Source organism: Streptomyces sp. enrichment culture (assembly GCF_964272855.1).
In the GTDB taxonomy this organism is placed as follows: Bacteria; Actinomycetota; Actinomycetes; order Streptomycetales; family Streptomycetaceae; genus Streptomyces.
The window spans coordinates 4,522,501-4,634,263 of record NZ_OZ186847.1 but is presented as its reverse complement, the minus strand read 5'-3'; the positions used below and the strand labels follow the sequence as shown (position 1 = coordinate 4,634,263).

General features: G+C 71.4%; 107 protein-coding genes, 2 rRNA genes and 1 pseudogene (2 of these 110 running past the window's edge). 54 read left to right on the top strand and 56 right to left on the bottom strand.

Annotation, left to right across the window (positions count from 1 at the left end; genetic code table 11):
* From rlmB to ACSU6L_RS20245, 5 genes are all read right to left on the bottom strand, one after another.
* Window positions 1-584 carry the 5' portion of a 23S rRNA (guanosine(2251)-2'-O)-methyltransferase RlmB gene (gene rlmB, locus ACSU6L_RS20265; protein ID WP_437058717.1) on the bottom strand. 355 nt of this gene lie to the left of the window's left edge, so the window shows 584 of its 939 coding nt (coding positions 1-584); its start codon is at window positions 582-584; the stop codon falls past the left edge of the window.
* A gap of 100 nt (window positions 585-684) precedes the next feature.
* A complete protein-coding gene (gene cysS, locus ACSU6L_RS20260) occupies window positions 685-2,085 on the bottom strand; it encodes a cysteine--tRNA ligase (RefSeq protein ID WP_437058715.1) in 1,401 nt (466 codons plus the stop codon).
* Between the two features lie 63 nt (window positions 2,086-2,148).
* Window positions 2,149-2,652, bottom strand: coding sequence for a 2-C-methyl-D-erythritol 2,4-cyclodiphosphate synthase (gene ispF, locus ACSU6L_RS20255; RefSeq protein ID WP_437058713.1), 504 nt, complete (start codon window positions 2,650-2,652; stop codon window positions 2,149-2,151).
* A complete protein-coding gene (gene ispD, locus ACSU6L_RS20250; protein WP_437058711.1) occupies window positions 2,642-3,394 on the bottom strand; it encodes a 2-C-methyl-D-erythritol 4-phosphate cytidylyltransferase in 753 nt (250 codons plus the stop codon). The genes ispF and ispD overlap by 11 nt, the downstream gene beginning before the upstream one ends.
* Before the next feature lie 306 nt (window positions 3,395-3,700).
* Window positions 3,701-4,183, bottom strand: a complete 483-nt coding sequence (locus tag ACSU6L_RS20245) for a CarD family transcriptional regulator (protein ID WP_003953493.1) — start codon at window positions 4,181-4,183, stop codon at window positions 3,701-3,703.
* Window positions 4,184-4,780: 597 nt separating this feature from the next.
* On the opposite strand from ACSU6L_RS20245, the gene ACSU6L_RS20240 reads away from it, so the two are divergent.
* Window positions 4,781-5,476, top strand: coding sequence for a DUF461 domain-containing protein (locus ACSU6L_RS20240; RefSeq protein ID WP_437058709.1), 696 nt, complete (start codon window positions 4,781-4,783; stop codon window positions 5,474-5,476).
* Window positions 5,477-5,579: 103 nt separating this feature from the next.
* Here ACSU6L_RS20240 and ACSU6L_RS20235 read toward each other — a convergent pair whose 3' ends face one another.
* Both ACSU6L_RS20235 and ACSU6L_RS20230 read right to left on the bottom strand, forming a co-directional pair.
* Window positions 5,580-6,260, bottom strand: a complete 681-nt coding sequence (locus tag ACSU6L_RS20235; protein WP_043502011.1) for a response regulator transcription factor — start codon at window positions 6,258-6,260, stop codon at window positions 5,580-5,582.
* The gene (locus ACSU6L_RS20230; RefSeq protein ID WP_437058706.1) at window positions 6,257-7,522 is read right to left on the bottom strand and encodes a sensor histidine kinase; all 1,266 of its coding nucleotides are present in this window, start codon (window positions 7,520-7,522) and stop codon (window positions 6,257-6,259) included. Before ACSU6L_RS20230 ends, ACSU6L_RS20235 begins: the two co-directional genes overlap by 4 nt.
* A 247-nt stretch (window positions 7,523-7,769) precedes the next feature.
* On the opposite strand from ACSU6L_RS20230, the gene phoU reads away from it, so the two are divergent.
* The 4 genes from phoU (at window position 7,770) to ACSU6L_RS20210 (ending at window position 10,687) form a co-directional block, all read left to right on the top strand.
* Entirely contained in the window at window positions 7,770-8,474 is a 705-nt protein-coding gene (gene phoU / locus ACSU6L_RS20225) for a phosphate signaling complex protein PhoU (RefSeq protein WP_073941675.1), read from the top strand.
* 126 nt (window positions 8,475-8,600) lie between these two features.
* Entirely contained in the window at window positions 8,601-8,756 is a 156-nt protein-coding gene (locus tag ACSU6L_RS20220) for a hypothetical protein (RefSeq protein ID WP_198948512.1), read from the top strand.
* A gap of 104 nt (window positions 8,757-8,860) precedes the next feature.
* Complete coding sequence (locus tag ACSU6L_RS20215; protein WP_073941676.1) at window positions 8,861-9,109, top strand: SCO4226 family nickel-binding protein; 249 nt, start codon at window positions 8,861-8,863, stop codon at window positions 9,107-9,109.
* A gap of 123 nt (window positions 9,110-9,232) precedes the next feature.
* Window positions 9,233-10,687 carry an FG-GAP and VCBS repeat-containing protein gene (locus tag ACSU6L_RS20210; RefSeq protein WP_437058703.1) on the top strand — a complete coding sequence of 485 codons (1,455 nt, stop codon included), beginning with the start codon at window positions 9,233-9,235 and terminating at the stop codon, window positions 10,685-10,687.
* Window positions 10,688-10,794: 107 nt separating this feature from the next.
* Here ACSU6L_RS20210 and fxsT (ACSU6L_RS20205) read toward each other — a convergent pair whose 3' ends face one another.
* Window positions 10,795-13,206 (bottom strand): FxSxx-COOH system tetratricopeptide repeat protein, encoded by a 2,412-nt coding sequence (fxsT, locus tag ACSU6L_RS20205; RefSeq protein WP_437058701.1) that lies wholly within the window; start codon window positions 13,204-13,206, stop codon window positions 10,795-10,797.
* 158 nt (window positions 13,207-13,364) lie between these two features.
* On the opposite strand from fxsT (ACSU6L_RS20205), the gene ACSU6L_RS20200 reads away from it, so the two are divergent.
* Both ACSU6L_RS20200 and ACSU6L_RS20195 read left to right on the top strand, forming a co-directional pair.
* Window positions 13,365-14,303 carry an SMI1/KNR4 family protein gene (locus ACSU6L_RS20200; protein ID WP_437058699.1) on the top strand — a complete coding sequence of 313 codons (939 nt, stop codon included), beginning with the start codon at window positions 13,365-13,367 and terminating at the stop codon, window positions 14,301-14,303.
* 123 nt (window positions 14,304-14,426) lie between these two features.
* Complete coding sequence (locus ACSU6L_RS20195; protein ID WP_437058697.1) at window positions 14,427-15,215, top strand: calcium-binding protein; 789 nt, start codon at window positions 14,427-14,429, stop codon at window positions 15,213-15,215.
* 131 nt (window positions 15,216-15,346) lie between these two features.
* Here ACSU6L_RS20195 and ACSU6L_RS20190 read toward each other — a convergent pair.
* The 3 genes and pseudogenes from ACSU6L_RS20190 to ACSU6L_RS20180 form a co-directional block, all read right to left on the bottom strand.
* A pseudogene (locus ACSU6L_RS20190) lies at window positions 15,347-15,468 on the bottom strand (GntR family transcriptional regulator); the annotation flags it as partial.
* A 117-nt stretch (window positions 15,469-15,585) separates the two neighbouring features.
* Window positions 15,586-16,248, bottom strand: a complete 663-nt coding sequence (locus ACSU6L_RS20185) for a response regulator (protein ID WP_437058695.1) — start codon at window positions 16,246-16,248, stop codon at window positions 15,586-15,588.
* Window positions 16,245-17,372, bottom strand: a complete 1,128-nt coding sequence (locus ACSU6L_RS20180) for a sensor histidine kinase (protein WP_437058693.1) — start codon at window positions 17,370-17,372, stop codon at window positions 16,245-16,247. Before ACSU6L_RS20180 ends, ACSU6L_RS20185 begins: the two co-directional genes overlap by 4 nt.
* Window positions 17,373-17,599: 227 nt before the next feature.
* Between ACSU6L_RS20180 and ACSU6L_RS20175 the strand changes: the two genes are divergently transcribed.
* Window positions 17,600-18,022, top strand: a complete 423-nt coding sequence (locus tag ACSU6L_RS20175; RefSeq protein ID WP_437058691.1) for a DUF6223 family protein — start codon at window positions 17,600-17,602, stop codon at window positions 18,020-18,022.
* A gap of 35 nt (window positions 18,023-18,057) precedes the next feature.
* A complete protein-coding gene (locus tag ACSU6L_RS20170) occupies window positions 18,058-20,235 on the top strand; it encodes an MMPL family transporter (protein ID WP_437058689.1) in 2,178 nt (725 codons plus the stop codon).
* A 188-nt stretch (window positions 20,236-20,423) separates the two neighbouring features.
* On the opposite strand, the gene ACSU6L_RS20165 is transcribed toward ACSU6L_RS20170, so the two are convergent.
* Entirely contained in the window at window positions 20,424-21,185 is a 762-nt protein-coding gene (locus tag ACSU6L_RS20165; RefSeq protein WP_437058687.1) for a phosphoglyceromutase, read from the bottom strand.
* A gap of 161 nt (window positions 21,186-21,346) precedes the next feature.
* On the opposite strand from ACSU6L_RS20165, the gene ACSU6L_RS20160 reads away from it, so the two are divergent.
* The 4 genes from ACSU6L_RS20160 to fxsT (ACSU6L_RS20145) all read left to right on the top strand — a co-directional run bounded on the left by ACSU6L_RS20160 (window position 21,347) and on the right by fxsT (ACSU6L_RS20145) (window position 29,010).
* Complete coding sequence (locus ACSU6L_RS20160) at window positions 21,347-23,044, top strand: stealth family protein (RefSeq protein ID WP_437058685.1); 1,698 nt, start codon at window positions 21,347-21,349, stop codon at window positions 23,042-23,044.
* A 16-nt stretch (window positions 23,045-23,060) separates the two neighbouring features.
* On the top strand, window positions 23,061-24,827 hold the full coding sequence (locus tag ACSU6L_RS20155; protein WP_437058683.1) for a stealth family protein: 1,767 nt from the start codon (window positions 23,061-23,063) through the stop codon (window positions 24,825-24,827).
* A gap of 72 nt (window positions 24,828-24,899) precedes the next feature.
* Window positions 24,900-26,171, top strand: a complete 1,272-nt coding sequence (locus ACSU6L_RS20150; protein WP_437058681.1) for an MDR family MFS transporter — start codon at window positions 24,900-24,902, stop codon at window positions 26,169-26,171.
* A 97-nt stretch (window positions 26,172-26,268) separates the two neighbouring features.
* Window positions 26,269-29,010, top strand: a complete 2,742-nt coding sequence (fxsT, locus tag ACSU6L_RS20145) for an FxSxx-COOH system tetratricopeptide repeat protein (RefSeq protein ID WP_437058679.1) — start codon at window positions 26,269-26,271, stop codon at window positions 29,008-29,010.
* A 9-nt stretch (window positions 29,011-29,019) separates the two neighbouring features.
* On the opposite strand, the gene ACSU6L_RS20140 is transcribed toward fxsT (ACSU6L_RS20145), so the two are convergent.
* Window positions 29,020-29,343 (bottom strand): hypothetical protein, encoded by a 324-nt coding sequence (locus tag ACSU6L_RS20140; RefSeq protein WP_437058677.1) that lies wholly within the window; start codon window positions 29,341-29,343, stop codon window positions 29,020-29,022.
* 275 nt (window positions 29,344-29,618) lie between these two features.
* Here ACSU6L_RS20140 and ACSU6L_RS20135 point away from each other — a divergent pair, with 275 nt between their 5' ends.
* A complete protein-coding gene (locus ACSU6L_RS20135; protein WP_437058675.1) occupies window positions 29,619-29,924 on the top strand; it encodes a hypothetical protein in 306 nt (101 codons plus the stop codon).
* Between the two features lie 64 nt (window positions 29,925-29,988).
* Here the strand turns inward: ACSU6L_RS20135 and ACSU6L_RS20130 are convergent, their stop codons facing one another.
* Window positions 29,989-31,080, bottom strand: coding sequence for an NlpC/P60 family protein (locus tag ACSU6L_RS20130; protein ID WP_437058673.1), 1,092 nt, complete (start codon window positions 31,078-31,080; stop codon window positions 29,989-29,991).
* 190 nt (window positions 31,081-31,270) lie between these two features.
* Window positions 31,271-32,119: a class I SAM-dependent methyltransferase gene (locus ACSU6L_RS20125; RefSeq protein WP_437058671.1), complete on the bottom strand. Its 849-nt coding sequence runs from the start codon at window positions 32,117-32,119 to the stop codon at window positions 31,271-31,273.
* Window positions 32,120-32,301: 182 nt separating this feature from the next.
* Between ACSU6L_RS20125 and mshA the strand changes: the two genes are divergently transcribed.
* The 3 genes from mshA (at window position 32,302) to ACSU6L_RS20110 (ending at window position 35,765) form a co-directional block, all read left to right on the top strand.
* The gene (gene mshA, locus ACSU6L_RS20120; protein ID WP_437058669.1) at window positions 32,302-33,639 is read left to right on the top strand and encodes a D-inositol-3-phosphate glycosyltransferase; all 1,338 of its coding nucleotides are present in this window, start codon (window positions 32,302-32,304) and stop codon (window positions 33,637-33,639) included.
* On the top strand, window positions 33,632-34,147 hold the full coding sequence (locus tag ACSU6L_RS20115; RefSeq protein ID WP_073941698.1) for a YbjN domain-containing protein: 516 nt from the start codon (window positions 33,632-33,634) through the stop codon (window positions 34,145-34,147). The genes mshA and ACSU6L_RS20115 overlap by 8 nt, the downstream gene beginning before the upstream one ends.
* A 274-nt stretch (window positions 34,148-34,421) precedes the next feature.
* Window positions 34,422-35,765, top strand: coding sequence for a PP2C family protein-serine/threonine phosphatase (locus ACSU6L_RS20110; RefSeq protein ID WP_437058667.1), 1,344 nt, complete (start codon window positions 34,422-34,424; stop codon window positions 35,763-35,765).
* A gap of 64 nt (window positions 35,766-35,829) precedes the next feature.
* Here the strand turns inward: ACSU6L_RS20110 and ACSU6L_RS20105 are convergent, their stop codons facing one another.
* The 4 genes from ACSU6L_RS20105 to ACSU6L_RS20090 form a co-directional block, all read right to left on the bottom strand.
* Window positions 35,830-36,162: a DUF2516 family protein gene (locus ACSU6L_RS20105; RefSeq protein WP_198948518.1), complete on the bottom strand. Its 333-nt coding sequence runs from the start codon at window positions 36,160-36,162 to the stop codon at window positions 35,830-35,832.
* Between the two features lie 123 nt (window positions 36,163-36,285).
* Window positions 36,286-36,870 (bottom strand): hypothetical protein, encoded by a 585-nt coding sequence (locus ACSU6L_RS20100; RefSeq protein ID WP_437058665.1) that lies wholly within the window; start codon window positions 36,868-36,870, stop codon window positions 36,286-36,288.
* A 77-nt stretch (window positions 36,871-36,947) separates the two neighbouring features.
* Window positions 36,948-37,346 (bottom strand): helix-turn-helix domain-containing protein, encoded by a 399-nt coding sequence (locus tag ACSU6L_RS20095; protein WP_437058663.1) that lies wholly within the window; start codon window positions 37,344-37,346, stop codon window positions 36,948-36,950.
* A gap of 452 nt (window positions 37,347-37,798) precedes the next feature.
* The gene (locus ACSU6L_RS20090; protein ID WP_073941703.1) at window positions 37,799-38,140 is read right to left on the bottom strand and encodes a winged helix-turn-helix transcriptional regulator; all 342 of its coding nucleotides are present in this window, start codon (window positions 38,138-38,140) and stop codon (window positions 37,799-37,801) included.
* Between the two features lie 71 nt (window positions 38,141-38,211).
* Between ACSU6L_RS20090 and ACSU6L_RS20085 the strand changes: the two genes are divergently transcribed.
* Window positions 38,212-39,117, top strand: coding sequence for an NAD(P)-dependent oxidoreductase (locus tag ACSU6L_RS20085; protein ID WP_437058660.1), 906 nt, complete (start codon window positions 38,212-38,214; stop codon window positions 39,115-39,117).
* Here the strand turns inward: ACSU6L_RS20085 and ACSU6L_RS20080 are convergent.
* A complete protein-coding gene (locus ACSU6L_RS20080; protein ID WP_437058658.1) occupies window positions 39,074-39,589 on the bottom strand; it encodes a hypothetical protein in 516 nt (171 codons plus the stop codon). The two genes, ACSU6L_RS20085 and ACSU6L_RS20080, sit on opposite strands and share 44 nt — an antisense overlap.
* A 221-nt stretch (window positions 39,590-39,810) precedes the next feature.
* Here ACSU6L_RS20080 and ACSU6L_RS20075 point away from each other — a divergent pair, with 221 nt between their 5' ends.
* Entirely contained in the window at window positions 39,811-40,668 is an 858-nt protein-coding gene (locus tag ACSU6L_RS20075) for a nitroreductase/quinone reductase family protein (RefSeq protein ID WP_437058656.1), read from the top strand.
* 24 nt (window positions 40,669-40,692) lie between these two features.
* Here the strand turns inward: ACSU6L_RS20075 and ACSU6L_RS20070 are convergent, their stop codons facing one another.
* Both ACSU6L_RS20070 and ACSU6L_RS20065 read right to left on the bottom strand, forming a co-directional pair.
* Window positions 40,693-42,750 (bottom strand): HelD family protein, encoded by a 2,058-nt coding sequence (locus ACSU6L_RS20070; protein ID WP_437058654.1) that lies wholly within the window; start codon window positions 42,748-42,750, stop codon window positions 40,693-40,695.
* 81 nt (window positions 42,751-42,831) lie between these two features.
* Window positions 42,832-43,446: a TetR family transcriptional regulator gene (locus tag ACSU6L_RS20065; protein ID WP_437058652.1), complete on the bottom strand. Its 615-nt coding sequence runs from the start codon at window positions 43,444-43,446 to the stop codon at window positions 42,832-42,834.
* 104 nt (window positions 43,447-43,550) lie between these two features.
* Here ACSU6L_RS20065 and ACSU6L_RS20060 point away from each other — a divergent pair, with 104 nt between their 5' ends.
* Window positions 43,551-44,519 carry a zinc-binding dehydrogenase gene (locus tag ACSU6L_RS20060; protein ID WP_437058650.1) on the top strand — a complete coding sequence of 323 codons (969 nt, stop codon included), beginning with the start codon at window positions 43,551-43,553 and terminating at the stop codon, window positions 44,517-44,519.
* A gap of 19 nt (window positions 44,520-44,538) precedes the next feature.
* Here ACSU6L_RS20060 and ACSU6L_RS20055 read toward each other — a convergent pair whose 3' ends face one another.
* The 7 genes from ACSU6L_RS20055 to ACSU6L_RS20025 all read right to left on the bottom strand — a co-directional run bounded on the left by ACSU6L_RS20055 (window position 44,539) and on the right by ACSU6L_RS20025 (window position 51,667).
* The gene (locus ACSU6L_RS20055) at window positions 44,539-45,642 is read right to left on the bottom strand and encodes a phosphotransferase family protein (protein WP_437058648.1); all 1,104 of its coding nucleotides are present in this window, start codon (window positions 45,640-45,642) and stop codon (window positions 44,539-44,541) included.
* 69 nt (window positions 45,643-45,711) lie between these two features.
* The gene (locus tag ACSU6L_RS20050; protein WP_437058646.1) at window positions 45,712-46,557 is read right to left on the bottom strand and encodes a GntR family transcriptional regulator; all 846 of its coding nucleotides are present in this window, start codon (window positions 46,555-46,557) and stop codon (window positions 45,712-45,714) included.
* 283 nt (window positions 46,558-46,840) lie between these two features.
* Window positions 46,841-47,590 carry an HAD family hydrolase gene (locus tag ACSU6L_RS20045; protein ID WP_437058644.1) on the bottom strand — a complete coding sequence of 250 codons (750 nt, stop codon included), beginning with the start codon at window positions 47,588-47,590 and terminating at the stop codon, window positions 46,841-46,843.
* A complete protein-coding gene (locus ACSU6L_RS20040) occupies window positions 47,590-48,477 on the bottom strand; it encodes a GntR family transcriptional regulator (protein WP_437058642.1) in 888 nt (295 codons plus the stop codon). Before ACSU6L_RS20040 ends, ACSU6L_RS20045 begins: the two co-directional genes overlap by 1 nt.
* A gap of 58 nt (window positions 48,478-48,535) precedes the next feature.
* Window positions 48,536-49,450 carry a winged helix-turn-helix domain-containing protein gene (locus ACSU6L_RS20035; RefSeq protein WP_437058640.1) on the bottom strand — a complete coding sequence of 305 codons (915 nt, stop codon included), beginning with the start codon at window positions 49,448-49,450 and terminating at the stop codon, window positions 48,536-48,538.
* Between the two features lie 252 nt (window positions 49,451-49,702).
* A complete protein-coding gene (locus ACSU6L_RS20030) occupies window positions 49,703-50,959 on the bottom strand; it encodes a GNAT family N-acetyltransferase (protein WP_437058638.1) in 1,257 nt (418 codons plus the stop codon).
* A gap of 96 nt (window positions 50,960-51,055) precedes the next feature.
* A complete protein-coding gene (locus tag ACSU6L_RS20025; protein WP_073941715.1) occupies window positions 51,056-51,667 on the bottom strand; it encodes an RsiG family protein in 612 nt (203 codons plus the stop codon).
* A gap of 136 nt (window positions 51,668-51,803) precedes the next feature.
* Here ACSU6L_RS20025 and dtd point away from each other — a divergent pair, with 136 nt between their 5' ends.
* Window positions 51,804-52,229 carry a D-aminoacyl-tRNA deacylase gene (gene dtd / locus ACSU6L_RS20020; protein ID WP_437058635.1) on the top strand — a complete coding sequence of 142 codons (426 nt, stop codon included), beginning with the start codon at window positions 51,804-51,806 and terminating at the stop codon, window positions 52,227-52,229.
* On the opposite strand, the gene ygfZ is transcribed toward dtd, so the two are convergent.
* Genes ygfZ through ACSU6L_RS20005 form a run of 3 tightly spaced genes read right to left on the bottom strand, consistent with a single transcriptional unit; the run spans window position 52,226 to window position 54,248 of the window.
* Window positions 52,226-53,191 (bottom strand): CAF17-like 4Fe-4S cluster assembly/insertion protein YgfZ, encoded by a 966-nt coding sequence (gene ygfZ / locus ACSU6L_RS20015; RefSeq protein WP_437058633.1) that lies wholly within the window; start codon window positions 53,189-53,191, stop codon window positions 52,226-52,228. The two genes, dtd and ygfZ, sit on opposite strands and share 4 nt — an antisense overlap.
* A 10-nt stretch (window positions 53,192-53,201) precedes the next feature.
* Window positions 53,202-53,639 (bottom strand): Fur family transcriptional regulator, encoded by a 438-nt coding sequence (locus ACSU6L_RS20010; protein ID WP_073941718.1) that lies wholly within the window; start codon window positions 53,637-53,639, stop codon window positions 53,202-53,204.
* A gap of 33 nt (window positions 53,640-53,672) precedes the next feature.
* Window positions 53,673-54,248, bottom strand: a complete 576-nt coding sequence (locus ACSU6L_RS20005; protein ID WP_437058630.1) for an FABP family protein — start codon at window positions 54,246-54,248, stop codon at window positions 53,673-53,675.
* A gap of 219 nt (window positions 54,249-54,467) precedes the next feature.
* Here ACSU6L_RS20005 and ACSU6L_RS20000 point away from each other — a divergent pair, with 219 nt between their 5' ends.
* Entirely contained in the window at window positions 54,468-54,830 is a 363-nt protein-coding gene (locus tag ACSU6L_RS20000) for a DsrE family protein (RefSeq protein WP_437058628.1), read from the top strand.
* A 38-nt stretch (window positions 54,831-54,868) separates the two neighbouring features.
* On the opposite strand, the gene ACSU6L_RS19995 is transcribed toward ACSU6L_RS20000, so the two are convergent.
* The 8 genes from ACSU6L_RS19995 to ACSU6L_RS19960 form a co-directional block, all read right to left on the bottom strand.
* Entirely contained in the window at window positions 54,869-55,147 is a 279-nt protein-coding gene (locus ACSU6L_RS19995; RefSeq protein WP_073941721.1) for a DUF3099 domain-containing protein, read from the bottom strand.
* 90 nt (window positions 55,148-55,237) lie between these two features.
* A complete protein-coding gene (locus tag ACSU6L_RS19990) occupies window positions 55,238-55,528 on the bottom strand; it encodes a DUF1416 domain-containing protein (protein WP_073941722.1) in 291 nt (96 codons plus the stop codon).
* A 42-nt stretch (window positions 55,529-55,570) separates the two neighbouring features.
* Window positions 55,571-56,410: a sulfurtransferase gene (locus ACSU6L_RS19985; RefSeq protein WP_073941723.1), complete on the bottom strand. Its 840-nt coding sequence runs from the start codon at window positions 56,408-56,410 to the stop codon at window positions 55,571-55,573.
* A gap of 130 nt (window positions 56,411-56,540) precedes the next feature.
* Window positions 56,541-56,621, bottom strand: a complete 81-nt coding sequence (locus ACSU6L_RS19980; protein WP_350203226.1) for a putative leader peptide — start codon at window positions 56,619-56,621, stop codon at window positions 56,541-56,543.
* A 197-nt stretch (window positions 56,622-56,818) separates the two neighbouring features.
* Window positions 56,819-57,550: an LmeA family phospholipid-binding protein gene (locus tag ACSU6L_RS19975; protein ID WP_437058625.1), complete on the bottom strand. Its 732-nt coding sequence runs from the start codon at window positions 57,548-57,550 to the stop codon at window positions 56,819-56,821.
* Window positions 57,551-57,647: 97 nt separating this feature from the next.
* Entirely contained in the window at window positions 57,648-58,823 is a 1,176-nt protein-coding gene (locus tag ACSU6L_RS19970; RefSeq protein ID WP_437058623.1) for a hypothetical protein, read from the bottom strand.
* A gap of 8 nt (window positions 58,824-58,831) precedes the next feature.
* Entirely contained in the window at window positions 58,832-59,086 is a 255-nt protein-coding gene (locus tag ACSU6L_RS19965; RefSeq protein ID WP_073941815.1) for a MoaD/ThiS family protein, read from the bottom strand.
* 39 nt (window positions 59,087-59,125) lie between these two features.
* Entirely contained in the window at window positions 59,126-60,013 is an 888-nt protein-coding gene (locus ACSU6L_RS19960; protein WP_437058621.1) for an alpha/beta hydrolase, read from the bottom strand.
* Between the two features lie 302 nt (window positions 60,014-60,315).
* On the opposite strand from ACSU6L_RS19960, the gene ACSU6L_RS19955 reads away from it, so the two are divergent.
* The 5 genes from ACSU6L_RS19955 to ACSU6L_RS19935 all read left to right on the top strand — a co-directional run bounded on the left by ACSU6L_RS19955 (window position 60,316) and on the right by ACSU6L_RS19935 (window position 65,578).
* Window positions 60,316-61,101 (top strand): response regulator transcription factor, encoded by a 786-nt coding sequence (locus tag ACSU6L_RS19955; protein ID WP_073941727.1) that lies wholly within the window; start codon window positions 60,316-60,318, stop codon window positions 61,099-61,101.
* 108 nt (window positions 61,102-61,209) lie between these two features.
* Window positions 61,210-62,247 (top strand): LacI family DNA-binding transcriptional regulator, encoded by a 1,038-nt coding sequence (locus ACSU6L_RS19950; RefSeq protein ID WP_437058619.1) that lies wholly within the window; start codon window positions 61,210-61,212, stop codon window positions 62,245-62,247.
* A gap of 134 nt (window positions 62,248-62,381) precedes the next feature.
* A complete protein-coding gene (locus tag ACSU6L_RS19945; RefSeq protein ID WP_437058617.1) occupies window positions 62,382-63,338 on the top strand; it encodes a S1C family serine protease in 957 nt (318 codons plus the stop codon).
* Between the two features lie 66 nt (window positions 63,339-63,404).
* Window positions 63,405-64,142, top strand: coding sequence for a response regulator transcription factor (locus tag ACSU6L_RS19940; protein ID WP_437058615.1), 738 nt, complete (start codon window positions 63,405-63,407; stop codon window positions 64,140-64,142).
* Window positions 64,139-65,578 (top strand): sensor histidine kinase, encoded by a 1,440-nt coding sequence (locus tag ACSU6L_RS19935; RefSeq protein ID WP_437058613.1) that lies wholly within the window; start codon window positions 64,139-64,141, stop codon window positions 65,576-65,578. The genes ACSU6L_RS19940 and ACSU6L_RS19935 overlap by 4 nt, the downstream gene beginning before the upstream one ends.
* Before the next feature lie 45 nt (window positions 65,579-65,623).
* On the opposite strand, the gene ACSU6L_RS19930 is transcribed toward ACSU6L_RS19935, so the two are convergent.
* Window positions 65,624-65,974, bottom strand: coding sequence for a DUF6281 family protein (locus ACSU6L_RS19930; protein ID WP_437058611.1), 351 nt, complete (start codon window positions 65,972-65,974; stop codon window positions 65,624-65,626).
* A 117-nt stretch (window positions 65,975-66,091) separates the two neighbouring features.
* Here ACSU6L_RS19930 and ACSU6L_RS19925 point away from each other — a divergent pair, with 117 nt between their 5' ends.
* The gene (locus ACSU6L_RS19925; protein ID WP_437058609.1) at window positions 66,092-68,152 is read left to right on the top strand and encodes a pectinesterase family protein; all 2,061 of its coding nucleotides are present in this window, start codon (window positions 66,092-66,094) and stop codon (window positions 68,150-68,152) included.
* A gap of 358 nt (window positions 68,153-68,510) precedes the next feature.
* Window positions 68,511-68,729, top strand: a complete 219-nt coding sequence (locus ACSU6L_RS19920; protein WP_437058607.1) for a hypothetical protein — start codon at window positions 68,511-68,513, stop codon at window positions 68,727-68,729.
* A 285-nt stretch (window positions 68,730-69,014) separates the two neighbouring features.
* Here the strand turns inward: ACSU6L_RS19920 and ACSU6L_RS19915 are convergent, their stop codons facing one another.
* The 3 genes from ACSU6L_RS19915 to ACSU6L_RS19905 form a co-directional block, all read right to left on the bottom strand.
* A complete protein-coding gene (locus ACSU6L_RS19915) occupies window positions 69,015-69,491 on the bottom strand; it encodes a hypothetical protein (protein ID WP_437058605.1) in 477 nt (158 codons plus the stop codon).
* Between the two features lie 22 nt (window positions 69,492-69,513).
* The gene (locus ACSU6L_RS19910) at window positions 69,514-71,139 is read right to left on the bottom strand and encodes a vanadium-dependent haloperoxidase (RefSeq protein ID WP_437058603.1); all 1,626 of its coding nucleotides are present in this window, start codon (window positions 71,137-71,139) and stop codon (window positions 69,514-69,516) included.
* A 212-nt stretch (window positions 71,140-71,351) separates the two neighbouring features.
* On the bottom strand, window positions 71,352-73,166 hold the full coding sequence (locus tag ACSU6L_RS19905) for a bifunctional metallophosphatase/5'-nucleotidase (protein WP_437058601.1): 1,815 nt from the start codon (window positions 73,164-73,166) through the stop codon (window positions 71,352-71,354).
* Window positions 73,167-73,323: 157 nt separating this feature from the next.
* Here ACSU6L_RS19905 and mshD point away from each other — a divergent pair, with 157 nt between their 5' ends.
* The 10 genes from mshD (at window position 73,324) to ACSU6L_RS19855 (ending at window position 83,016) form a co-directional block, all read left to right on the top strand.
* On the top strand, window positions 73,324-74,250 hold the full coding sequence (gene mshD / locus ACSU6L_RS19900) for a mycothiol synthase (RefSeq protein WP_073941740.1): 927 nt from the start codon (window positions 73,324-73,326) through the stop codon (window positions 74,248-74,250).
* Between the two features lie 102 nt (window positions 74,251-74,352).
* The gene (locus ACSU6L_RS19895) at window positions 74,353-74,739 is read left to right on the top strand and encodes a GntR family transcriptional regulator (RefSeq protein WP_073941741.1); all 387 of its coding nucleotides are present in this window, start codon (window positions 74,353-74,355) and stop codon (window positions 74,737-74,739) included.
* Window positions 74,736-75,623: an ABC transporter ATP-binding protein gene (locus ACSU6L_RS19890; RefSeq protein ID WP_437058598.1), complete on the top strand. Its 888-nt coding sequence runs from the start codon at window positions 74,736-74,738 to the stop codon at window positions 75,621-75,623. Before ACSU6L_RS19895 ends, ACSU6L_RS19890 begins: the two co-directional genes overlap by 4 nt.
* The gene (locus ACSU6L_RS19885; protein WP_437058596.1) at window positions 75,620-76,654 is read left to right on the top strand and encodes an ABC transporter permease; all 1,035 of its coding nucleotides are present in this window, start codon (window positions 75,620-75,622) and stop codon (window positions 76,652-76,654) included. Before ACSU6L_RS19890 ends, ACSU6L_RS19885 begins: the two co-directional genes overlap by 4 nt.
* Complete coding sequence (locus ACSU6L_RS19880; RefSeq protein WP_437058594.1) at window positions 76,651-77,571, top strand: hypothetical protein; 921 nt, start codon at window positions 76,651-76,653, stop codon at window positions 77,569-77,571. The genes ACSU6L_RS19885 and ACSU6L_RS19880 overlap by 4 nt, the downstream gene beginning before the upstream one ends.
* A 145-nt stretch (window positions 77,572-77,716) precedes the next feature.
* Window positions 77,717-80,095: an RNA degradosome polyphosphate kinase gene (locus tag ACSU6L_RS19875; RefSeq protein ID WP_437058592.1), complete on the top strand. Its 2,379-nt coding sequence runs from the start codon at window positions 77,717-77,719 to the stop codon at window positions 80,093-80,095.
* Window positions 80,076-81,158 (top strand): CHAD domain-containing protein, encoded by a 1,083-nt coding sequence (locus tag ACSU6L_RS19870; RefSeq protein ID WP_437058590.1) that lies wholly within the window; start codon window positions 80,076-80,078, stop codon window positions 81,156-81,158. The genes ACSU6L_RS19875 and ACSU6L_RS19870 overlap by 20 nt, the downstream gene beginning before the upstream one ends.
* A complete protein-coding gene (locus ACSU6L_RS19865; protein WP_437058588.1) occupies window positions 81,155-81,580 on the top strand; it encodes an NUDIX hydrolase in 426 nt (141 codons plus the stop codon). The genes ACSU6L_RS19870 and ACSU6L_RS19865 overlap by 4 nt, the downstream gene beginning before the upstream one ends.
* Window positions 81,581-81,911: 331 nt before the next feature.
* Entirely contained in the window at window positions 81,912-82,754 is an 843-nt protein-coding gene (locus ACSU6L_RS19860) for a hypothetical protein (RefSeq protein ID WP_437058586.1), read from the top strand.
* Between the two features lie 82 nt (window positions 82,755-82,836).
* Complete coding sequence (locus ACSU6L_RS19855) at window positions 82,837-83,016, top strand: hypothetical protein (RefSeq protein WP_073941749.1); 180 nt, start codon at window positions 82,837-82,839, stop codon at window positions 83,014-83,016.
* 48 nt (window positions 83,017-83,064) lie between these two features.
* Here ACSU6L_RS19855 and ACSU6L_RS19850 read toward each other — a convergent pair whose 3' ends face one another.
* Window positions 83,065-83,448, bottom strand: coding sequence for a metal-sensitive transcriptional regulator (locus ACSU6L_RS19850; RefSeq protein ID WP_437058584.1), 384 nt, complete (start codon window positions 83,446-83,448; stop codon window positions 83,065-83,067).
* Between the two features lie 213 nt (window positions 83,449-83,661).
* Here ACSU6L_RS19850 and ACSU6L_RS19845 point away from each other — a divergent pair, with 213 nt between their 5' ends.
* Together ACSU6L_RS19845 and ACSU6L_RS19840 are read left to right on the top strand one after the other, a co-directional pair.
* Complete coding sequence (locus ACSU6L_RS19845) at window positions 83,662-84,282, top strand: DUF47 domain-containing protein (protein WP_073941751.1); 621 nt, start codon at window positions 83,662-83,664, stop codon at window positions 84,280-84,282.
* A 7-nt stretch (window positions 84,283-84,289) separates the two neighbouring features.
* Window positions 84,290-85,288, top strand: a complete 999-nt coding sequence (locus ACSU6L_RS19840) for an anion permease (protein WP_437058581.1) — start codon at window positions 84,290-84,292, stop codon at window positions 85,286-85,288.
* A 192-nt stretch (window positions 85,289-85,480) separates the two neighbouring features.
* Here the strand turns inward: ACSU6L_RS19840 and pstB are convergent, their stop codons facing one another.
* The 4 genes from pstB to pstS all read right to left on the bottom strand — a co-directional run bounded on the left by pstB (window position 85,481) and on the right by pstS (window position 89,595).
* Window positions 85,481-86,257, bottom strand: a complete 777-nt coding sequence (pstB, locus tag ACSU6L_RS19835) for a phosphate ABC transporter ATP-binding protein PstB (RefSeq protein ID WP_073941753.1) — start codon at window positions 86,255-86,257, stop codon at window positions 85,481-85,483.
* Between the two features lie 45 nt (window positions 86,258-86,302).
* Window positions 86,303-87,364, bottom strand: a complete 1,062-nt coding sequence (pstA, locus tag ACSU6L_RS19830; RefSeq protein ID WP_437058579.1) for a phosphate ABC transporter permease PstA — start codon at window positions 87,362-87,364, stop codon at window positions 86,303-86,305.
* Complete coding sequence (pstC, locus tag ACSU6L_RS19825) at window positions 87,361-88,365, bottom strand: phosphate ABC transporter permease subunit PstC (protein WP_437058577.1); 1,005 nt, start codon at window positions 88,363-88,365, stop codon at window positions 87,361-87,363. Before pstC ends, pstA begins: the two co-directional genes overlap by 4 nt.
* A 108-nt stretch (window positions 88,366-88,473) precedes the next feature.
* Complete coding sequence (gene pstS, locus ACSU6L_RS19820) at window positions 88,474-89,595, bottom strand: phosphate ABC transporter substrate-binding protein PstS (protein WP_437058575.1); 1,122 nt, start codon at window positions 89,593-89,595, stop codon at window positions 88,474-88,476.
* Window positions 89,596-90,029: 434 nt separating this feature from the next.
* On the opposite strand from pstS, the gene ACSU6L_RS19815 reads away from it, so the two are divergent.
* Entirely contained in the window at window positions 90,030-91,589 is a 1,560-nt protein-coding gene (locus ACSU6L_RS19815; protein WP_437058573.1) for an FAD-binding oxidoreductase, read from the top strand.
* 15 nt (window positions 91,590-91,604) lie between these two features.
* Here the strand turns inward: ACSU6L_RS19815 and ACSU6L_RS19810 are convergent, their stop codons facing one another.
* The 3 genes from ACSU6L_RS19810 to ACSU6L_RS19800 all read right to left on the bottom strand — a co-directional run bounded on the left by ACSU6L_RS19810 (window position 91,605) and on the right by ACSU6L_RS19800 (window position 95,365).
* Window positions 91,605-92,315, bottom strand: a complete 711-nt coding sequence (locus ACSU6L_RS19810) for a phosphatase PAP2 family protein (RefSeq protein ID WP_437058571.1) — start codon at window positions 92,313-92,315, stop codon at window positions 91,605-91,607.
* A gap of 251 nt (window positions 92,316-92,566) precedes the next feature.
* Window positions 92,567-93,529, bottom strand: coding sequence for an NlpC/P60 family protein (locus ACSU6L_RS19805; RefSeq protein WP_437064973.1), 963 nt, complete (start codon window positions 93,527-93,529; stop codon window positions 92,567-92,569).
* Between the two features lie 105 nt (window positions 93,530-93,634).
* On the bottom strand, window positions 93,635-95,365 hold the full coding sequence (locus ACSU6L_RS19800) for a protein kinase domain-containing protein (RefSeq protein WP_437058569.1): 1,731 nt from the start codon (window positions 95,363-95,365) through the stop codon (window positions 93,635-93,637).
* A 220-nt stretch (window positions 95,366-95,585) separates the two neighbouring features.
* On the opposite strand from ACSU6L_RS19800, the gene ACSU6L_RS19795 reads away from it, so the two are divergent.
* Entirely contained in the window at window positions 95,586-95,927 is a 342-nt protein-coding gene (locus tag ACSU6L_RS19795; protein WP_437058567.1) for a hypothetical protein, read from the top strand.
* A gap of 30 nt (window positions 95,928-95,957) precedes the next feature.
* Here the strand turns inward: ACSU6L_RS19795 and ACSU6L_RS19790 are convergent, their stop codons facing one another.
* Entirely contained in the window at window positions 95,958-96,878 is a 921-nt protein-coding gene (locus tag ACSU6L_RS19790) for an oxidoreductase (protein ID WP_437058565.1), read from the bottom strand.
* 89 nt (window positions 96,879-96,967) lie between these two features.
* On the opposite strand from ACSU6L_RS19790, the gene ACSU6L_RS19785 reads away from it, so the two are divergent.
* The 7 genes from ACSU6L_RS19785 (at window position 96,968) to ACSU6L_RS19755 (ending at window position 105,226) form a co-directional block, all read left to right on the top strand.
* Entirely contained in the window at window positions 96,968-97,582 is a 615-nt protein-coding gene (locus tag ACSU6L_RS19785) for a TetR/AcrR family transcriptional regulator (protein ID WP_437058563.1), read from the top strand.
* A gap of 314 nt (window positions 97,583-97,896) precedes the next feature.
* On the top strand, window positions 97,897-98,205 hold the full coding sequence (locus ACSU6L_RS19780) for a hypothetical protein (protein WP_006136301.1): 309 nt from the start codon (window positions 97,897-97,899) through the stop codon (window positions 98,203-98,205).
* A gap of 222 nt (window positions 98,206-98,427) precedes the next feature.
* Window positions 98,428-99,255, top strand: a complete 828-nt coding sequence (locus ACSU6L_RS19775; RefSeq protein WP_437058561.1) for a hypothetical protein — start codon at window positions 98,428-98,430, stop codon at window positions 99,253-99,255.
* Window positions 99,245-100,615: a hypothetical protein gene (locus ACSU6L_RS19770; protein WP_437058559.1), complete on the top strand. Its 1,371-nt coding sequence runs from the start codon at window positions 99,245-99,247 to the stop codon at window positions 100,613-100,615. Before ACSU6L_RS19775 ends, ACSU6L_RS19770 begins: the two co-directional genes overlap by 11 nt.
* The gene (locus ACSU6L_RS19765; protein ID WP_437058557.1) at window positions 100,612-102,168 is read left to right on the top strand and encodes an SCO6880 family protein; all 1,557 of its coding nucleotides are present in this window, start codon (window positions 100,612-100,614) and stop codon (window positions 102,166-102,168) included. Before ACSU6L_RS19770 ends, ACSU6L_RS19765 begins: the two co-directional genes overlap by 4 nt.
* A 6-nt stretch (window positions 102,169-102,174) precedes the next feature.
* On the top strand, window positions 102,175-103,587 hold the full coding sequence (locus ACSU6L_RS19760) for an ATP-binding protein (RefSeq protein ID WP_365513491.1): 1,413 nt from the start codon (window positions 102,175-102,177) through the stop codon (window positions 103,585-103,587).
* A 1-nt stretch (window position 103,588) separates the two neighbouring features.
* Window positions 103,589-105,226: a type VI secretion protein gene (locus ACSU6L_RS19755; protein WP_437058554.1), complete on the top strand. Its 1,638-nt coding sequence runs from the start codon at window positions 103,589-103,591 to the stop codon at window positions 105,224-105,226.
* Between the two features lie 8 nt (window positions 105,227-105,234).
* On the opposite strand, the gene ACSU6L_RS19750 is transcribed toward ACSU6L_RS19755, so the two are convergent.
* A complete protein-coding gene (locus ACSU6L_RS19750; RefSeq protein ID WP_437058552.1) occupies window positions 105,235-105,831 on the bottom strand; it encodes a GNAT family N-acetyltransferase in 597 nt (198 codons plus the stop codon).
* 94 nt (window positions 105,832-105,925) lie between these two features.
* On the opposite strand from ACSU6L_RS19750, the gene ACSU6L_RS19745 reads away from it, so the two are divergent.
* From ACSU6L_RS19745 to ACSU6L_RS19730, 4 genes are read left to right on the top strand one after another with little or no spacing between them, the layout of a single operon-like run.
* Window positions 105,926-106,846: an ABC transporter ATP-binding protein gene (locus ACSU6L_RS19745; RefSeq protein ID WP_365513500.1), complete on the top strand. Its 921-nt coding sequence runs from the start codon at window positions 105,926-105,928 to the stop codon at window positions 106,844-106,846.
* Window positions 106,843-107,610 carry an ABC transporter permease gene (locus tag ACSU6L_RS19740; protein WP_437058550.1) on the top strand — a complete coding sequence of 256 codons (768 nt, stop codon included), beginning with the start codon at window positions 106,843-106,845 and terminating at the stop codon, window positions 107,608-107,610. The genes ACSU6L_RS19745 and ACSU6L_RS19740 overlap by 4 nt, the downstream gene beginning before the upstream one ends.
* Window positions 107,607-108,881 (top strand): sensor histidine kinase, encoded by a 1,275-nt coding sequence (locus ACSU6L_RS19735; RefSeq protein ID WP_437058548.1) that lies wholly within the window; start codon window positions 107,607-107,609, stop codon window positions 108,879-108,881. Before ACSU6L_RS19740 ends, ACSU6L_RS19735 begins: the two co-directional genes overlap by 4 nt.
* Window positions 108,878-109,552, top strand: a complete 675-nt coding sequence (locus ACSU6L_RS19730; RefSeq protein ID WP_437058546.1) for a response regulator — start codon at window positions 108,878-108,880, stop codon at window positions 109,550-109,552. The genes ACSU6L_RS19735 and ACSU6L_RS19730 overlap by 4 nt, the downstream gene beginning before the upstream one ends.
* A 49-nt stretch (window positions 109,553-109,601) precedes the next feature.
* Here the strand turns inward: ACSU6L_RS19730 and rrf are convergent.
* Both rrf and ACSU6L_RS19720 read right to left on the bottom strand, forming a co-directional pair.
* Window positions 109,602-109,718: ribosomal RNA gene (gene rrf, locus ACSU6L_RS19725) — 5S ribosomal RNA — on the bottom strand.
* Between the two features lie 89 nt (window positions 109,719-109,807).
* A 23S ribosomal RNA gene (locus ACSU6L_RS19720) occupies window positions 109,808-111,763 on the bottom strand; it runs 1,166 nt beyond the window's last position.

The following is a 111,763-nucleotide window of genomic DNA, read 5'->3' as shown; positions in this document are numbered from 1 at the left end:
GGCACCACGACCCCGTGCCCGCCGAACGCGGAGACGGACCGCACCACGGCACCCAGGTTGCGCGGGTCGGTCACCCCGTCGAGGGCGACGATCAGCGCGTCCTCGCCCTCGTCGGCGGCGGCGTCGAGCAGGTCCTCGGGGTGGGCGTACTCGTACGGCGGCACCTGGAGGACCAGGCCCTGGTGGTTCAGCCCGTTCGTCATCCGGTCCAGCTCGGGCCGCGGCGCCTCCATGAGGTTGATGCCGCCGCGCTCGGCGGCCAGCTGCAGCGCCTCGCGGACCCGCTCGTCGTTGTCGATGAACTGCTGGACGTACAGCGTGGACGCGGGCACGCCCTCGCGCAGCGCCTCGACGACCGGGTTGCGCCCGACGACCAGCTCCGACGTCCCCTTGCCGCCCGGACGGCGCTGCGGACGGCCCTGCGTGCGCCGGGCCTTCGCCGCGGCGGCCCGCTGCTTTGCGTGCCCCTTGCGCATCTCGGCGGGAGGCGTCGGACCCTTGCCCTCCAGGCCCCGGCGCCGCTGGCCGCCACTGCCGACCTGCGCGCCCTTCTTGCCGGACATGCGACGGTTGTTCGCGGCCATGACCTACCTGTTCCTGTGTCTCTCAGTCTCTGCGACTGCGTACGTACGTCTATGAAGTGTGCCGCCCGGGGAGCCGGGCGGCACAGTCGATCACGCGGGGTCAGCGGGAGCCGAGGCTCCAGCGCGGCCCCTGCGGGCTGTCCTCGATGGCCAGCCCGGACTCCTTGAGCTGGTCCCGGATGGCGTCGGCGGTGGCCCAGTCCTTGCGCGCCCGCGCCGACTCCCGCTGGTCCAGGACGAGGCGTACGAGGCTGTCGACGACGCCCCGCAGATCCTCGCCCCGCTCGTTCTCACCGGCCCACTGCGGGTCGAGCGGGTCGAGTCCGAGCACGCCGAGCATGGCCCGCACCTCTGCGAGCCGGGCCACGGCGGCCTCCTTGTCGTCGGCGGCCAGGGCGGAGTTGCCCTGCCGGACCGTGGTGTGCACGACGGCGAGCGCCTGCGGCACGCCCAGGTCGTCGTCCATCGCCTCGGCGAAGGCGGGCGGCACGTCGGCGGACGGTTCCACCTCGCCGCCGGACAGCTCGACCACGCGCTGCACGAAGCCCTCGATCCGCGCGAACGCGGCCTCGGCCTCCTGCAGTGCCTCCTCGCTGTACTCGATCATCGAGCGGTAGTGCGGGGTGCCGAGGTAGTAGCGGAGCACGACGGGCCGCCACTTCTTCACCATCTCGGAGACCAGCACCGAGTTGCCGAGCGACTTGGACATCTTCTCGCCGCTCATGGTGACCCAGGCGTTGTGCACCCAGTACCGGGCGAACTCGTCGCCGTAGGCCTTGGCCTGGGCGATCTCGTTCTCGTGGTGCGGGAAGATCAGGTCCAGCCCGCCGCCGTGGATGTCGAAGGCGCTGCCCAGGTACTTGTGCGCCATGGCGGAGCACTCCAGGTGCCAGCCCGGCCGGCCCCGGCCCCACGGCGTCTCCCAGGTCGGCTCGCCCGGCTTCGCGGCCTTCCACATGGCGAAGTCCCGCGGGTCCCGCTTGCCGGTCTCGCCCTCGCCGGAGGGCTGGAGCAGGTTCTCCAGCTCCTGGTTGGAGAGCTGGAGGTAGCCGGGGAAGGACTTCACGTCGAAGTAGACGTTGCCGTCGGCCTCGTAGGCGTGCCCGCGCTCGATGAGCCCGCGCATCATCTCGACCATCTCGGTGACATGACCGGTGGCGCGCGGCTCGTAGGTGGGCGGCAGGCAGCCGAGCACGCTGTAGCCGTCGTTGAACGCGCGCTCGTTCTCGTACCCGATCGCCCACCACGGGCGGCCCTGGTCGCCGGCCTTCGCGATGATCTTGTCGTCGATGTCGGTGACGTTGCGGATGAACGTCACCTCGTAGCCGCGGTGGGCGAACCACCGGCGCATGATGTCGAAGTTCAGGCCCGACCGGATGTGGCCGATGTGCGGCGCGGCCTGCACGGTGGCACCACACAGGTAGATCGAGACACAACCCGGCTTGAGCGGGGTGAAGTCACGGATCTGCCGGGCGCTGGTGTCGTACAGGCGAATAGTCACCACTCCAGGGTAGTGGGCGCCGGGTAGTGCGGTGCGCCGTCCGGGGGTTTGCGGCGGGACCGGTCAGCCCGTACGTACCACCAGTGCCGTCGCGATGGCCATCAGGCCCTCCTCGCGGCCCGGGAAGCCCAGCCCGTCCGTCGTCGCCCCGGAGACCGAGACCGGCGCCCCGGCCGCCTCCGAGAGGATCTTCTGCGCCTCGTCGCGGCGCTTGCCGATCTTCGGGCGGGGGCCGACGACCTGCACCGCGATGTTGCCGACGCGGAAGCCGGCCTCCCGTACGATCCGGGCCGCCTCCGTCAGCAGCGTCACCCCGGACGCGCCGGACCACTCCGGCCTCCCGGTGCCGAAGTGCTGCCCGAGGTCGCCGAGCCCGGCCGCGGAGAAGAGCGCGTTGCACGCCGCGTGCGCGACGACGTCCGCGTCGGAGTGCCCGGCCAGGCCCGATCCCTCGCCCTCCCACTTCAGTCCCGCGCACCACAGCTCCCGCCCCTCCTCGAAGGCGTGGATGTCGGTGCCGACGCCGACCTGGGGAAGCGGCATCTCCACGGGTGCCTCAGAAGCCATCGTTGAGCCTCCTGCGCGCCAGGACCGCCTCCGCCAGTACCAGGTCCAGCGGCCGGGTCACCTTGAACGCCTCCTCGTGGCCGGGCACGACCACGACCTGGACGCCCAGCCGCTCGGCCATGCTCGCGTCGTCCGTGACGTCCTCGGTGACCGTCTCGTGCGCCCGGACCAGCGTCGCCCGCTCGAAGCCCTGCGGCGTCTGCACCGCCCGCAGCCGCGCGCGCGACGGCGTGGCCAGCACCGGCTCCGGCTCGCCGGGCACCGCCGCGGGCTCGACTTCCTTGACGGTGTCCGCCAGTGGCAGCGCCGGCACCACGGCCTTCGCGCCCGCGCGCACCGCGTCGATCACGGCGTCCACCGTGTCCACCGGCACCAGGGGGCGCGCCGCGTCGTGCACCAGCACGATGTCGTGCCCGGGCGGCACCGCGGCCAGCCCGAGCCTTACGGACTCCTGCCGCGACTCACCGCCGGGGACGACGACGAAGTCGGTCCGCTCGGGCAGCGCGTGCGCGTCGAGCAGCGACTTGACCTCGGCGGCGCCGTCGGGCGGTGCCACGACCACGACGAGGGACACCGCGCGGGACGCGGCCATCGCCCGCACCGCGTGGACCAGCATGGGAGTGCCGTTCAGTGCGCGGAGCGCCTTGGGGGCGCCCGGGCCGAGGCGCACGCCCCGCCCGGCGGCCGGGATCACGGCGGCGACGGAGGCCGCGCCCGGCGAAGGTCGCGAAGTGTCAGACATCGTTTCCTGTCAGGTTTGTGTGCTCGGCCTGGTTGGGTATGGCCTGGAGGTACCCCCCGCTCACCGAGCGTGGGGAGTGCCGGGCGCGCAGCCTTGACCGGACCCTTCCGTGACACCGGTCGAGCCGGCAGCCAGGGCCCGGCACGCACAGTACCGGGGGGAGCACCCCTCGGCGTACGGCGCGTGGCGAGCCGCAGACGAACATGCCGCAGCGCCCGGCGACGGTCGGTTTTCCGTCATCGGGCACCGCGGCATTTCGGTGTACTGAGAAAGTACGCAGTGGGCTGAGCGGGCTGCTGCCACGCGTCAGGAGGCGAGAACCTCGTCGAGCAGGGCCTCGGCCTTGTCCTCGTTCGTGTTCTCCGCGAGCGCGAGCTCGCTCACCAGGATCTGGCGGGCCTTGGCGAGCATGCGCTTCTCACCGGCGGAGAGTCCACGCTCACGCTCGCGACGCCACAGGTCACGCACGACTTCCGCGACCTTGATGACATCGCCGGAGGCGAGCTTCTCCAGGTTTGCCTTGTAGCGACGGGACCAGTTAGTGGGCTCCTCGGCGTACGGCGCGCGCAGCACCTCGAAGACCCGGTCGAGTCCGTCCTGACCGACCACATCACGCACGCCGACGAACTCCGCATTGTCCGCTGGCACACGTACCGTCAGGTCACCCTGGGCGACCTTCAGCACCAAGTAGGTCTTGTCCACGCCTTTGATCTGGCGAGTTTCGATGGCCTCGATCAGCGCGGCCCCGTGATGGGGATAGACCACGGTGTCGCCAACCTTGAACGTCATGTGACAGGTACCCCTTCCGTGGCTATCCAGGGTAACACGGATACGGCGTCTTCTGAATGGCGTTTTCGCAGGTCAGGGCATATCTCGGGGCTTGACAACAGCGACAGGAACGTGCTGCGCGAGGTCTGCGGAAGCAGGTATTCGCAGGTCGGAGCGGATGTCCGGGCCGGGCGAAACGGGCACGTCACACACCGCCGACCCCGCCCCCAAGCGGCCGAACATCCCGATATGTCCGCTTCCAAGTGCTCGACTTCCGCTACTCCGTTCGGTGCGTGCGGACGGGTACGAGACGAATCCGGAATTGATCACGCCACACCCGCGCGTGCCACACCGTGATCAATTCCGGGGGCGGTCGCGCATTCCTTCACGGAAAATTCGCCCACCCCTGTCGGCCGTATGCCGAACCGTTTGCCCGCGGGTCTTACCGAAGCTCTTATGTGAATGCCGGACGGTACCCCCCGGCTGAGCGAACCGGGCCCCAGGGGGAGGGTCGGGTGCGGCTGCCCGGGAACGGCTCGGTAACCTAAGGCCGCTGACAGCCACTTAGGGCGGCTTTACAAGGACAGCTGCCCCTGCGTTCAAGGAGTTGCCGCCGCCGTGAGCAGCAGCCTTCGACGCGGCGCCCTCGCCGCCTCCGTCACCGCCCTCTCGATCGCCTCGCTCGCCGCCTGTGGCGCCGGCAACAACGCCCAGACGCTGGAGATCAAGCCGGACAACGCGGCCACCAGCGTCGGCGACATCAAGATCCAGAACGCCGTCGTCATCGTGCAGCCCGACGCCGAGTCGACCGGCCCGGCCGTCGTATCCGCCACCGTCTTCAACGACGGCGACACCGCCGAGACGCTGGAGTCGATCACCCTGGACGGGATCAGCCAGCCCGTCGAGCTGACCCCCGCCGGCGGCAAGGGCGAGCTGACCATCCCGGCCGACGGCTCCGTCGTCATCGGCGGCAAGGACAACGCCGGCGCGGTCGTGAGCAACGGCCAGGCCCTGGAGGACGGCGCCGCGCACAAGGTCACCTTCACCTTCAGCGAGACCGGTGACGTGAGCCTGGAGGCGTTCGTCGTCCCGGCCGAGGGCTACTTCGAGGAGTGGGGCCCGACCAAGGTCCCCGCCGCCCCGGCCGCCACCCCGTCCGGCGAGGCCACCCCGTCCGGCGCGGCCGGCGACCACGCCGCCGAGGGGGCCGAGGGGGCCGAGAGCACGCCGAGCGGTGCCGCCGGCGAGACCGGCGCGGCCACCGCGGGCGCGACCGCCGGGGAGACCGCGGAGCACGACGCGGCCGGCCACTGAGCGGCCGTCCGCGCCACGCACGCATGACGAAGGGCGGGGCCTCCTCGGGAGGTCCCGCCCTTTCGTTCGTCGCTTTCGTTCGGCGCGCGTCCGGGGGTGCGGCTTACGGCTCGAACTTGTAGCCGAGGCCGCGGACCGTCACCAGGTACCGCGGAGCGCCCGGGTCCGGCTCGATCTTGGCGCGCAGGCGCTTGACGTGGACGTCCAGCGTCTTGGTGTCACCGACGTAGTCGGCGCCCCAGACGCGGTCGATGAGCTGCATCCGCGTGAGCACCCGGCCCGCGTTGCGCAGCAGCATCTCCAGCAGGTCGAACTCCTTCAGCGGCAGGTCGACCTTCGAGCCGCCGACGGTGACCACGTGCCGGTCGACGTCCATCCGGACCGGACCGGCCTCCAGGGCGGCCGGGGCCACCTCCTCCGGCTCGCCGCGGCGGCGCAGCACCGCGCGGATCCGGGCGACCAGCTCACGCGACGAGAACGGCTTGGTGACGTAGTCGTCGGCTCCTATCTCCAGTCCGACGACCTTGTCGATCTCGCTGTCCTTGGCCGTCACCATGATGACGGGGACGTTGGAGCGACCGCGCAGCTGACGGCACACCTCGGTGCCGGGCAGACCCGGCAGCATCAGGTCGAGGAGGACGAGGTCGGCGCCGTTGCGCTCGAACTCGTCGAGTCCGTCGGGCCCGGTGGTCGCGACCGCGACCTCGAAGCCCTCCTTGCGGAGCATGTACGACAGGGCGTCGGAGAAGGACTCCTCGTCCTCGACGACGAGCACTCGGGTCACGGAAGGACCTCCGGGGCGGGAAGTGTTTCTTCGTACGGGGGTGCGTCCAGGGACGTGCTGCGGGAGCGGCCGCTCGCCGCGCCGCCGCCGGGGTGCTGCGTCCGGTCGCGGGCGGGGCCCGCCTCCGGCAGCCGCAGGGTGAAGGTGGAGCCCTGTCCCTCGGAGCTCCACACCGTGACCTCCCCGCCGTGCGAGGCGGCCACGTGCTTGACGATGGCCAGGCCCAGACCCGTACCGCCGGTGGCACGGGAGCGGGCCGGGTCGACTCGGTAGAAGCGCTCGAAGATGCGCTCCTTGTCCTTGTCGGAGATGCCGATGCCCTGATCGGTCACGGCGACCTCGATCATGTCTCCGCCCGGCGCCGTCACCCGGCGGGCGGCGATGCCGACGCGGGTGCGGGCGGGCGAGTAGTTCACCGCGTTCTCGACGAGGTTGCCGAGGGCCGCGGCGAGCTGGCCGCGGTTGCCCCAGACGCTCAGGTCGTCGGCGCCCCCGGCGGCCATGGTGATCTGCTTGGTGGAGGCCGCGTGCCGGCAGCGGTCGACGGCCTCGGCGACCAGTTCGTCCACCCGGACCGGCTCGGCGTCCTCCAGCGGGTCGTCGTTCTGGACCCGGGAGAGGTCGATCAGCTCCTGCACCAGGTTGGTCAGCCGGGTCGCCTCGATCTGCATGCGTCCCGCGAACCGCTGCACGGCCTCGGGGTCGTCGGAGGCGTCCATGACGGCCTCGGAGAGCAGGGAGAGCGCGCCGACCGGGGTCTTCAGCTCGTGGCTCACGTTCGCGACGAAGTCGCGTCGTACCGCCTCGATCCGGCGGGCCTCGGTCAGGTCCTCGACCAGCAGGAGCACCAGGCGGGAGCCGAGCGGGGCGACCCGCGCGGACACCGCCAGGGCCTCGCCGCGGCCGGTGCCGCGCCGGGGCAGGTCCAGCTCCACCTGGCGTATCTCGCCGTCGCGGCGGGTGTCGCGGGCCATCTGGAGCATCGGCTCCACGGCCAGCTTGCCGCCGCGCACCAGACCGAGGGCGTACGCCGCCGAGCTGGCCTTGACCACGGCATCGGCCTCGTCGAGGACGACGGCGGAGGAGCGCAGCACCGACAGCACCGTGTCCACGCCGGGCGGGAGCACGGGGTCGGTGTGCAGAGAGGTGCGGGTGGGGCGTTTCAGGTCGCGTTCGCTCCAGCGGAACGCCAGCATGGCGATGACGCCGGTGAGTACCCCGGCGATCGCTGCCGCTGCGGCGACCGCCGCGTTCACGTCCATGCGTCCAGGTTAGGCATGGGACGAGGCGTGGCCACAGCCATCCGTGTGCGAGCTCGAACACTCGTCGCCCAGAGTTCACCTAGGAGCCGGTATCGGTTCATTCGGGGTGGCGGAAACGGACGCGTACGGGTCGGAACGTGGGAGCGTGGGGTTCGGACCGTCGGTCGTACGACGGTCGTACCCGCCGGTCGTCCGGCGGGGCCCCCGGCGCCTGAGCCCCCGAGAACACGCACGAGAGGGAACCCTGATGCGGGACGCGTACCACGAGGAACTTGACTCGATCGGCGACGGGCTGGTCGAGATGGCCCGGCTGGTCGGGTCGGCGATCGGGCGCGCCACGACGGCCATCCTCGACGCCGATCTGAAGCTCGCCGAGCACGTCATCGAGGCCGACAAGAAGGTCGACGGCCTCCAGCACGACCTGGAGGCCCGGGCGATAGCCCTGCTGGCCCGCCAGCAGCCGGTCGCCACGGACCTGCGCATCGTCGTGACGTCGCTGCGGATGTCCGCCGACCTGGAGCGCTCCGGCGACCTCGCCCAGCACGTGGCGAAGCTCGCCCGGCTGCGCTTCCCCGAGCGCGCGGTCCCGCAGGACCTCCACGCCACCGTCCTGGAAATGGGCCAGCTCGCCCAGCGGCTGATGGCCAAGGCGGCGGAGGTGCTGGTCACCAAGGACGTCGACCTGGCGCTCCAGCTGGAGCAGGACGACGACGCGATGGACCTGCTGCACCGCACCCTCTTCCAGCACCTGATGGACGACCGCTGGAAGCACGGCATCGAGACCGCCGTGGACGTCACCCTGCTCGGCCGCTACTACGAGCGGTTCGCCGACCACGCGGTCGCGGTGGCCAAGCGCGTGGTGTTCCTGGTGACGGGTGAGCACGCGGACGAGATCCAGCAGGAGCTGCAGGCGGAGATCCAGTCGTCGGCGCCGGGAACGGAAGGGGCGTGAGCGGAAGCCGCTGATGTGCGGAGATGTGCCGGGGGCGCGCGCGAGCCACAGTGCGCCGTTGATGCGCCCAGGGAACCGGGCATGCAATGGGCACAGGCACCAGCCTTGAGGCCCCAGGAGGAACCCATGGCCGAATCCCCCGGCACCACGCCCGACCCCACGCAGGAGCGCGAGACCGAGCAGCCCGCGGAGATCAGGAACCTCATGCTGATCGGTGCCTGCGGCTGCGGCTCGGGCTGCGGCTGCGGGTGCCAGTCGGGCAACCCCTGCCAGTGCGGCTGACCGCGAGCACGGCTCCGTACGGACCTCGAAGGGCCCCTGGCGCGCTGCCGGGGGCCCTTCGGCGCACCATGGAGGGGTAGGCCAAGGGGAAGGAGGTGGAGGCCATGCCCGAGTTCATGGACGTCCACCACAACATGAAAGGCGTCACCGCCGACCAGCTGCGCGAGGCGCACCAGGCGGACCTGGCCATCGAGCAGGACGAGAAGGTCCACTTCAAGCAGGCCTGGGCGGACCCGGACTCCGGTGTCGTGTACTGCCTGTCCGAGGCGCCGTCGGCCGACGCGGTCCAGCGGATCCACGAACGGGCCGGCCACCGGGCCGACGAGGTCCACCCGGTCCCGTTGACCGTGTGACAGCCCCTCCGCGCACCTGCACGTTCTCCGTGTCCGAGACGTACAACCATTCGATCTCCCGGCGAGTCGAAGACCGGCAAGAGCGCAGTCCGCTCACAGCCAGCTCTCGGACAACGGAGAACCATGCGCGTCCCTCGCACCGCCCTCGCCGCCGCCGTGGCGATCGTGGCAGCGGTCGGCACCTCGCTTCTGGCCGCCCCCTCGGCGTCCGCGGCCCCCGCCAGGCTCGCCGACGACTTCAACGGCGACGGCTACCGCGACCTCGTCATGCTCGGCGGCTCGCACGGCAAGGACGGCCGGGTCACCGTCGTCTACGGCACGTCGACCGGCCCCGGCACCCGCGTCCAGGTCCTCCACCAGGACTCGCCCGGCATCCCCGGCTCGGTGGAGGCGAACGACGGCTGGGGCACCGCCGCCACCACCGCCGACCTCGACCGCGACGGCTACGCCGACCTGGTCGTCTCCTCGCCCCACGAGGACGTCGGCGACATCCAGGCCCGCGGCGGGCTGACCGTCGTGTGGGGCAGCGCGAGCGGCCTCGGCTCCGGCACCGGCTTCAACTCGCCCGTGCCGCAGGAGTACCCGAACCAGGGCGACGTGTTCGGCGAGGACGTCGTGACCGGCGACTTCGACGGCGACGGTGACGCCGACCTCGCCGTCACCAGCAACAGCCGGTCCGGCGTGGTCCTGCTGAAGGGCCCCTTCACCCGCACCGGCAAGCACGGCGGCTGGGAGTCCCTGGGCGGCGGCTACGGCTACCTGTACGCCGCCAACCTCGTCGCGGGCCGGATCACCGCCGACGCCGCCACCGACCTGTACGTCCTCGGCACGGACCTCCAGGACGGCGGCGACGACCTGGACATGCGGGCCTATTTCCACCGCGGCGGCAGCACCTTCGCCGACCGCGCGGCGGAGGTCCTGGTGCCCGACGACGGCGGCCACCAGGGCGGGGACATCCTCACCATCGGCGACTTCGACAAGGACGGCTACGGCGACCTCGCGATCGGCCGCGGCTACGAGGAGCCCGACGCGTGGAAGGGCTACGTCACCGTCCACTACGGCGGTTCCGGCGGCCCGAACCCGGCCCGTAAGCCGGTCAAGTTCACCCAGGACACCGCCGGTGTGCCCGGCTCCTCCGAGAAGGAGGACTACTTCGGCTCCGCCGTCGCCGCCGGCGACGTCAACGGCGACGGTTACGCGGACCTCGCCGTCGGCGCCCGCGGCGAGTCCCTCGGCAGCAAGGACATGGCCGGCTCGGTCACCGTCCTCTACGGCCGCGCGGGCGGTCTGTCCGGCACCGGCGCCAAGTCCTTCACCCAGGACACCTCCGGCGTCGCCGGCACCGCCGAGGCCCTCGACCAGTTCGGCGCCCACCTCAAGGCCACGGACTACACCCGTGACGGCCGCGCCGACCTGATGATCGACACCAACGAGCAGCTGGGGTACGAGGACCGCTGGGGCATGATCCACATGCTGAAGGGGTCGGCTTCGGGCACGACGGCGACCGGCTCGAAGACGTTCACGGTCGACTCCCTGAAGCTGAAGTACTCGCGGCTGGGCGGGCCGTTCAGCCACTGAGCGTTCAGCTGCCGCGCATTCGCCGCTGAAGGGACGTCACCGGGCGGTCAGGCACGGAGCCGCCGGTCACCGAGCCGACAGTCACCGAGCCGACAGTCACCGAGCCGTCAGTCACCGCCCGGCTGCGTCAGGCTGCCGAACAGGTTGGCGATGAGCAAGGTCGACGGGTGCTGCTCACCCAGCACCCGTCGCCGGCGCCCCAGCGTCTCCTCGGCCAGCTCCCGCGCCTCCTCGGTGCGCCCCAGGTCGGCCAGCCAGTGCGCGAGGTTGGAGGCGGTGATCAGGGTGTCGGGGTGCTCCTCGCCGAGCACCCGGCGCCGCCGCTCCAGCGTCTGCTCCGTCAGCTCCCGCGCCTCCTCCAGCCGCCCCAGGTCAGCCAGGTGGGCCGCCAGGTTGGACGCGCTGATCAGCGTCTCCGGGTGCTCCTCGCCGAGCACCCGGCGCCGCCGGTCCAACGTGTCCTGGGCGAGCTGCCGCGCCTCCTCCAGCCGCCCCACCTCGGCCAGCCGGACGGCCAGGTTGGACGCGCTGATCATGGTTTCCGGGTCCTCCTCACCCAGCACCCGGCGCCGCCGGTCCAACGTGTCCTGGGCCAGTTCCCGCGCCTCCTCCAGCCGCCCCAGTTCCGCCAGCCGGATCGCCAGCTCCGACGCGGTGAGCAGGGTGTGGAGGTTGTCCTCGCCCAGCACCTGCCGCTGCCGGTCGAACAGATCCCGGTGCAGCGCGTAGGCACGGTCGTGCTCGCCGATGCCCGCGTACGCCTGGGCCAGGTAGTTGGCGGCCCACCAGGTGTGCACGTGGTCGGAGCCCATCAGCGCGGTCCAGGCCTGGCACAGGGCTTCCATCCGGGGCAGGACGGCCGGCGCGCTGCCCCGCTCCGTCAGGTAGCGGGCCGCCTCGCAGGCCGCGTACCGGGCGTCCGCCGTGACCAGGTCGTCCGGGTCGATCGCCAGCATGTGGGGCAGCAGGTCGGGCCAGCGCGGCCAGCCGGCGGGGTCCGAGGCGTTCCCCGGGGAGGCCGCGGCCAGCAGGCAGCTGGCGTGGTACGCAGCGGTGGCCCGTTCCCCGGCGGAGAGCTGGTCCCTGAGGACGGCCTGCGTGAGCCGGTGCAGGTGGACGCTCCCCCCGGCCACCCGGGCCAGCCCGTGCCGGTGGATCTCCGACAGCACCCGGCTGCGGGTACGACGGTCCGTCAGCACCCCGTCCATGGAGGAGGGTTCGTCGTCGCCCTGCTCCGGGCGGCCCTTCGACGGCAGGGCGAACGGTTCGGGAGCCAGCAGGGCGCACGCCCTCAGCACATCGGCCGCCTCCGGATCCCGCGCCTGCAACCGCTCCATGCTCAGCCGGATCTGAGCGGCCAGCGACCACGGATAGTCCAGCGGCCTGCCCTCGTCGGTCACCTGGCCGGCGTTGTCGGCCAGCAGCGCCAGGTACTCGTCGACCGCCGTGGTCGTGAGCACCTCGGCGGCCTGCACGAGCGCCAGCGGCAGATCGTCCAGGGCCTCCGCGAGCCGCTCCGCGTCCGCCTCGGACAGCCACGGCGTCCGGGTGCGCAGCAGGGTCACGGACTCCCTGCGCGCGAGCGCGCCCACGTCCAGCGGCGTGGCCACACCGTGCCAGCGCGGGTTGCGCGAGGTGATCAGCACATGCCCCGGCCCGGACGGCAGATACTCGGCCAGCGCCTCCGGGTCCTCCGCGTTGTCGAAGACCACCAGCCAGCGGGCCCGCGACCGCAGCTCGGCCCCCAGCACCGCCACCGCCTCCTTGGCCGGTGTGTCCCGCTGCGCGGCGCCGGTCGCCACCGCCAGCAGCGCCAACTGGTCGGGGATCAGCGCCGGGTCCTCCGCCCGCACCCACCACACCAGCTCGTACTCGCCGCAGAACCGGTGCGCGTACTCGGCGGCCAGCTGGGTCTTGCCCACCCCGCCCCGCCCGTCCAGCGCCAGCACCGCCACCGTACGGCCGCCCGCCAGCCGGTTCCGCACCTCGACCAGCAGATCGTCCCGGCCGACGAACCCGGCGTTGCGCGCCGGCACGTTCCACACCCGCGGCATCGTCCCCGGCAGCCGCGGCCCCGTCGCCCCCACGCTCCGCAGCACCCCCGCGCCACCGCTGCCGGGAAACCCCGGCCGCACCGGCGGCGGCCCCGCGGGACCCTTCACCGCGGCGAGCAGCACCTCCCGCGCCTTGTGCTCGGCCAGCCCGTGCAGCGACGGCGCGCGCAGCGTCCGCAGCATCGGCGGCGGCACGGCCGCGTCGATCCGTACGGGTATCAGCCGCTCCCGGCCCGCTACGACGGCGGTCCACTCGTCGGTGGTCCAGCGCCGCTGGTCGAAGTACGCGGCGGAGAACAACGCCACCATCCGGCGCTGCTCGATCGCCTCGTTCATCCGCAGGACGACGTTCTCCCCGGCCCCCCAGTGCCATGCGTCCAGCTCCACGTCGTACCCGGCGTCCTGCAACTGCCAGGCCACCCACTCCGCCCACGCGAGATCGGCCCCCGCGTGACTGACGAACAACCGACTCCGGCCGTCCCCGTCACCCACCACGTCGGCCCCCCGTGCGTGCGCAGCCCTGCCTCACCACTCACAGAGGCTAGCGGGACAGCGCACCCGAAGACGGGCGATCGACCGCCATGGGAGGGCGATGTCAGTGGCTTGTGCTTCACTCACGCCCCATGAACGAACAGGAGCTGCTGGCAGCCGTTCACGCCCTCGTGTCCCCGCACGGGGGCGACCTGGTGTGCGCCCTCCCCGGGCACGGCACGGCCACGGGCCACACCTGCCTGGCACCGGGCGACGGCATCGACGTCCTCGGCCTCGGCGACGCCCTCACGGACCGGTACGGCCGCCCGCGCAACCTCGCCGCGGACGGGTACGTCGACCCGACCGTGAACGAGCGGACCGGGGCGCCGCTCCTCGCCCCCTTCGGCGACGGTCTCGTCGGCATGCGCGCGTGGGCGGACACCGACCGCTGGATCGGCTGCGGCACGGTGCGGGCCGGCGCCGGCGTGCGGCCGGTCGTACTGGTCGCCGGGCGCGCCACTCCGGGACAGGAGGAGCTGCCGCCGGACACCTCCTGGGTGGACCAGGTCGTGGCGGTCACCGGATGGCCGCGCGATCGGCGCCGGCCGGTCGACTGGGCTCCGGTCGAGACCCGCCTCGGCACCGCGCTGCCCGACGACTACAAGGAACTGGTCGAACGATTCGGGTACGGCGCCTTCGACGACGACCTCGGCCTCCACCTCCCCGACGGCTGGCCCGGCGGCGCCATGGGCATCGCCGGCACCAACGAGTTCTGGTTCGCCACCGCGACCCCCGACGGCGAGGGCCCCTGGGCCCCGTACCGCCTCTACCCCGCCCCCGGTGGCCTGCTGGAGTGGGCGAGCACCGAGCAGCACACCTCGTTCTACTGGCTGACCGGACACCCCGATCCCAACCGGTGGCCGATCCTCGTCACGGACGAGACGTACAGCGAGTGGGACCGTTTCGACGGCCCGACCGCCCAGTTCATCCACCGCATGCTCACCGACCGCCACCACCCGTACTCGACCGCCCGCTTCTCCGACAGCCACTGGTTCACGTCGTACGACAGCCCGGACGCATGTGACGTTTGATCATTCCGGTGCGCTGGGTAATGCGGGCAGCCTGTGTGACGGCTGTGCGTAACTCCCCTGACTTCCGACCGTCCCGCCGTACGCCGTTCGGCGGGCCCACTCAACACTCCGTGAAGGAGTTTCATGCGCAAGCGCGCCACCTTCGCCGTACTCACCGCTGTCGTGGCACTGGCCGGCTCCACCGCCGCCGGTGCCCACGCGGACGAGACCGTGGGGGACATCCAGATCAACAGCCTCGCCGTCAACGGCGGCAAGAACGTCGTGGTCGACACGGCCGACAAGACGATCACGGTCTCGGTGACCGCCACCGACCCGTCGGGCATCTGGGACGCGGACTTCTACCTGTGGCGGGGCCCGGACGGGGCCGACCCGTACTACAGCCCCGACGGCTACATCCTGCCCAACGAGGACACCACCCCCGCGGACTGCGTGGCCTCCAGCGGTACGACGTCCACCTGCTCGAAGACCTTCACCTTCGAACCGGACTGGTGGCTGACGAACGCCGACGCCGGTACGTGGAAGGTCGGCGTCCAGGTGTGGGCCAACGACGACAGCTGGACCGAGCGCTGGGCCTACACCACCACCCGCCTCCAGCGGCACTCCAAGCTGACCGTCAACGCGAGCCCCGAGCCGGTCGTCAAGGGCAAGACGCTGACGGTCACCGGCAAGCTCTCCCGCGCCAACTGGGACACGCTCGACTACCGGGGCTACGCCACCCAGCCGGTCAAGCTCCAGTTCCGCAAGGCCGGCACCACGACCTACACCACCGTCAAGACCGTGAACACCTCCAGCACCGGCACCCTGACGACCACCGTCACCGCCGCCGAGGACGGCTACTGGCGCTGGAACTTCGCGGGCACCACCACCACCCCGGCCGCCACCGTGGCCGGCGACTTCGTGGACGTGCAGTAGCGGCGAGTACGGCACCCGAACGCCGTTGCTGAAAGCCGGGGCCTGGAGGAAAGCCCGGCCCCGGCGAAATCCACGCACCGCGGGGCGCTCTCGGTGACGGGCTCCGGATGTGCGTGACGAGGGCGGCCTTCTTCGTACGGCTCCCATCTCGTCGACAGCTGCACGGGTCGTCCGTCGGCGAGGCACTCACACGCGGTCCGGACGCACAGGTCCCTTTCGGTGATGCCGAGCCGAGCCGCGAAGATCGTGGAGCGGTCGGCACACAGCCTGTCTGGCTTCCGGCCTGGGGGCGGCTCCCGATGGGCGACCGTATCGGCATGGTCCTCGCCGCCTGGCGCCAGTAGTCGGACCGTGGTTGCGGCCCGGGGTGTCAGGAGTTGCGCGGGACGACCAGGCCGGACTCATAGGCGAGGACCACGAGTTGGGCTCGATCGCGGGCGTGGAGCTTGGTCATCGCCCGGTTGACGTGGGTCTTCACGGTCATCGGGCTGATCACCATGTGGTCGGCGATCTCGTCGTTCGACAGGCCCCGCGCGACGAGGGCCACGGCCTCGCGTTCGCGGCCGGTCAGATCTTCGAGCCCCGCCTCGGCACCGGTGTCGAGCGGCTGGGACACGTACCTGTCGATCAGCTTGCGGGTGATCGAGGGAGCGAGCAGTGCATCGCCGCGCGCGGCCACGCGGACGGCGTGCAGGAAGTCGTCCGGGACGATGTCCTTGACGAGGAATCCCGCGGCGCCGGCGCGCAGCGCGTCGAAGACGTACTCGTCCATGCCGTAGTTGGTCAGGATGACGACGTGCACCCCGGCCAGGGCCGGGTCGGCGGCGATGCGCCGGGTCGCCTCGATGCCGTCGACGACCGGCATCTGGATGTCGATGAGCGCGATGTCGGGCAGGTGTTCCCTGGCGAGCTCCAAGCCCTCCTTGCCGTCGGCCGCCTCGGCCACGACCTCGATGTCGTCCTCCAGGTCGAGGAGTGCGCGGAATCCGCTGCGGATGAGCGGCTGGTCGTCGACCAGCAGGACTCGGATCACGACGCTCGCTCCACGGGGAGTTCGGCCCGGACGGTGAAGCCGCCCTCGCCGCGCGGTTCGGCGCGCAGGAGGCCGCCGAGGGCGGTGACGCGTTCGCGCATGCCGAGCAGCCCGACGCCGGGCACAGGGGCGGTGCTTGGTGTGGCCTTGCCGTCGTCGTCGATGCGGAGCGCGAGGGCGTCGGGCCGGTAGTCGATCCGGACCGATGCCGTGGTGGCGGCGGCGTGCCGGACGATGTTGGTCAATGACTCCTGAACGATCCGGTAGGCGGTCCGGCCCACCGCGGCCGGCACGTCGTGCCGCTGCCCCTCGATCGTCAGCGTCGCCTCCAGACCGGTCCTGCCGGCCCGCTCCACCAGTTCCGGTACGTCGGCGAGCCCACGCGGCGGGGCCGTGTCGTCGTCGCGCAGCGCCTCCAGAGTCGCGCGCAGCTCCCGGCTCGCCTCACGTCCGGCCTCCTGGATCGCCAGCAGCGCCTCGGGCACCGTCTCGCCGCGTTTGCGGGCCACGTGGACGGCGACTTCGGACTGCACCTTGATGACGGAGATCTGGTGGGTGAGCGAGTCGTGCAGTTCCCGGGCGATGTGCAGCCGCTCCTCGTCGGCACGGCGCCGCGCGGTCTCCTCACGGGTGCGCTCGGCCTCCTCCGCCCGCTGCTCGGCCTGCCGCAACGCCTCCCCCGCGGCAAAAGCCGCGATGAGCCAGGCGATCTCCAGGGTGCCGCGGGCCTGCACCGACACCTCGCCCACGGGCCCGTCGCGGAAGAGCAGGGCCGTGAGCTGGAGGGCCACCAGCAGGGTCAGGGACGCCGTCACCGCCGCGGCACGGCACCCGGCCCGCACCGCGCCGTACACCGCGACCAGGTACGCGACGGTGAGCACGTCGAACCCGGCCGCCTGGTAGCCCACCGCGCACAGCCCGGTGACGGCCAGGACGGCGACCGGAGCCCTGCGGCGCGCGGCCAGCGCCAGGCCGCCGGCCGCAAGGAGTGCGTAGCCGAGCAGGTCGGGCCCCGTACCGGGGTGCTCCCCGGCCCAGCCGTCGCCCAGCATCAGCGCCGCCACGGCTGCGGCGATCGCCCAGTCCCCGACACCAGCCGGTACACCGAACCGTCGTTTGCCCATGCGCGCACCCTAGCCAGATGCCGCCGCGGGCGAGTCCGGCTCGTGGATGACCGACCGCCTACTGCGTCCGCGGTACTCGCGCAGCTTCTGCCGCGTCCGCGGTAGCCGCGTACGCCACTGGCGGCAGCGCGAAGTGCGTCCGTGTGCGGGACGACCGGGGGCAGGTCCGGGGGACAGGATCGGGCGACATCCAGCAGCAGGAGTCGTACGAGGAGAAGGAGCACCTCATGTCCGTCCGTCACGTGCTTTCCGCACCCGCGGCCGCGCACGCCGCGGTCCAGCCGGCCGCCGTCGATGCCTATGACCTGACGGCCGGGCGGCTCGTGGGCACCTCGGCCGCACTGGTGGCGCTGGCCGGCGTGGTCGTCGGCGGGCTGGCCCTGGCCCGTTCGGCCGGCCGGATCGGCAACGGCAACGGGAAGAGGGGGGCCGTCGTGGCCCTGGGGGCGGGGCTGATCGGCATGGCCGTCGGCGTGGTGAATCTGGCCGTCGCCGACGGCGGTCCCGGCACCGGCAACGGCGTGATCGGCGGTGCGGTGGCGCTGGTGCTGGGGCTGATCGCCGTGGTCCTCGGCCGACTGGCCCTGGCCCGCTCCCGCCGCACCGGCCGACCTGCCGACCGCCCCGTCCACCCGCGCGCGTCCGCGTGAGAGAGGAGCGGGGACAGGGACTCGAGGAGACGATGATGGCAACCGAAACCGCCCCCACGGCCGGGACACTGGCGGGCCTTGGCCGCTTCTGTTTCCGGCGCCGCCGCCTGGTCCTGCTGATCTGGATCGTCGGTGTGATCGCCGTGGCGTTCGTCGGCTTCGGCTACGGCGCCGCCCCGGACAACGACTTCTCCGGAGGAGACTCGCAGTCGGCCAGGGCGCAGCAGCTGATGGAGAAGCACTTCCCCGAGGAGCAGGGGGACAGGCTGACCCTCGCGATCAAGGCGGACAAGGGGATCGACGATCCTGCCGCCAAGCGGAAGATCGAGAAGGTCATCGCCGATCTCGCCGGCTCACCTGTCACCGGACCGGTGACGTCGCCGTACCAGGACAAGAGCCTGGTGACGCGGGATCGTCGCATCGCCCGCACGACCATTCCGCTCAGCGCCAAGGACGTGGAGAAGAGCGAGGTCAAGCCCTTGGTGGACACGGTCAAGGACGCCTCCGGCGACAGCGTCACGCTCGCGCTGGGCGGGTACATGGCGGAAAAGGCCGAGACGCCCCCGCAGGGCCCGGCCGAGAGTGTGGGCCTCCTGGCAGCAGCCGTGATCCTGTTCATCGCGTTCGGATCACTGGTGGCGATGGGCCTGCCGATCGCGACGGCCCTCCTGGCCATCGTGGGCGGTCTCGCCCTGATGAAGGTGGTGGGGCACCTGGTTCCCGCGCCGAACTTCGCTCTGACCTTCGGCGCGATGATCGGGCTCGGTGTCGGCATCGACTACGCACTGTTCATCGTGACCCGCTACAAGGACGGCCTCGGGGACGGCGACGACCCCGAGAGCGCCACGGTCACGGCCATCGCCACCGCGGGTCACGCGGTGCTGTTCGCCGGGACGACCGTGGTGATCGCGCTGATGGGCCTGCTCGTCATGGGGCAGCGGCTGATGACCGGGCTGGCCATCGCCACGTCGATCACGGTGCTGGTCACGATGATCGCCGCCCTGACGCTGCTGCCCGCGTTCCTGGGCTTCACCGGACACCGGATCAACTCGCTGCGCCTGCCCCGTCGCGCGTCCCGCCGCAACCGGTCCGCCGGCGCACCGTCCCGGAAGCGCCGTACGCCCGCCGAGCGTTGGGCCGGTGCGGTGCAGCGCAGGCCGCTCGTCGCCGCGCTCCTCGCCGGCGGGGTCCTGCTGGTGCTGGCCGCCCCCACGCTGTCGATGCGGCTGAGTCAGCCCGACGCCAGCGTCCAGCCCCGAGACCGGAGCAGCTACATCTCGTACGAGATCCTCTCCGAGGGCTTCGGTCCGGGCTACGGCGCACCCCTGGTCTTCGCCTCCGAGGTGGACTCCGGGAACGCCGATCTCAGCCCCGTCGTCGAAGCGGTCGGCAGGACCGAGGGCATCGCCTACGCCACGCCGCCCCGGGGCAGCGAGGACGGGAAGGCCGTCACTTTCCTCGCCTTCCCCACGACCGGGTACCAGGACGAGGCGACCACGGACCTGGTGCACAGGCTCCGCGACGAGGTGCTGCCCAGGACACCCGGCGGCGAGAAGGTCCTCGTCGGCGGACCGAACGCCGGCACCATCGACACCGCCGAGGAGTCCGGCTCGCGCCTGCCCCTGATGATCGGGGTCGTCGTCGCGATGTCCATGGTGCTGCTGATCGCGCTGGTCCGGTCGGTCACGATCGCCCTGCAGGCCGCCGTGATGAACCTGCTGTCGATCGGCGCCGCCTACGGTGTGCTGGTGGCGGTCGTGCAGTGGGGATGGCTCGGCACGGCCCTAGGGTTCCCCGCCGCCATGCCCGTCACGACCTGGGTGCCGATGATGATGTTCCCGGTCCTGTTCGGCCTCTCGATGGACTACCAGGTCTTCCTGATCTCACGGGTCCGTGAGGAGTACGAGCAGACCGGCGACACCCGCACGGCCGTCACCACAGGGCTGGCGCGGACCGCCAAGGTGATCACGGCCGCGGCAGCCGTCATGATCGCGGTCTTCACCACCTCGCTGCTCGGCCCCGATGTCGCCGTCAAGCAGGGAGGCCTGGGCATGGCCGTCGCTGTGCTCATCGACGCCACCATCGTCCGGATGATCTTCGTTCCGGCGGTGATGGAACTGTGCGGCAAGGCCAATTGGTGGATGCCCGGACGCCGGGCGCCGAGGACAACCTCGACCGCACCGGCCGGGGCCAGGGAAGAGGTCAACGTCTGACCTTGTCTCATGTCGCAGTGCGTGGGGTCCCACAGGGCTTCTCGGGCGAGGCCCCGGAGAGTGGACCGCGAAAGAATGAATCCCCTGAGACGGCAGGAATACCTCTCACGGCCCACAGACGGCCCAGCCCCACCAAAAAGCCCCCGCCCCGCGAAGACGTCGCAGGTCGGGGGCTTACCGGTGTCGCGTTACTTCTTCTTGCCCTGGTTCTTCACGGCCTCGATCGCCGCCGCGGCCGCATCCGGGTCGAGGTACGTGCCGCCGGGGTTCACCGGCTTGAAGTCGGCGTCGAGCTCGTAGGACAGCGGGATGCCCGTCGGGATGTTCAGGCCCGCGATGTCGGCGTCGGAGATGCCGTCGAGGTGCTTGACCAGGGCGCGCAGGCTGTTGCCGTGGGCGGCGATCAGGACCGTGCGGCCGGTCAGGAGGTCCGGGACGATGGCGTCGAACCAGTAGGGGAGCATGCGGGCGACGACGTCCTTCAGGCACTCCGTCTGCGGGCGCAGCTCCGGCGGGAGGGTCGCGTAGCGCGGGTCGGAGAACTGGGAGTACTCGGCGTCGCGGTCCAGCGCCGGCGGCGGGGTGTCGTAGGAGCGGCGCCACAGCATGAACTGCTCCTCGCCGAACTCGGCGAGGGTCTGCGCCTTGTCCTTGCCCTGCAGGGCGCCGTAGTGGCGCTCGTTGAGGCGCCACGAGCGGTGGACCGGGATCCAGAGGCGGTCCGCGGCCTCCAGGGCGAGCTGGGCGGTGCGGATGGCACGCTTCTGGAGGGACGTGTGGACCACGTCGGGCAGCAGCCCGGCGTCCTTGAGCAGCTCGCCGCCGCGCGTCGCCTCCTTCTCGCCCTTCGGGGTGAGGTTGACGTCCACCCAGCCGGTGAACAGGTTCTTCTCGTTCCACTCGCTCTCGCCGTGGCGGAGGAGGATCAGCTTGTACGGTGCGTCGGCCATGGCTTCGAGCCTACCTAAGGGGTACGGGGGCTGCGGCCACGCTCCCTCGCCGCCCGCGACTCGCCCGTTAAGTCCAGGTGAACTCTTCCACAACCTTTTCTCACACCTGTCTGTCTCGTTATCGCAGGACTGTGCAGGATTCGGGAAGAGGTGCTCAGAACGTGACCGTGCGTTCCTTTGCGCGGCGGATGCGACCGCGGGTCGAGCGGAAGGCCGCCGAGCGGGTGTGGCAGCTGCGCACCATGCGCCGTCGCCGCAGGGCCGCGGTCGACGACCCGGTGCTGCGGCCGGTGGCGGTGCGCGGGCAGCAGCTCTACGGCCGGGTGGTGAGCCGGTTCACCGCCGCGGAGGCGGCCGCCGCGAACCTCGATCTGGTGGTGGCGGCGCTGGAGCAGGAGGGGATCTCCTACTTCCTGGTGCCGACCTCCCGGACCCGGCACACGGTCGGTGTGAACGCTGCCGACCGTGAGCGGTTCCTGGTCGCCCTGGAGACGCTGAACGCCGGGAAGGCCGTGTTCATCGGCCGGCCGCTGCCCGGCGGCAAGCTCAAGCACCCCGCGATGTTCATGGACGGCGTGCTGCCCGCGCCGCTGCGGACCGCGCCGGTGCTGCGGGTCGGGGAGAACCACCTGGGGCCGGCGGGCCAGCTGCTCGCCGGGCCGGAGCTGGCCTGCGACGTCGAGTTCTGGGAGGACGGGGCGGAGCTGCTGGACTCCGCCGACGGGGCCCGGCGGCTGGCGAAGGTGCAGCCGCAGGCGTCGGAGGACGTCTTCCGCGAGTCGCTGGTCACGCCGCGCAACAACGGGGTGACGGACGTGCTGCCCGCCTCCGAGCGCAAGCCCGCCGTCGTGCGGGTCGGCGAGCGGGAGCTGCCGAGCTTCGTCCCGCTGACCCTGCCGACCGTGAACCGGGTGACGTTCCCCGTGGACGTCGTCTACACCTGGGTGGACGGCGAGGAGCCGGAGATGCGGGCCAAGCGGGCGCGCTACCAGGAGCGCGGCACGGCGGAGATCCTCGACAAGGAGACCAACGCCTCCCGCTACACCAGCCACGACGAGCTGAAGTACTCACTGCGCTCGCTGGCGATGTACGCCGACTTCGTCCGGCACATCTACATCGTCACCGACGGCCAGAAGCCGCACTGGCTGGACGACCGGGCCGAGGGCATCACGGTCGTCGACCACCGCGACATCTTCCCCGAGGGCGTCCTGCCCGTCTTCAACTCGCACGCGATCGAGACGCGGCTGCACCACATCCCGGGGCTGTCCGAGCACTACCTGTACTTCAACGACGACGTCTTCGTCGGCCGCCGGATCACGCCGGAGCACTTCTTCTACAGCAGCGGCCTGATGAAGATCCCCGTCTCCCCGCTGAAGATCGGTGTCGGCAAGCCGCACGCCGAGGAGACCGCCACCAACTCCGCCAGCAAGAACGTACGGCGGTTGCTGCTGGAGAAGTTCGGGCGGATGACGACGAACAACTTCATGCACACCCCGCTGCCGCAGCAGCGCGGCGCGCTGCGGGCGCTGGAGGAGCTGTTCCCGGAGGACATCGCCCGCACCACGGCGTCCCGGTTCCGCTCGCCGACCGACATCGCCATGACGGCTCCGCTGCTCTACCAGTACTCGCTGATGACCGGCCGGGGCGTGCCGGGCAAGTTCAGCTTCCGGTACGTGAACATCAGCCGCCCGGACGCCGACCGCCGCCTGGCCGACCTGCGCCGCAACCGCCGCTTCGACTTCTTCTGCCTGAACGACGTCGACGTGCCGCCGGAGGAGCGGGAGCAGGTCGGCGTGCGGATGCACGAGTTCCTGGAGAACTACTTCCCCTTCCCGAGCCCCTACGAGCGGCAGAGCTGACAGGGCGGTCCCGGCCATGGACATCCGTCACCGCTTCGCGGCACCGCCGGGCCTGCGGGCCGCGCGGGAGTTCCTGGTGCGTCTTCGGCTGTGGCTGGCGGCGCGGCTGTGGGCACTGCGCGCGGTCCGGGCCCGCCGCCGGCTGCGGGCCGCCGTGCCGGGGCTGCGCCGGGTCGTCTGCGGCCCGGTGCGGCTGTACGGCCGTACGGTCGCCGACTACACGGCGTCGGACGCCGCCGCCACCGACGTCGAGCAGGTGTGCGACCTGCTGGACGCGGCACAGGTGCCGTACTTCCTGGTGCCGGCCGAGCCCGGGCCGGGCGGGCCGCGGCAGGTGATCGGCGTCGCGGAGGCGTACCGCGCCACGGTCCTCGCGCGGGCCGCACGGCACTTCGCCGGCACCGCCGGGTTCGTCGGCGCCGTCGGTCCGGACGGTGCCGTGCGGAGCGCGGTGCTGTGGGCCGACGGGAGGCTGCCGCGGGCGCTGCGGCGGGCGGACGTGCTGCGCACCGGTGTGGTCCGCCTGGGCCCGCAGGGGCAGGTGCTCGGCGGTCTGGAGACGGGCTGCGACATCGAGTTCTGGCGGCACGGCCGGGACCTGGGCGCCGACCCCGGCCATCTCACCGTGCCCGGTGCCCGGCTGCCGGACGTGTTCGGGCCGGCGCTGGTGGCGCCGCGCCGCAACCCCGTCTCCGAGGTGCTGCCGGTGGCGGCGCAGCAGCCGGCCGTGGTGGCGGGCCGGCGTCGCCCCGTGCCGACGTTCGCCGCGTTCGCCGAGCCCGGCATCGACGAGGTGCGCTTCCCGGTCGACGCCGTGTACACCTGGGTGGACGGTGACGACCCGGCGATGGCGGCCAAGCGCCAGGCCCACCAGCCGCGCTCCGGCAGCGTCATCGCCGCGCGCGAGACCGGCGCCTCCCGCTACACCAGCCATGACGAACTGAGGTACGCGCTGCGCTCGCTGGAGATGTACGCCGGGTTCGTCCGGCACGTCTACCTGGTGACGGACGCTCAGGTCCCCGACTGGCTGGACCCGGGCGCGCAGGGCCTGACGGTGGTCGACCACCGGGACATCCTTCCGGCCGACGCGCTGCCCGTCTTCAACTCGCACGCCATAGAGAGCAGGCTGCACCACATCCCGGGCCTGTCGGAGCACTACCTCTACTTCAACGACGACGTCTTCATCAACCGTCCGGTGCGGGCCGAGCACTTCTTCCACGGCAACGGCATCGCCCGGATCCCGCTGTCCCCGCTGAAGCTCGGCGTCGGCGACCCGCACCCGCTGGAGCCGGCCCCGAACTCCGCCGGGAAGAACACCCGCGAGGTGATCCGGCGCTTCCACGGCCGCCTGATCACCCACAAGTCGCTGCACACCCCTCACCCGCAACTGCTGTCGGTGATGCGGGAGATGGAGAGCCTGGGCATCGAGGAGCTGGCGCGGACCTCGTACTCGCGGTTCCGCTCCACCACCGACGTGGCCCCGGCGTCCACGCTGCACCACCACTGGGCGATCGCGACGGGGCGGGCGGTGCCGGCCGAGTACCGGTTCCGCTACGTGCAGCTGGGCACGCCGGACATGCGGCGGCGGCTGGCCCGCCTGGAGGCCGGTGAGGACGTCGACTTCTTCTGCCTGAACGACGTGGACACCGCCCCGGCGGACCGGGCGGCGGCACAGGTGGCCATGCGGGCCTTCCTGGAACGCAAGTACCCGTTCCGGAGCCGCTTCGAGCGGGCGGCCCCGGTCGCCCCGCGCCCCTCACGATTGACGCTCCCCGTCAATTGAGTGGCGAGCCCGGCGACCGCGTTTGTAAGTTGTGGCCGCCGGTTGAGCCGCTTACCGCTGTGGGGGATCTCGATGTCACCAGCCACCCTGAGACGTGCCGTCCGGGAGACCGTCTCCGGGCTCCCCCGAGAGTTCTGGTGGCTGTGGACCAGCACGCTGGTGAACCGGCTGGGCGCCTTCGTCGCCACCTTCATGGCGCTGTACCTCACCCTCGACCGCGGCTACTCGGCCTCCTACGCCGGTCTCGTCGCCGCCCTGCACGGCCTCGGCGGGGTCGTCTCCTCGCTGGGCGCGGGCGTGATGACCGACCGGCTCGGGCGGCGGCCCACCCTGCTGATCGCCCAGTCGTCGACCGCCCTGTCCGTCGCCCTGCTCGGCTTCATGCGCGACCCCGTCGCCATCGCGGCCGTCGCCTTCCTGGTCGGCATGGCCTCCAACGCCTCCCGCCCGGCCGTGCAGGCGATGATGGCGGACATCGTGCGCCCCGAGGACCGGGTGCGCGCGTTCTCCCTGAACTACTGGGCGATCAACCTCGGCTTCGCCGTGTCGTCCATGGCCGCCGGGTTCATCGCCGAGTCCAGCTACCTCGCCGGCTTCCTGATCGAGGCCGCGATGACCATGGCCTGCGCGATCCTGATCTTCCTGCGGCTGCCCGAGTCCCGGCCGGAACGCACCCCGGCCGGGAAGGGCGAGGCGGAGACCGCCGAGGTCGGCCTGGGGAGCGTACTGCGGGACGGGCGCTTCATGAGCGTCGTCGGACTGTCCTTCCTCGTCGCACTGATCTTCCAGCAGGGCTCGGTCGGCCTGCCGGTCGCGATGGGCGAGGCCGGGTTCACGCCCGCCGAGTACGGCCTGGCGATCGCCGTCAACGGCGTCCTCATCGTCGTCCTGCAGATCCCCGTCACCCGGTTCATCCAGCACCGCGACCCCCGGCAGCTGCTCGTCGTCTCGTCGCTCCTCGCCGGCTACGGCTTCGGCCTCACCGCGTTCGCCGGATCGGTCGGCACGATCGCCCTCACCGTCTGCGTGTGGACCCTCGCCGAGATCGTCAACGCACCGACCCAGACGGGACTCGTCGTACAGCTCTCCCCCGTCCAGGGACGCGGCCGCTACCAGGGCATGTACACCATGTCCTGGTCCGTCGCCGGCCTGGTCGCCCCCCTGATGTCCGGCTTCGTCATCGACCGCTTCGGAGCGGAGTGGCTGTGGGGGCTGTGCGCGCTCGTCGGGACGGCGGCGGGGCTGGGCTACGGGCTGCTGATGCGGCGACTGCCGGCCGAGGAACCCCAGCCCGACCTCGGCGCGGCGCCTTCCGCGCCCAAGGCCGCGACCGAAGCAGCCTGAACCCGGCGGACCGGCCCGCATCTCCCACCCCGTACGGCACGATGGACAAGTACGTGCTGCACAGGGCCCCTTGGGGCCGCCGGGGTGGGAGACGGGGATGTCCGACGAGTCCGAACTGATCTTCGTCAGCCATGCCGGGCGTGACCGCCAGTGGGCGGAATGGGTGGCCTGGCATCTGGAGGCGGCCGGGTACCGGGTCGAGCTGGGGCTCTGGCACTGGCGGGCCGGCGACGACTTCGTGAAGAGGATGAACGAGGCGCTGGAGCGGGCGTCCGCCGTCGTCGCCGTCGTCTCGCCGCACTACTTCGAGCCCGGCCGGTACACCGAGGAGGAGTGGCGGGCCGCGGTGGCCCGCCGGGGCCGGTTCGTCCCGGTGGTCGTCCAGCAGCTGGAGAGGGACGCCATGCCGGCGGTCCTGGCCTCCCTGATCCGCGTGGACCTGCACGAACTGCCGGACGAGGACGCGGCGGTCAAGGCCCTGACGGACGCGGTGCGCGGACCCGCGCGTCCGGAGCGGGCCCCCGTCTATCCCCCGGCCGCCGCCCAGGGCCCGCATCCCCGCTTCCCCGCCGCCGCCTCGGCGTCGGCGGTGTGGGAGGTACGCCGCAGGCGCAACCCGCACTTCACCGGCCGGGACGACGTGATCGGCGACGTACGCCGGAAGCTGCTGGCCGAGCGGCACGCCGCCGTGCAGGCGCTGCACGGCACGGGCGGCATCGGCAAGACGCAGGTGGCGCTGGAGTACGTGTACCGGTTCGCCGCCCAGTACGACATCGTGTGGTGGATCGACGCCGAGCAGAGCGAACAGATCCCGGTGCACTACGCCGAACTGGCCGCCCGAGTCGGAGCTGCCAAGCCGGACGCCGGGGTGGAGGCCAACGCCCGGTACGCGCGGGAGTTCCTGCGAACCCGGGAACGCTGGCTGATCGTCCTGGACAACGCGGAGGACCCCGAGCGGCTGGAGCCGCTGCTGCCCGACGGACCCGGGCACGTGCTGATCACCTCCCGCAACCCGGCATGGGGCAAGATCGTGCCGGGTCTCCAGCTGGGCGTGTTCAGCCGCGAGGAGTCGCTGGCCCACCTGACCCGTCAGCTGCCGTCCCTCACCGAGGAGCAGGCGTCCACACTGGCCGAGGCGCTCGGCGATCTGCCGCTGGCGCTGGCACAGGCGGCCGGAGTGCTGAGCGACGGGATGCCGGTCGACCAGTATCTGCGGGTGCTGAAGACCAACACCGCGCAGCTCCTCGACCACGGCAAGGCACACGGTTATCCGGCCTCGCTGGCCGCGAGCATCACCATCGCCCAGGACCAGCTGAACGACGGCCACCAGGAGGCGGTCGCCGTGCTCCGGCTCGCGTCACTGCTCGGCCCGGAGCCGGTGCCGACGGGGTGGCTGGTGGCCGCCCGTTCCCGCCTGTCCACGGTCCCCGGCGACCCCGACGACTTCCGCTGGCCCCAGAACGCGCTCAACCCGCTGGCGCGGTACGGGCTGGCCGTGGTGGGTCCGGACGCGTTCCAGGTGCACCGGCTGACCCAGGCGGTCGTACGGCAGGAGGCGCGGGACGGTGACGCCGGGGCACTGCGGGACGACGTGGCGGCGCTGCTGACGTCGGTGGATCCGGGGGATCCGGAGCTGCCGGGGACCTGGCCCGAGTGGGCGGTGTCGGCCCCGCATCTGATCTCGGCCCTGGAGGCGCTGAGTGAGCGACCCGAACTGCGCCCCACCCTGCTGAAGACCGCCGCCTACCTGGTACGCAGCGCCCAGCCGCACGCGGCCCGGCGCCTCGCCGAGACGCTGCACACGCGGTGGACGCGGACGCTCGGCGAGGACGATCCCGACACGCTGAGCGCGGCGCACATGGTGACCTGGGCGATGGACGGCCTCGCGGCTCACGCGGAGGTCCTGCCGCTGGTGGAGGACATCCTCGAACGGCGGCGCCGGGTGCTGGGCAAGGACCATCAGGACACTCTCAGCTCGGCGAACGACCTGGGGGTGACTCTGGGGCACCTGGGGCGGTACGCGGAGGCGTACGAGGTCCACCTGGATGTGCTGAACCGGCAGCGGGCGACGCTCGGGGAGCAGGCCCCCAAAACCCTCCGCGCCGCCCAGGCCCTGTCCGGCGCGCTGAACGACCTGGGCCGTCACAAGGAAGCCCATCGCACCGTCGCGGGGGCGCTGGAAGGGCTGCGCACCGTGCTCGGGGAGGACCACACCGACACCTTCCGCACCAAGATGACCCTGGCCGCGGCGCTGAACGGCCTCGGCCAGTACGCGGCGGCCCACGACATCGTCAAGGACGCGGTGGACCGGCGCCGCGCCGTGTGCGGCGACGACCATCCCGACACGCTGCACTCCACACACCGCCTGATGACCCCGCTGGGGCACCTCGGCCGGAACGAGGAGGCCTATCGCATCGGCTCCGAGGTGCTCCGGCACAGCCGCAGGGTGCTGGGCCACGACCATCCCGAGACCCTCGACGTCATGGACAGCATCGGCCTGACACTGCTCCGCATGGACCGGCCGGAGGACGCGCTCGCCGTCCTCGGGGACGCCCTCTCCCGACGCCGCCGCGTGCTCGGCGTCGACCACCCGCTCACCCTGGACTCCATGGACAGCCTGGCCAGGGCACTGCTCCACGTCGGCCGGTACACGGAGGCGGAGGAGTTGCTGAGAGACGCGCGCGGACGCGTCCGCCGGGCCGTCGGCCGCGAGCACCCCATCGCCGGCACCATCACCCACAGCCTGGCCAACGCCCTGGAGGCCCAGGGCAAGCTCTACGAGGCCCAGAAGCTGAGGGCGGCCGCCTCCACCCGCAAGGCCAGGAAACGCCGCCGCTAGCCCCACCGCTCAGCCCATCGCATCCGACCGCTCGGCCAGTCCGCGCAGCTCCGGCGAAGCGGAGCGGCCGGCCATCAGCATCAGTTCACGGACTGCGGCGCGAGCGGCAATGTGGCTGCGCACGAGGTCGGGTGCGACGGCCTCGGCCTTCAGCAAGTACCCCAGCGCGTCACCCAATTGCCGCCGCTGGACGTGGGCGCGACCGATGTCCATCAGCAGCCTGGCCTGCCGCTCGGCGGACAGCTGAGTGGCGTCGAGGTTCTTGGCGATGTCGAGCCTGGCGTATGCGAGACGCGAGAACCCCCGCGGCCGCTGACACGGCCCGGGGGGCATGGCCCATCGTTGTTGCGACTGTTACTGCCACCCCGCGGGCGGCATCGAGCGCCCCGGCGCCTGCTCGCTCCGACAGCGCATTCCGGCTCAGCCGCGCCGACTCCGGCGCCCGCACACCCCCTGCCGACACACCAACACCCCCTCGCCGACGAGGACTCGGCAGTCGTACGCCCCTACGTCCTCAGCCCCGCGGAGCGCCAGGCCTTCAAGGACCACCGGCGACAACTACGCCGACACGGCACACGCGGGATCCACGGAGTGGAGGTGGCCGCGCCGTGAGCCACCGACAGTCGCCCCAGCCCCGCCCTGCCGCCCGCCTCCTGCCCTGGTCCGGCTCCGAGGGCAAGGCCTGTTATCTCTTGTGCGACGGCAACGAAAGGGGTTATCTCTCCAGACTCGCCGACGACATCGAGTCCGTTCAGCTCCACATGGGCGACGCATTGCTCGGCCACGCCCAGGCGCTGATCGACGACCCCAAGACCGGCCCTGAGGAACTGCGCTACCTCTCCGCGCGGCTGACCGAGTCGCTACGTGACGTCTTGCGGGTCGCCGAGAGTCGCGGAGCCCGTCTGCTCGGCTGAGCCACCCAGTGGGGCGGCGTGAAGGAACGCCTCACGGCGCCCCACCACACAGCCTCTGCCGGCCTCACCCGGCATCCGGCCGCACAACCCCCAGAATCGGCATCGACCCCGCCCCCGCGATCGTCACCGTGCGCCCCGGGCGCGGGGCGTGGACGATGGTGCCGTCGCCGATGTACATGCCGACGTGGCTGGCGTCGTCGAAGTAGATGACGAGGTCGCCGGGGCGCATGTCCTCGACGGGGACGCGGGTCAGCTGCTGCCACTGCTGCTGGGAGGTGCGCGGGATGCCGCGGCCGGCGCTCGCCCAGGCCTGTGAGGTGAGGCCGGAGCAGTCGAAGGAGTCGGGGCCCTCGGCGCCCCACACGTACGGCTTGCCGATCTGGGCCGTGGCGTACTTCACGGCCTGCTTGCCCCGGGCGGTGGCCTTGCCGTCGAGGTCGTCGAGGATGCCGGTGTCCAGCCAGTCGTTCTGCGCCTTGCGGGCGGCCTCGCGCTCCAGTTCGGCGAGCCGCTCCCGCTCCTCCTTCTCCAGCTGGGACTCCAGCTTCTCGGCCGCCGCGATCTGCTTCTCGATCTTCTTCTGGGCGGTGGCCTTCGCCTTGCGGTTGGCCTCCAGCTTCTTCCACTGGGCGGAGGCGTCCGCGGCGTACTGCTCCAAGTCCTCCTGGGTGCGCTTGGTTTCCTCGATCAGGTGCTTGGTGGCGCGTTCGCCCTGGAGGACCCGGCCGGTGCCGTCCAGGAATTCCTCCGGGTCCTCGCTGAGCATGAGCTGGGCCTCGGGCGGGAGGCCGCCGGTGCGGTACTGGGCGCGGGCCGCGGCGCCCGCGCGTTCCTTCAGCTCGGCCAGCTTCTCCTTGCCTTTGACGATCTTCTTCGCCAGCTCGACGAGCTGCCGGGACTGCTCGTCGGCCTTCTCCTCCGCCGCGTTGTAGGCGTCGGTGGCGGCGGCCGCCTCGCGGTAGAGCTTCTCCAGCCGCTCGCGGACCTCTTCGAGTTCCTTGTCGGTCGAGGCCGCCGGGGACGAGGAGGCCGAGGGGGTGGGCGTGGGACGGGGTGCGCCGGCGGCGGCGAACGCCGGGCCGGGTGCCGCCAGTACGGTGACCGCGCAGACGACGGTGACGGCCGCCGAGATCAAGCCACGCCTGCCCCTTGCCATACCACTGCCCCCAAACTGATTTACCGTCAGTAACTTACGGTCGCCTGAGGGATCGTGCCATGCCGTGGCGCAAAACGACAGAGGCCGTGAATCACTCCCCCGATCCGCGCGCCGTACGGCGATCCGCCCGCCTGTGTGACGAACGACTCACGGAGATCGTTCCGGGGGGGGCGCGCGGGGCGCGCAGGCGTCAGCGCGGCGCCAACGCCTCCCAGGTCAGGGTCACTTCGCCCTGCCGCCACCGCGCCGGACCGTCCGTCACCGGCCAGTCCGCCGTCAGCTCGCGGACCGCGCGGATCCAGCGCTGCCGGGCGCCGTAGGAGGCGTAGGGCGCGGCGGCGGCCCAGGCGCGGTCGAAGTCGCACAGGAAGGCGTGCACCGGCTCGCCGGGGACGTTGCGGTGGATCAGCACCTTGGGGAGCCGTTCCGCCAGGTCCGAGGGGCGCTCCAGGGAGCCCAGCCGGGTCGCGAAGGTCACCGTGCGCGGGCCCTCGGGGCCGAGCGCGACCCACACGTGCCGCCGGCCGATCTCGTCGCAGGTGCCCTCGACCAGCAGCCCGCCGCGTGAGCCGGTCTCCGGGTCGGCCGGGGCGAGCCGGGCGCACAGCCGCTCCCAGACGGCGGCGACCTGGGCCTCGTCGTACTGGCGCAGCACGTTGGCCGCGCGGATGAGGTGCGGGCGCTGGGGGACCGGCACCTCGAAGCCGCCGTGCCGGAAGGTCAGCCCGTCGCGCTCGTACGGCCGTGCCGCGGCGACCCGCGCCGGTTCGATCTCGATGCCGACCACGCGCGCGTGGGGCGCCGTCGTCCGCAGCCGCGTCAGCAGTTCCACGGCCGTCCAAGGGGCGGCGCCGTAGCCGAGGTCGACGGCGACGGGGTCGGCGGCGCGCCGCAGCTCACGGCCATGCGTGGCCGCGATCCAGCGGTCCATGCGGCGGAGCCGGTTGGGGTTGGTCGTCCCGCGCGTCACCGTTCCCACGACGGCCCCGCCGCTCGAGCGAAGCCGGGGGTGGGGGCGGGTCGCCGCGCGGGATGTCATGGATACGAGGGTAGGCGGCCTGGAGCGGCACGCGATGGACGCTCGAACGGTTGAGCGAAAGTCGGTAATGATTCGGCAAAGAACGGGGCGGCGGAAATGGAGTGGCCGAATCCAGCGTTGCCGCCTCTTGGAGGGCCCGCACGTCCTCCCGCAGGCATGCCCGCAGCAAGGAGGAACGGCCCGTGAGCCAGTACATCGGCAGGCTCGGACGGCGCTCCCCGGCCACACCCGCGCGGCTGCGACTGCACCGCAGGCCACGCCGCGTCGCGATGCTCTCCGTGCACACCTCCCCCCTGCACCAGCCCGGCACCGGCGACGCGGGCGGCATGAACGTCTACATCGTCGAACTCGCCCAGCGGCTCGCCGCGATCAACATCGAGGTCGAGATCTTCACCCGGGCCACCACCGCCGCCCTCCCGCCCACCGTCGACCTCGCCCCTGGCGTCCTCGTCCGGCACGTCGACGCGGGCCCCTACGAGGGCCTGGCCAAGGAGGAGCTGCCCGCCCAGCTGTGCGCCTTCACCCACGGCGTGATGCAGGCCTGGGCCGGCCACCGCCCCGGCTACTACGACCTGGTCCACTCCCACTACTGGCTCTCCGGCCACGTCGGCTGGCTCGCCGCCCAGCGCTGGGGCGTCCCCCTGGTGCACGCCATGCACACCATGGCCAAGGTCAAGAACGCCAACCTCGCCGACGGCGACACCCCCGAGCCCGCCGCCCGCGTGATCGGCGAGACCCAGATCGTCGCCGCCTCCGACCGGCTCATCGCCAACACCGCCGAGGAGGCCGGCGAACTCGTCCGGCACTACGCCGCCGACCCCGCCAAGGTCGCCGTCGTCCACCCCGGCGTCAACCTCGACCGCTTCTCCCCGGCCGACGGCCGCGCCGCCGCCCGCGCCCGCCTGGGCCTGCCCCAGGACGCCCTGATCCCGCTCTTCGCCGGCCGCATCCAGCCGCTGAAGGCGCCGGACGTGCTGCTCCGCGCGGTCGCCGTCCTCCTCGACGAGCACCCCGAGCTGCGCCCCCGGATCGTCGTCCCCGTGGTCGGCGGGCCCAGCGGCAGCGGCCTCGCCAAGCCGGAGGGCCTGCAGAAGCTCGCCGCCCGCCTCGGCATCGCCGACGTCGTCCGCTTCCACCCGCCCGTCGGCCAGGACCGCCTCGCCGACTGGTTCCGCGCGGCGTCGGTCCTGGTCATGCCGTCGTACAGCGAGTCCTTCGGGCTGGTCGCCATAGAGGCGCAGGCGTCCGGCACGCCGGTCCTCGCGGCGGCGGTCGGCGGCCTCCCGGTGGCGGTACGCGACGGCCGTACCGGCGTCCTCGTGCAGGGCCACGATCCGGCCGCCTACGCGCGCGTGCTGCACGACTTCGCCGCCGAACCCGCCCTGGCGGACCGGATGGGCACGGCCGCCGCCGCGCACGCCCGCTCCTTCGGCTGGGAGGCCTCCGCGGCCACCACCGCGGAGGTGTACACGGCCGCGCTGCAGGCCCACCGGCGTCGCGTACGCTCGCCCCATGGGTGAGTCCACGGGTGAGGCACAGCAGCGGGCCGCGCAGGTCATCGAGGACGTCCTGAAGGACGCCGAGCTGGAGTGGGAGGGCCCCGAGCCCGGCCACTTCGTCGTGAAGCTCCCCGGCACCCGCAAGCTGTCGACGACCGTCTCGCTGATCGCCGGCCGCCACTCCCTCTCCCTGAACGCCTTCGTCATCCGCCACCCCGACGAGAACGAGGCCGGCGTCCACCGCTGGCTCCTGGAGCGCAACCTGAGGCTCTACGGCGTGAGTTACGCCGTGGACCCGCTGGGCGACGTCTACGTCACCGGCAAGCTGCCGCTGGCCGCGGTCACCGCCGACGAGGTGGACCGCCTCCTCGGCCAGGTCCTGGAGGCGGCCGACGGCGGCTTCAACACACTGTTGGAACTGGGCTTCGCGAGCGCGATCCGGCGGGAGTACGAGTGGCGGGTGGCGCGCGGGGAGCCGACCCGCAATCTGGACGCGTTCAAGCACCTGATCGAGCGCCCGGCCGACTGACGGGGCGGGCCACCCAGTTGGTGACCTGGCCCACGTGACGCACTCCACGTCACGGCCCGTGCCAAACCCCGCCAGGACGTGACGTTCGTCATCACCGGCCCCCCGTCACCCTGTCCAACTGCGATACGGAACGCGGCATATGACAGCGGCCCGCGTCGGCCCGGGGTGCCGTAGACCATTCCGCTGCGGCGCCGACACCCGCTATGGTCCCCGTCGGTGGGTCGAGGTCCCTCGCCCAGCCGTGCCCTCGGGGGGAGGGAAGGAAGTAAAGACAATGCCCGTACCCGTACCGCGGCAGAGAGCGATCCCGGCCGTGGAGAGTGGTCAGGCGCCCGCCGCGTCCACCGACGGCACCTCCGGAGAGTCCGGTGCCGTGGCCCCACGCAAGGAAGACACGGCCCAGAACATCTCCGACACCGCCGGCAAGAGCGCCGACGCCCATACGAACCTGACGCTGCTGCTGATCGAGGACGATCCCGGCGGCTCGACGATCGTGCCCGAGCTGCTCGACCAGGCCGGCAAGCCCATCCGCGTGCGCACCGCCCGCAACCTCACCGAGGCCGAGCGGCTGCTCACCGATGACGTCCACTGCATCCTGCTGGACCTCGCGCTGCCGGCCCCCGGCCGGGCGGGTGAGGCCGACGACGACGAGCTGGCCGTGCTCCGTCATGTGCTGGAGCTGGCGCCCCGGCACGCCGTCCTCGCCCTCACCGCGTCCGGTGACGCCGAGCGCGGCGCCGAGGCGGTCCGCGTGGGCGCCCAGGACTACCTGTTCCGCGACGAGCTGGACAGCCGGCTGCTGAGCCGGGCCATCCGGTACGCCGTCGAGCGCAAGCGCTCCGACACGGCCGAGCGGCGGCTCGCCGAGGGCCGCCTGCGCGCCCAGGAGAACGCCCGCCTGGAGCGCGGCCTGCTGCCGACGCCACTGCTGGAGGGCTCCGCGCTGCGGTTCGCCGCCCGCTACCGGCCCGGCCGCTCCCGCGCGCTGCTCGGCGGTGACTTCTACGACGTCGTGCGTACGCCCGACGGCACCGTGCACGCCATGATCGGCGACGTCTGCGGGCACGGCCCGGACGAGGCCGCGCTCGGTGTGGAGCTGCGCATCGCCTGGCGCGCGCTCACGCTGGCCGGGCTGTGCGGGGACGAGCTGCTGAACACCCTCCAGCAGGTGCTGGAGCACGAGCGGTCCGACGAGGAGATCTTCGCGACGCTGTGCACGGTGGACATAGCCCCCGACGGCCGCCGCGCGGGCCTGTGCCTGGCCGGCCACCCGGCGCCGCTGGTGGCCCGGCCCGGCCGGGAGCCGCGCCTGCTGCCGTACGACAACAACGGCCCCGCGCTCGGTCTGCTGCCGGGTGCCCGCTGGCCGCGGATGCAGGTGGAGCTGGGCGCCGAGTGGAGCCTGATGCTCTACACCGACGGGCTGATCGAGGGCCGCGTCGGCGAGGGCGGGGACCGTCTCGGCCAGGACGGCATGGTGGACATGGTGCGCCGCCAGCTGGCCGCGGGCCTGAGCGGCGAGCAGCTGCTGCGGGCCGCGGTGAACGAGGTCCGCGAGCTGAACGGCGGCGAGCTGACGGACGACGTGGCGGTACTGCTGCTCGACCGGGTGCCGTAAGGAACACCCGGGGAGGTCCCTGGAAGGCCCTTGGGCCTTGGGAAGCCCTCGGAACCCCGGGGGCTCAGCGGCCGCCGTTGTACGGGCCGTACGGGCCGTCGCTGCTGGAGCCGCGGCGGCTGCGGCCGCCGCCGGGCATGCCGCGCAGGGCCGGCCGGACGTCGACCATGTACACGATCGTCGCGATCAGGCCGATGATCGGCAGGAACGACAGGATGCCGAAGATCAGGCTGACCACGAGGGCCAGGCCGAGAATGATCAGCCAGAACGGCTTGGTCTGCTTGTCCGCCGCGCGGTAGGCGTCCTCACGCCGCGTGGCGGCATCGATCAGCGCGAAGCCGGTGAAAAGGATCAGGGCCAGGTTCAGCAGCCACAGGAACCCCGCGAAACCCTGCATCAGCACAACGTCCACCACCCGACTCGGCTTGTCCTTACGCGGTCACCGTACCCGCAACCGCCTTCCCGCTACCCGGGACAACGGACCGGGCACCCCCCGAGTGCCCGGCGGCCCGGTGTGCCGTCACTCGGCGGACGGCGTGGTCTTCTTCGCGGTGGTCTTGCGGGTCGGCGCCTTCTTCGCCGGCGTCTTCCTCGCGGCCGACGCGTCGGCGGGCTCGTCCTTGACGGCGACCGGCTGCGGCTTCGGCCCGGGGTCCGGCTCGACGGCCACGGCCAGGTCCTCGATGCCCTCGGCGGCCTCGCCGCGCCAGGTCCGCACGGCCTGCTCGCCGTGCTCCGCGACCTTCTCGTACGTCTCCCTGGCCTTCACGGCGTACTCGGCGGCCACGCCGACGCCGCGCAGGGCGAAGTCCTGGGCGGTCTCACCGAGCTTCCTCAGATCGACGTCGAGGCCGCCGATCAACTCGGTGACCTTGGCCTGGAGGGTCTCCTGCGTCTCCTTGACGCGGGCGGTGGCCTTCTCCTGGACGGCCTTGGGGTCGGTGTTGCGGACCGCCTCGATGCGCGCCGGGGCCTCCGCGCGCAGCTGCTCGACAAGACCGGGCACCTTCTTCGCCTGCTGGAAGGCCAGGTCGGCGGTACCGGCGGCGAAGTAGAGCGGAGTCGGGTCGCTGAAGGTCTTGCGCAGGTCGTCGGTGATGGCCATGGTGATGGTCCTCCCGGATCACTGTTCGGCTGAGGGTTGGGCGGTCCGCGGCCGCCGGCCGGTGTTCCCTGGTCCGGTCAACCGGCCGTCTGTCGCGGACCGGCATCACTCCGCGTGGGTGTCTCCTCGTGCCCGTTCTCCTTGCGGAACGAGTCGTAGACCTGGAGCAGCACCTGCTTCTGCCGCTCGTTCAGCGTGGGATCGGCCAGGATGACCGCCCTGGTCTCGACCTCGTCCCGGCCGTGTTCGGCGTCCAGGATCCCGGCCCGCACGTACAGCGTCTCGGCGGAGATCCGCAGCGCCCTGGCGACCTGCTGGAGCACCTCCGCGCTCGGCTTGCGCAGCCCGCGCTCGATCTGGCTCAGATACGGATTGGACACCCCGGCAGCCTCGGCGAGCTGCCGCAGCGAGAGCTGGGCGTTACGCCGCTGCTCGCGCAGGTACTCGCCGAGATTGCCGACGTTGAGCGATGCCATACGTCCACCATGCCGCAGCCCCGCTAACAATTGCAAGCACCCTGCTTGCAAGAGCACCCACCTGTCGCACCGCCGCCCGCCGTCCGGCGGCCGCGCCCCGCAACGAGGAACGGGGCCCCGGGACGGGGCCCCGTCGGGACGTTTCCCGAGACGGGCTCGGGGTTCAGACGACGTCGAAGGTGTTCTCCGTGTGGTCGCGGCTGCCCGATCCCGGATTGACGAAGATCAGCACGTTGTGCGAACCCTCACCGAGACGGCCGAGCCGGACGAGACCGGCGACGGCCGGATCGCCGGAGTTACAGGAAGTCGGAGCTCCACTCCTCGACGAAGTTGCCGTCGACCTCGGCTCCGCCCCGGGCGTCGCCACCGGCGCCGCCGAACACCCACAAAAAAGTGGGTACTTGGCAGCGTCCGGCGCCCGTAAAAGGCTGTTCACAGGTGATCAAGGCGGGTCAGGACGCCTCCGCGAGCCGGTCCAGGCGGCGGTGGCCCCAGTCGGAGAGAGGAGCGAGGGCCTCGGACAGTTCACGGCCGAAATCGGTGAGCGTGTACACCGTCTTCGGCGGCAGGACGGCGAACGCCTCCCGGTGCACCAGACCGTCCTCCTCCATCTCACGCAGGGCCTGAGTCAGCACCTTCTCGCTGAGGCCCGGCAGCTTCCGGCGCAGCTCGCCGGGGCGGTGCGGGCCCGACTCCAGCAGCCACAGCAGGGCCGTCTTCCACTTGCCGTCGATCACCGAGATCGCGGCGGTCACTCCACAGACATTCAGATCCCGGGCACGGCTGCGCGTCATCTTCGCCCCATTCGTCTTGATTTGCCAGTCAGCTCGTCAGTCAGTTCTCGAACAACAGCAGGAGCTTCTTCATGTCCAGCAACGTCACCGACCCCGCGTCCGCTTCCGTCACCGTCGTCGGCCTCGGCCCCATGGGCCGTGCCCTGGCCGGCGCCTTCCTGGACGCCGGCGTGCGCACCACCGTCTGGAACCGCACCCCGGGCCGGGACGCCGAGCTGGTGGCGCGCGGCGCGCTCGCGGCCGGGTCGGCGGAGGAGGCCGTCGCGGCGAGCGCTCTCGTGGTCGTCTGCGTCGTCAACTACGACGCCTCCGACGCCGTCCTGCGCCGCGAGGCCGTCACCGACGCCCTGAAGGGCCGTACGGTCGTCAACCTCAGCGCGGACACCCCGGACCGCGCCCGCGACACCGGCGACTGGGCCGCCCGGCACGGCGTCCGCTACCTGGACGGCGCGATCATGACCCCGACCCCCACCATCGGCACCCCCGACGCCGTCTTCCTGTTCAGCGGCCCCCAGGACCTGTACGCGGAGCACAAGCCCGTCCTGGACGTGCTCGGCGGCGCCCACACCCACCTCGGCGAGGACATCGGCCGGGCGGCCTCGTACGACATCGCGCTGCTGGACATCTTCTGGACGGCGATGGGCGGCTACGCGCACGCGGTGGCCGTGGCCCGCGCCGAGGGTGTCTCCGCGCGGGAGCTGGCCCCGTTCGCGCAGGGCATCGCCGCGATCCTGCCGCCGCTCTTCGAGGAGTTCGCCGACGACGTGGACAGCGGCACGTACTCGGGCGAGCTGAACCCGATCACCTCGGGGGCGTCCACCATGGCGCACATCGTCCACGCCTCCGAGGCGCACGGCATCGAGGCCAGTCTGATGCGGGCGATCGAGGGGCAGGCCCGCCGGGTGATCGGGCTGGGTCACGGCTCGGACGGGTTCATGCGGGTCGCGGAGGTGCTGGGGCGCGCCCGGCGTCCCTGAGCCACGTCCGCAGCACCGCGAGGTCGGCTTCCCTCAGGCCGTACCGGTGGTCCACGCGGTGCAGCAGCGCCGGGCCGGGGTGGTGTGCGGTCACCCAGGCCCGGTCTGCGTCGGTGATCTCGTCGTCGACCCAGACGAACGGCCGGCCCGCGGCCCAGGCGACCAGCGGGCCGGTCTTCCAGTGCCGCCCCCCGCGCGGCGGGTCCTCGGCGCCGGCCAGGTCCACGACCGGCAGCGGGGGCAGCCCGAGCCACGGCGCCAGCAGCGCGTTCGCGTCGGCCGGCCAGGTCGTCGCCCACACCGGCTCGCAGCCCAGGGCGAGCAGCCGGGGCCCGAGTGCCGGGTCGACACGGTTCAGCAGGGGGTGGCCGGGGGGCGGCGGGCCGTGCGGGCTCTCGTACACCGGGTACGGGCCCGGTCCGCCGAACGGCAGCAGGGTCCCGTCGATGTCGAGGAAGAGCAGTGCGCGCACGAAAACGACCTTGCCGCACCGGCGGGTCCGCCGCTAGCGTCTTCGCCATGACTGCCGGGTCGGCCTTGTGCCGTGAGCGAGTTGGGTGCCCGGCCTCTGAGTGAGGCCGCTGGGGGCATCCCCTGCTCGAGCTCTGCCAAGAGCTCGGGGAAGGGCGAGAAGCCCGCCTTCGACTCCGTGAACACCGCGAACCAGCGAAGACCACGGAGTGAGGAAGAGCATTGCCCGACGATCCGTCCAACGATTTCAACCTGTTCAACCAGCGCGTCATCGACGAGTTCCGCGCCAACCACGGCCGCCTGAGCGGCATGTTCGAGGGCGCCCGGATGATCCTGCTGACCACCACCGGCGCCCGTTCCGGGAAGCCGCACACCACGCCGGTCGGCTATCTCCCCGACGGCGCCGAGCGCATCCTCGTCATCGCCTCGGCCGGCGGCTCCCCCCGGCATCCCGCCTGGTACCACAATCTGCTGGCCCACCCCGAAGTCACCGTGGAGACCGGCGCGTTCACGTACCGGGCGCGGGCCGTCCCGCTCACCGGCAAGGAGCGGGACGAGATGTTCGCGCGGGCCGTGGAGAGCGACCGGGGCTGGGCGGCGTACCAGGAGAAGGCGGGCGGCCGGGTGATCCCGGTGATCGCCCTCCAGGAGCTCCCGAGCGACGGGCCGCCGCACGTCAACGCCGGGTCCATGGCCGAGGCGATCATGATCGTTCACGACGCCTTCCGCCGGGAACTCACCCTGTTGCGCAAGGAGATGAGCGGAACCGGCACCACGCTGGGCGCCCAGCTCCGCGCCAACTGCCTCACCTTCTGCCACGGTCTGCACAACCACCACACCGGCGAGGACATAGCCCTCTTCCCGTACCTCGAGGACCGCCACCCGGAGTCCGCCCCGGCGATCGCCCGCCTGAAAGAGGAGCACGAGCGGGTCGCCGCCCTGATGGAGGAACTGCGCCGCGCGGTGGACGGGACGGTGACGGACCCGGCCGCCGCCCGCGCGGAGGTCGAGCGGCTGGCCGCCGAGCTGGAGGCGCATCTGGCGTACGAGGAGGAGCAGCTGCTGCCGCTCCTCGGCTGAACCCCGCCAGGCCCCTGGAGGCTCCTAGAACGGCAGTGGCCGCCCGTGCACCACCGTCAGGGTGGACACGGCCCGGGTCAGCACCACGTACAGCCGGTGCATGCCGCGCTCCTCCGCCTCGGCGATCGCGGCCGGCTCGACGGCGACGACGTGGTCGTACTCCAGGCCCTTGACCAGGCTCGCGGGTACGACCGCCACCCGCTCGCCGGCCGCCGCGATCCCGGCCCCGGCCAGCGCCTCCCGCACCGGGGCAAGGTGCGCGTCGGCGGCGATGACGCCGACGGACCCCTCGCGGCGCAGGGCGTCCCGTACGGCCGTGACGACCGCGCCGGGCACGTCTGCCGTCTCACGGACCGTCACCTCGCCGTCCCGGCGCGGCGAGCGGGGTTCCGGGACGGCGACGTCCAGCCGGCGCAGCACCCGGTTGGCGAGGGCAAGGACCGCCGGCGGGACGCGGAAGCCGGTGGTCAGCGGTACGACGGCCGCGTCCGGCTTGCCCAGGTGGCGCAGCGGTACGGACCAGTCGCGGGCCGCCCACGGGGTGGTGCCCTGGGCCAGGTCGCCCAGGACGGTGAGGGAGCCGTAGACCGAGCGGCGGGCGATGGCCCGGCACTCCATCGGGGAGAGGTCCTGCGCCTCGTCGACGACGACATGGCCGTAGCCCTCGGGGTGCTCGATCAGCCCGGCGACCTCGTCGAGGAGGACCAGGTCGGCGGCCGACCAGCGCGCCGACTTCCAGGAGCGCGGCGGGCGGGGCCACAGCAGCGCCTTCTGCTCGTCGGCGTCCAGCAGTCCGTCGGCGGCCTCCGCGAGGGCGTCGGGGTCCCCGAGCAGCCCGGCGACGACCTCCTCCGGACGCACGCGCGGCCATACGGCGTCCAGCCACGCCCCGAGCGCCCGCGCGCGTTCGATGCGCCGCACCCAGGCGGTGGTGCGGGGCCCGCCGCGCCGCTCGGCCCGCGCCCGCAGCACGGCCACCACGCGCGCGCGGACCCGTTCCCGCCCGACGGCGTACGGCGGCTGTTCGGCGCGTACGTCCGCGACGATCGCCCGCAGTTCGTCGGCGGAGGCCCGCCACCGGGAGGTGCCGTCGGGGACGGCGAGGGAGTCCTCGAAGGCGTCGGGGCGGACCCGCGCGTACAGCGCCCGCCGCAGCACCTCGGCCGTCCGGGCGTCGTGCTTGACGGCGGCGGCCCGCTCGTCGTCGGTGCCGGTGACCGGGTGGCGGGCGATCTCGTCCTGCACGGTCGACTGCCGGACGCCGGTCTCGCCGAGGGCGGGCAGCACCTCGGCGATGTAGGTGAGGAAGGTGCGGTTGGGGCCGAGGATCAGCAGTCCGCCGCGCCGGACGCGCTGCGGGTGGGTGTAGAGCAGGTAGGCGGCGCGGTGCAGGCCGACGGCGGTCTTGCCGGTGCCTGGGGCGCCCTGCACGCACACCGAGGCGGTGAGGTCCGCGCGGACCAGGTCGTCCTGCTCGGGCTGGATGGTCGCGGCGATGTCCCGCATCGGGCCGACACGGGGGCGTTCGATCTCGCGGGCGACGAGGACGCTGAGCGCGCCGGCCTCGCCGGTCTCGCCGGTCACGGTCCCGTCGGTCACGGTCCCGCCGCCGTCGAGGCGTTCGTCCTCCAGGCCGGTCAGGTCCGCGGAGTCGCCTCTGCTGCCGGGCGCCCAGCCGAAGCGGCGGCGGACCGCGACGCCCTGCGGGTCTCGGGGGCCCGCCTGGTAGAAGGCGCGCGAGACGGGGGCGCGCCAGTCGACGACGAGGGGCGGGTCGGTGGGGTGCTCGGTGATCCGGAGCCGGCCGATGTGGAGGGGGCCGGGGCTCCGCGTCGCCTCGGCGGTGAAGTCGAGGCGGCCGAAGAACAGCGGGCCTTCGGGGAGTTCCCGGAGGTCCCTGGCCTGGGTGCGCAGGCGGTGGCCGAGGACTTCGGCGTCGGCGCCGGAGGCGGAGACGTCCTCGCCGGTGACGACCTGGTCCTGGGCGCCGTCCACCATGGCGGCGAGGGCGGCGCGGCAGCGGTCGTGGTGGGCGCGTTCGTGTCGGAGGGCGTGCTGGAGGGCGGGGTCGGGTGACGTCATTCCGTCGAGCGTACCGGAAAGGCGTTACCGAGTTAACTTTTTTACTTAGTCACGCAACTGCCGGGGGGCGTCGCTCGCCGGTCAGCGGTCGGCCAGGTGCGGCAGCCCCGCAGCGAGCACGTCGAACGCCCGCTCCGCCGCCGCCACCGCGTCCCCCCGGACGTCCGCCGCCCGCTCCCCCGCCGCCATCCGCCGCCAGTTCTCGCCCGCCAGGATCCGCTGCACCGCGATGATCTGCCCGGCGGCCAGCCGGGCGTCCAGGTCGCCGCCCAGCGCCTCCGCGAGCGCGGCCTCCGAGCGCTCCAGATGGCCGAGCAGCCGGGCCACCAGGGCCGGGGTGCCGTAGAGCAGGGTGTGGAAGGCCAGCACGCCGGGGTCGTCGTTGAGGCCGGTGACCGGGTCGCACCGGTCGAGGCCGGCCAGGAAGTGCCGCCGCAGCGCGGTCAGCGGCGCGCCGGACGCCCCCGCCACCACGCGCGCCGCCTCCCCCTCGTGGTCGGCGATCCGGTGCAGGACCAGGTCCTCCTTGGCCGGGAAGTACCGGAACAGGGTCGGCTTGGAGATCTCCGCCGCGGCGGCCACCTCGGCGACCGACACCGCGTCGAACCCCTTCTCCAGGAACAGCCCGATCGCGAGGTCCGACACCACCTGGTACATCCGCTGCCGCTTGCGCTCGCGCAGCCCGATCTCACCCATGGCCACGAGCCTACGGTCGTCTCGCCGGTGCCCCTTGACCTCAAGTCCGGTCGAGGTCGAAGACTGCGCACGGAAGCGACGATCCCGAGACGCGGAGGTGTGCGGTGCTCACGGCACAGGTGAAGGAGTTCGGCGGCCCGGAGGTGCTGGTCCCCGTGGAGGTGCCCGATCCCGTCCCCGGCCCCGCGGAGGTGCTGATCGAGGTCTCCCACACCGACACGATCTTCGTCGAGACCCAGATCCGGGCGGGCTGGGGCGGCGAGTACTTCACCGTCCGGCCGCCGTACGTACCCGGCGGCGGGGTCGCCGGGACCGTACGGGCGCTGGGTCCCGGGGCGGACGCCGAGTGGCTGGGGCGCCGGGTCGCCGCGTTCGTCGACGGCAGCTACGCCGAGCGCGCCCTCGCAGCCACCGACGCCCTGACCGCCGTCCCGGACGGCCTCGACCCGCTCACGGCGGCAGCACTGGTCCATGACGGGGTGACCGCGGTCGGCCTCGTGGAGCGGACCGCCGTCACGGCCGGGGACCGAGTGCTGATCCTCGGCGCCTCAGGGGGCATGGGCGCCCTTCTGGTCCAGCTGGCCAGGGCCCGGGGGGCGCGTGTGGTGGCCGCGGCCCGGGGCGCGCGGAAACTGGAGCTGGTCCGGCGGCTCGGCGCCGACGAGGCGGTGGACGTCACCGCCCCCGAGTGGCCGGAGCGGGCCCGTGCCGCCCTCGGCGGGGCCGCCGACGTCGTCCTCGACGGAGTGGGCGGTTCCCTCGGCACCGCCGCCCTGCCGCTCACCGCTCCCGGCGGGCGCTTCTCCGCCCACGGCGCCCCGACCGGCGGCTTCGCCGACCTGGACCGGGCGGAGGCCGCCCGGCACGGCATCACGCTGTACGGCATCGCCGACGCGCAGTACCCCGCCGGGGAGGTGGCCCGGCTGCGCTCGCTGGCCTTCGCGGAGGCGGCGGCCGGGCGGCTCGCACCGGTGGTCGGGGAGGTCGTACCGCTGGATGAGGCGGCCCGCGCACACCGGCTGATCGAGGGGCGGGGCGTGGTGGGCAAGGTCGTGCTGGCGGCCCGGCGCTGACGGCGGCTGCGGCGGGCCGTCAGGGAGAGGCCGCGGGAGGCGGCGCGTGGCCGCCGTGCCACTCCCGCAGCGCCTCCTCGATCCGCTCACCGTCCGGCACGTCCACCAGCCGGAGCGGTTCGCGGGCCCGGCCCAGTGCCCGGCTCACCCGCTCGGCCGCCGCCCGGAAGTGGGCGTCCTGCGGGCGGTCCGGGAGGGCGAGGGCCGCGCGCATGGTGTCGGGGAAGACGGACTGGGCGTACTCGAAGGCCACATAGGCGCCCAGGTCGTCCGCCAGGCCCGCGGCGAGGTCGGACAGCCCGGCCTCCGTCATGGCCCGCGCCCACAGCCGGGTCATGCGGTCCTGCTGCTCCTTGCCGTAGCCCATGCGGACGAGGTGGGTGGCCAGGTCGTGCAGCGGGTCGCCGTACATGGCCAGCTCCCAGTCGATCACGGCGATCCGGCCGCGGCGGACGACCACGTTGGCGCGGTGGACGTCGGTGTGCAGCAGCGTGAAGGGGCGGGAGGTGAGGCCGGTGTGGTGGGTGAGGAAGACCGCCATCGCGTCCTCGGGGATGCCCACCGCGTCGAAGAGCGCGCCGAACCTGGCCCGGTTCGGCCGGTGCACGCGCCGCTCGGTGAAGTCGGCCAGCCGGCGCAGGAACCCGTCGCTGTCGCCGTCCGCCGGCCAGCCCGCGGGCGGCGGCGGCAACTGCGCCACCGGCACCCGGGCGGTCCGCACGAAGAACGCGGCGAACTCCCGCATCAGCGCCTCCCCGACCTCCCCGTCGGGATTGGCCTCGCTGAGTGCCCGGCCCGTCCGGTACCGGTGCAGGGAGTGGTCGCCGAGTACGGCCAGACAGCGCGGCACCTCACGCAGATGCCGGCAGACGACGCGCAGCACGTCCGCCTCGCGCGGCCAGATCCGCGGCACCACCTCGACCGTCACCAGCGGCACCCGGTACTTGACCCGCGCGTAGGGCGTGGTGCCCAGCAGCAGCGCGAGCAGCGGGCCGCAGCGCAGCACGTAGTTGGTGTTGTGGTGGCCCTGCACGACCTCCAGGACCCCGCCCGGGCCGTGCAGCCCGCGGTCCAGCAGACGCCGTACCAGCGCCTGGCGCGCTCGCGGTGACACAGGGGGCATGGCGGGAGGCTAGTGGCCGGGACGGGCCGGAACGGCATCGGGGGCCGACACGCCACTCGTTCGGCGGTGTCACGGCTCCCGCAGGTCAGGGCCCTGCATCTCCCACACCGCGTCGAACCACTTCTGCGCCTCCGCCACGAACAGCGCGTCCCGCTCGCCGTGGGCCGCGTGGTGCCGGAAGAGCAGCGACCGGGTGCCCCAGGCGTCCCACAGCTCGCGCGGCTCGGACTGCACGTCGACGGTCCGGCGGGCCGGGATGTAGAACGCGAGCAGCGCCTCGGTGCCGTTGAGGAGGTACACCTTCTGCGGCGGGGTGTTCGGGACCGTCCGGAAGCGGACGACCGCCGGGATGCCGTGGTCGGCGCGCAGGGTGCGGAAGTACTGGCGGAGCACGGTGAGCTGCGCGTCGTACTGCGCCACGGACCGCCGGTGCACCGCCTCGTCCACCGCCGCGTCCGCGCCCCAGCCGTCGGCCGGCGACGGGTACAGCAGCCGGACGTCCCTGTGCGGCAACAGGATGCGGACCTCGACCGACTCGGGGCGGACCGCGCCGGACTCCACCAGCGCCATCGGGGCGTGCATGGCCAGCAGCAGGGTCTCCGCGGTCAGGCAGGCGGCGTCGATCCGCACCCGGGGCTCGGCGAACGCGGCCTCCAGCCGGGGCGCGAGGGCGACGAGTGTGGGCTGCGGCTCCTGCCCGCCGGCCGGGGGCTCGGCGACGGTCGGGGGGCTGCCCCGGCCCGCGTTGGCCAGCCAGCCCGCCTCGTGCAGGGCGCGCAGCGCCTGGCGTACGGTCGCGCGCTCCACGCCGAACTCCTCGGCCAGTTCGGCCTGGGTGGGCAGCTTGGCGCCGACCTCCAGGCGGCCGTCGCGCATACGGCTTCTCAGTTCGTCGGCGATTTCGGTGGCGTTCACTTGCGGTCGTCCTTCGAGTGCGGGTTGTGCGTGGCTGGTCGCGCCCACGCGGCGGAGCCGCAGATCGATACGGCCCCGCGCCCATAGGGGGTGTCTCGTCGATCAGGCCGGATCAGGGAGCGGCGTCTGGTGCCGTGCGTCGCAAGGCGGAGGAGGGAGCCGATGCGATGGGGGTCCCCCTGCTCGAGCGGAGCCGAGAGCTTGGGGGAATCGGCGAGTGACGACAACGCGGCGAGGCGCGGTGCCAGGCGCCGCGAGCCCGGCATGATCGGCGAGACGTCCCCTAGGGGGTGGGTTGCCCTTGCCCCCTGAGTACACGCAGCACCGGCTCCAGTGAGCCGATGACGTCGCTCGCGCCCGCCTCCCTCAGCAGTCGCTCCTTGCGGTCGTTGCGGGCGTAGCCCAGGAACGGGACGCCCGCGCTTCGGGCTGCCTCGTGGTCCGTCGGGGTGTCGCCGATGAACAGGGCCGCGGAAGGCTCGGCCGCCAGGGCGGTCAGGGCGCGGTTGAGGTGGTACGGGTCCGGTTTCAGGCGGTGCAGGTCCGTGTCGCGGCCGTAGATGTGCGGGCCGAAGCATCCGGTCAGACCCCGGCCGGCGAGGTAGGCGCCGACCACCCGCGGGGAGTTGTTGGAGGCCACGGCCAGCCGGGCGCCGACCGCGGTCCAGGTGCGGATCAGCGGGTCGGCCCAGGCGGTGGGCATCGCCGTGGCGGTGGCCCGCAGCTCCTCCTGGGTGAGGCGTTCCTCCAGCTCCGCGACCACGCTCCGGCCGAGCCCCGCGCGGTGCGCGGCGCGCAGCACGACCTGTGGATCGGCGGTGCCCTGCTCCGCCTCGGTCAGCAGTCCGCGCAGCCCGCGGCCGTCGAGCCAGCCGACGAGACCGCCGGCCACGTCGGGTGCCGGATGCCCGGCGAACAGCCGGCAGATCGGTCCGTCGAAGTCCCACAGCACGACATCGGCACGGGTGACCAGCTCCCGCAGCCGGTCGGTCGGGTTCGCCACCGGTTCGGTCCGTGTCGTATCAGAAGTCACTAGGAGAGTGTCAGGTCCCGGGTGATGGTTTCCCAGAGGGCGTCGAACCACTTCTGCGATTCCTCCACGAAAGAGGCATCCCGCCGGCCGGCGCCCCGGTCGAAGGAGAAGAGCAGCGACTCGGTGGCCCGTACGTCGTAGGTGGGCAGCGGTCCGGCGTCGGTGGGCTCCTCGCGGCGGGCCAGCATGTAGTACGCGATCAGCGCCTCCGAGCCGTTGAGCAGGTACAGCTTCACCGGCGGGGTGAACGGCAGCGCCCGGAACGACACCCGTACGTCGACGCCGTGCGAGGCGCGCAGCGACTGGAGGTTGTGGCGCAGGACGTGGCCCTGGGCGTTGCGCATGGCCAGCCAGCGCCGGTGGACGGGGTCGGGGTCGCCGTCGCCGTGCTGTTCGACCGGGACCGGGAAGGCCAGGTTGATGTCGCGGGAGGGCAGCAGGATGCGCACGTCGATCGACTCGGGGCGGATCCGGCCCTCGTGGATCATCCGCAGCGGTTCGCCGAGGGCCAGCATCAGCGTCTCCGCGGTCAGGCAGGCGGCGTCGACGCGGACCCGCGGGGCGGTGAAGGCGTGGGCCAGGCGGGGGGCGAGGCCGACCATCACGGGCTGGGGCGCGTCGGCGGGCGGTACGGCGGGACCGGCGACGCGCGGCGGGCTGCCCTTGGTGACATGGGTGAGCAGTCCGTCCTCGTGCAGGACGCGCAGGGCCTGGCGGACGGTGCCGCGCTCCACGCCGAACTCCCCCGCGAGCGCGGCCTGGGTGGGCAGCCGGTCGCCCGGCCTGAGCCGGCCGTCGCGGATGCGTTCGCGCAGGCGGGCGGCGATCTCCTGGGCGGTGTGCCGTCTGCCGTCGTGCACGGCCACGTTCTCCTGGGTCACGGCCAAACGCTACAACTCAATGCCATCTTCCGGGAGTTGTTTGGGAGTTGGCAGCCAACTCCGGTCAGCCGGTGAGCTGGAGTTCCGTGCTGATCGTCTCCCACAGCGCGTCGAACCACAGCCGCGACTGCTCCACGAACGCCGCGTCCCGCAGGCCCGCGCCCCGCTCGAAGGAGAACAGCATCGACCGGGTGCCCTCGGCGTCGTACAGCTGGAGCTGCTCGTGGTCGATCTCCTCCTCCCGGCGCCGCAGCGTGTAGTACGCGAACAGCGCCTCCGAGCCGTTGACCAGGTACAGCTTCACCGGCGGGGTGAACGGCAGCGCCCGGAACGACACCCGTACGTCGACGCCGTGCGAGGCGCGCAGGGCGCGCAGGTTGTGCCGCAGCACCTGCCCCTGGGCGTTGCGCTGCGCCAGCCAGCGCCGGTGCAGCAGATCAGCGCCGGCCGGGTCCGCCGGGCCGGCGGGCGCCGGGAAGGCGAGCGCGATGTCCCGGGAGGGCAGCAGCACCCGGACGTCGACCTTGGCCGGTTTCAGCTCGCCCGCGTGGATGCGGCGCAGCGGCTCCCCGATGGCGAGGGTCAGCGAGACGGAGGTCAGGCACAGGGCGTCGATCCGCACGTGCGGGGCCGCGAAGGCGGCGGCGACGCGCGGGGCGAGCGCCACCGTGGTGGGCAGCGGCACGGCGGCGGGGCCCGCGGTGGCGGCGGCCCGGTCGGGGATCGCGACGGTCGCCGGGCTGCCCTTGGACAGGTTGGTCAGCAGCCGCTCGGCGTGCAGGATGCGCAGCGCCTGCCGGACGGCCGCGCGTTCGACGCCGAACTCGTCCGCCAGCTGAGCCTGGGTGGGCATGCGCTGGCCCGGCCGCAGCGCCCCGGACCTGATCCGCGCGCGCAGCTCGTCGGCCACCTCGTGGGGTGACCGGTGTGGCGGCTGAGGCCTCTTCCGCCCATTGGCGGAGGCGTGTTCCGGCTCCACGCCCGAACGCTACAACTTCCCGCCATCTTGCGGCAGTTCACCGACAGGTGGTTATGAGTCGCTTCCAAGTGGAGATAACCACAGTAAAGTTGGCCGCCAACTCAGGCGACATGGTCGAACTTACCGAAGGTTGGCCGGACTCCCCTCCGGAGGGGAGCCGGGAGCCCGGCCGGTCGGCACCACCGCACGACAACCACAACTGAAGAGCACGCTACGGATGCGTGAACCTGTCGGACCACCACGGAAGGAGGCTCAGAACGAGTCCGGGCACCAGGGACGCCTGGACGAGCGCAGCAGGGCGTCGGCCACCTGGGCGGCGCCCGCTCGTGTCTCCACCACCCGCCCCGCGGCCGCCAGCCGCACCGCCGACTCGTCCCCCAGCCACAGCGACCCGAGGTCGGACACGTCCAGCGTGAGATCGGCGTCCCGCGAGGTCGCCGTACAGACCCCGCTGCCGTCCCCGTCCGCCTCCAGCAGATACCGCCCGCCGGCGAACCCGCCCGCGTCGACGACCTCCAGCACCAGCCGCCCGGCCCCCGTGTACGTCCGCGCCTCGAGCGCCCGTACGACGTCCAGGATCCGCACCCACATCCAGTCCGCCTGCGTGGTGATCCCGGCCGCGCGGGGGTCCGGCAGGAACAGCGGCAGCAGGTCGTCCGGGGCCCGGTAGCCCGTCTTCACCGTGGTGATCCAGTCGACGGAGCACAGGAACCGCCACAGCGCCCGCTCGGCGGCCGGGTCCGACGCGATCAGCCACTGCACGGTGGCCGTGTTCAGCGGCTGCTTGGCGTCGCCCCACTTGTCGTCGGCGGTGTACGCCACCATGCCCTCGACCTCGCCGCCCGCCGAGCGGTACACCGCGTAGAACGGCTCCTTCCACTGCGCCCAGACGCGCAGCGCCCCGGTGTTGACCTGCCACCAGCGGTCCGCGCGGTCCACCGCGCCGGGCGTCGCGCGCCGCACCCGCTCGTGCAGCTCGGGGCCCAGCTTTCGCACCTCGGCGCCGTCGACCAGGTCGATCCGCCCACCGTCCTCCGGGCCCGCCCACCGCGGGTCCAGCCCGGCGCGCGGCACGTCGATCGTCCACTCGGCGGCCGTGGTGCCGGGCCCGAAGCCGTAACGCCCGTAGATCCGGTACTCGGCGGCGATCAGCGTCGCCACCACGTCCCCGCGCTCCTTCGCCGCCGCCAGGTCCCGGCCCATCATGCGGGTGAGCAGCCCGCGCCGGCGGTGCGTCGGGGACACGGTCACGTTCGTGACGGCGTCGGAGGGCACCACGGCGCCCCCGACCGCCGTCAGCTCCTGGGGGAACGACCTCAGCGTCGCCACACACCGGCCGTCGTCGAAGGCCCCGAGGGTGCGCTCCGGCACGATCGCGGCGGCGCGGGCGGCGAGCACCTCCTCGGTGAAGGGTTCGCTCTGCAGGAATCCGGTGGCCATGGCCCGCAGCCAGTGCGGGATCTCGTCCTCGGTGATCGGTCGTATGTCGAGGTCGTCGCGGTCGCTCATGGCGCCACGGTAGGCGTCCGGCACGCGGGCCGTCGCGGGGATTTCAGCGCGTCGAACGGATCTCGCCGAATGCCGGCCGGCCCCGCGGACCGGACCTCACAGCAGCAGGTCGTCGACCTGTGCCTCCCCGTCGCGGTACCGTCGGGCGATCTCCGCGCTGCAGTCGTCGGCCGTGCGCTGGAGCCCCTGGCGGCGCCGGGACACCTGCTGCTCGTAGCGGACGAGCCGGCCGATCCCGTCGGTCAGCTCCGCGTCGGTACGGGCGTCCAGCGCGGACAGCTCGACCTCGGCCAGCATCTCGGCCGCCAGCCGCCGGTACTCCTCGCGCTGCGGCGTCCCCACCGTGACGTGGCGGGCCGAGGAGCGGTGCCGGGCCGGGGCGTCGGTCAGGATCTCCGGCAGCCGCTCCACCACGGACGCCTCGCCCACCGCCACCACCGAGGTGGGCCCGCGCCGCGCCAGCTCCGCGCGCAGGATGTCGATCCGCCCCTGCAGCAGCCGCCGTACATAGCTGAGGTCGGCCTCGTCGCGCTGGGCGTCCCGGCGCAGCGTGCGCAGCTCGGGCAGGCTCAGCGCGGCCAGGTCGGGCTGGGGCGGCTCCGGCAGCAGCGGTGGCCGGTCGCCGCCCTCACCGCCGTCGGGACTGCCGGTGCGCTGCGCGGGCGGCCGCAGCGTCCCCACTTCCTCGCCCGTGCTCGGTGTGCTCATGTGCCTCTACCGTCCCCTCGACCGGTGTGTGGGAAGCATCGTGCCACCCCAAGTGGCCGCTATGTGACCGAGTGCCCCCGAACGGCCCCAGATGGACGGGTTAGGGATCGAAAAGCAGCCACGGCATGATGGTCATATGCGAGCAGTGGTGCAGAGGGTGGACGGCGCGAGCGTCGTGGTGGACGGCCGGACCGTCGGGGAGATCATCGGCGAGGGCCTGTGCGTGCTGGTGGGCGTGACCCACGACGACACCAAGGAGAAGGCGGCCCAGCTGGCCCGCAAACTGTGGTCGATCCGGATGCTGCAGGACGAGAAGTCCTGCAGCGACATCGACGCCCCGCTCCTGGTGATCAGCCAGTTCACGCTCTACGGCGACGCCCGCAAGGGCCGCCGCCCCACCTGGAACGCGGCCGCGCCCGGCGAGGTCGCCGAGCCGCTGGTCGACGAGGTGGTCGCCCAGCTGCGGGCGTTGGGCGCGACGGTGGAGACGGGCCGGTTCGGCGCGCAGATGCGGGTGTCGCTCACGAACGACGGCCCGTTCACCGTCCTCATCGAGATCTAGGGCGCTACGACGACTTCCTGGGCGGCCGCCGTGTCCCCGGCGACCAGCCGGGCGTCCAGGGGCACGTTCCGCTTCACCAGGGCGAGGGCGACCGGGCCCAGCTCGTGGTGGCGTACGGACGTCGTGATGAAGCCGATCTTCCGCCCGTCGGGGCCGTCGTCCGCGAGGCGGATCTCGGTGCCGTGGGTGGGCAGATGGACCTCGCTGCCGTCCAGGTGCAGGAAGACCAGCCGGCGCGGCGGCTTGCCCAGGTTCTGCACCCGGGCGACGGTCTCCTGGCCGCGGTAGCAGCCCTTCTGCAGGTGCACGGCGGTACCGATCCAGCCCAGCTCGTGCGGGATGGTGCGGTGGTCGGTCTCGAAGCCGAGGCGGGGGCGGTGGTGCTCGACGCGCAGCGCCTCGTAGGCGAGGAGCCCGGCCGCCGGGCCGGCCTGCCCGGCGTACTCCTCCAGCCGCTCCCGCGGCAGGAACAGGTCACGGCCGTGCGCGGTCTGCCGTACGACGACGCCTTCGGGGACCTCGGCGATGGAACCGGCGGGCAGGTGGACGACCGCGAAGTCGGCGGTGCGGTCGGCGACCTCGACCCGGTAGAAGAACTTCATCGACTCCAGGTACTGGATCAGCGCGTCCTGGGTGCCGGGCTCGATGTGCGCCCAGACCGTCGAGCCGTCGTCCACCAGGTACAACGCGTGCTCGATGTGGCCGTTCGCGGAGAGGATCAGCGCCTCGGTGGCCTCGCCGGCGGGCAGGTTGCTGACGTGCTGGGTGAGCAGCAGATGCAGCCAGCTCAGCCGGTCCTCGCCGGAGACGGTGACGACTCCGCGGTGCGAGAGGTCGACGAAACCGGTGCCGTCGGCGAGGGTGCGCTGCTCGCGGAACAGGTCGCCGTAGTGGGCGGCGACGCCTTCGTCCACACCCTCGGCGGGGACGGCGCCGGGCAGGGACAGCAGGGGGCTCTTCATGGCTCCAAGCCTACGACTCGGTATTTGAACTCTTCAGGGAACAGTTCTCGCACCTGCCGAAGATCGCGAAGTGCTTCATGTCCGTGTCGAAGCCGAACTGTTCGCGCAGCTTGGCGGTGAACTCGGCGGCCACGCCGAGATCCGCCTCGATGACGTCGGAGCAGTCGCGGCACACCAGGTGGATGTGGTGGTGCCGGTCGGCCAGGTGGTACGTGGGCGCCCCGTGCCCGAGGTGCGCGTGGCTGACCAGCCCCAGCTCCTCCAGCAGCTCCAGCGTCCGGTACACCGTGGAAATGTTGACCCCCGACGCCGTCTTCCTCACTTCCACGAGGATGTCGTCGGGGGTCGCGTGTTCCAGGGTGTCCACGGCTTCGAGCACGAGTTGCCGCTGCGGGGTCAGCCGGTAGCCGCGCTGCCGCAGATCGCTCTTCCAGTCGGTGCTCACCACACCGGAAAGTGTAGGCCGCCCGTGCGCGAGGGCTTACTTGAAGAAGGCGATGCCGTCGTCAGGCATGTCGTCGGGCAGGGCCTTCGCCCAGCGCTCGACGTCCTCCGGGGTGACGACCTTCTTCAGGTGGGCCGACATGTAGGGGCGCAGCTCGACCTCGGGGGTCTGCTTCTCGCCGACCCACATCAGGTCGCTCTTGACGTAGCCGTAGAGCCGCTTGCCGCCGCTGTACGGGCGGGAGGCGGCGGTGCGGGCGACGGCGTCGGTGACCAGGTCGATCTGCGGCTTCTGGTGGGCGAGCTCGCCGTACCAGATCTCGATGACGCCGTCGTCGCGGGTCATCGTCACCTCGACCTTGCGGTCGGCGTCGATCCGCCAGAAGCCGTGCTCCGACTCCAGGGGCCGCACCTTGTTGCCGTCGTTGTCCAGCACCCAGGTGTGGGAGCGGTACTCCAGGAAGTCCCGGCCGTCGTGCGTGAAGGTGACCTCCTGCCCGAAGTTGCACTTCTCCGAGCCGGGGAAGTCGTGCACGCCCGCGCCCGCCCAGTTTCCGAGCAGGAAGGCGAGGGGGACCAGGTCCTTGTGGAGGTCGGACGGGATCTCGATCATGAGCGGCGTTTCCTGGCTATTCCTGTCGAGGGGGTCAGCGCTGGCCCTGGTACAGCTTCTTCACGGTCAGGCCGGCGAAGGCGAGAACGCCGACGGCGACCAGGACCAGCAGGATTTCGAAGAAGAGCTCCACGGCGTGCTCCTTGTTGGGCGAGGGTGAGCGGTACACAAGGCCGGGGCCCAGCTTACGCGGGTGCCTCGAGCACTACGATTCCGGCTATGGCGAAGAAGCTCGTGATCAAGGTGACCGCGGGGGCCGATGCCCCCGAGCGCTGCTCGCAGGCGTTCACGGTGGCGGCGGTGGCCGTGGCCAGCGGGGTGGACGTCTCCGTGTGGCTGACCGGCGAGAGCGCCTGGTTCGCGCTGCCCGGCCGGGCGGCGGAGTTCGAGCTGCCGCACGCGGCACCGCTGCCCGACCTGATCGACTCGGTGCTCGCGGCCGGCAAGCTCACCCTGTGCACCCAGTGCGCGGCCCGGCGGGAGATCACGGAGAACGACGTCATCGAGGGCGTGCGGATCGCGGGCGCGCAGGTCTTCGTCCAGGAGGCGCTGGCGGAGGACACGCAGGCGCTCGTGTACTGAGACGGGCACTGCCGAGAGGGCGGCGCTCGACGCTCTTCCTACTGGCGCGTCTCGCCGGATCCCGGGTGCTTCTTGCCGTCCAGCTCGTCCCACCACTCGTCGGACTGCGGGTCGCCGGAGGGGTCGTCCCACCAGCGGTCGTCGGGGCCGCGCCGGTTGGCGATCATCGCGGCGACCGGCGGGATCAGCATGGCGACCACGCACATGCCGACGGCCACCTCGGTCGACCAGAGGCGGACGACTCCCCAGGCCAGGACGAAGAGCACCAGGCAGATGCCCATCATGGCGAAGTACGTATGACGCCGCCGTGCGTACATACGTCCAGAGTAGGCAGGCAGGCCGAAGGGCCGCACCCAGGCGTCCAACCCGGGGGTGCGGCCCTTCCGCCGTACGGGGTGCCGTCCTCGTCAGACCGCGATCGCGACCTCGGCCAGGTCGCCCTTCTCGGCGACGACGACCGTGCGGTCGGCGGTGCCGCCGGGGACGAGGGCGCGGACGGTCCAGGTGCCCTCGGCCGCGTAGAAGCGGAACTGGCCCGTGGCGGAGGTGGGGACCTCCGCGGTGAACTCGCCGGTCGAGTCCAGGAGGCGGACGTAGCCGGTCACCGGCTCGCCGTCGCGGGTCACCTGGCCCTGGATGGTGGTCTCACCGGGCTTGATCGTCGAGGCGTCGGGGCCGCCGGCCTTCGCTCCACACATGTCGTACTCCTGAAGAGGTCTTGAAAGGTCGGTCGGGAGGGGTTACTTGTTGGCGCCGAGCTCGATCGGCACGCCGACGAGGGAGCCGTACTCGGTCCAGGAGCCGTCGTAGTTCTTGACGTTCTCGACACCGAGCAGCTCGTGCAGGACGAACCAGGTCAGGGCCGAGCGCTCGCCGATACGGCAGTAGGCGATGGTGTCCTTGGAGAGGTCGACGCTCTCCTCTTCGTAGAGCTTGCGCAGCTCGTCGTCGGACTTGAACGTGCCGTCGTCGTTGGCGTTCTTCGACCACGGGATGTTGCGGGCGCTCGGGACGTGACCCGGACGCTGCGACTGCTCCTGCGGCAGGTGGGCCGGGGCGAGCAGCTTGCCGGAGAACTCGTCGGGGGAACGCACGTCGACGAGGTTCTGGGAGCCGATGGCCGCCACGACGTCGTCGCGGAAGGCGCGGATGGCGGTGTTCTGCGGCTTGGCCTTGTACTCGGTGGCGGCGCGCTCGGGCACCTCCTCGACCAGCTCGCGGGCGTCCAGCTCCCACTTCTTGCGGCCGCCGTCGAGGAGCTTGACGTTCTCGTGGCCGTAGAGCTTGAAGTACCAGTAGGCGTAGGACGCGAACCAGTTGTTGTTGCCGCCGTAGAGGACCACCAGCGTGTCGTTGGCGATGCCCTTCGCCGACAGGAGCTTCTCGAAGCCCTCCTGGTCGATGAAGTCACGGCGGACCGGGTCCTGCAGGTCCTGCGTCCAGTCGATCCGGATCGCGTTGCGGATGTGGTTCTTCTCGTACGCGGACGTGTCCTCGTCCACCTCGACGATCGCGATGTCGGGGTTGTCCAGGTTGTCCTGCAACCAGTCGGCGTCGACCAGGACGTCGCTGCGGCTCATGCTCTTTCTCCTCCGGGGCAGTTGCGGCGGGGCGTGCGAGTGAGAGGGTGCGCTCGGATGCCGCGGGGCGGCGCGGCGCACGGGTGCCCTGAGCAGGGCGGGGGGTGAACGCGGAAGGCGGTGCTGCCGCTCAGACGGTGCGACAGAGCATGGCGGCAACGCGGCACAGGTCTACTGCCCGCCGCTTCGTGAGATCCGCCTGTCGCTTCATGTCGTCGATCGTAGGGACGGACGGGCGGGCATGTCACCGGCGTGTCGCATGATGAGACGCGATCGTCCGCTTTTCGAGACAAGAAAGCGCCCGGAGCCTTGGGCGTACGGCTTCCGGGCGCGTGTAGCGGCGGTCACACCTGTTTGGCGGACGCGGTTGTCTCGCCTTTCGGACAGAGCGGGTGGTGCGGCCGGGTCCTACCCGACCAGCTGGACGTTCGAACCCCGCACCGTGATCTCCACGCCGTCCGGCGCCGCCTCCACCTTGTCCAGCCGGATGCCGCCCGGAAGGTCGTCGATGGCCTGCTGGAAGTCGGTGATCTCGCGGACCGACTCCTCGGCGAGGTCGAGGCCCGCCAGCTCCGGCAGGGAGTCGGTGCGCACCTCCACGGTGTCACCCTTGACGGCGACCGTGCTCAGCACCGAGAGCCGCTGGGTGCCGAGCACCGGCACCTCCGCCTCCAGCCCGACCTTGATCTTGCCCTTGCCGCCGTCGGCGAGGCTCACCACGCGGGCGGTGACGCCGGGGGCGACCTCGGTGGGCTCGGACTTGGCGGCCTTGAGCAGTTCGTCGTAGGCGATGGTCGCCGTGCCGGTGGCGGAGGCGGCCGTGGCGGAGCTGTAGTCGCCGGAGAACTCGACGCCCTTCATGTGCGCCGTCAGGTCGTCGATCCGGATGTTCTCGCCGTCACCCGTCGCGGCCTCGTAGTCGTCGATGCCGACCTCGACGTCGTCCAGCTCACCGCCCGCCACCTGGGTGAGGAACGGGAAGCCGTTGATCGACACGTCCGGGGTCTCCGCGAGGTTCTCGCTGGTCCTCAGCCTGTCCGCGGCCTCCCCCTCGGCGAAGTTCACGGCGAGCCGGTCCGCGGCCACGAAGAGTCCCCCGAGGATCACGACGACGATCAGAACTATTCGCAGCGCACGCATGTTTCCCCACTTTGGCCTTCGGCAACGAGGGCCAAGGTAACCCGGCCGGGCGGCCGGGCCCCGAGATTGTGGATCATCTGTGACAGGCGCGGGCCGGTCAGCCCAGCGTCCGCCCCAGCACCCACACCACCGGCGCGGCCGCGCTCAGGGGGAGGGCGACACCGGCCGTGAAGTGCACGAACCGGGACGGGTAGTCGTAGCTCGCGACCCGGTGGCCGATCAGGGCGCACACTCCGGCCGCCGCGCCCAGCAGCGCGCCGTCCGTCCCGGAGCCGGCACCGGTCAGGCCGCCCGCCGCGAAGCCGCCGCCGGCCGCCGCGAGGAGCGCGACGACGACGGACACGGGCGTCGGCAGCGGCAGCGCCCGGGCGAGGACCGCGACCGCGACCGCCGCCGCGCCGATCGTCACCGCGTCGGGCTCGGCCGCCAGGTAGCCGGTCGCGACGACCGCCAGGGCCGCCGAGACGACCGTGGCCATCAGGCCGTACAGCCGCTCGTCCGGGTCGGCGTGCGAACGCAGCTGGAGGACCAGCGACAGCAGCACCCAGACGCCGAGCGTGCCGAGGATCGCCACCGGACCGTTGTCCCGGCCCGCCACCAGCAGCGCCGCGTCCGCGGTCAGCGCGCCCAGGAACGCCAGCGCGATGCCCTGCCGGGCCGGCCACATGCCGTTCAGCCGGAACCAGCCCGCCGCGGTGACCGCCTGCAGGGCGACGAGCGGCACGAGCAGCGCCCAGGAGCCGACCGCCGCCGCGCCGGACAGCAGCAGACCGAGCAGCGCGGTCAGCGCGGCGGGCTGCAGGCCGGGCTCGATGATCGGGGAACGGCCTTCGAGCCGGGCCCGCTGGGCCGCGGTGAGCGGCGCGGACGGCTCGGGCGCCGGAGCCTGTGCCGGAGCCGGTTCGGCCACGGCCGTCCGCGGCTCGTACGGCTGCTCGGGCACGTACGCCTGCCGCGGCGCGTACCCCGCCGTCGCCGACTGGGCCTGGGTGTCCCAGGTCCGGCCCTCCCACTGCTGGGTGGGCGGGGCGGCGGCGTACTGCCCCTGGTACTGGGGCTGGGCCTGCTGGTACGGGTCCTGGGGGTACTGGGGGTACTGGTCGGGGTGGTACTGACCCTGGGGGTACTGGGGCTGCTGCTGGTACTGGTCGTACCCCTGGTACCCCCCTTGGGGCGCCCCCTCGTACTCCCCTTCGTACTCCCCTTCGTACTGCCCTTCGTACCGCCCTGGGTACTGCCCGTCGTACATCCCGTCGTACGGCTGGTTGCTCATCGGTCTGGTCACCCTCCTGCGAACGGCGGGAGCACCTCGACCGTGCCGCCGTCGGCCAGCCGTACCGTCTCATGCCCGCGGGTCCCGACGGGATCGCCGTCGATGAGGAACGAGCATCGCCGCAGCACCCGCGCGAGCTCGCCGGGGTGCCGCTCCCGCACCGCGGTGAGCGCGTCGGCGAGCGTGCCCGCCTCGTACGCCTCCTCGGCGACCCCGGCCGCGGCCTTCGCGGCGGCCCAGTAGCGCACCGTGACCTTTGCCATCTCGTCCCTCACGTCAGTCCACTCGTGAACGCTGCCAGGCTAGCCCGCCGCGCCGACGGCCCAGTCGCCGATGCGGTCCAGGAGGGCGTCGTCGGCCGCGTTCTCCGCGTGGCCCATGCCTGGTTCGAGCCACAGCTCGCCGTGTTGGCCGGCGGCCGCGGCCAGCATGTGCGGGTGGTCCACCGGGAAGTAGCCGTCGCGGTCGCCGTGGACGACGAGGAGCGGGGTGGGCGCGATCCTCGGGACCGCCTCGACCGGGGAGAGCGGGACCGGGTCCCAGTCGCGGTGGTGGATGCGGGTGCGGAAGCCGTAGCGGCCGACGAGGCGGCCCGCGGGCCGGGTGACCAGCCAGTGCAGCCGGCGCATGGGTGCCGTGCCCCGGTAGTACCAGCGCGCCGGGGCGCTGACGGAGACCACCGCGGCGATCTCCTGCTCCCGGTGCAGCGCCGCGTGCCGCAGCACCACCGAGCCGCCCATGGAGAAGCCGACGGTGATCACGCGCGCGTGCCCGAGGGCGCGGGCCCAGTCCACGGCGGCGGCCAGGTCCAGGACCTCGCGGTCGCCGACGGTGGAGTGGCCACCGGAGGCGCCGTGGCCGCGGAAGGAGAAGGTGACGACGGCGCCGTGGCGCGCCAGGGCGCGCGCGACCCGGCGCACGTGCGGGCGGTCCACATCACCGGTGAAGCCGTGGGCTATCACGAACACGGGGTGATCGGTGGATGGCCGTGAGGCGTCCGGCGAGGTGGCACCCGCTGCGTCGTATACAACGGCCGCCGGATCGTATACGGCTTCGATCCGCACCCCGTCCGACGTGTGCAGATACGTACGCAATCGCGCGGAACCGATCAGCCCGGCCGTCTCGGAGTGTGGACGAACGGTGGAACGGGGCGTGGATCGGGCCACATGACCTGCCGGACCTGAGCTCATGTGGGCTATTCTGCTTGGCAGAGGACTCGGGCAGCGTAGCCCCCGGGTCCTTTTGTGCTTTCGGAAGCGTTGTATACGACGCGGGAAACCGCAGGTGTACGGGCCGTCGAACGCATAGCGGCCCGCGAGGGCCGTCGCGGATCCCAGGGGCGCGGGGAGCCGCACCGTACGAAGCAGTGCCGCAAACTCCCCCACAGCGAAAGCGTGGGCGGTACCCCCATCGCAGGGACCGAGGAGGAACCAGACGTTATGGGCGAGCGAACCGTGCACGAGCGTGAGACGACCCGGGCAGGTGGAGTGCGATGAGTTCTCTGCTGCTCCTGACCAATGCCCTCCAGCCGTCGACGGAGGTGCTTCCCGCCCTCGGCCTGCTCCTGCACAACGTGCGAGTGGCCCCGGCGGAAGGACCGGCACTCGTCGACACCCCGGGTGCCGACGTCATCCTGATCGACGGCCGCCGCGATCTCCCGCAGGTCCGCAGCCTCTGCCAGCTGCTGCGCTCGACGGGCCCCGGCTGTCCCCTGATCCTCGTCGTGACCGAGGGCGGCCTCGCCGCCGTCACCGCCGACTGGGGCATCGACGACGTCCTCCTCGACACCGCCGGCCCGGCCGAGGTCGAGGCGCGGCTGCGGCTCGCCATGGGCCGCCAGCAGATCGTCAACGACGACTCCCCGATGGAGATCCGCAACGGCGACCTCTCGGTCGACGAGGCGACCTACTCCGCCAAGCTCAAGGGCCGGGTCCTCGACCTCACCTTCAAGGAGTTCGAGCTCCTGAAGTACCTCGCCCAGCACCCGGGCCGGGTCTTCACCCGCGCCCAGCTGCTCCAGGAGGTCTGGGGCTACGACTACTTCGGCGGCACCCGCACCGTCGACGTCCACGTACGACGGCTGCGCGCCAAGCTCGGCCCGGAGCACGAGTCGCTGATCGGGACCGTCCGCAACGTCGGGTACCGGTTCGTCACCCCGGAGAAGGTGGAGCGCGCCGCCGAGGAGGCCAAGGCCAAGGCGGACCGGGCGGCCAAGGCGGACCGGGCGAAAGCGGACGAGACGGACGGCGTGCCCGCCTCCGTCGCCGGCGAGGCCTGACCGGCGCACCGGCCCGCGCCACGGCACGGCGGGCCGGTATCCCGGACGGGCGCGGCCAACACTCAAGACGCCCTGCCCAGAGCGGGTCTCTCCGCGTAGACTCCGCGCGTGGCCAAGGTGACTCGGGATGATGTGGCGCGGCTGGCGGGAACTTCGACCGCCGTCGTCAGCTATGTCATCAACAACGGACCCCGGCCGGTCGCCCCGGCCACGCGCGAGCGTGTCCTCGCCGCGATCAAGGAACTGGGGTACCGGCCCGACCGGGTCGCCCAGGCGATGGCCTCCCGGCGCACCGACCTGATAGGCCTGATCATCCCCGACGCCCGCCAGCCCTTCTTCGGGGAGATGGCGCACGCCGTCGAACAGGCCGCGTCCGAGCGCGGGAAGATGGTCCTCGTCGGCAACACCGACTACGTCGGTGAACGCGAGGTCCACTACCTGCGGGCGTTCCTCGGAATGCGGGTGTCCGGACTGATCCTCGTCTCCCACGCGCTGAACGATCTGGCGGCCGCCGAGATCGAGGCCTGGGACGCGCGCGTGGTGCTGCTGCACGAGCGCCCCGAGTCCATCGACGACGTCGCCGTCACCACCGACGACCTGGGCGGCGCCCAGCTCGCCGTACGCCACCTCCTCGAGCACGGCTACGAGTACGTCGCCTGTATGGGCGGCACCGCCGAGACCCCCGCCGTCGGCGACCCCGTCTCCGACCACGTCGAGGGCTGGCGGCGCGCGATGGCGGAGGCCGGCCTGTCCACCGAGGGCCGGCTCTTCGAGGCGCCGTACAACCGCTACGACGCCTACCGGGTGGGCCTGGACGTGCTGTCCGGCCCGGACCGGCCCCCGGCGATCTTCTGCTCCACCGACGACCAGGCGATCGGTCTGCTGCGCGCCGCGCGCGAGCTGCGCATCGACGTGCCGGGCGAGCTGGCCGTGGCCGGCTTCGACGACATCAAGGAGGCGGCCCTCGCCGACCCGCCCCTGACCACGATCGCCTCCGACCGCTCGGCGATGGCCCGGGCGGCGGTGGACCTCGTCCTCGACGACGGCCTGCGGGTGGCGGGGTCGCGCCGGGAGCGGCTGAAGGTGTTCCCGTCGCGGCTGGTGGTGCGGCGGTCGTGCGGCTGCGCGGAGCCCGCCTCCGGCTGACGGCGGCGGCTGCACAGCGGCGGCGTACGGCGGCGGCTGTTCGGCAGCGGCTTTATATCGGGCATACGAGGTTCTGCCGGGCTTCTCAGGGAGCACTCAGGCAGCTCTCATGGTCGGGCGACAAGCTCCTGTCCATGACCGAGAGCAACGTGAATCCGGAGTGGCCGCCCCCGCCGGCGTACCAGCCCACCGCGCTTCCGACGGAGCCCGTGACCCGGCGGCGCGCCAAGAAGCGCGGTCCTGTCGCACTGCTCACCGCCGTGGCGATCGTCGCGGCCGCGATCGGCGGCGGCACGGCGTACGGCATCCAGGAGCTGACCGGCGACGACACGGTCGCCGCGAGCAGCAGCACCAGCACCAACGTCGTGCCGTCGAGCCAGAAGGGCACGGTCGCCGGGGTCGCCGAGGCGGTCAGCCCGAGCATCGTCGAGATCGGCGCGACCTCCAACGCGGGATCCTCCACCGGCTCCGGTGTGATCATCACCGGCGACGGCGAGATCATCACCAACAACCACGTCGTCTCCGGCGCCTCGGAGATCAAGGTGACGACCAGCGACGGCAAGGAGTACACCGCCCAGGTCGTCGGCACCGACAGCAGCAAGGACCTCGCCCTGATCAAGCTGGACGACGCCTCCGGGCTGACGGCGGCGACGCTCGGCGACTCCGACGGCGTGCAGGTCGGCGACCAGGTCGTGGCGATCGGCTCCCCCGAGGGCCTGACCGGCACGGTGACCAGCGGCATCGTCTCCGCCCTTGACCGTGACGTGACCGTCTCCACCGACGAGGGACAGCAGCAGCGGCAGCCCGGCGGCGGCTGGCCGTTCGAGTTCGGCGGTCAGGAGTTCAACGGCGACACCGGGTCGTCCACCACGACGTACAAGGCCATCCAGACCGACGCGTCCCTGAACCCCGGCAACTCCGGCGGCGCGCTGATCGACATGAACGGCAACATCATCGGCATCAACTCGGCGATGTACTCCGCGAGCGGATCCTCCTCGTCCGACGCCGGCAGTGTCGGCCTCGGCTTCGCCATCCCGGTCAACACCGTCAAGGCCGACCTGGCGGAGCTGCGGGCGGGCGCGAGCGGCTGAGCAAACGTGCGACGCTGACAGCGTCAGACCACGCCACGTCCACCACCGCACCCGAGGAACCACGCCATGAGCCCCGCCGAAGGCGACCGTGACCCCCAGCGCATCCTCATCGTCGACGACGAGCCGGCGGTGCGGGAGGCGCTCCAGCGCAGCCTGGCGTTCGAGGGGTACGACACGGAGGTCGCGGTCGACGGCGCGGACGCCCTGGAGAAGGCGACCGCGTACCGGCCCGACCTCGTCGTCCTCGACATCCAGATGCCCCGCATGGACGGGCTGACCGCGGCGCGGCGCATCCGCGGCGCGGGCGACACGACGCCGATCCTCATGCTGACGGCCCGGGACACGGTCGGCGACCGGGTGACCGGCCTGGACGCCGGGGCCGACGACTACCTGGTCAAGCCGTTCGAGCTGGACGAGCTGTTCGCCCGCATCCGGGCGCTGCTGCGGCGCAGCTCCTACGCGGCGGCGGTCGCCGGCGCCACGGCCGAGGACAGCGAGGCGCTGACCTTCGCCGACCTGCGCATGGACCTCGCGAGCCGTGAGGTGACGCGGGGCGGGCGGGCGGTGGAGCTGACCCGCACCGAGTTCACCCTGCTGGAGATGTTCATGGCGCACCCGCGCCAGGTCCTCACCCGGGAGCAGATCCTGAAGGCGGTGTGGGGCTTCGACTTCGAGCCGTCGTCGAACTCCCTCGACGTGTACGTCATGTACCTGCGCCGCAAGACGGAGGCGGGCGGCGAGCCGCGGCTCGTGCACACCGTGCGGGGCGTGGGGTACGTCCTGCGGCAGGGCGGCACCGAGTGAACCAGGCGGTGCGGCGCCTGCGCGCCCTGCCGATCCGCTCGCGGCTGGCGCTGCTGGTGACCACGGCCGTGGCCGTGGCGGTGGCGCTGGCTTCGGCCGCGTGCTGGTTCATCACGCGGGCGCAGCTGACCTCGCAGTTCGACACGACCCTGCGGCACACCCAGGTCCACGAGCTCTATCTGCGCAGCCTGGTCCGTGCCTGCACGTCCGACGGCACGGACAGCATCGGTTCGCTGCCCGGCTACACCGTGCAGATCGTGACCGCCGACGGCTCGGCCTGCCGACCGTCCTCCGACGCCGAGCTGCCCGTCTCCGGCCAGGACGTGGCGGTCGCGCGCGGCGAGCAGCGCGACGCCCTGCACACGGTGACGGACGGCGACGGCGTGAAGCGACGCGTCCACACCTATGTGCCGGGGCCGGGCCCGGTCACCGTCGGCGTGGAACGCTACGCCGTCTCGCTGGCCCAGCCCACGACGACGGTCGACAAGCCGCTGACGAACCTGGCGTGGGTGCTGCTCCTGGTGTCCGGGATCGGCGCGGTGGGCGCCGGGGCCGCGGGCCTGTGGGTCGCGCGGACCGGGCTGCGGCCCGTCGACAGGCTCACCGAGGCCGTCGAGCACGTGGCCCGCACCGAGGACCTCACCATCCGTATCCCGGTGGAGGACGACAGCGACGACGAGGTCGCGCGGCTGACGCGGTCGTTCAACTCGATGACCTCCGCGCTGGCCAGCTCCCGCGACCTCCAGCAGCAGCTGATCGCCGACGCCGGACACGAGCTGCGTACGCCGCTCACCTCGCTGCGCACCAACATCGAACTCCTCACCCGCAGCGAGGAGACCGGCCGCCCCCTCCCGGAGGCGGACCGCAGGGCGCTGCTCGCCTCGGTGAAGGCGCAGATGACGGAGCTGGCCGCGCTGATCGGCGATCTCCAGGAGCTGTCCCGCCCGGACACCGGCCAGGCCGGCGACCGTACGCAGGTGATCCCGTTCCAGGACGCGGTGGAGTCGGCGCTGCGCCGGGCCCGGCTGCGCGGCCCCGAGCTGACGATCACGGCGGACGTACGGCCGTGGTACGTGCGGGCGGAGCCGTCGGCGCTGGAGCGGGCGGTGGTCAACGTCCTGGACAACGCGGTGAAGTTCAGCCCGGCGGGCGGCACGGTCGACGTACGGCTCGACGGCGGCGTCCTCACGGTCCGCGACCACGGCCCCGGCATCCCCGCCGACGAGCTGCCGCACGTCTTCGACCGCTTCTGGCGCAGCCCCGGAGCGCGTGCCCTGCCGGGCTCGGGCCTGGGCCTGTCGATCGTGGCGCGGACGGTGCAGCAGGCGGGCGGCGAGGTGACGCTCGCCCCTGCGGACGGCGGCGGCACGCTGGTGACGGTCCGCCTGCCGGGGGCGCCGACGCCGCCGCCGGAGATGCCCGGCGACGACAGCTGACGTCACGGCGGTTCCGGGATCACGGCGGTTCGGCAGTCACGGCAGTCACGGCAGTTCCAGATCGGGATCCACGCGGGCGAACACCACATCGTCGGCCGACCTGCCCACGGCGATCGCTTCGGCGGTGTCCCAGCCCACGACCCGGTAGGCGTTCAGGGTGGTCGTCGGGGTGCCCGGGTCGTCGTCGCCCGGGGTGTCGTCGCAGGGCGGCATGGCGGCCGTGCCGATACGCTCGGCGACCTCGAAGTCGCCGTTCTCCGCACCGACGTACGTGTGCCCCCGGTACGTCACCAGGTACGCGCAGGACGCGTCGGCCTCAGCCTCACCCCCGCCACCCGCGACCGTGCACCCCATGACCGGCAGCAGCAGCATCAGCACGCCTCGTGCGGCCCTCATCCAGGCCCCCTTCCGTCATGACTCCGACGCCGGTCCCACCCGGTTCGTTCGCGGCAACCGTTCCGTCTCCGGTGGCGACTACCGGGCGACCATCCCCACACGGAACGGAACCCGCGCATGAGTGAGACCCATGGCAAGCCCCGTCACCGCAGGCGCAGGACGACGTTGCTGGCGGCCGGTGTGCCCCTCGCCCTGACCGCCGCGGGCGTGCTCGTCCTCGGCGAGGACGCGCAGCCGAAGGCCGCCGCGGCCGCCACGGCTGCCGTGCCCGCCTGGGCGACCGCCACCGCGGACGGCTTCGCCTCCGTGAACTCCCTCGGCCAGAAGGGCACGTACGGCGGCCGGGGCGGACAGATCGTCACCGTGAAGACGCTCGCCGACCTGGAGAAGTACGCGACCGCCGCGGAGCCGTACGTCATCGTCGTGGCCGGGACCATCGACATGTCGCCCGTCGGGAAGGAGATCAAGGTCCGGTCCGACAAGACCATCATCGGGTCGGGCACCTCGGGGCACATCGTCGGCGGCGGCTTCTTCCTCGGTACCGGCGTACACAACGTGATCATCCGGAACCTGACCATCCGGGACTCGTACCAGGGCGTCTGGAACGACAAGGACCACGACTTCGACGCGATCCAGATGGACGGGGCCCACCACGTCTGGATCGACCACAACGACCTGCGGCACATGGCGGACGGGCTGATCGACGTCCGCAAGGACAGCACGAACGTCACCGTGTCGTGGAACAAGCTGAGCGACAACAACAAGACGTTCGGCATCGGCTGGACCGAGAACGTCAAGACGGACATCACGATCCACCACAACTGGATCCGCGAGACCGAGCAGCGCAACCCCTCCACGGACAACGCCGCCCACGCGCACCTCTACAACAACCTCCTGGAGGACACCCCGGGGACGGACATCACGTCCTCCTACGGCAACTACTCGCGCGGCAGCACGAAGATGGTCCTGGAGAACTCCTGCTTCCAGGGCATGCGGAACCCCGTCATCAAGGACGCCACCGCGACGATCGTCCAGCGCGGCAACGTCTTCTCCGGCACCAGCGGCCGCAACGAGAGCGGCGGCACGGCGTTCGATCCGAAGACGTACTACGGCTACACGCTCGACAAGGCGGCGGACGTGCCGGCGCTGCTGAAGTCGGGCGCCGGACCGCGCGGTTCCCTCGGCACCACGGCGGCGGCCACGACCACCGCCGCCGCCGCGACCACCCTCACCGTCGCCAAGGACGGCTCGGGCCAGTACTCCACCGTCCAGGCCGCCGTGAACGCCGTCCCCGCGAACAACCCCTCCCGCGTGGTGATCGCCGTCAAGCCCGGCACGTACCGCGAGACCGTGAAGGTGCCCTCGAACAAGCCGCACGTCACCATCCAGGGCACTGGCGCCAGCCGCAAGGACACCGTCATCGTCCACAACAACGCGGCGGGCACGCCGAAGCCGGACGGGTCGGGCACGTACGGCACCGCGGGCAGCGCCACCGTCGCCGTCGAGGCCGACGACTTCCAGGCCCGCAACCTGACCGTCACCAACGACTTCGACGAGAAGGCGAACCAGTCCCTGTCCGGCCACCAGGCCGTCGCCCTGCGCACCGCCGCCGACAAGGTGTTCCTCGACGGGATCATCGTCAACGGCGACCAGGACACCCTGCTCGTGGACACCGCGGCCAAGGACCGGCTCGGCCGGGTCTACATGACCGACTCCTACGTCACCGGCAACGTCGACTTCATCTTCGGCCGGGCGACCGCCGTGATCGACCGGTCCGTCATCACGCTGAAGAAACGCTGGGACGGCACCTCCGCCGGGTACGTCACCGCCCCGAGCACGCCCGCGAACCGCAAGGGCATCCTCATCGCCAACTCCGCCGTCAACGGTGACGTGGCCGACCGCACCTTCCACCTCGGCCGCCCCTGGCACGCGGGCGGCGACGCCACCCTCGACCCGCAGACCACCGTCCGCAACACCACCCTCAGCGCGGCCGTCCGCACCGCCCCCTGGACCGACATGAGCGGCTTCTCCTGGAAGGACGACCGTTTCGCGGAGTACCAGAACACCGGCGCGGGCGCGGGCAGCGCAAGCACCGACCGCCCCCACCTGACCCCCGCCCAGGCCGCCGACCAGGAGGTCGCGGACTGGCTGGCGGGCTGGACGCCTACGGCTTCCTGACACCACCCTCGGGACGCAGGTGGGCGAGCAGCGCCCGCAACCGGTCCCACGACCCGTCGTCGGCCGGTGCGTCCAGGGGATAGTGCACTCCGGGTCATGGTCAGCCGGAGGTGCGCGCCTCCGCTCGCCACGTTGTGCCGCCGGTCGCCCGAACGGGAGAACCCGAGGCATTCGCCCTGGTCAGCCGTACCGCCGCATGTAGCGTGACGGCGTTGCCTGTGCCCCCGGTACCTGGACGAGGTCCTGTGGCAGGCGTGGAAAGCCATGGAACTCCCCGAGGGCTGCCGCGCTGAGATCATCGAGGGAGCCATCGAGGTGTCGCCCACCGGCCGTCTGTCCCACGCCCAGATCACGAACCGTGTACGGCGCGCGTCGGACGAGTTCCAAACGCAACCAGGACCGCGACCACATCCGCAAACGCCGCGAGTACGCTCGCGCCGGCATCCCCGTCCATCTGCTCATCGACGACTACGACGGCCAGGGCGCCGTCACTCTCCTCACCCGCCCCCGTCCCGACAAGGCCGATTGGGAGGACCTCCACCGCGTCCCCGACGGCACGGAGGTCACCGTCCCCTAAGGCCCCGCCAAGGGCTTCGTCATCGGCGAGTCGGTCACCGGTCCGCTGCGCGGCTGAGGCGGTGCCGGGGAGGCTCGAAGCTCTGTCGGACCGGGTCCGTAGGGTAGACCCACGGTGACGTCGTCCCGCCCCGGTTCGTCGAGGCGCCGGCCCGGGCGGACTGCTGGATCTTCGGCGAGCCGGCGCCGATGTCAGCGGGACAGTGAGCCGGCCGAAGGCCGGTTCCCGGTGGGGGAACCGGCCTTCTTGACCGTTCAGGTGAGATTCACGCGTCGATGGCGTGGGTCACTGAGTGACGGTGAACGTGCACCAGGGTGTCCAGGCCGAGGCCTGGTTGCCGCCGATCGCCTGCAGGCGGAACTGGTACTCGCCCGGTTTCAGGTCGCCTGCGGCGAGAGCGAGGTTGAAGACCATGCCGTTCGGCCAGATCCGCTTGGTCTTGGTGATGAGCGGGGCCTCACCCGGCTCGGCGACCTCGAAGGTGGCCCGCAGGGACGAGTAACTTCTGTTCTTGCCCGCGTCCTTGCCGAACTCGGTCGGCGAGGCGGCGAGCGCGCCGCCTCTCGCACTGGAGATCACCGGCGTCGGGCCGCCCTCACAGAACTGCGCCTGCTCGTACGGTCCGGCGAAAACCCGGAGAGTGCCTGGCACGCTGGGGTCGGCCTGCGATCCCGTCGCGCTCGCGCTGGCGACCGCGACGGACACGAGTGCGGCGATCACACCGGCGGTAGCGCCGATGCGTCGGAGATGCTTCCTGATCACGGAGAGACCGTCCTTTCCGGTACTAGCGCGGAACGTAATAGAGGTGTGTGGAGCCGTCGTAGCCGTTCGCACAGCCGTAGGAGTTCCAGAGGAGCTGGCCGTAGGTGTTCTCCGCCCCGTAGTCGTCACACCAGTACCAGGAAGCGTGGGTGCCGTCGTACAGGTTCCCGACGGTCGTGGCCCCCATCGGCTTGATCAGCCATTCCTTGCCCACGGTGGTGAGACGCGGGCCGCTGTACACGGGTGTCTTGTCGCTGTAACTCGTCGGACCGTACGTGTTGTTGAGGATCTGGCCGGCGGCCTTCCGGCCTGTTGCGACGCCGAGGTCGCCGTCCCACTGGTAGTGCACACCGAGGTAGACCCGGCTTCGGGCATTCTCGGTGGCCGCCGCGCTGAAGGTGGGGAAGGTGCGGGAGACCCCGACCGCATGGGGATCGTCGGTGGTGCCGGTGAAGGAGATGTTGTCCGTGCCGAAGAACTGCTTCATCGACTCGGCCCATGCCCCGGCGAAGGTCGCATGCCCGGAGACGTAGGCGGGGAAAGGCGGACTGAAGTGGTTTCCGGCTTCATCAGCCGAGAGGGGTTGCCAGGAACTGTCCTGCGCGGTGTCCGGGTTGCCGTCCGAGTCGGCCATCCGGATGGCGCTCTCGGGCCGCCACAGATCGATGGCGGTCTGGTACTTCGCGTCCCAGGCGGAGATCCCCGCGTCCGCCATCGAGCCCGCGACCAGTGCGAAGAGCCGGACGTTGGCGAGCTGGTCGAGTCCGCGCTGTTCGGAGACGACCCGGGTGTGGGTGAAGAGCTGACCCGGCGGCTTGTAGGTGCCGTTCAGGTCGTTGGCCCAGAACCAGGCGATCTGGGTCTGCTCGGCGGTCCGTGTCCTGCTGTTGGCCGCTCCTAGCTCCGCCACTTCCTTGAACTGGGCCGTGTAGTCGGGGCTCTTCAGCAGCTCGGGCATCGTCGCGATCCCGGCGGGCGGCTGCGGACGCAGGTCGGCCGCCGTGGTCTTGAAGTGCGTCCACGGGTAGTCGCCGTAGTCGATGAACTTCTTGACCTTGCCCCAGTTCGGATCCACCGCCGGACCGGAGCCCGTCGGGCGCCACTGGCCGGGCTCGGTGCTCGGGGTGTACGGCGTGGTGTCCCCGGATCCGTCGCCGGTACGACGGGCGATCATCGCCGCGGCGGCCTTCTCGCCGACGCTCTTGCCCTCCGTGGTGGTGGCGTCGACCGGCTCGCCCGTGCGGGCCGCCGTGAGGTAGGGGGCGAAGTCGAGCGCGGGGAAGACGGATTCGAGGACGTTGTACGCGGCGTGGTCCAGCGCTGCCTCGACGTTGGGAGCGATGCCGGCCTTCACGCTGATGCCGGGGGTGTAGAGCGCTCCCAGGCAGTTCTCCGGCTTGAAGCCGCCGCTGCTGTGGCAGCGGCTGGCGTTCGCGGCGTCGTACATGGCCAGATGCATCATGGCCCCGGCCCGTGCCAGCGGTCCCGGGGAGCCGCCCGTGGTGACGTAGGCGTCGATCAGCGCTTGGTTCCAGTAGAGGACTCGGTCGCCCGTGGTCGAACTGGCGTGCGCGGGCGCCGATATGCCCAGACATGCCAGAAGCAGCGTCAGGACGACGGTGATGGAGCGTCTGACAGGGTGTTTCACAGTCTTGCCCCTCCAGAGATCACAAAAGTCGATCGTGCAGACAAGATCACACGCAGCATAGGATCAGCGTCCGCCCGCGCTACCCGCCCGGAAGTAAGCTGCGCGTGAACGCACGTGGACCGGGACACCCCGGGGTCCGGACACGGCGGCAGCTTCCGGACGCGGCGAAGGGGCCCGGGGACAGCGTCCGCCGGACCCCTTCGCGCGGTCGGTCACTTGATGACGTTCACCCGGTCCGCCGCAGGCGCCTGCAGCGGGCTGGTCGCCGAGGAGTTGGCGGCCAGGTAGGCCTCGAAGGCCACCAGGTCGTCCTGCCCGATCAGCGGGTTCGCGCCCCCGGCCAGCCCCGTGAAGCCGTCACCGCCGCCGGCGAGGAAGGAGTTGGCGGCGACCCGGTAGGTCTTCGCCGGGTCCAGCGGGGCGCCCGCGACGCGGATGGAGTCGGTGACGATCCGGTCGGCGCCCGTCTTCGTCAGGTCCAGCGTGTACGTCAGCCCCGAGGGCTGCAGGATCTTCGGGGCGGCCGCGTTGGCGCCGGAGACCTGCTGCTGCAGCACGGTGAGCAGCTGCGCGCCGGTGAGGTCGACCAGGTTCACCGTGTTGGCGAACGGCTGCACCTTGAAGGCCTCGCCGTACGTCACCACACCGTCGCCCTCACCGGCCGGCGAGGACGCGTGGACCAGATCGGCGCGCACGCCGCCCGGGTTCATCAGCGCCACGGACGCGGCCGGGTCCAGGGTCTTGGCGTACGCCAGCTGGGCGTCGGCGATCAGGTTGCCGAGCGGGGAGTCGTCGAACTCCAGGGTGGTCTTGATGTCCGAGGCGATGTGACCGATCGGACGGTTGGCGATGGGGGCCGCCAGGGTCTGGTAGCGGCTGATCAGCGATGTCATGTCCGAGGCCGCGTTGTTCCGGTACACCACGTGGTTGGCGGACTTCACCGACGTACGGACGATGTCGCCGGTAAGGCGGTCGTACGTCAGCGAGGTGTCGGTGTAGAGCCGGCCGAACGAGGCGGCGGAGGTCACCGTGCGCGGCTTGCCCTCCGGGTCCGTGATGGTGCAGGCGTACGCCGCGTGCGTGTGGCCGGTGACCAGCGCGTCCACCTTGGCCGTGACGCCCTTGGCGATGTCGACGATCGGGCCGGAGATGCCGGATCCCGCGCCGCCGGCGTCGCAGTCGTAGTTGTACGCCTCCGAGGCCGGGAGACCGCCCTCGTGGATCAGGGCGACGATCGACTTCACGCCCTGGCGCTGCAGTTTCTTGGCGTAGTGGTTGATCGTCTTGATCTCGTCGTGGAAGGTCAGGCCCTTGATGCCCTCGGCGGTGACGATGTTCGGCGTGCCCTCCAGGGTGACGCCGATGAATCCGATCTTCACGCCGTTCTTCTCCCACACGTACGTGGGGTCGAGGATCGGCTTGCCCGTCTTGTCGTCGGTGACGTTCGCGGCCAGGAACGGGAAGTCGGCGCCCTCGAAGGTACGGCCCTCCGCGTAGCAGCCGTCCTCCGGGTGGCAGCCGCCCTCCTGCATGCGCTCCAGCTCGGCGCGGCCCTCGTCGAACTCGTGGTTGCCGACGCCGGTGACGTCCAGGTCGAGGGCGTTCATAGCCTCGATGGTCGGCTCGTCGTGGAAGAGCGCCGAGGTGATCGGGCTGGCGCCGATCAGGTCGCCTGCCGCCGCGGTGACCGAGTAGGGATGGCCTGAGCGGGCCGTGCGCAGCGAGTCGGCCAGGTACTCGACGCCGCCGACGCCGTTGATGGTCTTGACGCTGCCGTCGGGCTGAATCTCCGTGAGCCGCGCCGAGGAACTCGTGGGGGGCTCGAGGTTGCCGTGGAAGTCGTTGAAGGACAGCAGCTGGACGTCCTGGTAGCGGCCCGGCCAGTGCTTGCCGGTCTTCTCGTCGGCGCTGGCGGTGGACGGCAGCGCGGCGACCAGCGCGCCGACGGTCGCGAGCCCGGCGGTGGCCGCGAGCAGCCTGGTCGTACGGCGTCTGCGGCGGTCGTGCGGCGGAGTGGTGGCTGGCATACGCCCCCCTGTGGTTCTTCCCGGGGTGGTGTTCCCGGCGGTTGATGGTCCCGGCGCAGCCTAGAGTCAACGCGCGTAGCGCGACAGGGGGTTCATGGTTACATCCTGGTTTCCCTTTGCCGCCGTTTTCGGGCCGCCTCCCCTTACCCTCGTAGGCATGACCAGCGACGACATCGCACGGCCCGGCCCCTCCCGCGCCATCGAGACCTACGCGGCGCTCTCCCCGGAACAGATCGAGGCGGTTCTCGGACTGCTCGCGGAGGCCGTTCGCGTCGACGGCCAGCAGGCGGTGTCCGAACAGGGCCGGCTCCAGCTGCGCGGCGGGGAACGCGAGGGTGTGTCCCATCTGCTGCTGACCCTCGGCGACCAACTCGTGGGCTACGCCCAGCTGGAGGACACGGATCCGGTGGAGGCCCCGGCCGCCGAGCTGGTCGTCCACCCCTCGCACCGCGGCCACGGCCACGGCCGCGCCCTCGGTACGGCGCTGCTGGCCGCCTCCGGCAAGCGGCTGCGGGTGTGGGCGCACGGCGGCCATTCCGCGGCCCGGCATCTGGCGCAGGTGCTGGGGCTGACCCTGTTCCGCGAACTGCGTCAGATGCGGCGCCCCTTGGCGGGACTCGACCTGCCCGAGCCGGTACTGCCGGCCGGGGTGAGCGTGCGGACCTTCGTGCCGGGGCGGGACGACGCGGCCTGGCTCGCCGTCAACGCCGCCGCGTTCGCCCACCATCCGGAGCAGGGCTCCCTCACCCAGCGCGACCTGGACGACCGCAAGGCGGAGCCGTGGTTCGACCCGGCGGGCTTCTTCCTGGCCGAGCGCGAGGGCGAGCTGGTCGGCTTCCACTGGACGAAGGTGCACGCGGAGGAGCAGCTCGGCGAGGTGTACGTCCTCGGGGTGGCGCCCGGCACGCAGGGCGGCGGCCTGGGCAAGGCGCTGACCACGGTCGGGCTGCGGCATCTGGCGGCGCAGGGGCTGCCGACGGCGATGCTGTACGTCGACGCGGACAACAAGGCGGCGGTGTCGGTGTACGAGCGGCTGGGCTTCACCACATACGAGACGGACCTCATGTACCGGTCCGAAACCTGATCTTTCCGCCCGGAGGCCTCACGAGGGGGCGGCGATCTTGACGCCGCCCCCTCTCTCGCACCACCCTTTCACTACTCAATTAGTGAAAGGGTGGTTGTCCGAGTGGTCGAATACCGCGTCGACCGGCGCAGCGGAGTCGCCACCTACCTGCAGATCGTCCAGCAGACCAAGCAGGCGCTGCGCCTCGGCCTGCTCCAGCCCGGCGACCAGCTGCCCACGGCCCGCGAGGTCGTGGCGGCCACCGCCATCAACCCGAACACCGTCCTGAAGGCCTACCGCGAGCTGGAACGCGAAGGCCTCGTCGAGGCCCGCCGCGGCCTCGGCACCTTCGTCCGGCGCTCCCTGGGCGCCGCACCAGCCGACTCGCCGCTGCGCAGCGAACTGGAGGCGTGGGCGGCGAAGGCCCGCACCGCCGGGCTCGAACGGGACGACGTGGCCGCGCTCTTCACGTCCGTACTGGACACGCACTTCAAGGGGGACCAGGAATGACCGACACCGCCATCGAGGCGGCCGCGCTGTCCAAGAGCTTCGGCCGGCGCGGACGGCGAGCGCTCGACGACTGCGCCTTCCGGCTGCCCGCCGGGCGCGTCTGCGCCGTCGTCGGGCCCAACGGGGCCGGCAAGTCCACCCTGCTCGCCCTCGCCGCCGGACTGCTCGCCCCCACCGAGGGCACCGTCCGGGTGCTGGGCGCCCACCCGGCCGACGTCCGCGAACGCCTCGCCTATGTCGCCCAGGACAAGCCCCTGCACCCCCAGCTCACCGTCGCCGACACCCTCCGTCTCGGCCAGGAGCTCAACCCCGGCCGCTGGGACCAGGCGGTCGCCGCCCGCGTCGTCGCCGAGGGCGACCTCGACCCCGGCGCCCGCGTCCGCTCCCTCTCCGGCGGCCAGCGCACCCGCGTGGCGCTCGCCCTCGCCCTCGGCAAGCGCCCCGAGGTGCTGCTGCTCGACGAGCCGATGGCCGACCTCGACCCGCTGGCCCGGCACCAGCTGATGGGCACGCTGATGGCGGACGCCGCCGAGCACGGCACCACGGTTGTCATGTCCTCGCACGTCGTGGCCGAGCTGGAGGGCTCCTGCGACCACCTGCTGCTCGTCGGCGGCGGCCTCATCCGCCTCTCCGGCCCGCTCGACGACCTGCTCGCCGCACACACCCTGATCACCGGCCCGACAGGCGCCGACCTCACGCCGCACACCGTCGTCGAGTCCCGTACGACCGGACGACAGCTCACCGCGCTGATCCGCCCCCGGGGCCCGGTCCCCGGCGCCTGGCAGAGCACCGAGCCCTCGCTGGAGGAGCTGGTCCTCGCCCACCTGCGCGCCCCCGAAGCCCCGGAGCTGCACCTCGACACCCCGGTGGAGGCCGCCGTATGACCGCCGTGACGACCACCGCGGCCCCCGAACGGGCCCGTCCCGCCCGTGGCCCGCGCGGCCTGACCTGGGTGCTGCTGCGGGTGCACCGGTCGGCGCTGTGGTTCTGGCTGATGCTGCTCGCCGTCGCCGGAGGCGCCCTGCTGTGGGCGTACGGGCCGGGCGTGGACGCCGCTCTGGACGTCTACCGCGGGATGGACTGCGGCCCCGGGTACTGCGACGCCACGGTCCCCGCCGCCCAGCACTACCAGCTCGCCACCGTCCTCGGCACCGGCCTGCTCACCCTCACCCCGCTCCTCACCGCCGCCTGGGCGGGCGGCGCCCTGATCGGCCGGGAACTGGAGAACGGCACCGCGCGGCTCGCCTGGACCCAGTCCGTCACCCCGGCCCGCTGGCTCGCCGCCAAGCTCGCCGTGCCCGCCGCCCTGCTCGCCGCCGGCACGGTCCTGCTCACGCTGCTGCACCGCCTGCTGTGGTCGGTGGACGGACCGCTGCGGGAGGCCACGGGCACGCGCGATTGGCACGACGGCGGCGTCTACCTCGCCAACGGCACCCTGGCCACCGCCTACGCCCTGCTCGGCCTGGCCGTCGGCGCCCTCGCCGGTCTGCTCGTCCGCCGGGCGCTGCCCGCGCTGGCGGCCGCCGTGATGAGCCTGCTCGTCCTCACCGGCGCGCTGTCCTCCCTGCGCCCGCACCTGTGGCCGGCCGTGACCCGGACCGGCAAGGAGTACTACCCGGAGTGGACCGGCATGGTCGTCGGCGACGGCGCCCTCACCTCCACCGGCGCCCGCGTCCCCGACCCGATGTGCGTCGACGACGCCCGCTGCCTCGCCGAGCACGACATCGTCGGCTTCTACCGCGACCACCACCCGGCCGACCACTTCTGGCCCCTCCAGCTCGTCGAGACCGGCATCGTCCTCGCCGTCGCCGCTCTCGCGGTCCTGGCCGCGTTCTGGCTGCTGAACCGCAGTACGGGAGCCCGCCGTACGGGAACCCGCCGTACGGAAACCCTCCGTCCGGGAGCCGCCGTATGACCGCCCCCGCCGCCACCGCCGCCCCCGCCCCGCGCGGCACCCGGCGCCCGCGCGGCCTGATCTGGGCCGTGCTGCGGCTGCACCGCACGGCGCTGTGGCTCTCGCTGGCCGCGCTCGCCGCCGCCGCGCTGGTCTCGGTGTGGATGTACGTCATCGGGGACGACGCCCGGCGTGGCATGGGCGCCTGCGCCACCCCGGCCACCGACCGGCTGCCGTCCTGCGCGGAGGTCGAGGCGATCGGCGCCGACGAGACCTACGCCACCGGGATCGGCCTGCTCACCGGCACCCTCGCCTACCTGGTCTTCCCGGTGACCGCCTGGGCGGGCGGCGCGCTGATCGGCCGCGAGCTGGAGAACGGCACCGCCCGGCTCGCCTGGACCCAGTCCGTCACCCCGGCCCGCTGGCTCGCCGCCAAGCTGGCCGTGCCCGCAGCGCTGCTGACGGCCGGGACGGCGGCGGCCCTGGCGCTGCTGGAGTGGGCGCGCGGCGACGGCGACCCGGACCTGGTCGGCGACTGGTACCTGCCGGACGTCTTCGTCAGCGGCGGTCCCACCGCCGTCGCCTACCCACTGGCCGGTCTCGTCCTCGGCGCCCTCGCCGGACTGCTCACCGGCCGGGCACTGCCCGCCGCAGGACTGTCACTCGCCGTCTGGACCGTCCTCCACAAGGTCCTGGAGCACTACCGCGGCGACCTGTGGCCGGCGCTCACCCGCACCGCCGGCGGCGCCACCTTCGAACTGCCCCGCTCCGCCTTCGCCGTCGGCACGGTCTTCGACCAGGACCGGATGACCTCCGCCACCTACCACCCCCGCTCCCACCTGCTGCCCCTCCAGCTCGTGGAGACCGGCATCCTGCTCGCCCTCACCGCCGCCGCGGCCGCCGCCTGCCATCTGCTGCTGCGCCGCCGCGCGAGCTGAGGATCAAGACCCGGTCCGCGTACGCCCCTCCACGGGGGGAGGAACGTACGCGGGCCGCTCCCGCGCGCCCGCGATCCGCCGCCCGCTATCCCACACGTCATGTCGCCGTAACCATCGATTCAGACGACCTTGCGACGCTCGGCGAATGAAGCCCGCCGTGCCAGAGCCTTCACCCCCACCCGAGGGGAGCGTTTCCGGGAACGGGACCGCCGGCGCCAGCGCCGCGCTCCCACCCGCCCGCTCCGACGCGCCTGTGTCGCTCCTGGCGCGGAAGAATGGGTTCATGAGCCAGCAGAACGCCCAGGCACCGGTCCAGCAGGTCCAGCACGCACAGCCCTCCGTGGGCTCCATCGCCGCGCACCGCCCGCACACCGTGGCGGCGGCGGTATCCGACCTGGAACCCGACATCGACGCCGACCTCGATGCGTACGAGGAAGCGCGCGTGGACGGTGCCAAGCTGCCCCAGGGCCGGTTCCTCGACCGGGAGCGCAGCTGGCTCGCGTTCAACGAGCGCGTCCTCGAACTCGCCGAGGACCCCGACACCCCCCTGCTCGAACGAGCGAACTTCCTGGCGATCTTCGCCAGCAACCTGGACGAGTTCTTCATGGTCCGGGTCGCCGGTCTGAAGCGCCGCATCGCCACCGGCGTGGCCACCCGGTCCGCCTCCGGCCTCCAGCCGCGCGAGGTGCTGGAGATGATCTGGGCCCGCTCCCGCGAGCTCATGGCCCGGCACGCCGCCTGCTACCACGAGGACGTCGCCCCCGCCCTCGCGGAGGAGGGCATCCACCTGGTCCGCTGGAGCGAGCTGACCGAGAAGGAACAGGCCCGCCTGTTCACCCTGTTCCGGCACCAGATCTTCCCGGTGCTCACCCCGCTCGCCGTGGACCCCGCGCACCCCTTCCCGTACATCTCCGGCCTGTCCCTGAACCTGGCCGTCGTCGTACGCAACCCGGTCAGCGGCCACAAGCACTTCGCCCGCGTGAAGGTGCCGCCGCTGCTGTCCCGCTTCCTGGAGAGCAGCCCCGGCCGCTACGTCCCCATCGAGGACGTCATCGCCGCGCACCTGGAGGAGCTGTTCCCGGGCATGGAGGTGCTGGAGCACCACGCCTTCCGCCTCACCCGCAACGAGGACCTGGAGGTCGAGGAGGACGACGCCGAGAACCTGCTCCAGGCCCTGGAGAAGGAACTCATGCGGCGCCGCTTCGGGCCGCCGGTGCGCCTGGAGGTGGAGGAGTCCATCGACCGGGAGGTGCTGGACCTCCTCGTGCGCGAGCTGAAGATCAGCGAGGCCGAGGTCTACCCGCTGCCCGGCCCGCTCGACCTCACCGGCCTCTTCCGCATCCACGGCCTCGACCGGCCCGAGCTGAAGTACCGGAAGTTCATCGCCGGCACCCACCGCGACCTCGCCGAGGTCGAGTCCGCCTCCGCGCCCGACATCTTCGCCGCCCTGCGCCAGCGGGACGTCCTGCTGCACCACCCGTACGACTCGTTCTCCACGTCGGTGCAGGCGTTCCTGGAGCAGGCCGCGCAGGACCCGGACGTCCTCGCCATCAAGCAGACGCTGTACCGCACCTCCGGCGACTCCCCCATAGTCGACGCGCTCATCGACGCCGCCGAGTCCGGCAAGCAGGTCCTCGTCCTGGTCGAGATCAAGGCCCGCTTCGACGAGCACGCCAACATCAAGTGGGCGCGCAAGCTGGAGGAGGCCGGCTGCCACGTCGTCTACGGCCTCGTCGGCCTGAAGACCCACTGCAAGCTGTCGCTGGTGGTCCGTCAGGAAGGCGACACCCTGCGGCGCTACAGCCACGTCGGCACCGGCAACTACCACCCGAAGACGGCCCGCCTCTACGAGGACCTGGGCCTGCTCACCGCCGACCCGCAGGTCGGCGCGGACCTGTCCGACCTGTTCAACCGCCTCTCCGGCTACTCCCGCCGGGAGACGTACCGCCGCCTCCTCGTGGCCCCCAAGTCGCTGCGCGACGGCCTGGTCTCACGGATCAACAAGGAGATCCAGCACCACCGCGCCGGACGTCCCGCCTACGTCCGCGTCAAGGTCAACTCGATGGTCGACGAGGCCGTCATCGACGCCCTGTACCGCGCGTCCCAGGCCGGCGTGCCCGTCGACATCTGGGTGCGCGGCATCTGCGCGGTGCGGCCGGGTGTGGCGGGCCTTTCGGAGAACATCCGGGTCCGCTCGGTCCTCGGCCGGTTCCTCGAACACTCCCGGATCTTCGCCTTCGGCAACGGCGGCGAACCGGAGGTCTGGATCGGCAGCGCCGACATGATGCACCGCAACCTCGACCGCCGGATAGAAGCCCTGGTCCGGGTCGTCGACCCGGCCCACCGTGCCGCGCTCAACCGGCTGCTGGAGACCGGGATGTCCGACTCCACCGCCTCCTGGCACCTCGGGCCGGAGGGCGAATGGACCCGGCACGCGACGGACGGGGACGGCGGACCCCTGCGGAACATCCAGGAGATGCTCATAGACGCCCGGAGGCGCCGGCGTGGCACAGCGACACCTTGACCCCATGGCCGGTCCCGTGACGGGGGACGCTCTGGCGGGCTATCTGCGCGCGCAGGCCACGGAGTTCCTGCGCGCGCTGCGCCAGCACCGCGAGACCGGCACCGGCCCGCACGACTCGCTCGACGCGGCCCGGGCACTGCGCCGCTCGGCCCGGCGCATCAGCGGCAGCCTCCACACGTTCCGCGCGCTGCTGGACACCGACTGGTCCGAGGGCATGCGCCCCGAACTGGCCTGGCTGTCCGGCACCCTGGCCCTTGAACACGCCTACGCCTCCCGCCTGGAACGCCTGCTGAACGCGTTGCACCGCCTGTCGGGTTCGACGGCGTTCCCGGGCCAGGCCACCGTGGCCGAGACCGTCAGAGGGAGCCGTACCGCGGGGGCGGCACGGGCGGGCGCGGCGGCACCCGGCAACGCCGGCACCCCGGCGCCCGCGGAGCGCGGCAACCTCACCGTGGGCGCCGCCAAGGCGGGCGCCCTCCTGGACCGCCAGCTCACCCTCGCCCGCACCCGCGCCCACTCCACCGCCCTCCAGGCCCTCGGCTCCTCCCGCTTCCACGCGGTGGCTGACAAGGTCGCCGTGCTGGCCAGCGAGGTCCCCCTCGACACCGCCGCGACGACCACGGACCTGCGCCCCCTCGCGGCCGCCGCCGAGGAACGCCTCAGGGACGCCGTCACCGCCCTGCCCCTGGTCACCGCGGGCAGCCCGTACAACGCGGAGGCGCTGATCCACGGCCTCTCCCCGGACCCGGCCCCGCACCCCCAGGACGCCCCGTGGCACCAGGTCCGCCTGCTGCTGCGCCTGCACCGCTACGCCCGCGAGGTCGTGGAGGGCGACAACGCGCCCGTCGACGTACGCCTGCTGACCGCCGGTCAGTCCCTCAACCGGCACCGCGACGCCTCGGAGGCCGCGGCGGCTGCGGCAGCGGCCGCCCGCACCCCGCGCATCGCCCCGGCCACCGCCTACGCCCTCGGCGTCCTGCACGCCGACCAGCGCCACGAGGTGGAGGCGGCCCGGTTCGCGTTCCAGCAGTCCTGGCAGATGCAGACGGTGGGCACACCGTGACCGGCCCCGCCGACAGCACCCCCGTCCAGGCCGCGGGCTGCGTCCTGTGGCGCCGCTCGCCGGTGGACGGGGAGCTGGAGCTCTGTCTCGTGCACCGCCCGAAGTACGACGACTGGTCGCACCCCAAGGGCAAGCTGAAGCGCGGCGAGGACCCGCTGGCCGGCGCCCTGCGCGAGGTCGAGGAGGAGACCGGCTGCACGGCGACACCCGGCGCCGAGCTGCCGACCCTGCACTATCCGGTGGGCGGCCGCTCCAAGCAGGTCCGTTACTGGGCGGCCGAGGCCGTCTCCGGCACCTTCACCCCGACCACCGAGGTCGACCACGTCCTGTGGCTCTCCCCCGCCGCCGCCCGCGAGCGGCTGACCCAGCCCCGCGACCGGGAACTCGTCGACGAACTGCTGGCCGCCCTGCGCCTGGCCTGACGCGCGGGCTCACGCCTCGTCCGCATGTCCCGCCCCGTCCGTCCGCGCCTGGCTGCGCGCCCGGCGGGCGGGTCCCCGCCAGCCGCAGCTGCACCGCGCCACACAAAACGGCCCCTGCTCCACCGTGGTGATCCGGTGTTCCGGATGGTTCCGGCCAGGGGCGTACCGTTCCTGCTCGGTCACACCGGACACAGTACCCAGGCAAGGTGAACGAACCGCGAGAGTCCCGTGCCGCCCCGCTCCGCCCCCGGCCGCGTGACGGCCCAACCTACCCGTCGTTAACCGGACGACAGGGGGCCCTTGACGGACGGACGGCTGGGGGTAGGCAGGGATGGCGGAGCGGCAGCACGGCAGGGCGGGCGGCACGGTCCTCGCGGCGGGGTTCATGGCCTGCGTCTGTCTCACCACGTCGGGATGCCAGAGCAGCGGCGCGGCCGCCGACGACGGCCGGCCCGCCGCCGACCCGCTCCCCGCGCTCCGCCAGGCCGCCGCCGCCCTGGTCGACGCGGGCACCTCCAAGGCGATCACGTCGATGGAGATGGCCACCGGCGGCACCCGCGTCACCATCCGCGGCGAGGGCGTCTACGACTACACACGCGCCGTCGGCCGGCTGAAGGTGCTGCTCCCGCAGGACCCGGCGGGCCGGGCCGAGCGCCGGCCCATCACCGAGCTGCTCGCCCCGGGCGCCCTCTACATGAAGAACCGGGGCGCGGGCGTCCCGGCCGACAAGTGGGTCCGCGTCGACACGGCCACCCTCTCCGACGGCAACCTGGTCACGGGCGGTGCCACCGATCCGCTCGCCGCGGCCGAGGTGCTGCTCGGGACGCGGACGGCGACGTACGTCGGCCGTACCGAGGTCGGGGGCGCGCCGGTCCGGCACTACCGCGGCACCGCGGACCTCGCCGAGGCCGCGAAGAAGGCCTCCCCCGGCGGAAAAGCGTCCCTGGAGGCGGCGGCGAAAGGGTTCGCCACGTCCGAGGTCCCGTTCGACGTCTTCCTCGACGACGAGGGCCGCGTCCGCAAGGTCCGGCACCGCTTCAGCTTCGTCAACGGCAGCCGGAAAGCCACGGTGGCGGTCGCCTCGACGACCCTGCTGTACGGCTTCGGCACCCCCGCCGACGTACGGCTGCCGCCCGCCGAGGACATCTACGCGGGCCGGATCGCCGAGGAGTGACCGGCTGGAACTAGCCCGTCCGTGCCATGCGCGGTGCGTAGGCCGCTCCCTACTCTAGGAAGCCGGTGACGGCAGAGAAGAGGTGACGCACGTGGCTCCGCTCGGCGGTACGGCAGTACAGGACCACGTGGCCCTCGCCGAGATCGAACTGTGCGGAGAGCTGATCATCGCGGCCTCGGCCGCCGAGGACCGGCTGAGCATGGAGAGCATCGACCAGGTCCTGCGAGTGGCCGAGGAACGCGCCCGCGCCACCGAGGCGTAGTGCCCGCCGCGGCGCCGTGGCGCCGCGGTGCTGTCAGGTGCGGTGCTGTCAGGTGCGGAGCATCCGACCGATGGCCTTGGTGGCCTCTTCCACCTTGGCGTTGATCTCGTCCCCGCCCTTGAGGGCCGCGTCCGCGACGCAGTGCCGCAGGTGCTCCTCCAGGAGCTGGAGGGCGAAGGACTGCAGGGCCTTGGTGGAGGCGGACACCTGCGTGAGTATGTCGATGCAGTAGACGTCCTCGTCGACCATCCGCTGCAGGCCGCGGATCTGCCCCTCGATGCGGCGCAGCCGCTTCAGGTGCTCGTCCTTCTGGTGGTGGTACCCGTGGATGCCCCGATCGTGATCGGTCACCACGGCGTCCGCGGCGCCCTCAGCGGAGACCTCCCCGGGGACCTCGGTAGGCAGACCGGCGCCGGCCTCGGTGGTCGTCATAGCACCCTCCATCTACATACCCCTGCTGGGTATATCGTAACGGACTTTGCCGGGTATGGGCCCCTTGCCGACAGGACGGACCCGACCCCGTGCGCCGCCCCCGTGCCGACAACTCTGCCTGATGGGCGACACTGGGGGACGGCCCATTAGCCGTGGCCGGATGATGCGCCTAGCATCAGCCTGACCGAAACCGATGCATACCGAGGACCCCACGTGCGCTTTCGTCTGACCCCCAGGGAGACGAGCTTCTACGACATGTTCGCCGCATCCGCGGACAACATCGTCACGGGCTCGAAGCTCCTGATGGAACTGCTCGGGGCGGACACCTCCGCCCGGGCCGAGATCGCGGAGCGTATGCGGGCAGCGGAACACGCGGGTGACGACGCGACGCACGCGATCTTCCACCAGCTGAACTCCTCCTTCATCACGCCCTTCGACCGCGAGGACATCTACTCCCTCGCCTCGTCCCTCGACGACATCATGGACTTCATGGAGGAGGCCGTCGACCTGGTCGTCCTCTACAACGTCGACGAGCTGCCCAAGGGCGTGGAGCAGCAGATCGAGGTCCTGGCGCGGGCCGCCGAACTCACGGCCGAGGCCATGCCCAACCTGCGCACCATGGACAACCTCACCGAGTACTGGATCGAGGTCAACCGCCTCGAGAACCAGGCCGACCAGATCCACCGCAAGCTGCTCGCCCACCTCTTCAACGGCAAGTACGACGCCATCGAGGTGCTGAAGCTCAAGCAGATCGTCGACGTCCTCGAAGAAGCCGCGGACGCGTTCGAACACGTGGCGAACACGGTGGAGACCATCGCCGTCAAGGAGTCCTGAGGCGTCGATGGACACCTTTGCTCTGGTCGTGACCATCGGGGTCGCGCTCTTCTTCACGTATACGAACGGCTTCCACGATTCGGCGAACGCGATCGCCACGTCCGTGTCGACGCGCGCACTCACCCCGCGGGCGGCGCTCGCGATGGCGGCCGTGATGAACCTCGCGGGCGCCTTCCTCGGTTCCGGGGTCGCCAAGACGGTCAGCGAGGGGCTGATCGAGACGCCCGAGGGCTCCACCGGCATGGGGATCCTCTTCGCCGCGCTGGTCGGCGCGATCGTCTGGAACCTCGTCACCTGGTACTTCGGACTCCCCTCGTCCTCCTCGCACGCGCTGTTCGGCGGCATGGTGGGCGCGGCACTCGCCGGCGGCACCACCGTCTACTGGGACGGCGTGCTGGAGAAGATCGTCATCCCGATGTTCGTGTCGCCGGTGGTCGGCCTGCTGGCCGGCTACCTCGTGATGACCGCGATCCTGTGGATGTTCCGGCGGGCCAACCCGCACAAGGCCAAGCGCGGCTTCCGCATAGCGCAGACGGTGTCGGCGGCGGGCATGGCGCTCGGCCACGGCCTCCAGGACGCCCAGAAGACGATGGGCATCGTGGTGATGGCCCTCGTCATCGCCGACGTCGAGGACTACGGCGACCCGATCCCGGTGTGGGTCAAGATCGCCTGTGCCGTGATGCTGTCGGCGGGCACCTACGCGGGCGGCTGGCGCATCATGCGCACGCTCGGCCGCAAGATCATCGAACTCGACCCCCCGCAGGGCTTCGCCGCCGAGACCACCGGCGCGACGATCATGTTCGGCTCCGCCTTCCTCTTCCACGCGCCGATCTCCACCACCCACGTCATCACCTCCGCCATCATGGGCGTGGGCGCGACGAAGCGGGTCAACGCGGTGCGCTGGGGCGTGGCCAAGAACATCGTCCTCGGCTGGTTCATCACCATGCCGGCCGCGGCAGCGGTGGCGGCCATGTCGTACGGCTTGGTCTACCTGGCGTTCCTGTAACCCACCCGCCGAGCACAGACACCAGGGCGGCGCCCACCCAACCCACGAACGCCGGGGTCAGCGGGCGCCGCCCGCAGAAACGACGTACCGGCAACGAACAGGCCCGCCCCCCGGGAGCCAGGGGGCGGGCCCTTGTCGCCTCGCGGTGGCACCGCCATGCAGCACCGCGAGGGGTCCATGTGGACGGCTGGATCAGCCGAAGCGGCCGGAGATGTAGTCCTCCGTGGCCTGGACGGACGGGTTGGAGAAGATCCGCTCCGTGTCGTCGATCTCGATCAGCCGGCCGGGCTGGCCGACCGCGGCGAGGTTGAAGAACGCCGTGCGGTCGGAGACCCGCGCCGCCTGCTGCATGTTGTGCGTCACGATGACGATCGTGAAGCGCTCCTTCAGCTCCCCGATCAGGTCCTCGATCGCGAGCGTCGAGATCGGGTCGAGGGCCGAGCACGGCTCGTCCATCAGCAGCACGTTCGGCTCGACGGCGATCGCCCGAGCGATGCACAGCCGCTGCTGCTGACCGCCGGAGAGACCGGAGCCCGGCTTGTTCAGGCGGTCCTTCACCTCGTTCCAGAGGTTCGCGCCCTTGAGCGACTTCTCGACGATGTCGTTCAGCTCGCTCTTCTTGTAGTTCCCGTTGAGCCGCAGCCCCGCCGCCACGTTGTCGAAGATCGACATCGTCGGGAACGGGTTCGGCCGCTGGAACACCATGCCGACCTCGCGCCGCACCGACACCGGGTCGACCCCGGTCCCGTACAGGTCCTCGTCGTCGAGCAGCACCTTGCCCTCGACCCGCCCGCCGGGCGTGACCTCGTGCATGCGGTTCAGGGTGCGCAGGAACGTCGACTTGCCGCAGCCGGAGGGGCCGATGAACGCCGTCACCGAGCGCGGCTCGACGGTCATCGAGATGTCCTCGATCGCCTTGTGGGAGCCGTAGTAGGCGGTCAGTCCGCTTACGTCGATTCGCTTGGCCATGATTGCTTCACTTCCAGAATGCTTGATCGGTCGCCGTTGGCCGCGTCAGCGACCGGTCTTCGGGGCCTTCCAGCGCGCGATGCCGCGCGCCAGCAGGTTCAGGATCATCACGAAGGCGATCAGCGTCAGGGACGCCGCCCACGCACGGTCGAACGCCGCTTCGGCGCCCGCGCTCTGCGCGTACTGCTGGTAGATGTACAGCGGCAGCGAGGCCTGGGCCCCTTCGAACGGGTTGTTGTTGATGAAGGGGTTGCCGAACACCAGCAGCAGCACCGGCGCGGTCTCACCGGCGATACGGGCGACCGCCAGCATGATGCCGGTGGTGATGCCGCCGATGGCGGTGGGCAGGACGACCTTGAGGATCGTGCGCCACTTGGGCACGCCCAGCGCCAGGGACGCCTCCCGCAGCTCGTTCGGTACGAGCTTGAGCATCTCCTCCGTGGAGCGCACGACCACCGGCATCATCAGGATGGCCAGCGCGAGCGAGCCGGCGAAGCCGAAGGGCTGCATCTCGAACATCAGCATGATGCTGAGGATGAACAGACCGGCGACGATCGACGGGATACCCGTCATGACGTCGACGAAGAAGGTGACGGCCCGGGCGAGGTTGCCCCGTCCGTACTCGACCAGGTAGATCGCGGTGAGCACACCGATCGGCGCGGCGATCAGCGTGGCGAGGCCGACCTGCTCCAGGCTGCCGATGATGGCGTGGTAGATGCCGCCGCCCGGCTCCCGGTCGCCGACGAGCCCCATCGAGTGGGTGAGGAAGTAGACGTCCAGCACCTTCAGACCGCGCTGCACGGTCGCCCAGATCAGCGAGGCGAGCGGCACCACGGCGAGCAGGAAGGCGACCCAGACCAGCGCGGTGGCGATACGGTCCTTGGCCTGCCGCCGGCCCTCGACGGCCGAGGCGATGACGTACGTGCCGAGGACGAACAGGATCGCGGCGATCAGACCCCACTGGATCCGGCTGTGCAGGTCGGCGACGACGCCGATGCCCACGCCGAGCGCGAGCGAGCCCGCGGCGATCGCCCACGGGGCCCACTTGGGCAGGCCTGCGCCGCGCAGCGTGCTGGGGCGCTTGTCGTTGAGGACGGCGTGGCTCATGCGTTGGCCCCCGAGTACTCCTTGCGGCGGGCGATGATCGCGCGGGCCGCGCCGTTGACCAGCAGCGTGATGACGAACAGGACCAGACCGGAGGCGATCAGCGCGTCACGGCCGAAGGTGTCCGCCTCGCCGAACTTGCTGGCGATGTTCTGGGCGAAGGTGCCGCCGCCCGCGTCGAGCAGGCTGGTCTGGATCTCGAAGGAGGGGGAGAGCACGGTGGCGACGGCCATCGTCTCGCCGAGCGCGCGGCCGAGGCCGAGCATCGACGCGGAGATCACGCCGGAGCGGCCGAACGGCAGCACGGCCATGCGGATGACCTCCCAGCGCGTGGCGCCGAGGGCCAGGGCCGCCTCCTCGTGCATCTGCGGGACCTGGCGGAACACCTCGCGGCTGACGTTGGTGATGATCGGCAGGATCATGATCGCCAGCAGGATGCCGACCGTGAGCATCGAGCGGGCCGGGCCGCCCTGCCACTCGAAGATGCCGGTCCAGCCGAAGTACTGGTCGAGCCAGCCGAACAGGCCGTTCATGTGCGGGACGAGGATCAGCGCGCCCCAGAGGCCGTAGACGATGGACGGCACGGCGGCGAGCAGGTCGATCACGTAGGCGATGGGACCGCTCAGCTTGCGCGGGGCGTAGTGGGTGAGGAACAGCGCGATGGCGACCGCGATCGGGACCGCGATGACCATGGCGACGATCGAGGAGACCACGGTTCCGAAGGCCAGCACGGCGATGCCGAAGACCGGCGGCTGGGCGCTGGTTTCCCACTCGAAGGTGGTGAGGAAGTTGCCCTCGTCCTCGCTGATGGCGAGGAACGCGCGGTAGGTGAGGAAGACCGCGATCGCGGCCATGATCACCAGCAGCAGGATGCCCGAGCCACGGGACAGGCCGAGGAAGATCCGGTCGCCCGGACGGGTGGCGCCACGGGCGGCGCGCTTGGCCTCGGTCACCACGGGCTTCGTGGGTGGAGGTGCGTCAGTGTTCTTGGTCGTTATGTCCATCAGGTTCTCCGGTCTGCGGAGCCGGACGCGACGTGCGGCTCCTGGCGGCGGTGCACCGGACGGTGCGGGGCCCGGCCCCCTTCCGGGGAGCCGGGCCGCGCACTCAGGTCAGCTCAGGCCCTCGATGGTGGTGCGGACCTTGGTGATGATCTCGTCGGGGATCGGCGCGTAGCCGGCGTCGGCGAGCAGGCCCTGGCCGTCCTCGCTGGCGATGTAGTTCAGGAACGCCTTGGTGGTGGGCAGGGTCTCCGCCTTGTTGCCCTTGTCGCAGACGATCTCGTACGTGACCAGGGTGATCGGGTAGGCGCCGTCGGCCGAGGTCTTGTAGTTGATGTCCAGGGCGAGGTCCTTGCCCTGGCCGACGATCTTGGCGTCGGCGATGGCCTTGGTGGCGCCCTCGGTGGAGGCCTTGACCGGCTCGGCGGCGCCCGTGTCGATGGCGACGACGTCCATGCCCTCGGCGTAGGACAGCTCCATGTAGCTGATCGCACCGGAGACCTGGGAGACCTGCTGGGCCACGCCGGAGGAGCCGGACGCGGACTGGCCGCCCTTGGCCTGCCAGGCCTTGCCGCCCTCGTACTTCCAGTTGTCCGGGGTGGTGGCGATCAGGTACTTGGTGAAGTTGTCCGTGGTGCCGGACTCGTCCGAGCGGTGGAAGGCCTGGATCTTCAGGTCGGGAAGGTCGGCCTCGGGGTTCAGCTTCTTGATCGCCGCGTCGTTCCACTTGGTGATCTTGCCGTCGAAGATCTTGGCGATCGTCGGGGCGTCCAGCACCAGGTTCTCGACACCCGGGATGTTGTAGGCGAGCGCGATCGGGCCGCCGACCATCGGGAGGTCGATGCCCTGACCGCCCTCGCAGACCTCCTTGGAGGCGGCGATCTCCTCGCTGTCCAGCGCGGAGTCCGAACCGGCGAAGGCGACCTGACCCTGGTTGAACGCGGTGATGCCGGCGCCGGAGCCGGAGCCCTTGTAGTTGATCTGGACGCCCTGGCAGGCGGCGGCGAACTGCTTCACCCAGGCGTCGATGGCGTTCTTCTGCGCGGACGAGCCGTCTGCGAGCAGCTGACCCTTGGCGTCGTCACACTGGATCGAGCCGGAGGGCTTGGCGGCGCCCGTCGCGTCGCCGCCGTTGCCGGTGTCGTCGGAGCCGCACGCCGTGAGGGCCAGGGCGCCGGAGACGGCGAGAGCACCGAGGGTGAGGGCCCGCCGGTTCATGCGCTGAAGCTTCACTTTCGGGAGTTCCTTCCGGGAGCCGCCGTCCTGAATCCGGCGGCGTGCGAAGTCTGGGTGTGACGGACGCGGTATCGAGGTCGCGTCCGTCATCAGCAAGGCCGAAATTAGGCAGATCAGGTGAAGCCGCCTATGGCCGGAAGTGAACGGGGGGTGAACCCCTGCGGTCGGTGCGGTTAGGTCACGGAATGCTTACGGGGAGAGCACACGGAGGTTCCGGCAACCCTGACTCCAACCCGCACGTGAGTTCGACAGTGCGGGCCTCGAATGGTGAACAAAAGGGTCATTTGCGTGGAAGCTACACCACATCGTGCGGCCACCGGGAGTACCCGATCGTGTATCGAGCCCCGGTCCGCGCCACAGCGCGTGGAACCCCCGGCCCGCGGGCCCCGTCTCGTTCAACGACAACACGTTGCGGGCGAAGGCGGCAGCACATGGAACGGCGTACGTTCATCGGCGGCGGTACGGCCGCCCTCACGGCGACGGTCTCGGCGGCGGCCTGCAGCGGCGGCACCGGCCGCGCGGAGGCCACGGGCACCACCTCCTCCGCCGCCGGTACGACGGCCCGCACCACGACCACCAAGGCCTCCGCGAGACTCGGCGCCCTCGCCCGCGACCTCGACGGCACCCTGATCCGCCCCGGCGACGCCGACTGGTCCACCGCCCGCCGCCTCTACAACACGCGCTTCGACTCCCTGAAGCCCGCCGGCGTCGCCTACGTCGCCCACGCCGACGACATAGCCACCGCCCTCGCCTACGCCCGCGCCCACGAGATGCGCGTCGCCATCCGCAACGGCGGCCACTCCTACGCGGGCTGGTCCTCCGGCAACGGCCGGCTGATCATCGACGTCTCCGAGCTGAGCCGGGTCCGGGCGAGCGGCGGCTCCGCGGTCGTCGGCGCCGGCGCCAAACTGATCGACGTCTACCGCGCGCTCGCCGCGAAGGGCACGACGATCCCCGCCGGCTCCTGCCCGACCGTCGGCGTCTCCGGCCTCGTCCTGGGCGGCGGACACGGAGTGGTCTCGCGGGCGTACGGCCTGACCTGCGACAGCCTCACCCGGGCCACCCTCGTCACGGCCGACGGCAAGCGGATGACCGCCGACGCCGACCACCACAAGGACCTCTTCTGGGCGCTGCGCGGCGCGGGCAACGGCAACTTCGGCGTCGTCACCGAACTGCACTTCCGCACCCACCCGGCCCCGCAGGCCGTCACCGGCTACCTGACCTGGCCGTGGGCGAAGGCGGCGGCCGTGGTGAAGGCGTGGCAGGAGTGGGGCCCGGACCAGCCGGACGAGATCTGGTCCTCCCTGCACCTCGCCAAGTCGGCGGGCGGGAACCCCACGGTCTCCGTCGCCGCCTTCTCCCTCGGCACCCACGGCGAGCTCCAGAACGCGGTCGACCGCCTCGCCGACCGCGTCGGCGCCTCCGCCTCCTCCGTCTCCCTGCGCCGCCGCTCCTACGAGGAGGCGATGGAGATATACGCCGGCTGCGCCTCCTTCACCTCCGACGCCCAGTGCCACCTCCCCGGCGACGTCCCCGGCCGCGACCCGCAGGGCGCGCTGGGCCGGGAGACCTACACGGCCCGCTCCGACTTCTTCGACCGCTCCATCTCCGCGTCGGGCATCCAGACCCTGCTCTCCCAGATCGGCTCGGTACGGGGCGGCGCGGGCAGCATCGCGCTGACGGCGCTGGGCGGCGCGGTGAACCGCGTCTCGCCGACGGCGACGGCGTTCGTACACCGCCGCTCAAGGATGCTGGCCCAGTACCTCGTCTCCTGGCGGGCGGGCACGTCCGGCACCGACGCCCGGGCGTGGCTGAATACCGCCCATCAGGCGATGCGCCCGCACGCCTCGGGCGCGGCCTACCAGAACTACACGGACCCGACCCTGAAGGACTGGCGCAAGGCCTACTACGGCGACGCGGCCCCGCGCCTGACGAAACTGAAGCGGACGTACGACCCGGGTCGGCTCTTCACGTACCCGCAGGCGCTGTGAGGACGGGCACGAACCTCAGGCGGCGAGGTCCCGCTCCTCCGCCGCCCCGGCGCTCTCCGTGCGGGTGCCCGCGATCACGGCGTCCCGGCTGTCGGCCGACGGCTTGCGGATCAGCCACCCCACGCGCGGCGACCGCTCCATGGCCCTGGCGACCGGCGTGAGCAGCGCCATGGCGACGGGCGAGAGCAGCAGCGCGACGGCGGTGCCGAGCGCGAAGCCACCCACGACGTCCGTCGGGTAGTGCACGCCCATGTAAACCCGGCAGAACCCCTCGAACAGCGCGAGCCCGATCCCGACGAGGCCGAACTTACGGTTGGCGACGAAGAGCCCGACGGCGATGGCCATGGTGATGGTGGCGTGATCGCTGACGAACGAGTAGTCGGTCTTCCCGGTGACGAGCACTTCCAGACCCTCGTGCTCGAGGAACGGCCGGGGCCGCTCCACGAACCCGCGTATCGGCACGTTCACCAGCACGGCGACACCGGCCGCGAGCGGCGCCCACACGAGCGCGGCGACCGAGGAAGCCGCCTCCTCCGCGGACCCGGCCCGTCGACGCCCCGTCCACCAGCACCACAGCACGAGCAGCACGACGGCGAGCAACAGCCCGTACTCACCGACGTACTCCATGACCCGGTCGAACCAGTGCGGCGCGTCCTTGGCCAGGCCATTGATGTCGTAGAGCAGCTCGACGTCGGGGTTCGACCCGGATTGCGCGAGTCCAGCCATGGTGCAGCGGCCCCTTCGTCGTCATCTCACCGGCGCACTCCGTCCATGCGCCGTCTGCCACCCCCGTGGTCTGTAGATCGATCGGCTAGGTCGATGGGCCAGGTCAATCGGCTACGTCAACAGGAACGCACGGTCCCGGCCTCCGCGTTCCACATTCCACTGAATGATCACGCAGACGTTATCGAAGAGAGACACATCGCCGCAGCTCAGGGGTGCACTTCACGCTCGGTTCAAGCCGCTCTCGACTGCCGTCAGACGGCCGAGGGCAACGCTTTTGCGCCATCCTCGGTCACCCTGGTCGCCCCGAAGTACTTACGGGTGTCGATCGGATCGAACCGGATCACGGCGCCCGTGTACGGCGCGTCGATCATGTACCCGCCGCCCACGTAGATCCCCACGTGATCGATGGCCCGCGAGTTGTCCGGATCCGGCGAGAAGAACACCAGGTCCCCCGGCAGCAGCTCCTCCCTGGAGGGATGCGGCCCCGCGTTGTACTGATCGTTCGCCACCCGCGGCAACGTGATCCCCACGCTCTCGTACGCCGCCTTGGTCAACCCCGAACAGTCGAACCGTCCCCCCTGCTCAGGCGTACCGTTCCCACCCCACAGGTAGGGCGTGCCGAGCTTCTTCTGCGCGTAGTGGATGGCACCGGCGGCCTGCTTGGAGGGGTCCAGACGGGTGGTGGGGGCGGCGAAGCTGTCCTCGAGGGTGCGGATCCTCTTCACGTAGTTCTGCGTCTCGGTGATCGGCGGCACGCCGCCTGCCTTTATCACCCGGTAGGCGCCCGCGTTGTAGGCGGCGAGCATGTTGTTCGTGGTGTCGCCCGGCACGTCCTCGACGTACTTCGCGAGTTCGCAGTCGTACGACGCGGCCGATGGAATCGCGTCATTCGGATCCCAGATGTCGCGGTCGCCGTCCCCGTCGCCGTCGATCCCGTGGGTGGCCCAGGTACTGGGGATGAACTGCGCGATACCCCGGGCATCGGCATGACTCACGACGTCCGGATCCCAGCCGCTCTCCTGGTAGAGCTGGGCGGCGAGCAGGGCCGGGTTGATGGCGGGGCACAGGTTGCCCCACTTCTGCACCAGCGGCTGGTACGCGGCGGGCACCGACCCCTTGGCCAGCGTCTTGCTGCCGCCGCTCACTCCGTTGACAAGGTTCCCTGCGACGATGTACACCCCGACGACGAGCAGCATCACGAAGCTCAGGCCCATCGCGAGCGCGACACCACCGGCCACCCATACTTTTCGCACGGCTCAACCCTCCCCCACCGCAGCCCCGTTTACGGGTCTTTCCCGAACCTGTCCGTGTCGTGTGCGCTACTGCGAGACGAACCCGTGGCAGGCGATGCTCGCGTACTGCTTCGGATCCTGGACGTGGAGGAACAGCACCGTCCAGTCCCCCGGATCGTTCTCGACCGGAATGGCATCGCTGTACTTCTTGCCACGCACGAACTGCTGGAAGTCGTCGGGGTACGTCAGGTCCACCCAATCGTTGCCCGGATCATCGCGGTAGTGCGCGTACAGGTCGATCGGCTTGCTGGTGTAACCGAGGCTCAGGTTCTGCTGCAGCCCGCCCTCGTACGGCCGCCCCATGTCCGGGTCGATCTCGTGCGGAGGCTTCACGGCGACCGACACGTAGTACGACTCTCCCGCCTTGGGCGCCGCGTACTTGAGCCGGAGTCCGATCCGGCCCTTGCCGGACGTGAACGGCTCGTCAGAACCCGCAGCGGACACGGAGAACTGGAACTGCTCGTTGCGCTCCTCGGCCGGCAGCGCGCAGGCGCCCTCCCCGTACGTCGAGGTCGTGTCCGAAACCCAGTAGTCCCGGGACGGATTCGTCTGCTCGACGAAAGCGGGCGGCTGGACCTGCGGCTCCTGCCGCGCGGGCGCAGTGGGTGCCGACGAGGTGGCGCCGGGCGAAGCAGTCGACGCGTTCCGCTCCTTCCCGCCGCCTTCGTCCTCAGGCAGCAGGACGAGCGTGGTCGCCGTCCCCACGCCCACCACCAGGCCCACCGCTGCCGCGATCAGCCAGGGCGCGGTGCGCCGCCGTGCGACCGGAGCGGGCCGCACGACCTGGGTGGGGGTGTAGCCGTGCACGGGCGCGGAGGACGCCGTCGGCAGCTCGTGCGGCGCCGCGGGCGGGCCGGACGGCAGCGGCGGCACGTTCCGCGAAGGGGACGCCGGTGTCTGGGGCACCGCCTCAACCAACGCGGCGAGCCCGGCGTAGAAAGGGTCCTCGACGAGAGCCGACCGCACGCCACACCGGGCGATCAACTCGGCCAGCCCCGGCCGCTCCGTCGGGTCCTTGGTCACAGCCGCCTCGACGAGCTGCGCCAACTCCGCCTCTACACCGTCCAGATCGACGGCCTCGTGCACAGCTCGATAACTCACCCCGGCGGGTGCCCCCGCCCCGAAGGGCGGCCGCCCGGTCGCGGCGTACGCGATCGTCGCACCGAGCGCGAACACGTCGGCGGCCGGACCGACCTGGTTGTGCAGCAGAACCTCCGGCGCGGTGAAGCCAGGGGTACCCGCCGAGAACCCCGCCTCCGTCAGCACCGCCTGGCCCGCGGCACGCGCGATACCGAAGTCGATCAGCTGCGGTCCTTGCGCCGCGAGGATGACGTTCTGCGGCTTGAGGTCCCGGTGCGTGACGCCGTGCGCGTGCACGGCCGCGAGCCCTTCCGCCAGCGCGGCGAACAGTGCCCGGCAGGTCTCGGCGGGCAGAGCACCACGCGCCGCCACGGCCTTGGCGAGTGTCGGCCCGGAGACGTACTCGGTCACCAGCCAGTACGGCGCGGCCTCCAACGAGGCGTCGATCAGATTCGCGGTGAACGCACTCCGCACCGCCCGCGCGGTCTCCACCTCCCGCCGGAACCGCGCGAGAGCCTCCGGATGATCGGTGATCTCATCCCGGATCACCTTGATCGCCACCAGCCGCCCACCAGGCGACCGCCCCAGATAGACCTGCCCCATCCCCCCGGCCCCCAGCCGGGCGAGCAGCGTGTAGGGGCCTATCTGCGCGGGATCCCGGTCTCTGAGTGCGTCCACGGGAAATGACCATGCCACACACGCCAGTTGCCACGAAGCGCACCCGGCACTGAGTTCCCGTCCACGGTGTCCGTCACGGCCGCGGGCTCCTCGCTCGGCTTCCGGCCGGACGGCGTGCCGGCGACTCGGCAACTCGGCAACTCGGCAACTCGGCAACTCGGCAACTCGGCAACTCGGCAACTCGGCGACAATCGTTTCGCGTCGGAGGGGAGTGACCTGAATGCGGCACGGTAGGTCCACGATCGAACGGCTGTGGCAGGAGTACGGGCTGCCTGCCGCGGATGGGCTCTACTTCCCCGACGGCAGGGCGTTCGAGGTACTGGTCACTCCGGAGGAACCCACAGGACTCCGCGTCGGAGGGGCCTTCGACGTCGACCAGCTGCTGTCCGGGGAACCCGACCTGATCTCACACGTCGACGGACTGACAGCGCATGAGCTGCCCACCGGTGACGTGCTGTGGGCGGGAGAGGGCTGCTACGGATCCGATGGTTTCTTCGGCCGCGTCACCCCTGGCCGAGCCATCGACATCGACGACCCGGTGCGCGGCGAAGGGCGGCCCTGAAGACCGACCAGGCCTGCAGAGCCGCCCGGCTCACCCCGCCTTCACCGCGAACGTCACCCCCGTCATCTCCTCCGACACATCCCACAGCCGCCGCGCCGCCACCGGATCACTCGCCGCCGCCGTCCGCCCCACCAGCGCCGGCGCGCCCCGCATCTCCGCGAGTCCGTCGGGGCCGACGTAGCTCGCGCCGGGGAGGTCCGCCACCGCCGCGTACAGCGTGGGCAGGGCGCCCGCTCGGTCGGTCTGGGCGACGAGGCGGTTGGCGACCTGCATGAGGGCCCTGGACAGTGGGTTCCCGGCGTGGCTCTGGAGGTTGGTGGCCGCGTACCCGGGGTGGGCGGCCAGCGCGCGGACGGTGGAGCCGGCCTCCGTGAGGCGGCGCTGGAGTTCCAGCGTGAAGAGCAGGTTGGCCAGCTTGGACTGGGCGTAGGCGCGCTGCGGGTTGTAGCCGGCCGTCAGGTTCAGGTCGTCGAAGTGGATCGCCGCGCCGGGCCAGCGGTGGGCGCCGGACGCGACCGTGACCACCCGGTCGGTGATGTACGGCAGCAGCAGGTTGGTCAGCGCGAAGTGCCCCAGGTGGTTCGTGCCGAACTGCATCTCGAAGCCGTCCCGCGTCTGCCGCTGCGGCAGCATCATCACGCCGGCGTTGTTGATCAGCAGGTCCAGCGGGCGCCCTTCCCACGCCTTCGCGAACTCCCGCACGGACGCCAGGTCCGCGAGGTCCAGCCGCCGCACCTCCGTACTGCCGCGCGCCTCCGCCGCGGCCGCGCGCCCGCGCTCCTCGTCGCGTACGGCGTAGACGACATGCGCCCCCGCCCGCGCCAGCTCCTGCGCCGCGATCCGCCCGATACCGCTGTTCGCGCCGGTGACGACCACCGTCCGCCCGGTGAGGTCGGGCAGTCGGCTCGCGTTCCACTTGGCCGGCCGGGCCGGCTTGCTCGTAGTAGCCATGACCCCAAAGTAGGCACCGACAACAATGCTGTCAATGACAACAATGGTGATGGCGACAACAAAGCTGTCAGCGACAACATCGAGATACGATGACCCTCATGTCCCACCCCGAGAGCAGCACCCGCCCCTACCACCACGGAGACCTCCGCTCCGCCCTGCTCTCCGCCGCCGAACGCACCCTCCGCCAGAAGGGCGCCGCCACCGTCTCCCTCCGCGAACTCGCCCGCGAACTCGGCGTCAGCCACGCCGCACCCGGCCGGCACTTCAAGGACAAGCAGGCCCTGCTCGACGCACTCGCCCTCAACGGCTTCCAGCGCATGACCCAGGCGATGGACGCCGCCGACGACCCGGACCTGCCGCTCGAACCCCGGCTCACCGCGCTCGCCCGCGCCTACCTCGGCTTCACCGTCGACAACCCGGCACTGCTGGAGCTGATGTACGCCCGCAAACACGATCCGGACATTCCCCAGGGGCTGGCCACCGCCATCGCCCGCACGAAGGAACCCTTCTTCCGGATCATCACGGACGCCCAGGAACGCGGCGAGATCGTCCCGGGCGACCCCGAGCACATCGTCCTCCTGGCCGGCGCCAGCCTGCACGGCGTCGCCAGCTTCACCGCCACCGGTCACCTCCCGCCCGAGGCCGCCCTGGCCGGCGTCGACGAGCTGGTCCACCACCTGCTGCACGGCCTGCGACCCCGATAGCCTCCCCCAGCCTCCACTAGCCTTCACTCGGACGACTCGAACGACTCGGAGAGGCGACCCGTCGGTCTGTCAGAAACCGGCGTGGACACCAAAAGTGACATAACGACGGAACCACACCCCAGGTTTCGCACCCGCTTCATTGCCCGGCGTTACCGCTCGTGATACACAGAGTGACCATACGAGGTATTCGTACGAAACCCGCCAAGCAATGACGCCAAGTCGACATACGAGCGCGGCATTGTCGGCGAGAATGAGGCCTGACCTCTGCGCACCGCAGGGGACTGCGGAACTACCCAACAGGGGCGGTGACTTAAATGCTCTTTGCGGCCGACGAGGGAGACATCAACACCATTATCGGCGGGATCGCTCCGGACTGGGGCCCCTTCGGCAGCCTGGGCAACGAGGCCAAGGTGATGATCGAGGTGGTGATGGCGGTCGCCATCCTCATCTGTCTCGGCATCGCCATCTGGGGCGCCGCCAAACAGCGCATCGGCGCGACCGCGCTCCGCGACACCTTCAGCGCGGAACAGGGCAAGGGCCTCATCATCGCCGGTCTCACGGGCGTCTTCATCATCGGATCCCTCGGCACGCTCTTCACCATCGTGTACGGCATGGCCGTGTAGCCCGGCCCGCCGCCGCCCGCCTCGGGCGTGCCCAGTCCGCTCCGGGCACGCCCGGTACCCCTACCCCCACCCGCCCGTCGTGCCCACCGGCTGAGGTTGCGTCTCCCTGATGTCGAGTCACCACACCGCGCCCGCGCGGGAACCAGCACGGCTACCGTCGTACATCTACGCGTTCAATCAGTACGAGGGTTTCCGCTACGACGTCGAGGGGGCGGACGCGGCATGAGTCTCGGAGACGAGCACGGGGCGCCGGACTCCGGCGGCTACGGCGGCACCGGCCACACCCGCACCCGCCTCCCCGAGGCGGACCCCTACGGCGGCGCCCGCCGCAGCGGCCGCTCGTCCTCCCGCAGCCTGGTCACCGTCGTCGGCGTCGTCGTCCTCCTCATCGCGGCGATCGCCTTCGCGAACAGAGGCGACGAGGAGTCCCCCGCCGGCGCGGAGGGCGCGGAAAAACCCCAGTCGGCGTCTACGGCCGCCAGCGGGGAGCGCCCTGTGACGACGAAGGCGGGCGGGATCCCGACGGGGTTCGCCCAGGACGAGCAGGGGGCACAGAGCGCTGCTGCGAACTATGCGGCCGCTCTTGGCTCCGACGGTATGTTCAGCACCGCCAGACGGCACGAGATCGTGCAGACCATCGCGGACCCCAGTGCGGTCGGCCGGCTCCAGTCGGGCTTCGACGCCGACTACTCGGCGGACTTCCTGAAGAAGATCGGTCTGACGCAGGACGGCAAGGCGCCGGAGGGCAACACCTTCGTCAACCGCACCTTGCCCGCGGGCACCAAGGTCACGTCCTTCGGCAACGACGCCGCGACAGTCGAAGTGTGGTGCAACAGCCTCTTCGGACTGGCCGGCGAGAGTTCCACCAGCCCCGTGACGAACAGCTGGTTCACCGTGACCATGAAGCTGCGCTGGAGCGGCGACTGGAAGGTGCTGGAGACCTCCCAGAAGACCGGACCGACCCCCGTGGCCGGTGACAACCCCGTTTCAGGTGCCGACGAGATCGGCAAGGCGGTCAACGAGTTCGGAGGGTTCACGTATGCCCGGTAGCCGGCACCGCCTCCTCAAGCTCACCGGCTTGGTAGCCACCGTTCAGGCAACCGCCGTGCTGCTGGCCACCCGTGCCCTCGCCGCGCCCACGCCTTCCCCCACAGCGACGCCGACGGCTTCCCCCTCACCTACTCCGTCCAACAGCGACGATCCCTGCTCACTGATCGCCGGGCCCGCCAAGGAATATTGCGAACGCGGCGACGGAGCCGGCTCCAGCCGCACCGGCAACTCCCCCACCCTCGACCCCACCTCCACCCTCGACCCCCTCTCCTCCCTCGCCCAAGGCTGTGCCGACGCCGCGTCCTGGACGATCGACAAGCTCAGCGAGGCCGTCAAGGAGACCGCGAACGTCGACTTCACGAACCCGAAGTTCCTCCAGCAGTACGCGGTGGTCTTCGCGGCGTCGACGATCCTCACCCTGCTCCTCTGGCTGCTGGCCGTGGCCAAGCGGGCGGTGCGCGGCGTCCCCCTCACCACCGCCATCTCCGAGGCCATCGGCTTCCTCTGGCTCACCGTCCTCGCCTCCGCATTCACCCCCCTGATCCTGTACACCGTCGTCTCGGCGACGGACGGCATCACGGAGGTCCTGGCGAAGACGACCGGCGATCAGACGGACACGTTCTTCGGCAACTTCTCGGGCGCCCTGGAGAAGGGCGACGACATCGGCGGCGGCCCGATCATGCTGATCGTGGTCTCCCTGGTCAGCATCCTCGCCGCGGGCGTGCTCTGGCTGGAGCTCGTGATCCGCGCAGCCCTGCTCTACGTCGGCGCCCTGCTCGGCACGGTCGTCTACGCCGGCCTGGTCGACAAGAACCTGTGGGGCCACGTCCGCCGCTGGGCGGGCATCATGATCGCGGTCATTCTCGTGAAGCCCGTCATCGTGATCGTCCTCGGCCTCGCCGGCGCGCTCTCCGCCGACGACGGCCCCGACGCCTTCTCCGCGGTCGTCTCCGGCCTCGCGATCATCCTGCTCGCCATCTTCGCCTCGGCGATGATCTACCGCTTCGTCCCGGGCTTCGGCGACGAGATCGCCGGCTCCCGCAACAACCGCATCATGCGCGGCGCCGAGGGCAAGGCTGCGGCCGTCATCAGCAGCCCGGCGACGCTCGTCGCCCAGGGCATCAAGACGCACAGCTCCCGCGCGGACAACAACGGCGGCCAGGGCGCGAGCAGCAGCTCCCCCCGCCCGGCCAACACCGCGTCCGGCGGCGTCGCCGCGCACAGCTCGCGCACCTCGACCGGTGGCGGATCTGTCCCCTCCGCCGCACCCCCGCCGCGCTCGTCGAGCCCGGTGAGCACGCCTCACGCCAGCAACACCCGCAACAGCAGTACCAACCGCACGGGAGGTGAAGGGCGTTGACGACCGAGTCCCATCTGTCCCATCCGGTCACGCCCCGCCGTACATATCTGATCGGCCGCGCCCGGCCGAACGCGATCGTCGGCCGCAACCGCGAGACCGGCGAGATCGCGCTGATCATCGCGGGCGCGTTCCTCGGCATGATGTGCGGGCTCCTCGTTCCGGTCCTGTCCCTCCGGATCGTGCTGCTCATGGGCTTCCCGCTGCTCGCGCTGGCGGCGGTCTACGTGCCGTACAAGCACCGCACGTTCTACAAGTGGTTCGAGATCAACCGCAGCTACAAGCGCACCCTCCGCTCCGGCGCCACCTACCGCTCCGGCGCCGTCGAGGCCGGCACCCGGCTCGACGGGCGGGAGGTCGAGGTCGGGCCGCCGCCCGGCATCGGCCGCATCACCTGGCTGTCCGCGCCCTTCGGGCCCGACGAGATCGCCGTACTGCTGCACGCGGACCGCAAGACGGTCACCGCCTGCATCGAGATCGAGGGCCCCGGCGTGGGCCTGCGCGACTCGGAGGACCAGGAGGCCCTGGTCGACCGGTTCGGCACCCTCCTCAAGCACGTCGCGAACGGCGACGGCTTCGTCACCCGCCTGCAGATGCTGGCCCGCACCCTCCCCGCCGACCCGGACGCCCACGCCAAGGACGTCGCCGTCCGCGGCGACGACAAGGCGCCGCCGTGGCTGCAGCAGTCGTACGAACAGCTCCAGTCGATGGTGTCGACCAGCAGCGAGCAGCACCGCGCGTATCTCGTCGCCTGCATGCACTACACCCGTGAACTGGCCGCCGAGGCCCACGCGATGGCCCGCGCGGCCCGCCCGCACGGCGGCAAGGTCGACCGGGACGCGGGGCTCGCCGTCGTCATGGCGCGTGAGCTGACGGACATCTGCTCCCGGCTCCAGGAGGCGGACATCCGCGTGCGGCAGCCGCTCGGGCAGGGCCGGCTCGCCTCCCTCATCCACTCCATGTACGACCCGGACCACCCGATCGACCACATCCAGGCGATGACGAAGCGCAACGCCTGGCCGGCCGAGCTGGACGCCATGGAGCCGACCTTCCTCCAGGCGAAGACCCGCGAGTCCTCCACCCGCGCCCCCTGGTGCCACGCCACGGCCTGGGTGAAGGAGTGGCCGATGACGCCCGTCGGCGTCAACTTCCTGGCCCCGCTCCTCGTCCACACCCCGGACGTCATCCGGACCGTGGCGGTGACGATGGACCTCGAACCCACCGAGGTCGCCATCGAACGCATGCTCACCGAGAAGACCAACGACGAGGCGGAGGCGTCCCGCGCCGCCAAGATGAACCGCACGGTCGACCCGCGCGACATCGCCGCCCACAACCGCCTGGACCAGCGCGGCGAGGACCTCGCCAGCGGCGCCGCCGGAGTGAATCTCGTCGGCTACATCACCGTCTCCTCACGCAATCCGGAGTCCCTGGCCCGCGACAAGCGGACGATAAGGGCATCGGCCGGAAAGTCGTATCTGAAACTGGAATGGTGCGACCGCGAGCATCACCGCGCCTTTGTGAACACTCTGCCCTTCGCCACCGGCATCCGGAGGTAGGACCTGATGCGGGACCCGCTGTCCGTCCTCACCGACGCCTTCACGTCCTTCCTCTTCGGGAAGGTCGAGACGACCCGCCTGCCGGTCCGCACCTCCACGGGCCAGGCCCAGGCCGTCTACCTGCCGACCGCCGCGCCCGGCCTCGGCGACTCGGGCGTCATCATCGGCCGCGAGGTCTACTCCGGGAAGGGGTACATCTACGACCCCTTCCAGCTGTACGGCCAGCAGCTCCCCGCCCCGCACTGGCTCGTCCTCGGCGAGTCCGGCAACGGCAAGTCGGCGCTGGAGAAGACGTACGTCCTGCGCCAGCTGCGCTTCCGTGACCGCCAGGTCGTCGTCCTCGACGCCCAGGGCGAGGACGGCGTCGGCGAATGGAACCTCATCGCGCAGGAGCTGGGGATAACCCCCATCCGGCTGGACCCGATGGCCGCCCTCGACCACGGCATCCGGCTCAACCCCCTCGACCCGGCGATCACCACGACCGGTCAGCTCGCGCTGCTGCGGACCATCATCGAGGTCGCCATGGGCCACGGCCTCGACGAGCGCTCCGGCTTCGCCCTGAAGGTCGCGCACGCCTACGTCAACGAGACCATCGTCGAACGCCAGCCCGTCCTGTCCGACATCGTCGAGCAGCTGCGGCACCCCGAGCCGGAGTCGGCGGAGGCGATGAACGTCGACATAGACGACGTGCGGGCGTGGGGCCTGGACGTGGCGCTGGTGCTGGACCGGCTCGTCGACGGTGACCTGCGCGGCATGTTCGACGGCCCGACGACGGTCGGAATCGACCTGGACGCCCCGCTGATCGTCTTCGACCTGTCCCACATCGACCGCAACTCCATCGCCATGCCCATCCTCATGGCGATCGTCGGCGTCTGGCTGGAGCACACCTGGATCCGCCCCGACCGGAAGAAACGCATCTTCCTGGTCGAGGAGGCCTGGCACATCATCAACAGCCCGTTCGTCGCCCAGCTGTTCCAACGGCTGCTGAAGTTCGGCCGCCGACTGGGTCTGTCGTTCGTGGCCGTCGTCCACCACCTGTCCGACGTCGTCGACGGGGCGGCCGCGAAGGAGGCCGCGGCGATCCTGAAGATGGCGTCGACCAGGACGATCTACGCCCAGAAAGCCGACGAGGCGCGGGCGACCGGCCGCGTCCTCGGCCTGCCCCGCTGGGCCGTCGAGATCATCCCGACCCTCACCCCCGGCATCGCCGTCTGGGACGTCAACGGCAACGTCCAGGTCGTCAAACACCTGGTCACCGAGACCGAACGCCCCCTGGTCTTCACCGACCGCGCGATGACCGAGTCCTCCGCCGACTTCCTCGACGACGACGCCCTGCGCGCCGCCGAGATGGAAGCCGAGGAACGGGCCGCGGCCTTCGTGGAACACCACCTCGGCGACTCCGAGTCCACGGTGGCCTGACATGGCACGGAACGACCACCACCGCCGTCAGAACGCCCAGGGCGGCATCCCCGACGGCCTGCTGATCGGCATACTCGCGTTCCTGCTCGGCATGACCCTGCTGGTCTGGACGGCCACCGGGCTCGCCGCGCTGTTCGCCCACGGCGCCTGGCCGCAGGGCGTCACCTTCGCCCGTACGCCCCTGGCCATGCGCAGCCTCATCGCCCAGCCGCACGACATCCCGGGCGCCTGGCCGGACACCCCGGCCGGGCAGCTCTCCGGGTACGGGCTGTTCTGGGGGCTGTTCATCGGGCAGCTGATGGTGCTGCTCGTGCTGACCGTGTTCGTCATGAGCACGATCGCCCGCTGGCGCGCGGGCCGCGCGAGACGCCGGGCCAAGCCGACGCCCGCGCCCCTGGAGGACAGCCGCTACGAGGTCCCCACACCCCGCAGGGAGCCGGAGCCCACCGCCGTCCCGGCACCGGCACCCACGTCCGCTCCCACCCCGGCGCCGGCCCCGGCCCCTGCACCGGCCTCCACGCCATTGGATCAGGCGTCGCTGGAACAGGCGTCTATGAACCAGGCGTCTATGAATCAGACGCCGTTGAATCAGACGCCTTTGAATCAGGCTCCGCCGACTCAGCCGGCCGGGTTCGACGCATCGACCATGCCGGCCCCGCACGGGTACGGGAACGGCCACGGCCACGGCCAGCCGACCGAACCGCCCGGCCCCGCCTGGGACCGCCTCCTCCTCGCCACCCGCGAGGTCCGCCACGCCACCGCCGCCCAAGCGGTACGCGACGCCGAGGGCCCCGCCCTGGTCGTCACCTCCAACCCGGCCGTCTGGTCCGACACCAAGGACGCCCGCGCCAAACTCGGCCCGGCCCTCCTCTACGACCCCCATCACCTCTGCGACACCCCGTCCCGCCTCCACTGGTCCCCGACGGCGGGCTGCGAGACCAAGCAGACGGCGGTCCATCGGGCGGCGGCCCTGCTCGCCCCCGTCCGCCCCACCGCGAGGATCGACCAGGCGGTCGCCGACACGGCCGAGACACTCCTGCGCAGTTATCTGCACGCCGCCGCGGTGGACGGCCGCACCATCCGGCACGTCCACCGCTGGGCCCAGGGCAGCCAGCTCCAGGACGCGGTCCGCACCCTCCGCACCCACCCCAAGGCCGCGCCCGGCGCCGCCGGCGAGCTGGAGTCCGCGCTCACCGCGCACCCCGAGCGACGGGACATGGCCCAGGAGCTGATCGGCCGGGCACTGTCCGTGCTGTCCACGGTCAACGTGCGCGAGGCATGCACTCCAAACCGAACAGACGCGCTTGCCTTGGATTCCTTCATCGCGGAAGGGGGAACGCTTTATGTGGTGGGTGAATCCATCGAGGACCCCAGGACGGACCCCGGCGCGATGCCCCTCCTGACGGCCCTCGTCTCAAGCGTGGTCGAGCACGGCCGGCGCATGGCCGAACGGTCATCCCCCGGTCGGCTCGACCCACCACTGACCCTCGTCCTGGACGACATCGCGGCAGTGGCCCCGCTCCCCCAGCTTCCGGAGCTCCTGGCCACCGGCCCGGACCGCGGCCTGCCGACGCTCGCCCTGCTCCGCTCCCGCGAACAGGCCCGCGCCCGCTGGCCACAGGACGAGCTGCCCGTCTGAAGCGTCAGTCAGGCGGCGCCCCTCTCGACGACGAACTCCAGCTCCCGCTCGTCCTCCCGCCCCTCCAGCGGCACGACCACCCCGCTCGGCGCGAACCCCACCTTGCGGTAGAGGCCCTGCGCCCGCTCGTTGTCCTCGTGCACGATGAGCCGCACCCGCTCCAGACCGGTCTCCCACGACCAGGCCAGCGCCGCGTCGAAGATCCGCTCGGTCAGCCCGCGCCCGCGGTACTCGGGCCGTACGAACACCCCGACGACATGCCCCTGCCGGTGTTCGACCGGGAACCCCGCCCAGTCGGTCGTCCCGGCCTCCTCGACCAGCACGGTCAGCGTCCCGGCCCACTCCCCGTCCGGCGCCTCGGCGATGATCTGCCGCGCCCGGTCCGACCCCTCGGCCGCCCCCGCCGTGCGCTCCTGCCAAAAGGCGTCGGGGCGCTCCGCGGCGACCTCGTACGTCTCCAGGAAGGCCAGGTGAGCGACCGGATCACGCAGCGCGGCCAGCCGCAGCTCCTTCGCCGCCGCCCACTCCTCGGCACGCACCACGCGCACCACGAACGTCTCGCCGACGTCGCCGGTGCCGGTCTCACTGTCGATGGCAGAACCCATGCGGGCCACGGTAGTACCCGGGTACTACACCCCTCACCCGTAATACCGCCCGCGGTCCGACGCCCGCCGCCCCCGCGCGGACCAGCATCGAAGCATGATTACCGCCCACGAACTCACCAAGCGCTACGGCGACAGGACCGTCGTCTCCGACCTCACCTTCACCGTCCGGCCGGGCACCGTCACCGGCTTCCTCGGCCCCAACGGCGCCGGCAAGTCCACCACCATGCGCATGCTCCTCGGCCTGGACGCCCCCACCCGCGGCCACGCCACCATCGACGGCCGCCCGTACGCCGCCCACCGCGCGCCCCTCACCCAGGTCGGCGCCCTCCTGGAGGCCCGCTCGGTGCACCCCGGCCGCACCGCCCACCACCACCTCATGGCACTGGCCCACACCCACGGCATCCCCCGCAGCCGCGTCACCCAGGTCCTGGAGCTCACCGGCCTCACCGACGTCGCCCACCGCCGCGTCAAGGGCTTCTCCCTCGGCATGGGCCAACGCCTCGGCATCGCCGCCGCCCTGCTCGGCGACCCGGCCGTGCTCATCCTGGACGAACCCGTGAACGGCCTTGACCCCGAAGGCGTTCTCTGGGTCCGCAACCTCCTCAAGTCCCTGGCCGCCGAAGGCCGTACGGTCCTCGTCTCCTCCCACCTGATGAGCGAGATGGCCCTGACCGCGGAGCACCTGGTCATCATCGGCCGCGGCCGCCTCCTCGCCGACACCACCGTCACGGAGTTCGTACGGCAGTCCGGAGCCGGCACGGTCAAGGTCGTCACCCCCGACGCCCCCGCCCTGACACGCCTGCTCTCCGCACCCGGCGTCGACATCACCGGCGACACCCCCGGCACCCTCCACGTCCGCGGCACCGACGCCGAACACATCGGCCGCACCGCCGCCGCCCACGGCATCCCCCTGTTCGAACTCACCCCGCGCGCCGCCTCCCTGGAGGAGGCTTTCATGGACCTCACCCGCGACGCGGTGGAGTACGCCGCGACCCTCGAAGGAGCCACGGCATGACCACCCTGGCAGTCACCCCGGTCCGCGTCCTGCACGCCGAATGGCACAAGCTGTGGACGCTCCGCTCCACCTGGTTCAACCTCGCCCTGATCCCCGTACTGACCCTCGGCACGGGCATCGCCATCGGCAGCGCCTACGAGTCCGGCGACGCCACGGAGCTGGACACCGTCCTCCTGGTCCTCCTCGGTATGCAGTTCAGCCAGATCATCGTCGGCGTCCTCGGCATCCTCAGCACCGCCGAGGAACACTCCACCGGCCTGATCCGCTCCACGATGGCCGCCGTCCCGGCCCGCCTGCCCGTCCTGTGGTCCAAGGCGGCCATCCTCGGCACGGTCGGCTTCCTCACCGCGCTCGCCACCAACCTCGTCACCTTCCCCCTCGTCCAGACCTTCCTCACCGGCACCGACAAGGAGGCCTCCCTCGGCGACCCGGGCGTCCTGCGCGCCCTCGTCGGCAACGCCGCCGGCCTCGCCCTCATCGCCGTCCTCGCCGTCGGCATCGGCGCCCTGATCCGCTCCGTACCGACCAGCGTCGGCGTCCTGATCGGCGTCGTCATGATCCTCCCGGAGGTCCTGAGGATGCTCCCGTACGACATCGTCGACGACGCGGTCCGCTACTTCCCCGGCAAGGCCCTCGAAACCCTCACGCACGCCGACCCGGCCCCCGGCATGACAAGCCCGGGCTCCGCCCTCCTGGCCCTGTTCCTCTGGACGGCCGCCGTCCTCACCGCCGCGGCTTTCTTCCTCAAGCGACGGGACGTATGAGCCCCACACCGAGCACCATGGACGTCATGCCGCAGCAGGCCGCCACTCCGGAGCCCCTGACCCAGCACGTCCAACGCCTGATCGCCCGGGTGCGCGCCTTCGACCGGCGCCACCCGTCGGCGTGGGACCTCCACCTGACCGGCTTCTGCGTCACCGCGGCCCTCATGGACTACGCGGCCGGCGGCTGGCGCGACATCGCCCGCGGCACCGCGTCCCCCGACTGGCTGATCGTCACCCTGAACCTGGGCTTCTCGCTCCCCCTCCTCTGGCGCCGCACCCACCCCGTCGCGGTCCTGCTGGCGATGGTCCCGTTCGCCCTCGTCAACGCCTGGACCGGCGCCGCCCTCCAGGCCGCCATGCTCCAACTGGTCGTCGTCTACAACATCGCCCTGCGGCTGCCCCTGCGCACCTTGTGGTGGACGACCCTGCTCAACATCGCCCCCGTCCTCCTCATCGCCGTCCGGCACCGACAGAACGGCTGGGACCAGGAGATCGTTCCCCCGCTGATGTCGATCGCCGTGGCCGTCCTGGCGGGCGTCGCGGTCCGCACCCGCCGCGACTACACCGAGGCCCTGGAGGACCGCGCCCGCCGCCTGGAGATCGAACGCGACCAGCAGGCCCGCCTCGCCACCGCCGCCGAACGGGCCCGCATCGCACGCGAGATGCACGACATCATCGGCCACAACCTGTCCGTCATCACGGGCCTCGCCGACGGCGGCCGCTACGCGGCGGCGAAGTCCCCGGAACGCGCCGCCCAGGCCCTGGACGCCATCGCCGGCACCAGTCGCCAGGCCCTCACCGATCTCCGAAGCCTCCTCGACGTCCTCCGCGACGACCACCAGCACCCCGAAGCCGATCTGACCCCCCAGCCGGCCCTCACGGACCTCGCCCCCCTGATAGACGGCGTCCGAGCCGCGGGCCTCCCCGTGCACACCACCGTCAACGGCACCGCGAACCTCCCCCCGGGCCGGCAGCTCACCGTCTACCGCGTCATCCAGGAAGCCCTCACCAACACCCTCAAACACGCGGGCCCCAACACCACAGCCGAGATCGTGATGTCGTACGACGGCCAGGGCGCCGCCACCGTCACCATCACCGACACCGGCCACGGCACCGGCGGCCTCCACAGCAGCGGGGGCGGCCGCGGACTTCCCGGCATGCGCGAACGAACCGCCCTGTACGGCGGCACACTTGAGGCCGGCCCACGCCGGCCACCCGAACACGGCTGGCGCGTCCACCTGCACCTGCCCTCGGAGGAACCCGCGCAGTGACCACCGTCCTCATCGCCGACGACCAGCCCCTCCAGCGCCTCGGCTTCCGCATGCTCCTGGAGAGCCAGGACGACATGACGGTCCTCGGCGAGGCCGCCAACGGCACGGAGGCGGTCCGGATGACCGCCGAGCTGCACCCCGACGTCATCCTCATGGACGTCCGCATGCCCGGCCTGGACGGCATCGAGGCCACCCGCCGCATCATCGCCACCGGCGGCCGCACCAGCGTCCTGATCCTCACCACGTTCGACCTCGACGAATACGCCTACGCCGGCCTCCGCGCCGGAGCCTCCGGTTTCCTCGTCAAGGACGCCCAGCCGGAAGACCTGCTCTCCGGAATCCGCGCGGTCGCGACGGGAGACGCCGTGGTGGCCCCCAGCCTGACCCGCCGCCTCCTGGACGCCTACGTCCACCACTTGCCGGCGGGCAGCCCTTCCTCTTCGGAGAGAGAACCGGAAGACCCGCGTTTGGCCCCCCTCACCGACCGCGAACGTGAAATCCTCACGGTCATCGGCAAGGGCTGGACGAACACGGAGATAGCCACCCGCCTCCACCTCGCCGAATCGACAGTGAAGACCCATGTGGGCCGCATCCTCGCCAAGACGGGCTCCAGGGACCGAATCCAGGCGGTGATCCTGGCGTACGACACCGGACTGGTAAATCCGTCCTGAAACGCAGAAAACCCCCGTGCCGGATGGCACGGGGGTTTTCCCAAAAATTGTTCGGCGGCGTCCTACTCTCCCACAGGGTCCCCCCTGCAGTACCATCGGCGCTGTGAGGCTTAGCTTCCGGGTTCGGAATGTAACCGGGCGTTTCCCTCACGCTATGACCACCGAAACACTATGAAACTGACAACCGGAGCCGCAACACATCGGCTACGACGGCTGTTCGTGGTTTCAGAACCAACACAGTGGACGCGAGCAACTGAGGACAAGCCCTCGGCCTATTAGTACCGGTCAACTCCACCAGTTACCTGGCTTCCATATCCGGCCTATCAACCCAGTCGTCTACTGGGAGCCTTACCCCATCAAGTGGGTGGGAGTCCTCATCTCGAAGCAGGCTTCCCGCTTAGATGCTTTCAGCGGTTATCCCTCCCGAACGTAGCCAACCAGCCATGCCCTTGGCAGAACAACTGGCACACCAGAGGTTCGTCCGTCCCGGTCCTCTCGTACTAGGGACAGCCCTTCTCAAGACTCCTACGCGCACAGCGGATAGGGACCGAACTGTCTCACGACGTTCTAAACCCAGCTCGCGTACCGCTTTAATGGGCGAACAGCCCAACCCTTGGGACCGACTCCAGCCCCAGGATGCGACGAGCCGACATCGAGGTGCCAAACCATCCCGTCGATATGGACTCTTGGGGAAGATCAGCCTGTTATCCCCGGGGTACCTTTTATCCGTTGAGCGACGGCGCTTCCACAAGCCACCGCCGGATCACTAGTCCCGACTTTCGTCCCTGCTCGACCCGTCGGTCTCACAGTCAAGCTCCCTTGTGCACTTACACTCAACACCTGATTGCCAACCAGGCTGAGGGAACCTTTGGGCGCCTCCGTTACCCTTTAGGAGGCAACCGCCCCAGTTAAACTACCCATCAGACACTGTCCCTGATCCGGATCACGGACCCAGGTTAGACATCCAGCACGACCAGAGTGGTATTTCAACGACGACTCCACGAACACTGGCGTGCCCGCTTCAAAGTCTCCCACCTATCCTACACAAGCCGAACCGAACACCAATATCAAACTGTAGTAAAGGTCCCGGGGTCTTTCCGTCCTGCTGCGCGAAACGAGCATCTTTACTCGTAGTGCAATTTCACCGGGCCTATGGTTGAGACAGTCGAGAAGTCGTTACGCCATTCGTGCAGGTCGGAACTTACCCGACAAGGAATTTCGCTACCTTAGGATGGTTATAGTTACCACCGCCGTTTACTGGCGCTTAAGTTCTCAGCTTCGCCAGGACGAATCCTAGCTAACCGGTCCCCTTAACGTTCCAGCACCGGGCAGGCGTCAGTCCGTATACATCGCCTTACGGCTTCGCACGGACCTGTGTTTTTAGTAAACAGTCGCTTCTCGCTGGTCTCTGCGGCCACCCCCAGCTCACCGAGTAAATCGGATCACCGGGTGTGGCCCCCCTTCTCCCGAAGTTACGGGGGCATTTTGCCGAGTTCCTTAACCATAGTTCACCCGAACGCCTCGGTATTCTCTACCTGACCACCTGAGTCGGTTTAGGGTACGGGCCGCCATGAAACTCGCTAGAGGCTTTTCTCGACAGCATAGGATCATCCACTTCACCACAATCGGCTCGGCATCAGGTCTCACCCTGCATGAGTGGCGGATTTGCCTACCACTCGGGCTACACCCTTACCCCGGGACAACCACCGCCCGGGATGGACTACCTTCCTGCGTCACCCCATCACTCACCTACTACCAACTTGGGTCAGCGGCTCCACCACTCCCCCTCACTCCGAAGAGATCAGGGGCGGCTTCACGGCCTTAGCATCACTGGATTCGATGTTTGACGCTTCACAGCGGGTACCGGAATATCAACCGGTTATCCATCGACTACGCCTGTCGGCCTCGCCTTAGGTCCCGACTTACCCTGGGCAGATCAGCTTGACCCAGGAACCCTTAGTCAATCGGCGCAAACGTTTCTCACGTTTGTATCGCTACTCATGCCTGCATTCTCACTCGTCAACCGTCCACGACTACCTTCCAGTGCCGCTTCACCCGGCAGACGACGCTCCCCTACCCATCACAGCACCCGTTGGGGCTATACGCTGCAATGACACGACTTCGGCGGTACGCTTGAGCCCCGCTACATTGTCGGCGCGGAATCACTAGACCAGTGAGCTATTACGCACTCTTTCAAGGGTGGCTGCTTCT

Bases quoted from the DNA above. Each gene is read 5' to 3' on its own strand.
- fxsT (WP_437058679.1), top strand. From the start codon at position 26,269: ATGTCCGACGAGTCCGAACTGATCTTCGTCAGCCATGCCGGGCGTGAC.
- ACSU6L_RS19860 (WP_437058586.1), top strand. From the start codon at position 81,912: ATGGCGGAGCGGCAGCACGGCAGGGCGGGCGGCACGGTCCTCGCGGCG.
- ygfZ (WP_437058633.1), bottom strand. From the start codon at position 53,191: ATGAAGAGCCCCCTGCTGTCCCTGCCCGGCGCCGTCCCCGCCGAGGGT.
- ACSU6L_RS19960 (WP_437058621.1), bottom strand. From the start codon at position 60,013: ATGAGCTCAGGTCCGGCAGGTCATGTGGCCCGATCCACGCCCCGTTCC.
- ACSU6L_RS20125 (WP_437058671.1), bottom strand. From the start codon at position 32,119: ATGACATCCCGCGCGGCGACCCGCCCCCACCCCCGGCTTCGCTCGAGC.
- dtd (WP_437058635.1), top strand. From the start codon at position 51,804: ATGCGAGCAGTGGTGCAGAGGGTGGACGGCGCGAGCGTCGTGGTGGAC.
- ACSU6L_RS19890 (WP_437058598.1), top strand. From the start codon at position 74,736: ATGACCGACACCGCCATCGAGGCGGCCGCGCTGTCCAAGAGCTTCGGC.
- mshD (WP_073941740.1), top strand. From the start codon at position 73,324: ATGACCAGCGACGACATCGCACGGCCCGGCCCCTCCCGCGCCATCGAG.
- ACSU6L_RS20195 (WP_437058697.1), top strand. From the start codon at position 14,427: ATGCGCAAGCGCGCCACCTTCGCCGTACTCACCGCTGTCGTGGCACTG.
- ACSU6L_RS20110 (WP_437058667.1), top strand. From the start codon at position 34,422: ATGCCCGTACCCGTACCGCGGCAGAGAGCGATCCCGGCCGTGGAGAGT.
- ACSU6L_RS20070 (WP_437058654.1), bottom strand. From the start codon at position 42,750: ATGACGTCACCCGACCCCGCCCTCCAGCACGCCCTCCGACACGAACGC.
- ACSU6L_RS19775 (WP_437058561.1), top strand. From the start codon at position 98,428: ATGAGTCTCGGAGACGAGCACGGGGCGCCGGACTCCGGCGGCTACGGC.
- ispF (WP_437058713.1), bottom strand. From the start codon at position 2,652: ATGGCTTCTGAGGCACCCGTGGAGATGCCGCTTCCCCAGGTCGGCGTC.
- pstC (WP_437058577.1), bottom strand. From the start codon at position 88,365: ATGGACATAACGACCAAGAACACTGACGCACCTCCACCCACGAAGCCC.
- ACSU6L_RS20245 (WP_003953493.1), bottom strand. From the start codon at position 4,183: ATGACGTTCAAGGTTGGCGACACCGTGGTCTATCCCCATCACGGGGCC.
- ACSU6L_RS20220 (WP_198948512.1), top strand. From the start codon at position 8,601: ATGGCCGAATCCCCCGGCACCACGCCCGACCCCACGCAGGAGCGCGAG.
- ACSU6L_RS20155 (WP_437058683.1), top strand. From the start codon at position 23,061: ATGGACATCCGTCACCGCTTCGCGGCACCGCCGGGCCTGCGGGCCGCG.
- ACSU6L_RS20115 (WP_073941698.1), top strand. From the start codon at position 33,632: ATGGGTGAGTCCACGGGTGAGGCACAGCAGCGGGCCGCGCAGGTCATC.
- ACSU6L_RS20200 (WP_437058699.1), top strand. From the start codon at position 13,365: ATGAACGAACAGGAGCTGCTGGCAGCCGTTCACGCCCTCGTGTCCCCG.
- ACSU6L_RS19770 (WP_437058559.1), top strand. From the start codon at position 99,245: ATGCCCGGTAGCCGGCACCGCCTCCTCAAGCTCACCGGCTTGGTAGCC.
- ACSU6L_RS19795 (WP_437058567.1), top strand. From the start codon at position 95,586: ATGCGGCACGGTAGGTCCACGATCGAACGGCTGTGGCAGGAGTACGGG.
- ACSU6L_RS19780 (WP_006136301.1), top strand. From the start codon at position 97,897: ATGCTCTTTGCGGCCGACGAGGGAGACATCAACACCATTATCGGCGGG.
- ACSU6L_RS20030 (WP_437058638.1), bottom strand. From the start codon at position 50,959: ATGAGCGACCGCGACGACCTCGACATACGACCGATCACCGAGGACGAG.
- ACSU6L_RS19785 (WP_437058563.1), top strand. From the start codon at position 96,968: ATGACCCTCATGTCCCACCCCGAGAGCAGCACCCGCCCCTACCACCAC.
- ACSU6L_RS19990 (WP_073941722.1), bottom strand. From the start codon at position 55,528: ATGTGTGGAGCGAAGGCCGGCGGCCCCGACGCCTCGACGATCAAGCCC.
- ACSU6L_RS19815 (WP_437058573.1), top strand. From the start codon at position 90,030: ATGGAACGGCGTACGTTCATCGGCGGCGGTACGGCCGCCCTCACGGCG.
- ACSU6L_RS20150 (WP_437058681.1), top strand. From the start codon at position 24,900: ATGTCACCAGCCACCCTGAGACGTGCCGTCCGGGAGACCGTCTCCGGG.
- ACSU6L_RS19875 (WP_437058592.1), top strand. From the start codon at position 77,717: ATGAAGCCCGCCGTGCCAGAGCCTTCACCCCCACCCGAGGGGAGCGTT.
- ACSU6L_RS19905 (WP_437058601.1), bottom strand. From the start codon at position 73,166: ATGCCAGCCACCACTCCGCCGCACGACCGCCGCAGACGCCGTACGACC.
- ACSU6L_RS19790 (WP_437058565.1), bottom strand. From the start codon at position 96,878: ATGGCTACTACGAGCAAGCCGGCCCGGCCGGCCAAGTGGAACGCGAGC.
- ACSU6L_RS20165 (WP_437058687.1), bottom strand. From the start codon at position 21,185: ATGGCCGACGCACCGTACAAGCTGATCCTCCTCCGCCACGGCGAGAGC.
- ACSU6L_RS19735 (WP_437058548.1), top strand. From the start codon at position 107,607: ATGAGCCCCACACCGAGCACCATGGACGTCATGCCGCAGCAGGCCGCC.
- ACSU6L_RS20005 (WP_437058630.1), bottom strand. From the start codon at position 54,248: ATGATCGAGATCCCGTCCGACCTCCACAAGGACCTGGTCCCCCTCGCC.
- ACSU6L_RS19850 (WP_437058584.1), bottom strand. From the start codon at position 83,448: ATGACGACCACCGAGGCCGGCGCCGGTCTGCCTACCGAGGTCCCCGGG.
- ACSU6L_RS20175 (WP_437058691.1), top strand. From the start codon at position 17,600: ATGTCCGTCCGTCACGTGCTTTCCGCACCCGCGGCCGCGCACGCCGCG.
- ACSU6L_RS19885 (WP_437058596.1), top strand. From the start codon at position 75,620: ATGACCGCCGTGACGACCACCGCGGCCCCCGAACGGGCCCGTCCCGCC.
- ACSU6L_RS19975 (WP_437058625.1), bottom strand. From the start codon at position 57,550: ATGCGTGCGCTGCGAATAGTTCTGATCGTCGTCGTGATCCTCGGGGGA.
- ACSU6L_RS20140 (WP_437058677.1), bottom strand. From the start codon at position 29,343: ATGCCCCCCGGGCCGTGTCAGCGGCCGCGGGGGTTCTCGCGTCTCGCA.
- ACSU6L_RS20215 (WP_073941676.1), top strand. From the start codon at position 8,861: ATGCCCGAGTTCATGGACGTCCACCACAACATGAAAGGCGTCACCGCC.
- ACSU6L_RS19740 (WP_437058550.1), top strand. From the start codon at position 106,843: ATGACCACCCTGGCAGTCACCCCGGTCCGCGTCCTGCACGCCGAATGG.
- ACSU6L_RS19940 (WP_437058615.1), top strand. From the start codon at position 63,405: ATGAGCCCCGCCGAAGGCGACCGTGACCCCCAGCGCATCCTCATCGTC.
- ispD (WP_437058711.1), bottom strand. From the start codon at position 3,394: ATGTCTGACACTTCGCGACCTTCGCCGGGCGCGGCCTCCGTCGCCGCC.
- ACSU6L_RS20180 (WP_437058693.1), bottom strand. From the start codon at position 17,372: ATGGGCAAACGACGGTTCGGTGTACCGGCTGGTGTCGGGGACTGGGCG.
- pstA (WP_437058579.1), bottom strand. From the start codon at position 87,364: ATGAGCCACGCCGTCCTCAACGACAAGCGCCCCAGCACGCTGCGCGGC.
- pstB (WP_073941753.1), bottom strand. From the start codon at position 86,257: ATGGCCAAGCGAATCGACGTAAGCGGACTGACCGCCTACTACGGCTCC.
- ACSU6L_RS19970 (WP_437058623.1), bottom strand. From the start codon at position 58,823: ATGAGCAACCAGCCGTACGACGGGATGTACGACGGGCAGTACCCAGGG.
- ACSU6L_RS19945 (WP_437058617.1), top strand. From the start codon at position 62,382: ATGACCGAGAGCAACGTGAATCCGGAGTGGCCGCCCCCGCCGGCGTAC.
- ACSU6L_RS19980 (WP_350203226.1), bottom strand. From the start codon at position 56,621: ATGAAGCGACAGGCGGATCTCACGAAGCGGCGGGCAGTAGACCTGTGC.
- phoU (WP_073941675.1), top strand. From the start codon at position 7,770: ATGCGGGACGCGTACCACGAGGAACTTGACTCGATCGGCGACGGGCTG.
- ACSU6L_RS20100 (WP_437058665.1), bottom strand. From the start codon at position 36,870: ATGGCCATCACCGACGACCTGCGCAAGACCTTCAGCGACCCGACTCCG.
- ACSU6L_RS19955 (WP_073941727.1), top strand. From the start codon at position 60,316: ATGAGTTCTCTGCTGCTCCTGACCAATGCCCTCCAGCCGTCGACGGAG.
- ACSU6L_RS20230 (WP_437058706.1), bottom strand. From the start codon at position 7,522: ATGGACGTGAACGCGGCGGTCGCCGCAGCGGCAGCGATCGCCGGGGTA.
- ACSU6L_RS20105 (WP_198948518.1), bottom strand. From the start codon at position 36,162: ATGCAGGGTTTCGCGGGGTTCCTGTGGCTGCTGAACCTGGCCCTGATC.
- ACSU6L_RS19760 (WP_365513491.1), top strand. From the start codon at position 102,175: ATGCGGGACCCGCTGTCCGTCCTCACCGACGCCTTCACGTCCTTCCTC.
- ACSU6L_RS20085 (WP_437058660.1), top strand. From the start codon at position 38,212: ATGTCCAGCAACGTCACCGACCCCGCGTCCGCTTCCGTCACCGTCGTC.
- ACSU6L_RS19840 (WP_437058581.1), top strand. From the start codon at position 84,290: ATGGACACCTTTGCTCTGGTCGTGACCATCGGGGTCGCGCTCTTCTTC.
- ACSU6L_RS19985 (WP_073941723.1), bottom strand. From the start codon at position 56,410: ATGAGCCGCAGCGACGTCCTGGTCGACGCCGACTGGTTGCAGGACAAC.
- ACSU6L_RS19745 (WP_365513500.1), top strand. From the start codon at position 105,926: ATGATTACCGCCCACGAACTCACCAAGCGCTACGGCGACAGGACCGTC.
- ACSU6L_RS20025 (WP_073941715.1), bottom strand. From the start codon at position 51,667: ATGAGCACACCGAGCACGGGCGAGGAAGTGGGGACGCTGCGGCCGCCC.
- ACSU6L_RS19755 (WP_437058554.1), top strand. From the start codon at position 103,589: ATGGCACGGAACGACCACCACCGCCGTCAGAACGCCCAGGGCGGCATC.
- ACSU6L_RS20090 (WP_073941703.1), bottom strand. From the start codon at position 38,140: ATGACGCGCAGCCGTGCCCGGGATCTGAATGTCTGTGGAGTGACCGCC.
- ACSU6L_RS19995 (WP_073941721.1), bottom strand. From the start codon at position 55,147: ATGTACGCACGGCGGCGTCATACGTACTTCGCCATGATGGGCATCTGC.
- ACSU6L_RS20000 (WP_437058628.1), top strand. From the start codon at position 54,468: ATGGCGAAGAAGCTCGTGATCAAGGTGACCGCGGGGGCCGATGCCCCC.
- ACSU6L_RS19930 (WP_437058611.1), bottom strand. From the start codon at position 65,974: ATGAGGGCCGCACGAGGCGTGCTGATGCTGCTGCTGCCGGTCATGGGG.
- ACSU6L_RS20210 (WP_437058703.1), top strand. From the start codon at position 9,233: ATGCGCGTCCCTCGCACCGCCCTCGCCGCCGCCGTGGCGATCGTGGCA.
- ACSU6L_RS19810 (WP_437058571.1), bottom strand. From the start codon at position 92,315: ATGGCTGGACTCGCGCAATCCGGGTCGAACCCCGACGTCGAGCTGCTC.
- ACSU6L_RS19880 (WP_437058594.1), top strand. From the start codon at position 76,651: ATGACCGCCCCCGCCGCCACCGCCGCCCCCGCCCCGCGCGGCACCCGG.
- ACSU6L_RS19805 (WP_437064973.1), bottom strand. From the start codon at position 93,529: ATGGGCCTGAGCTTCGTGATGCTGCTCGTCGTCGGGGTGTACATCGTC.
- ACSU6L_RS19965 (WP_073941815.1), bottom strand. From the start codon at position 59,086: ATGGCAAAGGTCACGGTGCGCTACTGGGCCGCCGCGAAGGCCGCGGCC.
- ACSU6L_RS19750 (WP_437058552.1), bottom strand. From the start codon at position 105,831: ATGGGTTCTGCCATCGACAGTGAGACCGGCACCGGCGACGTCGGCGAG.
- ACSU6L_RS20170 (WP_437058689.1), top strand. From the start codon at position 18,058: ATGGCAACCGAAACCGCCCCCACGGCCGGGACACTGGCGGGCCTTGGC.
- ACSU6L_RS19925 (WP_437058609.1), top strand. From the start codon at position 66,092: ATGAGTGAGACCCATGGCAAGCCCCGTCACCGCAGGCGCAGGACGACG.
- ACSU6L_RS20095 (WP_437058663.1), bottom strand. From the start codon at position 37,346: ATGGCATCGCTCAACGTCGGCAATCTCGGCGAGTACCTGCGCGAGCAG.
- ACSU6L_RS20130 (WP_437058673.1), bottom strand. From the start codon at position 31,080: ATGGCAAGGGGCAGGCGTGGCTTGATCTCGGCGGCCGTCACCGTCGTC.
- ACSU6L_RS20065 (WP_437058652.1), bottom strand. From the start codon at position 43,446: ATGGGTGAGATCGGGCTGCGCGAGCGCAAGCGGCAGCGGATGTACCAG.
- ACSU6L_RS20055 (WP_437058648.1), bottom strand. From the start codon at position 45,642: ATGCCCCCTGTGTCACCGCGAGCGCGCCAGGCGCTGGTACGGCGTCTG.